Genomic DNA, 85,134 nt, shown 5'->3' with positions numbered 1-85,134 from the left:
AATTAAATATGCACTTAAAGTTGAAAATTTTAATCAGTTTTTTCTTAACATTATTTTAAAGGTTCTTTCTTTAAAATTAAATTATTAATTTCTTCACCAGTATATAATTTATCTTTATATTTAAACAGTCTTGGTTGTTTCCTTGCATTTTTTGGTTTCAAGCTTCCTATAGTGAAATAATAAGAACCTCAAGCACCATTATAGTATGAATATAAAATTGTATTTCTTTTTTCTTGCCCTCAACACATAGAACCTAAAAACATATCTGAATTATCATCATAACCATACATTAAATATGCATGATCATGCCAACCATTGGAAGGGAAAGGAGCTGCACCTAATATAACAGGTATACCTTTTTTAACATTTTCTCAAGCCTTATAGTATCCACCAAACTTTCCGTAATTGTCTCATGAGCTTCTTTGATTTTTATTAAATCTATCAAAAGCAAGTCTGTAGTAATTAGGTGTTTTAAGATCTCTTTGTTTATCAGCAAGCTCATATAAATGGTAGGTCAAAGATTTTTTATATCCATCATAAGGGTATTCATGTTTAAACACTGGTGAAGTATCTTCTCAATGTTTTATGTTATATCGAGGAGCTTCCTTGATAAATTGATCATATTGAGTTTGAGTGAAAATAGTCCCATCTACAAATAGATGATTATAGAGTAGTAATTGACTAAGTGCAACATATTCGCATAACCCTGCTTTGCGATTAGGGTATCCTTCACGTTTTAAATCAACATATCCAGCAGATTCATTATTATTTCTTGTCGCAAATCATCATGCATAAGGCACTGTGGAACTAACATTAAAAATTCCATCATAATTATAGTTAGTTCTATTTAAATCTAAGTCAACTCAAGCTTCTTTTGTTTTGGATTTAGAGTATCTAATTTCCTTTTCGCGTTTTGATATTTGATTTTGTTTAAATTCCTCTACTTTATGTAGTTCATCTGCTTTGTATATACTTAATAAATCACTTTTTGAGATTTTCTTATCACTATATATACTCTCGTATGTATCTTCATCCTTTTGTATAAGTAATCCAAATCAACGATCATAAATTATTTCTGAATTTAATCATTCATCTTTTATTGCTTCATAATGAATTTCGTTTGATGTATAAGTATTTGCATTTACAACTGAAAACATTTCATCTGTAGCAATAAGTAAAAAGCTATTATTTTGAATGTCTTTTATTTCCTTAACAATTTTAAATTTTTGAGTTTTACCGCTTAATCTAGATAAACGTGCAATTTCAGAATCTACTAAAAATTGCTTCATTTCATTTTCGTCTTTTTGTTTTGGATCAACATTATTATTTATAGATACCGAAACAGTTGGTAGTGCTATAAGTCCTGTAGTGAAGATGCTTAAAATTAATTTTGTATTTTTCATAATATATCTCCTACTTTTATTATATTCTTTTTAAGTAAAATAAAACAAATTATTCAAAAATATTTAACTTATTTTTGATACTTATTATAGAAATGTAACTAAAATGGTTTTATTTTTTTATTTAACTTTTTTGAGCTTAAATTTCTTTAAATATCAGATATAAAATTCCTTTTTTCACCTCGAATATATAAATGAATGTATAATTAAATACCATACATTAATGAGGGGTATTATGTCACTATTTAGAAACTTAAATGCTAACTTATGAAAATATATAAACAGCATTTCATTATCATCAATTGGATCAGAAGCATTTAAATTAGCTTCTAGTTTGTATATTTACAAAATAACTGGTGATTTCTGATTAGTTACATTGTTGTACTTGCTAGTACAATTACCATCATTGATCATTTATGCAATCTCGTCAAAACTTGTTAAGTTACTACCTGATAGAGTTGCTCTTCTTATTTGTGATATCGCTAGTTCAATATTGTTAATAATACCTTTAGGAACTTATTTTGCATTTATCAGTAGTTCATCTACACATACGTTTTCAATTATTTTAATTGTGACAAGTACACTTTTAGGAACTGTCCATTCCTATAGATTTATACACCTTAAGAATATTCTTTACTTTTTAGCAAAAGATAAAAATGAGTTAAATAAATTCAACATCGGTAACTCATTTGCTTTATCAATTGGATTAGTTTTATCTCCAATATTGTCACTTCTGCTTTATAAGTATTTACCTTTCTATTCTTTAGTTATTTTTAATATGCTAACTTACATATTATCTGGTTTACTTTATTGAAGTTTAAAAACTAAATCAGAAATGACTGTTTTTGTGGATAAAGCAAAAGCCAATGATAAATCACATAAGATTTTAAGTTCTAAATTTAAGTTATTTTCATGAATATTCATATTATCTTCATCATTAGTAATTGGAATATTCTTATTTCCTAAACAATCAGGAGTTATTCAATTTTTCAAATGAGTTGGTGATTATAAATACGAGGATTGAAGTTTCTATTTCACAATTGTTTTAGCTCTATTAAGTCTAGTTGGCGTAATTGTTGTTTTCTTATTACATAAATACAAAGTAAAAATTGATCTTAGATGAATAATTTTCGGGATGTTTGTATTGAGCATCGTTTGAATTTCATTATCATTCATTTCAAATAAACAATTTATTTTAATTAGTTACTTTTCGATTAACGCACTACAACAATTGGTGTTTAGTATGTTCCTGCCAGGATTTTATAGCAAGTCATATCAATTATTTGAAAAAGATAAGTTCCATTTACAAAATGGGTTATCGATAGTGTTCAGAATTATAATGTCTTCATTATTAATAATTGCACTTACAGCAATTAACAATTTAGCTGGATACTCATGAACTTACATTGCATATTCGATAATAGTTATAGTTTGTGGAGTCATTGCTATATTTTCATACACCAGAATTAATAAGTTGTATAAGCTCCCTACTATTAAGAAACTTGATAATTTATGAGTTTTATAATTAGACAGCTAAGCTGTCTTTTTTTTATGGTTAAATGAGATAAATTGCATAAAATTTTAAGATTATTTAGAATAGTAAATCCTTAATTTTGAATATTTATGAAATCAAAAATTATTTGACACAAATATCTTCCGATATAGTAAATTATACATGATCATACTTGATGTTAATTTAGTTTGTATCAATTATTCTTCACTTAATTATTTTACGAAATTCAATTTACTTTAATGAATAAAAAAAATAAGTTGTTGATTATTAGTGAGTAAATTCTCTTCATATTAAAAAAGAAATGAAGACTTATTACATACTCAAAGTATAGTTCTTCATTTCAAATTTAATTTGTATTAGAATATCTAAATGTCAATTTTAAACAATCAAGAAATACAAACTTCTTATTCAGTCATGAAGTTTATTATTTGTTCTTCAATTGCTTCGACTTGATTTTCTATATCCATTTTTGTGGAGTTTCGTTTTATTCAATCGAGAGTAAATATAAAATTACTATTTCTATCAATTTTCTCTCTTTTAAAGTTCTTTAAAGTTATTGGTCCAGAATTTGTGTCTATGTATTCAACATTATTTTTTTTCACTATATCAAATAGCGCTCTTTCTAAGTCAGGTCTGTTTATAACGGATGATACATATTCTCTTTCTTCATCTTCAATCTGAATAATTCTTTCATTATTTTCATCCCCATCTGAGTCGTAAAATAGACAAATTTTGTAATATCTAATTATTGATAAATCTCTAACTATATTTAGCATTTTATCAATTTGAGTCTTCCCATTGCAATCAATTATAGTATATGGATTCTCTAAATCGTTTTTGCTTATAATGTCATTGATTATGCTATTGTCAATTAAACCTTCAATAAAGAAACATCTTGATGAAAATAGGAAATCAGCTAACCAGGCTGTTATTCTGGAATTGTTTTCAACTAAAGTTTCGGTAATTATATCATTATCCAGAGTCACAATTGTAGATTCTTGTTCATTATCATCATATTTCGTAAAAAGAAGATATTCGATGTTGCAAGTTGATTCATTAATGAATTTCTTTCTATGTCCAGCAAATATTTTTTCTAAAAACAATGGGGAATGTGTTGTTACTATAACATCAAGCTTTTCTGAAATTTCTATAATCATATTTGCTATTTTGTGAACTAATTCTGGGTGCAAGAATTTTTCGACTTCATCTATTATTAATGTGAATTCCTCAGTAGGCATTATTTGACCATCGGATATCATTTCATATAGCAATTTAATTAATGAATAATTCAAGCTACCAGAACTACCCATTGTTCTTTTGTTATTATTTAAAAATTCTAAAACCATAAAGTTGTATTCAAATTCTTGTTCCAAACCTCTCGTGTTAAAACAATTTCTAAAATATGGTTCAAAAAATGGATCATAAATATCTGTCATTCTATTTTGAAATCTATCTGCATTATTTTTGAATAAGTTAATTTTTTCATAATCTTCATCATTACTTATTCTTACTTTAAATGGTTTTGCAAATTGTGTGTTCAGAAAATCAAAAACCTTTTTATGTGGAGAAAATACTGCATTTTTTCCTGTACCACCTGTATTTCCCTTAAGAATTCCTTCAAGGTCAATTTCAGCTTCAATGAATAAATTATTAGGATTTGTTTTTGGATATCTACTTTCTAAATATTTTGTTTTACCAGTTTTATTTTTTCCGAAAATAATTTTTAAACTCATAAGACTCCTTGTGTTTTTTATTATATATTTGAATTATATGTCCTTCAAGAATAGTTCATAGTTTTTTAATGATTTTTTTAATTTTATAGGATAAACCTGATTCACTAGTGTTAAAGTTTGAGAAGTGACTAAATTTTAAAAGCAATATTTAGGTATCCAAATAAATTTTGCTAAGATTCAAGAAATTTAGGGAAGAAAAATACAAATGATATTTTTATGTATTAAGTGATAAAGAACTTAATTATAAAAAAGAATGAGCTATAGAAACTCATTCATTTAAAACGTTTAAACTATTAAAATGTTTAACCTATAGCTGTAGGCTAATTTACTATATTATTGCAAACATTGATAGTGTGATAAACAAAATAAATACAAAAGAGATTGAATCCAATCTATCTAAAATACCACCGTGCTCTCTTAATAAGTTTGAGAAATCTTTAATTTCATTTCTTCTTTTTATGAGTGAAAATGCTAAGTCTCCACAGATTGCAAACATAGGTGCAAGGAAGATAAATAACATTAAATATACAAACATCATATTTAAGCTATTAGTATCTACATTTCATGGCGTCATCATTATGTACATTAATGTTTGCTTTTTATCTGATGCTATTCCATAAGCTATCCCCATATATGCTAATGTAACTGAGATCGCAACAATAATTCCGACAATAGCACCTTCAATTGTCTTTTTAGGACTAATAGCTGGAGCAAGTTTTTGTTTGAAAAGCTTGTGTCCTAAAAGCTTACCTCCAAAGTATCCTCCAATGTCGCAAGACATTGCAATGAATACAATTAATAAAATAACTTCAATAGCGTAAGTTTGCGCAATCAATACCATAAATGATTTTAAGAAGTATGTTAAGAATGAAAAGATGAAAAAGAATGATAAAGCTTTAATTGCTAAATATTTGAGATTAATGTTTTTAACAGTTAAAAATCTAACTAATACAAAAATTAATGTAATTGTTAAAGGTCATATTGCATCAAAGAAACTAAATGCACCATAAGTAGCATCTGTAAAGACTGAACCAATTTGTAATATATTTTTATTAACTAAAATACTTTCTGAGGAAATTATCCGAGTTGTTAAGAACTTAAGAAAGTTTGGATAAGCAAAGAGCAACCCAACTGCTAAAGCAGGTAAAACTCATTTAAATATTTTATGGTTTTGTAGATATGCTTTTGATAGTTCATAATAAATTCAAAAAGCAAATCCTACAAAAATCAAAATAGACAATGTTCTTAAAAACCAAAATACTCCATCATTAAAGTTTTTATATAAATTAAAATCAAAAGAGTATTTTGATACTGTTAAAAATATAACTAGAACAAGTCCAATAATTAGAGCAGGAATAACTCTATTTATTCAAAAAGATTTTTGTTCTTCTTTTTTCATTATTTCCTTTCTTAATCTTCAAGTTCTTGAAGAAATTGAAGATACATATGCAAGTACCCTTCAGGTACGATGAATTTTTCAATATTAAATAAACTTTTATCAAAATATCTAGATCAACCTCCAGAAATTATTGAGTTTTCTGGTTTATCAAATGAAGATACATAACCTGATAATAAAGAGCTTAAACCATTTAACATAGCTGTTTTTGTAGTTGTTCCTACTTTAGTTCCAGGTACTCTTAATTCATTTTCAATTATTCCAGGAGCTACAAATGGCATATCGAAAAAGTCCACTATTCTAGCTATTGAAACACTTTTAAGAATTAAGTTTTCCATTTTTAAATTAACTCAATATGTTCCTAATAAGTTAATTGAATCTTTTTTATATTTAATTGAGTTTATAAGTAATGCTGATAAGATATCAAAACCAATAGAACCTTTGCGTTTTATATTTTTATCAATTAAGTGAGACATCCCTTTAATAATTATTTTTTTCTCATCGTTTAAGTAAACTAAATCGTTAGACATAAAATTCAACTTACTTGCCATAGCGAAGATAATGGTTTTACATAAATCCTCATCTGTATTAGTTGCAGCTACAAGGATTCTCGTGTCTTCAAGATCTTTAAGTATTTTAGCGAGCTCTTCGGTAAAAGCTAAGTAGTCAATAATTTTTGCCTTACCTTGTTTAATTTCATTTGTCCTTAAGTCGACTTTGTAATTAACTATTTTGATGAATGTGTTACCCAAATCCATAACAATATATTTTGATAATTTTTTCATAGTTATTAATTTCATTTTATAATTCTTAATTATATACTTTTAAAAAATAAAATGTGGAGTTACATATGAAAAAACCGATAAATATTGGACATACAAATAAGACATATATGACTGAAAATTCAATCTATCAAGAAAAGGTTTTAAATAAATTCAATCATAAGTTAGATTACGCATTACTTGAGAAATTTGATTTTGTACCTCGTTTAATTAATGAAACAGAAAATTCTGTTGAATGAGAGTATATTCAGACAAAACCATTGGTGTTTACAGAAGATGTTTTGACTCAAATTGCGAATAATTTTAAAACATTACACGATTCAAAGCTACAGTTTCCTAAAACAAATGTAGCTTCAAGAGTAAAAGAGTATAGAAGAATTCTGAATGAAAGAGGAATAAAAATTGATGTTCTTAATGATTACTATAAGAGAATTAATTTAATATTAAAAAACTCTGAATCAAACAGACCGTTGCACAATGATTTATACTTAAACAATATTCTCCTAGACTTAAACGAAAAAGTTTACTTTATCGATTGAGAGTATGCTTCAATGGGTGACAAGCATTTTGATTTAGCTTACTTTATTTGTGGTTCATACTTAAATAAAGAGCAAGAAGAGATTTTCTTAAATGTTTATGATACATATTGAGAAGAATATTTAATTCAACAAAAAATATTAGTTTATTACTTAACAATTCTTTGAGTGAATGCTCAAGAAACAAAGCCATTTGATGACGCAGGTTTAATTGTTAAATTAAAAGAGACCGTTAAAGAATATGAATATAAGAAATCAACTAATACCTTTAGGAGATAGGGGCAGAAGTTTTAGTGAATAGAATATATTTCTATAATATGAATCACAAGTGTCGTTAAATTACTAATTTTTTAAAATAAGATAAGAAAAGTGGACAGAGGTCAAAACTGTCTACTTTTCTTATCTTATTTTGTAACAATTCAATTTAGCAATTGTATTAAAGCTATAATTTGAAATATAAATGACTATCATGCAATTGAAATGCTATTCTTATGTGGTCTTTCATCAGTTTTATAGGTCATTTTTTCTTTCAATATTTAAATTTTTAAAAGATAGTTAATAAAAAATACTATATATTAATTATAATAATATTTTTATAACTTATACAAGGTGGTGAAGTAATGGAAGGATACAAAAATCAAAAATTTAATTTACTAGCTAACAAATTAAATTTACCTTTTATCGCATCATTTTTGGATGCGAAAATAGATAGCAATAGTATTAAGGTTGTTAAAAATTCAAATACAAATGAAGAAAGATTAGAGGTTACTTTAACTCTTTTAACAATTCCATCGCTTGAAGATTTATGAACTTTAACAATTGCAGCTATAAAAGAAAGAGTTAATTTCAAATTTAAATACGATAATAATGAATATTTATCGAATCCATTAGTTCTTAATTATTTGGAATATGTAGTTAAGAAAACTCTTCCAGATAATAGTGGAATTGCAAGAGTATTAAGATTTAAAAATGTTAATTATGATGAACAAACAGGAAAATATTTAGCACATATTTTTGATTATCAAAATACTCCTGAATTTCAAGAAGAACTTAAGGTAGTTAATAAGTATATGAAAGAACTTTTTGGTTTTGATGTATTTGAATTAAATGTTAAAGTCAATACATTTGATTTAAAAGAACAAATCAACAATAATATCCTTCAAAACTATGACAAAATCAAAAATCAATTTAGCGATCACGAGACAGTCTCAACTTCATCTAAAAAAGGTTCAATCAGCTATGATAAAGGAAGTTGAGGAAAAAGACGTTCACCTTCTAGTTATACAAAATACACAATTCAAGAAGTTCACGAACTTCCTTATGAAGATGAAACTACAAATGTTTCTGTAATTGGTTATGTTTATAAAACTGATGTTAGAGACACTAACAAAGGGTTAAAAATTCATAACATTTCAATTACTGATTATAATGATGCTATTAGTACAGTTTTCTTTGAGAGAGAAAATAATAAAGATGTTTATGTTCCAAAAATTGGAGATACAGTTGAAGCTATGGGTAGAGTTTCTAATCCATATGGTTCAACTTACAATGGTGTAGACAAGTACAATAAACAAATTACAGTTAACTCTTTTAGCAAAGTTGATCCGCTTACAGAAGAGCAAGAAGATTTAGCTTATGAAAAAAGAGTTGAGCTTAGCACAAGAACAAAAATGTCAACTATGGATGGACTTTTAAATGCTGAAGATATTGTTTCCATAGTTAAACAATATGGACATTCAGCAGTTGCTATAGTTGATTCAAATGGTGTGCAAAGTTATCCAACTTTCGAAAAAGCTGCTAAAAAAGCTGGTATTAAACCAATTTATGGAGTTAGTTTTGATGTTATTTCAAAAAATCATAATTTCTTATTAAATTATTCGCCAGATAAAAATGCAGTTTTAGAGCAAACTGAATTTGTTGTGCTTGATATTGAAACAACACACTTATCAGCGCAAACAGGAGAATTAATTGAATTTGGTGCTCAAATTGTTAAAGAGCATAATGCTTTTAATCATAAAGACTTACAATTCTTTGTTAAGGCACAAAAACCTCTTAGTGCTAAAACAATGAGTTTAACTAACATTACACAAAAAATGTTAGATGAAGAGGGGATTGAGTTAAATGAAGCTCTTGACAAAATTTATGATTTATTAAATAATAAAGTTTGTGTAGCTCATAATGCTAACTTCGACTTTAACTTTATTATCCAAAAGTTCATTGAGCAAGGGAAAAAAGTTCCAAACACATTCTTTGTCGATACACTTAACATTTCAAGATTGCTATTCCCTGAAAAACGTTCACATACGTTAGGAAACTACTGTTCATATTTACAAGTCAGTTATGATTCAGCAGTAGCTCACCGTGCTGACTACGATGCTGGTGTTCTTGCTAGTGCTTGAATTAAGTCAATTCAAATGTTAAAAGAGAAAGGTATTTTAACATTTGATGATTTACATAATACTTATGAACCGAATGTTTACTCACATGTTAGATCAAATCAAATTTCTGTTCTTGCTAAAAACCAACAAGGAATTAAAGAAATTTCTAAATTAATCACACTTTCATTAACCGAAAGATTCTTTAAGTCTCCTAAATTATTTATGGAGGACATTAAGAAGACTGAAAACATTTTAATAGGGTCAGGTGGACTTAAAAGTAGATTTATAGACAACATTTTCTATTCGTCAGATATTGAAATTCAAAAGTCAGCAGAATTTGCTGATTATATTGAAATACCACATCCTAATGCACTAAAACATTACTTAGAACCACAGGAAAAATTTACTCAAGAAGAAATTTATGATGCTATTAAAAGAATGATTAATTGAGCAAATAAGCTTAACAAAATTCCTGTTGCAATTGGGGATGTTAGATATAAAAATAAATTAGATAAGGAAGTCTTCAGATGCCTTGTTTATTCAAAAGGTATTGGTAACTCTTCACACTTCTTATTTGACCATAGAAAAGTTGAATTTGAAGGAAGAAACTTCTTATTACCTGATTTAGAGTTTTATACAACTGATCAAATGCTTGAGTCATTTAAATTCCTAAATGATGAGCAATTAATTAATGATTTAGTTATAGTAAATACAAACAAGATTGCTAGTTTAATTGATCCAGAAATTAAAATTGTTCACGACAAACTTTATACACCTAAATTTGATGATTCAGCAATTAAATTAAAAGAACTAGTTTATAAAACAGCGCATGAAAGGTATGGAGAAGTACTTCCTCAAATGATCAAAGAAAGACTACAAAAGGAAATCACACCTATTCTTAAATATGGATTTGATGTTATTTACTGAATTTCACATATCTTGGTTAAAAAATCATTGGAAAGTGGATATCTTGTAGGTAGTCGTGGAAGTGTTGGTTCATCTTTAGTTGCTACATTTGCAGGTATCACAGAAGTTAATCCATTACCAGCTCACTACATTTGTCCAAATTGTAAAAACTTTGTTTTAAATGAAGATTCTAATATAACTTCAGGATTTGACTTAGATGATAAAAATTGTGATAAATGTGGAACACTTATGAATAAAGATGGACACACTATTCCATTCGAAACATTCTTAGGATTTGATGCCGATAAGGTTCCGGACATAGACTTAAACTTTGCTGGTGACTTCCAACCAATTATTCATAATGAAGTTAAGAAACTTTTTGGTGACAGTCATACTCTAAGAGCTGGAACTATTTCTACAATTCAAAGCAAAACTGCCTTTGGTTATGTTAAAAAAGCTAATGAAGAATATAACTTGGGTTATTCAAATGCTTTTGTTGATTATTTATCTTCGAAACTTGAAGACATTAAACGTACAACAGGACAACACCCTGGAGGTATCTTAATTATTCCTAAAGAATTCGATGTTGAAGATTTTACACCTGTTAACTATCCTGCTGATGATACTTCAATCGATTGAAAAACAACTCACTTCGATTATAGAGCTATCCATGACAATGTCCTTAAGTTAGACTTACTTGGACACATTGACCCAATGGCAATTAGAATGCTTGAAAAATTAACAGGTTTAGATGTTAAAAAAGACATACCTAAAAAAGATAAAAGAGTTATGTCGCTTTTCTCAACTACTAAAGAATTAAATATCACACCTGAACAAATTGGTGGTGAACCAACAGGTGCTTTAGGTATCCCTGAATTTGGTACATCGTTTGTTAGAAAGATGTTGATTGAAGCACAGCCTGAATCATTTGCTGACTTAATTTCAATTTCAGGTCTTTCTCATGGGACTGATGTTTGAACAGGAAATGCTCAATCGCTTATTAAAGATATGGGATTATCATTAAAAGATGTTATTTCCTGTCGTGATGATATGATGGAATACTTAATGAAGAAAAATATTGAGTCTAAATTAGCTTTCAAAGTTATGGAACAAGTACGTAAAGGTAAAGGTGTAACGGAAGAACAAGTTGCAATATTAAAGAAAAACAATGTACCATCTTGATACATTGATTCAATGCAAAAAATTAAATATATGTTCCCTAAAGCTCACGCTACTGCTTATGTGCTTATGGCTTGAAGAATTGCTTGATTTAAACTTTATAAGCCTTTAGAATACTATGCAACATTTTTCACAACTAGAGCAACTGAATTTGATTTACATGTAATGATGAATGACTTTAAGATTGAAAAAATTAATAAAAAAATTAAGGAAATAACCTTAATGAATGATAGAAAAGTTAAAGACGATCAGTTATTACAAACATTAGAACTCGCAAGAGAAATGTATGCACGTGGATTAAGTATTTCAAACATCAGCTTAACTAAATCATTAGCAACTGAATGAGTAATAGATTATGAACACAATGCTCTTATACCTCCATTTACAGTTGTAGGAGGACTTGGAGAAGCTGTAGCAACTGAAATTGTTAATGCTAGAAATGAAAGTGAATTTGTTTCAAAAGAAGACTTCAAAAAACGTGGAAGAGTAAATCAAACTCTTTACAAGATATTGAATGAAGAATTTAAGGTTCTTGATGAACTAAATGAAACAAATCAGCTAACACTTTTTTAAAAATTAAAAAATAACTTTGATAAATAAAAGTTTTATAATATTAATGAGGATATCTTTATAGTATCCTCATTTTCTTTAAATAATTATTTAAACAAAAGGACAAAAATGAAAAAAATTAAATCATTATTATTAGCTGTTGCAGGAATCACAACAGCTATAGCACCAGTTGCTGCTATCTCTTGTGGACAAAAAGATTGATCATTCATCACAGAGGTTAAATTAAATGACAGAGTTACAAAAGAAGTTGTAGAAGATCCTGCAAAACCAGCTTTAAGAGCTATCGTTGTTACTGATGCTGGACATGTAACTGACAAATCATTTAACCAATCTTCATACGAAGGTTTATTAAAATATGAATATCAAGTTAGAGAACTTACTGGTGCAGCTTCAGCTGGAAGTAAAATGGAACCAGAAACAGGAAAATATGAAAGTGCATATAGTTCACTATTAGGTAAATATGATATTTGAATTTTATCAGGTTTCACACACAAAGAAAAAATTGAAGCATTCATTAAATCACACAAAGCTGAAATGATTGCAAAGAAAGTTAAAGTTATCGGAGTTGACTTTACAATTAATCCTGATAATTTAGATGGATTTGCCGACTTCTATGGATTAGAATTCAAAGTTGCTGAATCAGCATACATCGTAGGTAAAGCTGTTGCAGAATTTATCTCAACTGATGACTCATTCGCGTACAAAAGAAATACAACTTCATTTGGTGGTGGAGAATTTGATGGTGTTGTTGACTTTATTAAAGGTTACTACAGAGGAATTGTTAAATATAATTCAACAGTTTCAGAAGCAGATAAAAAAGTTAGAGCAACACAAACAGCGATTGACCTTGCTACAGGTTTCGAACCAAATGATGCCATGAAGAACGTAATCGAAAAATCATTAGCAACAAAACCAACAGTTATTTTACCAGTTGCTGGTCCAGCCACAACTTTAACGTTAGGTAAAATTAAGAGCAGTTCTGAATTAGAGGGAATTGATGTAATTGGTGTTGATACAGACCAATCAAAAATTTCTAAAAACTTTGCAGGAAAATTCTATACATCAATCACAAAGAATATTTCACAAGCTGTTTATGACACAATCATTTACATTACATATGGAATTGATACAAAAGGATTATTTACAGCTAAAGAACCAACTAAATCATTTAATATTAAAGGTGATTTCAAACAAGGATGAGTTGGTTATGCAAAAAGTACATTAAAAGATGAAGCTAAAAGAGCTAAATTAAATGAATTATTAGCTAAATCTGAAACTGAATTTAGAGCATTATCAAATGAAGATATTAACTTTATCTCTTCATACAAATTAAATTCAACAGATTCTGATGATATGGCTCTTAAAGCTTTAGTTCAAGCACTTGCAGCTGAAATGAACAAATAGTTTAATAAGTTCATTTATAACCATATACACACCAGTTTTGGTGTGTATTTTCTTATTTTCTTTGAGAGAAAGAAATATTTTTAAAAACGGGAATATTTTAAAAAAAAAAACAATAAAAAATATATAATTAAAATGTAAATAATAGACCTTAAATTCTATTATTTATTTTTTTTAATATATTAAAAACACAAGGAAAGATATGAAACAAAACTTTTATGCAATAGAGTTTGATAATATTTCTAAATCTTTCGGTTCTATTAAGGCTAACCAGAATATTAGCTTTAAAGTAGAAAAAGGCACAGTTCACGCTTTAATTGGTGAAAATGGTGCCGGAAAAAGTACTTTAATGTCTATATTATTCGGGTTGTATGAACCTGATGAAGGAATTATCAAAGTAAATGAAAAAGAAGTTTTAATCAAAGGTCCTAATGATGCTAATAGATTAGGTATTGGTATGGTGCACCAACACTTTAAACTTGTTGATGTATATACAAACCTTGAAAACATTGTTTTAGGAGCTGAGGATAGAAATAAATTTACTAGAATCATTGATTTTAAGCCGGCTATTGAAAAAATCAAAACAATTCAAGAAATGTTCGACTTACATTTTGATCTTAATAGACTAACTGGTAAGGAAACAGTTGCAACTCAACAAAAAGTTGAGATTATGAAAATGTTATATCGTGATTCAGATATCTTAATTTTCGATGAACCAACTGCTGTTTTAACAGATCAAGAAATTCAAGGTCTATTGAATACGTTTAAATTGTTTAGAGAACAAGGAAAAACAATTTTATTTATTTCTCATAAACTTGCCGAAATTAAAGAAGTTGCTGATAATGCAACAGTTTTAAGGCATGGTAAGGTTGTAGGAAACTTTAAAGTAGCAGATGTTTCTATTGAAGAAATGGCTAGCCGTATGGTTGGTGGTGATGTTGAAATTATTAGAAATGAATACTCAGACACATCACAAAATGAAGTTATTTTCAAATTAGATAACATTTCTACAGATGGTGAAAAACCATTAAAAAATGTTAATTTAGAAGTAAGAAGTGGTGAAATTGTTGCTATTGCCGGAGTTGAAGGTAATGGGCAAACTGACTTAGAAAAAGTTGTTAGTGGAATGATTAAACCAACAACAGGTCAAATCCTTTATAAAAAGACACCACTTGTTAAAGAAAGAATGCAATCAATCCAAAAATCAAAAACAAGAAAAAATATAATCATGTTATTGGTTTCGTTATTTGTATTCTTATACTCAGGATTAGGTTTATTAGCTGCATCTAATTATGCAGAAAACTCTAATGCTGCAATCATGAATATTGGTGGAGGAATGCTAATTGCATTTAGCATAATTCTTCTTATATTGATTTTATTTTCAATATATGGACCACAATTTAAAGAAAAAACTATTTTTGCAAGGTCTAGCTTACAAAAAGAAATGACTAAGAAACAATATGTTGTTTTCAAGTTCACATTCATCGCAGTATTCTTGTTTGCTTTAATTGCCTTGCTATCTGTTTTTGGAATTTTATCATTCACAAAAACAGCTTCAATAATTGCATTAGTTTCTGGACTTATTGGAATTTGCTTATTAGTATTAACAATATGCTTATTATCAGTTAACAAATTATTGAATTTCAAAAATACATATAAAAAACTTTTAAACCGTAACAAATCATTCGTTACATTATCAAGTTTTTCTTTATCATTTGCAACTATTTCAATAGCCTTAGCAAGTGTTGTTGCATTTTCATCAGCAACTGCAGTTATTATGGGATTAACTATCTTATTCACTGTTTTATCATTTATCTTTACAGTAAGTGCATTAGCCACATATTTCTACTTATCAGATATAAATGAAAAACCAGAGAAAAATGATGACTTCTTAGTTATTAATGAATTATCAGTTTATGATATTTCTAAATTAGGTCTTTCATTTATTCCGAGTGATAGACATAAACATGGATTGGTTCTTGATTATAATATTAAAAACAACACTGTTTTACGTAGACTTTGAGATAAAAAATACAATAAATTTGGTATTTTTAACTCTAAGTCAGTACAAGAAGATACAGAAGATATTATCAAGAAATTTGACGTTCGTGGAGCAAGAAATGGATATTCAATGTCCAGATCCCTTTCAGGAGGTAACCAACAAAAATTCATTGTAGGTCGTGAAATGAACTCACCACATGATTTCATTTTAATCTTACAACCAACACGTGGACTTGATGTTGGAGCCATTAAAAATATCCATGAAAGAATACTTAAGGAAAAAGCTGAAGGTAAAGCAATCTTATTAATTTCATATGAATTAGATGAAGTTCTAGCTTTAGCTGATAAAATCGCCGTAATTAATACAGGTGAAATTTTAACTGTTAGAGAAGCTAAAGACCTTACAAGAACAGAAATTGGAGTTTATATGGCTCATAAAAAAGGAGGTGAATAATGTTTACATTAACTGCAAATAAAGTTATGAAAAACTTTATGTTTGAAGACAAAAAATCAGCAAGAAGAAAACTTTATTCATCTTTATGAGCTGTTGTAATTGGTTTACTATTTGCATCAGTTATTTATTGAATTAAGGGTATTGTATCTGGTGTTGATACAAGTATCTTTAGTTTTATTCAAAATGTTTTCAATTTTGCATTTAGAAAAACTTTATTCAACAATACTTTATTACTTATTGTTTTCTTTTCATTAACTGGTTTCTCAGTTTCTATAGCATTTAAATCGGGACTTTTTAACATTGGAGTTGCCGGTCAAATGATGCTACCTGGAATTTTATTCTTTGCTATTTTAGCAGGGACAAGAGTTATACCGGAAGATGTTTCACTAGGTTTCTTATTTGGAATGTTATTTATGAGCATTCTTATAGGAGCTATCATTGGAGCAGTCCCAGGGATTTTGAAAGCATACTTCAATGTACATGAAGTTATTTCAACAATTTTTCTTAACTGAATTATTACTTTTATTGGTATTTGATTATTTACTGATTCAAACGAAATATTCATGCCAATTACAAATACAGATGTAAGAACTTGAATCGGATTAGAACACGGTGTTTCAGGTAGTCTTATATTAACTAAATTAGACAATCAACTTGGTATTAGTGTTGAAAAATTATTTATTTACATTGGACTTGGATTAACTGCGATATTAGCATTAGTAATTTGATTTGTATATTCAAAGACAACACTTGGCTACAAAATCAAAATGGTTGGGTTAAATAAAACTAATTCAAAATATGTAGGAACTAATGAAAAATTAGTTACAACTGCTGTCATGGCAATTTCTGGAGGATTAGCAGGTCTTGCTGGTTTCTTCTATATTGTTATTTGACAAAAGCAATTAATCATTAAACCACAAGCTCCATTGGCTGTTGGTTTCGAATCAATTGCTATCGCGCTTATTGCTCTTAATAATCCATTTGGTGTTATTGGTGCTTCATTCTTATATGCAATATTACAAAATTCACAATTAACATTTGCTTTTGATACAAGCAATGGGCCAACTGTATCAAAAGATTTCTTCCCAATTATTACAGGTATCATTATCTTTATGGCAGCATTATCAGTCATGTTCTATAAACTTAGACCAATGCATTATATTTGAAAACAAATTGTATTAATGTGTCATAAAGAATATTGACAAAATTTTGCAATATATCATAAATTCACGACAAGATCACATGTCAAAAAATCTTTCAGAAAAGCAAGAGCATTATATGTTGAAAAATTACTTTCTGAAAATTCAGAAATTTCAAATAAAGAAATTGATGAGAAATGTAATGCATACTTCAATGATTGAGTCATTGAATATAATAAAATGGTCGCAGAAAATAGAGAAAAAATAAACTCTCTTATTTCTGAATTACATGAATATAAAAAACAACAAAATAAAAAATTGCAAGATTTATCAACAAAATTACAATTTAAAGAATTTTATTCTGAACAATTAAATAAATTTGTTGAATATTGATCAATTAATGAACATGTTAAAGAATTAGATAATAATTCTCCTGCATACTTAAGAGCCTTAATGTTGGCTAAAGAAAAGGCTCATGCTGACTGAAGGTTACATGTTAAGGAAAATTATTTAGCAATATTTAATTCTGAGAAATTTAAAATTTTAGAGGAAGTTTCAAACGAAACAAAAAGAGTGGAATTTGAAATATTGGAATTAAAATCAAAAATTTCTAACACATCAATTAAAGATGAAATAAAAGTACTTCGTAAGTACTCAAAGGCAAAACGTGCAATATTTGCTAAATATAAACAAAATTATGAAAATAGAGTAGCTCAATTAATTGTTACTTTAAAAGGTCATTCAGCAGAAGAAAGAATGGCGATTTATGATGAGATTTCAAAAGAGAAATTTGCATTACAAAAAATTAGAACTGATTTAGGACTTGATGAATACTTAAGTGCTGTTCAAAAATCAAAAACACTTAGATCTTCAAGAAAAACTGTGTATGGTCAAGTTAAGACAAAAATTTACAATGATTTTATGCTTAAACATTTTGTTAATCCTTGAGATAACAGAGTAAAAAGAATTCAAGATCAAAAAGCAATAAATACTGAAGGGGATAATTAATATGGAAACAGTAATTGGTTATACAGTTTTCTTCTTCTGTTTACTTTTATTAGGTTCAATATCAGGTATTTTCTCTGAAAGAGCAGGAATTGTTAACATCGCTATTAATGGTTTCATGGTTTTTGGTGCGATAATGTATGCTCTTTTCAGTACGATTATTACAGATTTAATATTTAAACAAACAGAAACATCAATGTTTTGACAAATTCCAATAACATTATTGACTGTTGGTGCGTCAGCATTATTCTCATTATTATTTGGTCTTGCGACAATTAAGTTAAAATCAAATCAAACAATTTCAGGTTTTGCTATCGGATTGTTATCAACAGGTATAGCTGCGTTATTAGTGTTATTCTTGCTTGAAATTCAAGATAGTGGACAATCTATAACATTTTGAGATAGAGGAGAATTAGCATTATCTTCATCTGTAGGTTCATATAAAAATATTGTGTCATTTAAGACATTTATCACAATCGTAGTAGTTTTCGCTTCATGATTTGCTTTAAGAAAAACTAAATGAGGTTTAAGATTTAGAGCTATAGGTGAAAATCCACAAGCAGCTGATGTTGCTGGAATTAATGTTAACAGAATTAAATGACAAGCAGTTATTTTAGCAGGTATGGTTGCAGGTTTAGCAGGTTCATTCTATGCACAATGTAATATTGAACCATTCTCAATATCAAAAGATGTTCAAGGTTTAGGTTTCTTAGCATTAGCAATTATGATTACATCTAGATGAAGAATTTCGATTTCTATCTTTGTTTCACTTGTATTCTCATTTATGTTATCATTCTCATTCTATGGAACATCTTTATTAAAACTTGATAAATACTCTGGTTTATTTAAAGCATTACCATATGCAATCACACTTATCATAATGATTTTCATTTCAAAAACATCTTCACAACCAGCTGCTGCTGGTATCCCATATGATAAATCACAAAGATAATGTGATATAAGAAACGAATTTATAAAAGTAGTGAACAAGAAATTAAATTGTTCACTATTTTTTTATTATTATTTTGTAATACTCAACTAAATATTATCTATAATCTTCATCTTCCTCGGTATATTCATCATCTAAATGTACTTCATGAAAGTCATTACCCCCTCCTGAAATCACTACCCGTCTTACCTGTAACAATATTAAAGTGACTTTTTTCTCATTCGTGTTCTTCGGCATAACAAGGTTTATAATCAAAATGGAAATATTTCGGTATGCGAGGGTCGCTAGGTAGGTATAATTTTAAATTGTCTGAATTACTGTTATTTTCGAAGAATAATCATGGATTAACAAATCCTAATTCTATAACACACATTTTAACTTGTGATTGAGTTGTTTTCTCAAGAATGCCTTCATCATTTACTAAATGCGAAATACACACCTTCTCAAAGTATTTCATATACAAATCCTTTGTGTATGAAACCGTAGACTATCTGAAGCTATCTAAATCCTGAACTGCGATTGTTTCTAAATCGTTATTTGTAGTAGCACTTGCTTGATATACCGCCAATAGATGCTGATGCTATTGTAGAAAACCCTAATATAAGAAAAATTTTTTTAATTTTTCATTTTTTAAACATAAGATAACCTTTCTCTAAAATATTATTTTTGATTTATTTAATATATCCTGTTTATATGCCTTATCAAGATTGTGGATCACTTTTTAATAAGAAAATATTTTATTTTTTTCACATTCGTGAAAAATTAAGAAAAAGTTACTTGTATGTTTAAATATCCGACTAACTAATATGTTTAAATTTGTAAAAAACTATATAAAATATTAAATTATGTTTAAGATAAGAAATTTAAGTAAAAATACGTGAAAAGGACTAGCTCATATTATTTGATCTAACTCAAATTATGATGATAATTTATCTCCATATTCTAAGAGAATTCAACTTTTTTCATACATTTATGCAGCTATAATAACATTTGCTTGTTTAGTTTCTTTCTTTTCACTGATTACAGTTAAAGAGGGGCCGAACAAAGCTCATTTTGATCGTTTTCTAGTTGTTGTCCAAGTCATTACATTCTTTATATTTATAGTAGATTACTTTCTACACTTTATTACTTACAAGTATTTATATACAGATGGAAAGACTAAAGTCTGAAAAATCGTACTGAAGTATATTTTTTCATTCAATGGAATTTGCATTTTATTCTGTATTTTAGCTTCACTCTATGCAATCAGTTTTATTATGCCTGCATCAGAAGAAATTGCATATAACAAAAATGAAGAAGCAAAAATTTTCCATTTATTTAAATCATTTAACGTATTTAAAATTATCCGTTTCTTCTTTGTTTTAACATTATTTGCACCATTCCAAATTATTATTAATGTGTTTAAAAAACAAAGACAGATATTAACTTACATTTTTATATTAATCCTTATTTTAATTTTCTTATTTGCTTTATTAATTTGAAACAATGAAAAAAATCACTTAAAACAATCTCAAATTCAATACATCATTGATCACAAATGAGATCAAACATTTAATTTAGAGTATTTCAAAGAAATTAACAATCAAGAATACATTCAAAGAATACAAGACGCAACAAGATCTCATGATAAAGCTGTGGTTATCTTTGATTATTTATCATCAGTAAGTTATGCAGATTTACCAAATGACAATATTATTGGTTATATGGATGGATTTTTAGGTCTAGAATTTGGTTACGTAACTACATTTGGTTCATCTTTATACTATGTAACAATTACACTAACAACAATTGGTTATGGCGATTTTACACCTCATGCATCTATAACAAGAGGAATTATTTCATTCTTATCATTAATGTCTGTTGCAATTATTGCTATTCCATCAGGTCTTATTGCTGGGGCATTTTTAGTAGAAATGCAAAAACATATTTCAACTGCAGGTAACAAAAAATCAAGATTTGGATTTAGAAAAAAATCAGATGATGCTGATAATCAAACAAATCAATCAGAATCTAATGAACCTGCAACAACTTCAGTAGAAAACTCACAAAATACACAAGAAACTCGAAAGGAACAAAATGATTAAATTAGGATCACACATAGGATTTAAAGCTCCAGATTATTTATATGCATCAGGTAAGGAAGCTATCAGTTATGGTGCTAACACTTTTATGATTTATTTAGGAGCGCCCCAAAACACAAACAGAGTTGATGTATCTAAATACAATTTAGAAAAATATGAAGAAGAGTTTTCTTCAATTATCCCTAAAGAAGATATTATTGTTCACGCACCATATATTGTTAATCCGGCCAATCCAGAAAAATCAACTTTTGCTAAAGATTTCTTAATTCAAGAAGTTCAAAGAATGGAAAAAGCAGGATTCAAATATTTAGTTCTACACCCCGGTGCAGCAGTTGGACACCCAACTGAGGAAGCACTAGATACATTAATTGACACTTTAAATGAAATAATTAAAAATACAAATAATGTTGTTATTTGTATTGAAACAATGTCTGGAAAAGGCACTGAAATTGGTGTTGATTTTGAACAAATTGCTTATGTTCTTAAATGAGTTAACTCAGATAGAGTTCAAATTTGTTTAGATACTTGTCATATGTGAGATGCAGGTTATGATCTTCAAGAATATGAAGAATTTAAAAAAGAATTGCTCAAATGAGATTTACTTAAGAGAGTTAAGGTTATCCATTTAAATGATTCGAAACACGAAATTGCTTCACATAAAGATAGGCACGCAAATATTGGCAAGGGAGCAATTGGATACGAAACATTAAAACAATTTGTTCATGATCCTGATTTTGATAATATCCCAATTATCCTTGAAACACCAGTTCCAGAAACTGGACCAATTTATAAAGAAGAAATTGCTTGATTATTAGAAAAGTAATAATTTAAAGTTAATGAATAACACTTAATTATTGGACTTAAATACTTTTTGTATTTTTCAGTTATAGTTTATAATATATAAAAATATTTATAAATATTAATTTTCATTCAATGTAAAGGAGAAAAAATGGCTAGAGAAGGTTTCACATTAGTGTGTGTTGAATGTAAAATGGAAAACTACATTTCAAAGAAAAACAAAAAAACACACCCTGAAAAAATTGAGTTACTTAAATTTTGCGCAAAATGTAACGCTCACAAAACACACAGAGAAAAGAAATAGTCACATTTTTCTCTATAATAATTTCCAATCTAGCATCTGCTAGATTTTTATTTAAAATGCATAAAAGTTTTATAATTATTAAATAATTAACGATCAATAGGAGGAAACTATGGATAGAAGAAGACTAGATCAAATGTTTGAACAAACAGGAGCTGAAGTTTTAATTTCAGAAGCACCTCAAACAAGATTATGATATGCACACGTTCAAACATCAGATGGATATATTGCAATTGAAAAAGATAAAGCAACATTATTTGTTGATGGAAGATACATTGAATACGCAACAAAGCACGCTAAAAATGTTGATATTGTTTTAATCAAAGGAAACTCAATGAAAGAGTGATTTGATAAAAGAAACTTCAAGAAAATTGTGTTGGAAAAAAACTACTTAACAAAAGAAGTTCAAGACAGAATTGTATCAATGGTGCAACCTGAAGAAATTTCATGAGTTGATGCTCAAGATTTAAGAATTGTTAAATCAGCTGAAGAACTTAAATTAATGCAAAAAGTAATTGATATTTCTCTATCAGCACTTGAAGAATTTAAACAATGAGTTAAACCAGGTATTTCTGAAAAAGAAGCCGGAGCTTATTTAAATTATTTACTTAAGAAACACGGTGGAGATAAAGAAGGATTTGATGAAATAGTTGCAACAGCTTCATCGTCAGCTGAACCACACCACCATACAACTGATAAACTTCTAGAGGAAGGTGAATTACTTAAAGTTGACTTCGGTGCTAAATATAAGGGATATACAGCAGACATTACAAGAACATGAGTTTTAGGAGGAGAAGATAAAGTTAAAAATCCTAAAGCGCTTGAAATCTTAAATATTGTTAAAGAAGCTGCTGCAGCAGGTAGAAAAGCTGTAAGACCTGGTATTAAAGCTTGTGAAGTTGATAAAGTATGTAGAGATTACATTGCTTCAAAAGGATATGCAGATTACTTCTTACATTCAACAGGACACGGATTAGGAATTGATGTTCATGAATGACCATCAGTTTCACCTCATTCACAAACTGTTTTAGAACCTGGAATGATTATTACAGTTGAACCTGGAATTTACATTGAAGGTTTAGGTGGAGCTAGAATCGAAGACGATGTTCTAGTTACTGAAAATGGTCACTATGTATTTTCAAGACCAGATGAACAATAACAACAATAATTCACAAATAAATTATGATGGATACTTACAAGTGGATTCTATCCATCAAATTTATTTCAGTGTTAGCGGTAATCCGGATGGATTACCTGTTTTTATAATACATGGTGGACCAGGAGGTCAAAGTTCACTTAAATCACTTGAATTCTTTGATCTAAATTTCTATAAAGTCATTATGTTCGACCAAAGAGGTTGTGGTAAATCAAAACCTAGGTTTGAACTCCAGAAAAATAATACTGATCAATTAGTTGAAGATATAAGAAAACTCAAGGAACACTTAAATATAGATAAAATGATCCTGTTTGGTGGAAGCTGAGGAACAACTTTATCTCTAGCTTACGCAATTAAATATCCGGAAGATATATTACATTTGGTTTTACGTGGAATTTTCTTAGCTAGACAAGAGGATGTTGATTTTCTTTATGAAAAAGGTGCTTCATTTTTCTATCCAGAAAAACATGATGAATTTGCTTCCTATGTAAAAGATGTAAATGGAAATAGCATTTTAGAAAAATACTATTCATTATTAACTAGTGATGATTTAGAAAAAAAATATAAAGCAGGTAGGGCTTTTGCAAAATGAGAAGAATCAATTGTTTCTATAATTCCTAAATTATTTGAATCAACTGATGAAGATGATTATCAAATTTCATTAATGGAATCACATTATTTTGTCAATAAATCATTTTTACCATCAGATAACTATATATTAGAGAATGCGCACAAAATAAAACACATTCCAACAGATATAGTTCACGGAAGAAATGATATTGATACAAGACCTATTGGTGCCTATTTACTATCTAAAGAATTAGATAATTGTAACTTATATTTCATAGAACAAGCCGGGCACACACAATGGGATATAAACAATAAAAATAAATTAATTCAAATCTTTAATGAACTTAAAGAGACATATAAATAATTCAATTTCCAAGATGCTTATCTTGGATTTTTAATAATTTTTATTTGCTTTATTAAAATGTGCTATAATAGTCTCGAACCAAATTAATACCGAAATAAAAAATATAAAAATAATTTTGAAAAAATAATTTTTATGTATAATATATTAGCAAATCAAAATGCCGATTTAGCTCAGCGGTAGAGCAGCTGGCTGTTAACCAGTTGGTCGTTGGTTCAATCCCAATAATCGGCGCCATTTATGGTCTGTTGGTGAAGCGGTTAACACACATGGTTTTCATCCATGCATACACGGGTTCGATCCCCGTACAGACTGCCATTTTTGGAAGATTAGCTCAGCTGGGAGAGCGTCGCCCTTACAAGGCGAATGTCATGGGTTCGAGTCCCTTATCTTCCACCATTGCCGTCTTAGCTCAGTTGGTAGAGCAACTGACTTGTAATCAGTAGGTCGTAGGTTCGAGTCCTATAGACGGCACCAAGCATGGTGCTTTTTTTATACCTTTCAGCACTAAAAATATGCGCGAATGGTGAAATTGGCAGACACGCTAGATTTAGGCTCTAGTGCCTTACGGTATGAGGGTTCGAGTCCCTCTTCGCGCACCATTAAAATATTGTTTTAATATAAAATAGTCGAATAAGTCATCACGCAACAAAATGTGTGATTTTTTTATTTCCTGTAAATATGTGAATTAAAACACAATATGGTCACTATGATGGTTTTAATATTCATCTGATTGATGCAAAAAGAGGTATCTACTCAAAATCAGATCTTAGAGGTACAGTTCAGGAAGTAATTATCACAAATTATGATATTTAATTAGTAAGATTATTTTCTAAATAAACAAAATAAAAAAATATTTGCTTTTCTAATTTAGTTCAACCACTTTATTGAAGTGGCTTTTTAATTTTTTACATCTTGCACACTATGTAAAAGCTATTTATTATGATCATAAAATAAAGTAAAATAATAGTTATGTATAAACACGAAATTAAGGAAATAAAATCAAATTTAAAAAAGCTTAAAGAAGAAACATTAAACAACAGAGAACTAATTTATGAAGCTCTCAAAAAAGATTTAAATAAAAATCCCTTAGAAGCTGAAGCTACTGAAGTAGGTCAAGTTTTAAATGAACTTAATTTATATATTAGAAAGGTAAAAAGATGATGAAAAAATAAAAGAGTAACAAACTCAATTCAGACTTTTTACAGCAAGACATACATAAAAAGCGAACCATACGGAAATGTTCTAATTGTATGTCCTTGAAATTATCCATTCAATTTATCTCTTGTTCCTGTTATTAATGCAATAGGAGCAGGTAATAATGTAATATTAAAATTATCTGAATTATGTCCTAACACAAATCAGGTTGTTAAAAAGATTTTAACAAGCGTTTTCAATAGTACACAAGTCAAAATCTATGAAGGCGACAAAGAAATAGTTGGGCAAATTTTCTCCGAAAATAAGATTGATTTTATTTTCTTTACAGGTTCAGAAAAAATTGGACAAATTTATTATAAGAAAGCTGCTGAATTATTAATTCAATGTGTATTGGAATTAGGTGGAAAATCGCCTTTTATTGTTGGATACACAGCAGATGTGGAAGAAGCAGCTAACAAATTGGTTTTAGGAAAATTACTTAATGCAGGTCAAACATGCATTGCGCCTGATTATGTATTAGTGCATAAAGAGAAAAAAGAAGAGTTAATTCAGGAAATTAACAATTCATACCATTCTATTTTTAAAGAAAAAAATGCAATGAATGAGGATGTTGCAAGAATTGTAAATAAGGAACATTACGATAGATTAGTTAAATTAGCACCACAAGCTAAAAGGAATGAAGAAACATTACAATTTGATTTAAATATCTTAGAATTATCAGATAATACAACTCAGAAAGTTATGTCTGAAGAAATTTTTGGACCATTGTTGCCTATTATTACTTTTAATGAGTTAGACGATGCAGTTAAATTTGTAAATTCAAAATCTGAACCATTAACAGCTTACTTGTTCACGAGAAATGGTTATGAAATTGATAAAGTAACTAATGAAATTAAAGCTGGTTCAATAGTAATAAACGACATACTTTTACAACTACAAAATAGACGTTTAGCGTTTGGTGGTAGAGGTAAAAGTGGAATTGGTAAGTATAGAGGTAAAGCTGGTTTTGATACATTCACACACAAAAAACCTGTAATTTATAAAACACAAGTCTATAAAGAAAAGAGAACTTTAAAGATATTGCAAAATAAACCAAAAATACTCAAACTACTTCAAATTTTCAATAAATGATATTAGACATTTAGGCCTACTAGATAGGTCTTTTTTATTTATTAAATTAATAATTTAATAAATAGGAATTATTATAAAATTAATAATATGAAAACAAAGGTAACAGCTAAGCTTATGTCGTCATTATCGGAGTGAGGACTATTACGTAAATGAACTATTAAGAATATGGTTTTTATAGCCATCTTAATTGCTATATCAGTTAGCTTTACCGTTGTTGCAGCTCAGTTAATGCCTATTGTTAATATTCCATCATTCAAATTCTCATTTATAGGATTACCTGTAAAAATCACAGGTTTTGTTTTTGGACCTGTCATTGGAGTTTTTGTTGGCGTTGTATCAGATTTATTATCGTTACTTTTTGTTCCACCTGTTGGTTATAACCCGATGTACACTCTAGCGACAGCTATTAACGGTCTTATTTCAGGTATCTTCGGACTTTACTTTGTGTCGTTTTTACAATATGCTTTCAGTAAGGAATATAGACTTGAAAGAATTTCAATTAAAATTACTTTATTAGCTCAGAAATATAGAAAGCTTTCTAAAAATGAAGCTACTATGGAAAAAGCTTTTAAAGTTGGCGATAAGTTAATTAAACTTAATTCAAAAAGAGCATTCATCAGAGATGATAATTCAAAAGACATCTTAAAGAATGTTTATACCACTGCAGCAGTCTTTTTAATATCATTTGTAATTATTATAATAACTTACTATGTAGGTTTTTGAGTTCCAGATAAATATATTGAAAAAGGTTTAATTCCAAATCGTTGAGGATTACTTGCTTTAATGATTACAGGGATGTCATTATTACTTATTTTCATAATTGTCGCAAGATTCAAAATGAGGGTTGAGCGCTTCTTAATATTTGTCCCGATTATAGTGTTCTCTGCTTTCTTGGAACTTATTAATATACCAATTTTATCTCTTGGCGATAATATGAGTTTAGGAAATGGAGAAACAAAAGATATTTTCTTGTGAATAACGCAACATATTATTTCCAGTCCTGTTAAGATTTGATTTAACGTTTTTGTTATTTACTATTCATATTCAATCATTATTAAGTTGATTAAGAAAAATTCAAAATTAGGATACTAATGAAAAATAAAGATCTTCAATTAACAATTTCAAATATCTTTATAAAAAAGAGTGAGGAGCAAGATAAATGACCTTACTCTTCTATTTCTATTCCTGAAATTAAAATCTATTCTAATTCAAAAACAGCCTTCTATATTTCCAAAGATAACAAAAATTTAACTTATAAAAAAGTTAGAAACTTTGAACTTAAGGACAAGAATTCATTTTTAACCCTATATAACTACAATAAATTAATTGATGAAACAGATAGATACGATAATACTAATGATTTCACAAATAGAAAGAAAGATTTAGATTATATTAGTGACTATTTTGACCTTCTTGATATTAGTGATGACGATGATAACAACATTCCTTTAGTCGATATTTGACTTAGTTGTTTATCAGTTGTTAAGAATAAAGATAAGCTTTTAAAAGAACAAAAAGTTTATGAGCAATTTGCTCACCCACTAAAAAACCTTACATATGGACACATAAGTAATTTCATTAGCCACTTTAGTGAACTTTCAGATAACTTCAACGGTGACTTATCACACTTTTTCAATGCTGCTAAAGAAGCGTTTCTAAAAAAGGATAAACAAAACAAAGAAGTTCAATTAGGAAACATATTTTTCATTGCAAATGAGTTTAATAAAAACTTATTCAAAATCTTTATTGACTTGTTTAAAGTAGTTTCAAAAGAATTTATAGATATCTTAAACAACGTTGAAAATAATGCATTAAGTGATAAAAAAACTAAAATTCAAGAAAGTGAGTACAAACTTGAATTTATTGAAAAGATTAACAGCACAAGTATTGCAAAAGTAGAAAACGATCTCAAAATTAGAGACTTAAAGTTTGAGATTGCATTTTACAAAGAATATAAAGAACAACTCAAAGCTTATTCTCGGAAATACATTTTTTCAACTATTAAACAAATTAAAAAACAAATTAATGTTTTTGAAATTCAATCAAGAATTGCAGTCTTTAAAAGTCCTGAATATTTTGATTGTATAAAAGATATTTTAATTAAAAAACAAGAGCTCAAACTTTGAGAACAGAATTATTGAAATCTTAGATTCTTGAAGAAAGAAGATTTAGAACACCTTAAATCACAAATTGAGTCTGAAGTCAATATTTTCATCAATAAAAACTTTGGTGATATCAGAAATAAATATAAAAATACAACCGTAAGTAGGATTAAGAGTTTTATTTCTAGGGAATTTGATATTAATATCAATAGATTTATTAGTAAATCAAAAAGTAATTTTGAGTTTATTAAAAATCAAATTAGTAGCAATAAAGCAATAATTAAAACTATTCAATCTAAACGTTTTAACTATATATCAAGTTATAAAAATGAAGTTATGGTTCATGATTTTAGTCAAACAATTCAACTCGCAAATGCTGAATTAGAGTGAGAAACAAATACTCAAGAAAGATTGTTTAAGAATCTTATTAAAAATAAAGACAGGAAGCTCCAAGAATTTAATGCAAGTTATAAAAAGATTGAAAAAATGTTAGACAAAACAGTATCTGAACTTTCTGTTGTATTTAAAAATGATAATTCAGAAAACTTAACAAAAGTATTAAATAGTTTTGCTAATATTAAATTTTTAATGAAAAGCAGTTGAGTTTCTAAGATGTTATCAGATTTAATTGATTTTTCTAAAACAACTACAGCACCTAAGTTTGAGTTTGTTAAAGATTTAAGTGCAATGTTTAAATTTGTCGAAACATTTGAAAACTCGGCAATTACACACCACAAGTATTTAGAAAAATACAAGACTCTAGATACATTGGATAAAATCAAACTTAAAATTACAAAATTTGCATTGGATGAAATCAAGTTTTTATTCATCTCTGATGACATAAAAACAATTGCTCCTGAAGCTAGAAATGAATTCTATAGAGTTCTTTTCAAATTTGCTAATGCAAATAATATGAATATTATTATCATCACAGATGATCTTCAATTTATCAAAAATAGCTGTGATTATGTTTACTTCTTTGACGATACTCAAGTTCTTGAGTGAGGAAGGGTTTCTAAAGTATTTAACAAAACAGTTTCGCCGCTTGTTAAAATGCTTATTGAAGGCAAAATTCAATCACTTAACTCTCAAACAAACTCAAGTTATGTTGAGTCATTTGTTAAAAGAAACTCATTCTCAATTGATGATAATTTAGATCATTATGTTTACTGTACTCTTAAAGAATTTCAAACCTGAACTCATGTTATCCAAACAGTTAATGTAGAAAGTTCAATTGATTTAGGAGAAACTCAGACTCATACTTCATTAGTTAATCCAGATTTAGTAAGTGTATTTAATGAATCACAAGCTTTACTTACATCGCATGGAGTAAGTGTTAGAGAGAAAAAAGACAATCCAGTTTTGGAAGACTTAACTCTCTATAATGAACTTATTAATAATAAAAATTTAACTTCAATTTCGACAACTGAAGATGATGAAAATAATGAAGAATTAGCCTTTAGTTATGATGAAGAAACAAAATTGTAAAAACAACTTTGTATTTTGATTTTTAAAGTAAAATATTAAGCAAGGACAGAGGTACTTGCTTTTATTTTTTAATCGCAGGTTGAGAAATACTCTTATTAGCTGAACTGGGTAATGCCAGCGTAGCGAGTCTTTCTTTTTCGATGTCCTTTCATTCAAAAGAAAGGATTTTTTATTTCTATGAAAATAAAATCAAAAAGCTTACTATTTGGTGCAAGTTTACTTGCCCTAACAACATTACCAGCTGTTGCTGGTCAATGTTCTTCTGCAAGAGAAGATGAAAAAGTGACTACTTATACACTTTCTTTAATCAAACCTTATGGTATTGAAAATGCAGATACTTACAAAACTGAGTTAAATAATTTATTTAATTCAGAAATTCAAAAGATTGATAAATCAATCAAACTTAACATCAAGTTAGTTGAAGATGATTCATATAATGTTGCAAAAGATGAATTATTAAAAGGCGAAACTGATTTAGCTTTCATCAATTCAGGAACATTATTAAGCAAAAAAGATGAATTCATTTCAGAAAACTTATCAGTTGCACTTCAAACATTAACAAAACAATTTAAAGGTGACATTAAAGATGCAACTTATTCAAAAGATTCAGGTGCATCTTTAATGACGATTGCAGATGCTGAAAACGTATACTTCAAACAAAAAGACTGAGGGAACGGTTGAAATCAACCTGAGGGAGAATGAAATGGAAGCGTCTACCCTAGATTTTATTCAAATGAATTAGTACCATACCAAAGAGGATTAATTGCAATCGTTGCAACTCGCACTATGGCTGATGAAATTATTAAAGCTTGAAAAACTAAAGATTTAGAAAAATTTGTTTCATATGGAATAGGAATTGGTAAAAGCTCATCAGGAAGCAAATACCTATTACCAGAAGCATTATTTGCTAAAAACTTTAATACAGAAACAAACAAACCATTTGTTTCACTTGATCAATTAAGAGTTACATACTCAGATAAAATAAAACAAGCTAAATTAACTGAAGCTTCAACACAAGCTAATGCTAATATTCACATTTTCTTTGATAATGAAGGTTCTTATTCATATACAAAATATAAAGATAGTAAAGAGTTTTCATACAAGGTTAATCCAGAAGTTAGACCGGGTGAAGGAGGTCAACAGCAAGATATTTACTTCTTGACTGTAACAGACCCATTACCATACAATGTAGGAGTTTACAGTTCAAGAGTTACTGACAAAGCTAAAAAAGCTATTAACTCAGTGTTTAAATCATTGTCAGAACAAAATAGAGATATCTGAGGACCTAAAAATGGTTTCCACGGATACAAGTCAATTGATAATGAACAAACAGAATATTGAAATAAATTAAGTGAGATTTAAGAATGATAAAGTTTAAAGATGTAGTAATTAAATATAAAGATAATGAAAATTTTGATCTAAAAGATCTTAATTTTACTATCCCAAAAGGTCAATTAGTTGGTCTAATTGGAAAATCAGGAGCAGGAAAATCAACGATCCTTAAATCCTTTTATGACTTCAAAACTATAGCAAACGGTTCAGTCATTGTAGATGATTTAGATATTAAAAATTTAACGAAAAACAAAAAAAGAAAATATAAAAACCAAATCGAATATGTTGATCCTGATGGTTTAAATTTAGTTAATTACTCAACTTTTGATAATCTGAAATTTAATTACAAGCACTACAAAAACTTTATTTATAAGTTCTTTAAATTTATCGATAAGGAAACAAGAGATAAAATTTGAAATATTGCTGAAAGATTACAAATTTCTAACTTGCTCCTTGCACCAATAAATAAGTTATCTAGTGGTCAAAAACAAAGAGCTCAATTATTAATCAGTTTGATTAATGAACCACAAATTTTACTTGGAGATGAGCTCACAAGTAATTTAGATAACCAAAATTCACATAATGTTATGAAACTTTTAAAAGAGTTTTCTAAAGATAGATATACGATTATCGCAATTCATGATTTGAATTTAGCGGTCCAATACTGTGATAAGTTAATATCGCTTAAACGTGGAAAAGTGGATAAAGTATTTATTAAAGATGAATTTGATAAAAAACAAATAGAAAGTTATTTTGATGAACCAAACCAAGTTAACAAAATATCAAAATAAGTCCCTTTTCAAAAAGTGAATATTAATATTAGTTGCACTTATTTTATTAATAGTCTCAATGTATTATTTAGGTTTCTTTTCTCGGGTTTCGAATCCAGGTTGAAAAAGAGCTGCTAAAAATTTTACAAATATGTTTTCATTTGAGTCATATAACAAAAACTTAACTGAAAACTTATGAGAATTAAACTTTAAATACTTTATCCAGACAGTCAAAACAATAACTTGTGGTAGCATTTTAGGTTTTCTAGCAGCTTTATTTACAGGTTTTTTTGCTTCAACGAATATTCATAAACACAAATCAATACCTTTAATTATTAAAATAATTCTCTTATTGCTAAGAGCTTTTCCTGTAATTGTGTTTTTATTGTTATTTAAAATTTCCTTTGACCCTTATTTAGCTGCATTTACTATTTATTTCTGATTTACTTGATTATGATTGCACAAGTACATTAATGATTTAATAGAAGCAGCTGATACTAAAAAATATTGAAATGATATTGCAAAAGGATATTCAAAATTAAAATCATTCTATACAAATATTGTATTAGTACTCAAAAATAAGTTTTGAGTCAACTTCTTCTTATCTTATGAATCAAACATAAGATGAGTTTCAGTTTTAGGTATTGTTGGAATAAATGGATTAGGGTTCTTTTTCGGTGATTTAAGTAAATACCAAAAAAATATAGGGATAACCTTATTCTTTATATTCTTGTTTATATTAATCAACGAAGGATTATTATTCTTCTTTAATAAAGTTTTATTTGTTAAACCTAACATTACAATTAATTCTGAAGCAGACTTAAATAAATTCAAATATAACTGAAGAAAGTATGTTTTCTGATTTATTTTGGCTATTTACTTTGGGATATTTATTTGAAGTTTAACAGGCTTATTCCATAGTAAGGTAGACGTAAAAACATTCTCACTATTCTTTAAATCGCTATTTATTTGAGACTTCAGCGATGTTGTGAAAACTGACATTTATAAAGATTATTTATACATTTTTATGTGTGCATATGTGGCTGTTGCTCTTGCATTTATTTTCGCAATAGCTTACTCATTTATATTGTCAGAAAACTTATTTAATTCATATCTTGTGTGATTTAACAAAACGATTTTGATAATTATCAAAATCATACCTGCAGTAATTTGATTTTATATGTTTAATCCACTGATGAAAAGTCAAGTTGCAATAACTTCAGCAATCTTAATTTCATCATTTAGACATATGTGCAAGCAGTTTGCTGAATCAATTAACTCAATTGATAGAAGAAAAATTTCAAATATGCAAGCTCAGGGTAATTCGAAATGATTTATTTACAGAAACTTTATAATTCCACAAATTAAAAATCAAATAATTTCAACAAACTTATTTGAATACGAAAAATCATTTAGAAATGCAATTATTTATGGAGCATTTGCAAATATCAGTATTTATAAAACAATTAATAAATATCAAGAAACTCAAGAGTATTCAAAAATTGTTCCATTAATATTGCCTGCTTATGTGTTTTTAATTATGTTGGAACTTGCGTATTTAATCTTCAAAAACAAAGACAAACTCAAGTTTTATATCAATAATTCAAAGTTATGAAATTCATTCAAAAAGCAGCGAAATTTTATTCCAAAATCGCAAGATTTACTATTCTTTAAAAAAGATTTTTAACAAATTTTTTTGAGAAAATTTTACAAAATAAATTTTTAAGCCTAGGACATAGGTTTAAAAATACTAAAAAATATCTTATGATTTCACTTAAAATGCTTTAAAATACACCTTTAAAAATTACATTTTTAATGTAAAATTTATATACCTTTTATATAAATTGTACATAGAGGTGTATTTTTTTATTCTTATTGAAGGTTTATCTGCAAGAAAGGAATGACAAATATGGAACAACACAATTACAAATTACGTAAATTTGGTCCAAAAACTTGAAGAAGAGATTACTCAGTCACAAAGACTACTCTTCCACTTTTTGATATTCTTGAAACAAGTAAAGAAAGTTTCGAACTTTTTATGAACAAAAAGATTCAAGAATGTCTTTTAGAAATTTACCCTATTGAAGCTGCTAACAGAGAAGTTAAGCTTGAATACAAAAAGGGTTCTGTTAGATTAGAATTACCTTTCAAAAAAATCACTAGTGAAAGTGAAGAAATCAAAAAAGCTAAAGCGAAGGGAATGAACTTTAGTGCAAAAGTTTTCGTTACTTTAAAAAGTGAAGTTAAAAACTCAGGTGAAATTAAAGAAGATGAAGTTCTACTTGGGGAAATTCCATACATGACAAGTGGTGGAAGCTTTATTATCAACGGTTCTGAAAAAGTTATCGTTAGTCAGTTAATTCGTTCACCAGGAGCATACTTCGGATTAGGTGTGCGTAACAAACAATCTGATGACCTTTTCAACAAATTAGAAATCTTACCTAGAATTGGTTCTTGACTTGAAGTTTCTCACAAAGTTACATCATCAACATTAGATGCAGTTAAGATTAAAATTGACAAAAACAAAAATGTTAACTTAGCTACATTCTTAGGAGCATTTGGTTTTTCACAAAAAACAATTAGAGAGTTATTTGGTGAAAACAATGAATTACTTGATGAAACACTTAAGAAAGACAAACTTATCTTAAACTCAGAATTCACATCTGAAGAATTACTTGACGCGTGTCAAGAAGAACTTTTCAGAGGTTTAAGAAAAGGTGACCGTATTTCTGAAGAAGCTAAACGTTCATTATTACCAGGAATGCTTTTTGATAAGAAACGTTACAACTTATCTGTAACAGGTCGTCATATGTTAAATGAAAAACTTTCTTTAGTTGACAGAATTACAAACACATACTTAGCTAAAGATATTTACCTTAAAGGTGCAGATGAACCTGCATTTACAAGAGGAACATTCATCGACATTAGAAAAGCTAAAGAAATTCAAAACTTATTTAACGAAGGAAAAATTTCATACGAAAGAATTCCTGGAATTGATCCAGAAATTGTTTACCACCACGTTATTAAGAACAGCAAGGTGTTATCAAAGAGAACGCACATTGTTAAAGTTTGAGTTTACCCAACTAGAAAATGAATGGAAGAAAAACCAGAACAACCTGTTTTAGTAATCGGTAACGATCCAAAATCAGTTGAGCCACACTTATTAATTTCAGATATAGTTGCTGCAATTAACTACTACTTCAACTTAACAGATGGAATTGGTAAAGATGATGATCCAGATTCATTAACAAACAAACGTATTGTTTCAGTTGGTGAATTATTAGAAGGTCAATTATCAGTTGCTTTAACAAAACTTGAAAAAGCAACTCGTGAGCGTATGGGAGCTAAAGAAGCTGACAAGGTTACACCTAAAAACGTTACAAACAACAAACTTGTAACAAACCAAATGAAACAATTCTTTAACTCATCAAAACTTTCACAATTTATGGATCAAATTAACCCATTATCAGAAGTTTCAAACAAACGTCGTGTTACATCACTTGGACCTGGAGGTCTTAATCGTGATACAGCTCAATTCGAAGTTCGTGACGTTCACGCAACTCACTACGGAAGAATTTGTGCTATTGAAACACCTGAAGGACCAAACATCGGTCTTATCTTAAACTATGCAACATATGCGAAAGTTAATGATTTAGGGTTCTTAAAAACTCCATACTACAAAGTTAACAATGGGGTTGTAGATTACAACGACATTAGATACTTAACAGCTGCTGAAGAAATTGGATACTCATTTGCTCAATCATCAGTTCACGTTGATGACAACAACAACATTACAGATGACTTATTAACAATTAGACGTGATTACAGCTATATCATTGGTAAACCACATGAAATTGATTTCATTGAGGTTTCATCAAAACAAATTGTTTCTATAGCTGCTGCTGCTATCCCATTCTTAGAAAACGATGATGCCAACCGTGCACTTATGGGATCAAACATGCAACGTCAAGCAGTTCCATTAATCCAAGCAGAAGCTCCATATGTTGGAACAGGTATTGAGGCAGATATTGCTAAATACTCATCATACAACTTAAGAGCTAAAGGCGATGGGGTTGTTGATTTTGTTGATGGATCAAAAATCCACGTAAAACACTTTAAAGAAGTAAAAGATCCTAAAACAGGAGAAATTACAACAAAAGAAAGCTTTGATAAATATACACTTAGAAACTTCGAAAGAAGCAACCAAGGTACATTAATTCAACAAAAACCAATTGTTGAAGTTGGGCAAGAAATTAAAGCTGGTGACTTATTAGTTGATGGTTCTTCATTCAAAGATGGAGAAATGGCTCTTGGTAAAAACGTTCTTGTTGGATTTACAACTTGAAACGGATACAACTTTGAGGATGCTGTTATCATCAACGAAAGATTAGTTAAAGATGATGTTTATACATCAATTCACATTGAAGAACAAACAATTCAATTCAGATCATCACGTGCTGGTGACGATATCTTAACAAACGACATTCCAAACGTTTCTAAATACTCATTAAGAAACTTAGATGAAAACGGTATTGTTAAAGTTGGATCAGAAGTTTTAGCTGGTGACGTTTTAGTTGGTAGATTATCACCTAAAGGAGAAGAAAACCCATCTCAAGAAGAAAAACTTTTAATGGCTATTCTTCAACAACGTCCACAAACATCAAAAGATACATCTCTTAAAGTTAAAAACGGTCACAATGGTACTGTAATTCATGTTGAAGTTCTTTCTAGAGAAAAAGGTGATGTTTTAGAAGAAGGAATTGACAAGATTGTCAAGGTTTCTATTGCTCAAAAACGTAAAATCAAAGTCGGGGATAAGATGGCTGGTCGTCACGGAAACAAAGGGGTTATCTCAATCGTACTTCCTGAAGAAGATATGCCATACTTAGAAGACGGAACACCACTTGACATTATGCTTAACCCTCAAGGGGTTCCTTCACGTATGAACATCGGTCAAGTTCTTGAGCTTCACTTAGGAATGGCTGCTAGAAAATTAAATGTTAAATTCGTTACTCCATCATTCGATGGTATTAAGAAGTCAGACATTGAAGCTTGTTTAGAAGAAGCTGGATTAAACAAGAGTGGAAAACAAATTTTAATCGACCCTATTACAGGTAGAAAATTTGATAAACCTATCTCTGTTGGTGTTATGTATATGCTTAAACTTAACCATATGGTTGATGACAAGATGCATGCTCGTTCAGTTGGTCCATACTCACTTATTACACAACAACCTCTTGGAGGTAAATCTCAAAACGGGGGACAAAGATTCGGGGAAATGGAAACATGAGCTATCGAATCCTATGGAGCAACAAACGTTCTTCAAGAAATCCTTACATATAAATCAGATGACATCGCTGGACGTAATGCGTTATATAGTGCATTAGTATCAGGAAAACAATTACCTACACCAGGTATTCCAGAATCATTTAACGTTCTTTCATATGAACTTAAAGGTCTTGGAATGAAACTTGAAACAACTGAAGTAGAAAACTACGACAATGATTACGATGATAGTGAACAATATCACTATGTAGATTCACATGAAACAGGGGGAGATTGATATGAATAATTCAAATTTCGATGCTAAATCAGTAGAAGATAAAATCAATAAAATTACTCTCTCACTTGCAACAGATGAAGACATTTTAAAATGATCTCACGGTGAAGTTACAAAACCTGAAACAATTAACTATAAATCATATAAACCAGAAAAAGATGGTTTATTTGATGAACTTATTTTTGGACCTACAACAGACTACAAATGTCCTGTTTGTGGTACAAAATACAAAAAAAGTGATGAAAACTCAGTATGTACTAGAACACCTGCTTGTGAAAAATACAAACCAGTTATTTTACCTAAAATAACACGTAGAAGCAGAATGGGACACATCAAATTACACAACCCTGTTGTCCACTTCTGATTCTTTAAAATCGATCACTCAATTATTGCTAAATTACTTGGACTTAGAGTTGCTGACTCTTCAAAACAAGTAACAAAAGCAGACTTAGAAAAATTAATTTACTACAAATCACACATCGTTTTAGAAGATGGTGGTTTAGAGTCATTAAAGAAAAACACAATCATTGACATTAATGAAGCTGCAAACATTTATGAAGCTGCATTAATGGAAATGTTAAAAATGTATGATAAAGATACAGATGAATACGAAGACATCGCTACAGCTTTAGATGAACTAAGAACATATGCTGAATCTAAAATTGGTAAAGACTTCGGTATTGACTTCTATCAATACAACGAAATCATTCACGAATATTCAGATGCTAAAATTGACACAGGTTCAAAAGCGATTGAATATTTATTAACTCACATTAATTTAGAAGAAGAAGCTAAAAAAGTTCAAGCTGAAATCGATTTAATTAACCAAGAAGCTGACGAGAATGGAAATCTTTCTTCAACAAAAGAACAAGAAAGAGGAAAACTTTACAAACGTTTAACAATCATCAACTCATTTATTAAATCAGGTCAACACCCAAAAAATATGTTGATTTACAACTTACCAGTTATTCCAGCTGACTTACGTCCATTAGTTCAGCTTGATGGTGGAAGACACTCAACAAGTGATGTTAACGAACTTTACCGTCGTATCATTATCAGAAACAACCGTTTAGCTAAATGAAACGAAGCTGATGCTCCTATGTTAATTAAACAAAACGAGTATCGTATGATTCAAGAAGCTGTTGATGCTTTAATTGATAACAACAGAAAGAAACCTACACCAGTTACATCAAAAGATGGACACCCTCTTAAATCTATCTCTGATGCACTTGTTGGTAAAAAAGGTCGTTTCAGACAAAACCTTTTAGGAAAACGTGTTGACTATTCAGGTCGTTCAGTTATCGTTGTAGGACCAACTCTTAAAATGCACGAAGTTGGTATCCCAAGAGATATGGCTGCTAAATTATTCGAACCTTGAATTATCAAAGAATTATTAGAGAATGAAACTTCAATCACATCTGTTAAATCAGCTAAGAAAATGATTGACTCATTAAACCCAATCATTTGACCATATGTTGAAAAAGCTATTGATGGAAGACCAGTTCTTTTAAACCGTGCTCCTACATTGCACCGTTTATCAATTCAAGCATTCCAACCTGTTTTAATTAGAGGAAAAGCTATTAAATTACACCCATTAGTAACTACAGCATTCAACGCCGACTTCGATGGGGACCAAATGGCTGTTCACGTTCCTATTTCAGATCAAGCTGTTAGAGAAGCTCGTGAATTAATGTTAGCTTCTAAAAACATCCTTGGACCAAAAGATGGAGAACCTATCATTAACCCTTCACAGGATATGATTTTAGGTCTTTACTACTTAACTATTGAAAAAGCAGGACAACCTAATGAAGGTAAAATCTTTGCTAACTATGAAGAAATGATGTTAGCTTATGAAAATGGTATTGTTAACTTACATACAAGAGTTGTGTTACCAGTTTCTGAATTAGATAAAAATTCAGTTAAATTACATACATCAAATCCTTACATTTTCTCAACAGTGGGTAAATTCATCTTAAACAAAGTATTCCCATCAGACTTTGAATTTATCTTTGGTAAATCAATAGTAAGAAAAGAAACAGTTAATGCAGATGGTTCAATTTCAGTTTCTGAAAAAGAAAGATTAGACACATCAGAAAATGCATTAGACAAATACACAATGCCTTATGGAACAAACTTTGCTGAATATCTTAAAGATATTCCTGTTAACTTGGGATTAAACAAAAAAGACATTGCAAAAATTGTTCTTAATGTGTACAAAAAATATGTTGCCGTTGTAACAATGGAAGACATCGCAGGTGTTATTGATTCTACAGATGTAAACAACTTTGAAAGTCGTTTCAATGACTGTGCTGCATTAATTGACTATGCAGGTGAACGTATTCCTACAATTCACGCAACAAACATTTCAAACTTCATTAAAGAAGAATTCGAAAGAATCAACTTCATCATTGGCGCAGATGAAGAAACACACAAACTTAAGAGACAATGAAACATTAATGACTACACATTAGTATTAGAAAGAGTTTGATTCAGATATACAAACTATGTTGCTTCTATTCTTGACAATATCAAAGAATTAGGGTTCAAATATTCAACAATATCAGGAACAACTATTTCAATGAATGATATTACAACATTAGATACAACAGCTCAAAAGATCAAAGAAGGGGAAGAATACACAGACCAATTAAAACAATTCTTCCTTGAAGGTTACTTAACAGATGATGAGCGTTACAGCTTAACAATTCAAAAATGATCACAAGTTAAAGAATCTATTGAAAAAGATCTTAAAGAAGTTACAAAATCAGATATTGATAACCCATTATTTATGATGTTTACTTCAGGGGCTCGTGGAAACTCATCTAACTTTACACAGTTAGCTGGTATGCGTGGACTTATGAGTAACAACACCAAAGTTCTTAAAGCCGATGCTGAAAACGATCGTGTTGTTCGTTCAACAATTGAAGTTCCTGTTAAGTCATCATTCCTTAGTGGACTTAGTGCTTACGAATTCTATTCATCAACTCACGGGGCTCGTAAGGGGCTTACAGATACAGCTCTTAACACAGCTAAATCAGGGTACTTAACTCGTAGACTTGTTGACGTTGCTCAAAGTATTGTTGTTAAAGAAGTTGATTGTGGTTCAGACTTTGGATTTGTTGTAAAAGACATTAGAGATACAAAAACAAACACAGTTATTGAGTCATTACAAGAAAGAATCGAAGGAAGATTCACAAACAAACCAATTATTGATGCAAATGGTCACATTATTGTTGATGCAAACACATTAATTTCAGCAGAAATGGCTGACAAAATTGTTAACTTATACAACATTGACCAAGTTGAAATTCGTTCAGTATTATCTTGTCATACAAGAAACGGAGTTTGTGTTCACTGTTATGGAAAAGACCTTGCAACAAACCGTTTAGTTAACATTGGTGAAGCTGTTGGAGTTGTTGCTGCACAAAGTATCGGGGAACCTGGTACACAGCTTACAATGCGTACATTCCACACCGGAGGGGTTGCCGGGGTTGAAGATATTACAGGAGGATTTGGACGTCTTCTTGAACTTATCGATGCCTACGAAAAACCTTGAGGAAAACCTGCTGTTATCTCGCCTGTAACTGGAACAGTTGTTTCAATTGCGCCAGCTAGAGATAAAAACGGAAAAGAAAATGACATTATGCTTGTTGAAATTGAAACAACAAGACCAAATGGACAAAAAGAAATCGTTACAACATCAGGTAGAGTTTCTCAAAAATTACGTGTTAAAGTTGGACAAACACTTAGACCAGGACAAAAAATATTTGAAGGGCCAATTATTATTAATGACCTTCTTGAAGTTGCTGATACACGTGCAGTTCAAAACTACTTATTAAAAGAAATTCAAAGACTTTACCGTTTACAAGGTATTACAATTTCAGATAAGTACATTGAAATCATTATTAGACAAATGCTTTCAAAAATTATGATTACAGACCCAGGAGATTCAAAATTCTTCACAGGAAGCTTAGTGGATACATTTATCTACCAAAAAGAAAATGGAAGATTAATTGCTCAAGGACTTAAACCAGCTTATGGTCAAGTTAAAATCCGTGGAGCAAAACAAACTCCTTTATTAAGTGACTCATTCTTATCAGCTGCATCATACCAAGAAACAGCTAAGATTCTTGTTAACTCATCAATCGCAGAAAGAGTTGATAACTTAGATGGTCTTAAAGAAAACATTATTTTAGGTCATAAAATTCCTGCTGGAACAAACTCAAATTACCAACTTAAAGGTAAATATGACATTCGTGACCCACGTTCATACTTCACAAACAAAGTTATCTTAGATGATACACTTGAAGATGAAAATGGTAATGTATACATTTCAGAAGACTTTAACAAGTACACTTCAGACTTATTAAAAGAATCTGAAAAAATGGGTGACTTAGACGAAGTTTTAAGTGACTTAGCACAAGAAAACGAAGAATTACAAAACTCATTTGAAGATTCATATGCATCTGATGATGATTATGAAGAAGACTTCGTAAACGAATAATTTGAAAATCAGAGATTCAGTTCTCTGATTTTTTATTTAACTTTTTAAAAACCAAAAGCACGGTCTCCAAGCTTTAAAAGTTTAAATATACAAAAATTTATTTGTAATATAATTACAATATGAATTTAATAAAGATATTTGAGATGCAAAAAGAATTGGATAATAAAATCAGAGAAAAAAGTTTAAGTCTTAATCCGACATTTAACAAAGAAGACTTTATAGTTCAAAAAACTCTAGCGCTTTTAATAGAAGCTGCTGAATATGTAAATGAAGTTCAAAGTTTTAAATATTGAAAATCACAAAAGAATGTAAATAAATTAGCTGTAACTGAAGAATTTGCTGATTTAATCCATTTCTTAGTTAATTTTGCTTATAAATTTGATGTTCTACCTGAAATAGAACCAAAAATAATTAACCAGGATATAAACATTCAATTCCAACATTTATTTATTTCATTAGCAAACATAATGAAAAAAGTTAATAAATCAAATATCGAACACGCGTTTCAAGTTGCATTGGGTTCATTTGTAATGTTAGGGTTTACATATGAAGATTTATATGATGCATATGTTCTTAAAAATCAAAAGAACTACGACCGTATTAAAAATAATTATTAAAAAATAACCAGCTACAGAAGTTGGTTATTTATTTTTTATAAAAATTAAATTATCAAATTGCTTATTGTGCTTAGCAATTCATTTATTGTAAATTTTGAATTTGTGTTTGTATTTATTGAGAAGTTTTAGTCCAAAACCAACCCCAATAAATACTACATAAATGATAATTGATACTGTATTTTTGAATTCTCATTGGCCACTCAAAATTCAAGGGAAGAATGTGATTAATAAGATAAATGACATTATACAAATATCAATAATGTAAATAACTTTTTCTCAAACAGGTATTTTTGAAATTCTTTTCTTTGCAGCTAATCTGAATGCTATAAAGAATGTGATTAAGTCTTCAATTAATAATGCAATTGAGCTGGTTATAATTGTTGCCTTAAAGAACTCATCACTATATTCTTTATCTAAGAATATAGTAGGAACAAGTCATAATGTAATCATTGAAATCATTATTATAACTGTAGAGAAAACGATTGCATTTTTAAATTCACCCTTTTTATTTTTATGATGCAATGAATTGAATAAGTAACCATCTTCAGAAAGAGGAACAAGTTTTCTAGCAGTCGCAACTGTTTGAAAAATTCTAAATCCTAAATCATTACATAATAATCCAATAATGAAGATAGCAACTCCAAATGCACCTAATCCATAGGTGTAGATTTTTGAAATTTCGTTTGAGCCATCTCCATTAGTTACTTTTAATGAGTTTGGTAAGAATAAATAGAGTGAAAAGAATATTAGATAAAATCCAAATATGAAAGCTAATGATGTTAATAATATTTTTCTAAAACTCTTGAACTTAACATCTTTAGCCATAGCAGCAACATCTTCAGTTCCTGCAAAAGCATACATAAATAAAAGAACATCAGCGATAATTAATTGAGGTGTAACTTTTTTGTATGTAGCTGAGTTAGGTAATGTAGCTTCCTTCGAAACAGCGACTAACATTACAAAGATGGCTAAGATAAGTATTATTCATTTAAATAATGAGGCAATGAAAATAATTTTCTTATTTGTTTTTAATCCAATTGTTGAAATAGCAATTATGGAAATGAATAGTAAGATCGAAACCCCTCTAACTATTCACATAACTAAGCTGTGTTGAGGAAATTCTTCTGGTTTAGGCAGTATGATTTCAACAACATCAGCTAAGAATAAAGGTGCAATTGCTGATAAAAGTGGTGTTTGAATAAATTGGTTTCATCCGATGAAGAAAACAAGATTTCTAAGGCCACGTTTCTTTGATTTTGTTAATTTACCATCAACAACATCATCATCTAAATGTCTTGCGTAAGCATACGAACCACCGTAGTGATCGTTATATTGATTTGATAATCTGGAGAATACCAACATTATTCCGAAGCATATAAATGCTGAGAGTATCATTACAAGATACCCTCAGTAAGATATGTTCATAATTGTTGATATTGTAGTTATAAAACCTATACCAACGACAAAATTAATTGTAAAAAATGTAAAACTTTTCTGTGTGAACTGCTTTTGCATTTTTTATTATTTTGCTTTTATTTCGTTAGAAGGTTTTTGACTATTGAAAATTACGTTGTAAATTTCATCATATGTTTTAACAGGTACATATGTTAAGTTTTGTTTAATTTCAAAAGGAATGTCTTTTAAGTTTTTGATATTGTTTTCAGGTATGAAAATCATTTCAAGTCCTTTTTGACTAGCTGCAAATGATTTTTCTTTTAATCCACCAATTTCAAGGACTTTTCCTCTTAATGTAATTTCACCAGTCATTCCAATTGTGTTAGGAACTGGTCTTTTTGAAAGGGCAGAAATAATTGCAGTTGTAAACGTTACACCAGCACTTGGTCCATCCTTAGGAACTGCTCCTTCAGGTACATGAATATGAATTGTATTGTTTTCAAAATCAAACTCATCAACACCAAATTTTTCAGCGTTTGCTCTAACGAAAGTTAAAGCAATTTGAGCTGATTCTTGCATAACTTCTTTTAGCGAACCAGTTAACTTAATTTCTGATTTACCTGGGTATGTAGTTACCTCAATCGGCAATGTTGAACCACCAAATGATGTGTAAGCTAATCCTGTTACTAAACCTGGAACAACATCTTCTTCTTTTTCTTCTTGTTTGAATTTAATTACACCAAGTAATTCTTCGATTTTATCAAGTGTAATTACATATTCTTTTAATGATGGATCATCAAAAGTCTTAACAACTATTTTTCTAGCAATCTTATCTAATGTACGTTTAAGACCTCTGACTCCAGCTTCAAGTGTGTAATGTTGAATGATGTATTTAAGCACATCATCTGAAATTTGGAAGTATTTTTCAGCTAAAGTAGCTTGTTCAAGCACTTTTGGTATTAAGTGTTCTCTAGCAATGCTTAATTTTTCACTCAATGTGTATGAAGATAATTCAATAACTTCGACCCTGTCAATTAATGCAGGTGGTATGTTTTCATAGTAGTTAGCTGTAGCGATGAAAATACATTTTGATAAGTCATATTCGTGTTCTAAGTAGTGATCTTGGAATCTTGTGTTTTGCTCTGGGTCTAAAACTTCAAGCATTGCACTTGCTGGATCGCCCTTCATATCAGCTGCCATTTTATCAATCTCGTCAAGAAGCACAACAGGGTTTGAAACTCCTGCGTACATCATTCCTTTGATGATTTTTCCAGGCATAGCTCCTACGTAAGTTCTTCTGTGTCCTCTAATTTCGCTTTCGTCGTGAACTCCTCCAAGTGAAACTTTAACGAATTTTCTATTTAAAGCACTTGCGATAGCTTTTGAAAGTGATGTTTTCCCTGTTCCAGGAGGACCGACAAGGGTTAAGATAGGAACATTGTTAAATGTATTTGTTTCTTCATTGTTTTGAAATAATGAAAGGTCAATTTCAAATTTATCATCAATCTTGATTTTATTTTCATCAAGTTTTTTAACTTGGTTGTTTTTGATAATAACAGCTAAGTATTCAATAATTCTTTGCTTAATTTCATTTAAACCATAGTGGTGTTTATCTAAAACTTCTCTAACTCTGTTTATGTCTAATAATTCGTGTTGAACTTTTCTTCAAGGAAGTTTTTTAAGAGTATTAATGTATGTTTTGATGATTGAAGCTTCAGGAGAAACAGGAACCATTTCTTCTGATTTTTTAGTTTCAGCATCAATAAGTTTAATAACACTTTCAGGGAAGATGTCTTTGAATTTTGAATTGATGATTTGTGCATACTCATCATCAGATGCAGATGGGTTAAGTTCTTTAATTTGTTCTTGAAGAGCTTTTAATTTTTCTCTAAGTAAGAATTCTGTTTGTTGCTTACTTAATTTTTGTGTCATCTTACCTTTTAATTCTGTTTCTGCTTGAAGAATTTCATTAATTTTTGCAGTAGCTTGAATTAAGTAAGTTTGATATCAAAATCTGTTGTATGGTTCTTTGAAAATTTCAAGTCTTTCTGGAACAACTACAGGTGAAATGTGGTTTAAGAAAGTAGCGATTAATGCACTTGCATAATCTTCAGAGAATCTATCAGTTCTACCTTCAAAGTATCTGTTTGTTAAATCAACAATACTTGTGAATGTAAAGTGTCTTCCTGATAAAGGCTCAGTTTTAAATAAGCCAATAAAATCGGAATCGGCAAATTGTTGTGGTTTATCTTCTTCAAGGTCAATTCCGACACCTGCAAAAATTGAGAAAGTTTGCAAGTAGTCATAAACTTCCCTTAATTCTTTTTTAGATAATGTAGCAGGTAAGTCAACAAATGCTCCACCTTCTCCAGTTTCTGAACCTATGAAACCTTTATATTCAACGTGTGATTGAACTCCTTCAGGAAGAGTTTCAAGCATTTTAAATCCATTAGGTAAATAGAATTGTGAAATAACTTTATAAACTACGATAAATGAATCTGTTGTAGCTTTGTAAATTACTTCAAGTGGTTTTACATAGTTACCATAAACAATTTCATCTGTTGTTTCAGGTTTTGCATATAAAACAACTGCTCTTCCTGATTCTTTAAGTAATTCTTCACGGTTCTTTTTAAGATCTTCAACAAGAACTTTTTCTGTAACCTCAGTTTCCATAAAACCACCAGGAATTGAATAAAAATCTGGTGTTTCAAAGAATGTTATATAGCCTGATTTATCAGCTTTCGCTTTTTTAATATATTCATTAAAAGTCATCATTCTCCTTCTATTTGTCTTTTACAACAATGTTAACGATTTTTCCAGGTACAAAGATTTCTTTGACGATTTCTTTACCTTCTAATCATTTTGTTACTTGTTCTTTTGCTTTTTCTAAAACTTCTTCTTTTTGTGCTGTTTTTGAAACTGTTAATTCAGCTCTGACTTTTCCATTGACTGTAATTCCATAAGTTACTTCATCCATTTCTAATGCAGAATTATCTATAGCAAAGTCATATAGGTTTTTTGAGTCAAAGTATTTATTTGATAATTCTCAAACAACGTGTGGAATGAATGGTTCAAGAATGTTTAATAAAACGTAGAACATTTCTGTGATTAATTCAGGTTTTGTGATTGAATCATATTCATTCATAATTTCCATAGTTCAAGAAACTAAAGTGTTAAATGAGAATGAATTATCATCACTTTCAAATGTGTTCTTTTGTTTTTGCATTCCTTGGTAAAGTTTAAGTCTTGCAATTTTTTCTTGAGCACTTAAGGTTGATTTGTCAATGTTTTTAAAGTTTGAATTTACATCAATTTCAGAACTTCTATCGTAAATTCTATTGATGAATTTAAAACATCCAATAACACCTGAATCACTTCATTCAAGTTCTTTTTGAGGAGGAGCTGCAAATAAGATAAATAATCTAGTTGTATCAGCACCATAGGTGTTAATCATTTCTCCAGGTTCAACTGTATTACCTTTTGATTTAGACATCTTAGCACCATCTTTAAGCACCATACCTTGAGTTAATAAATTAGCAAATGGTTCTCTAAAGTTTACTAAACCTAAGTCAGATAATGCTTTGGTGAAGAATCTTGCATAAAGTAAGTGTAAGATAGCATGTTCAATTCCACCGATGTATAAGTCAACTGAATTTCAGTAATCTAAGTTTTCTTTCTTGAAAATAACTTCGTCACGTAAGTTTGATGGTGTAGTATATCTTAAGAAATATCAACTTGATTCAAAGAATGTGTCCAATGTATCGGTTTCTCTTGTTGCTTTTGAACCACAAAGATGACAAGTTGTATTCATTCATTCTTCATTAGTTAAAAGTGGATTGCCTTGACCTGTGAACTTAACTTCTTCAGGTAATAAAACAGGTAATTGATCAAGTGAAACAGGAACTGTTCCACATTTTTCACAGTGCACAAGAGGAATTGGTGTTCCTCAATATCTTTGTCTTGAGATACCTCAGTCGCGTAAGTTGTATTTAACTTCTTTAGTTAATTTAGTTTCTTCTACTTGAACTAAATTATTATCTAAAAAGTCTAAATGGTTAACTTCCATAAAAGTGGTGTGTGTTTGATTATTTGATGAAACAATCGTTGCATCTTTGTTTGGATTATTTGATGCAAAATCAGTAATGATAACTTGAACTAAGCTACCATCGAAAGGATTTTTAACAGTGTAAGGTGTTTTGATAAAAATTTTCTTTGAAAATTCTTTTTTAACAAAGTTTAAATTGATTTCTTCAAGTAAGTCTAAAGCTTCTTGATTAAAGTAGTTTGCTTCTTTTAAGGCATCAACTAGTTGATGTTTATTTGAGATAGCAACATAATCAATTTTTGAAATGTAATCTAAATTTGATTCATAGACATTAATTGTGTTTTGGCTGTTATCTGCAAATTCCAATGTTAATTTGTAATCTTCAGTTCTACCAATTCAATTTTTTTGCATCGTAAGAACTTGTTGAGGTCAGTGTGTTTCAAGAGATTTAAGGTCTTCAAGTAATTCATCAGCATACTCGGTAATTTTTAAGTAGTAAGTATCCATTTCTTTTTGAATAACTTGATTTCCACATCTTCAACATTTGTTATCTTCAACTTGTTCGTTAGCTAAAACTGTTTGGTCAAATTCACATCAGTTTAATGAGCTTTTCTTTTTGTAAATTAAGCCTTTTTCTCAAAGTTTGATGAAAATGTATTGTTCTCATTTTGTGTATGAAGCATCGCAAGTGATTGTTTCATAATCTCAAGCAAATGAAATTCCTAATCTTTTAATTTCATCATCCATTGATGCAATGTTTTGATATGTTCAGCTTTTTGGATGTGTTCCGTTTTTGATTGCTGCATTTTCAGCAGGTAAACCAAAAGCATCTCAACCAAATGGGTGAAGGACATTGAAACCTTTTCTTCTAAAGTATCTAGCTACAGCATCACCGATTGAGTAATTACGAACGTGCCCCATATGCAATTTTCCACTTGGGTAAGGAAACATACTTAAGACATATTTTTTAGGTAAACTAAAATCATCTTTTGGTTCAAAAGCATTAGTTTCTGCTCAGATTTTTCTTCATTTTGAATCAATTTCTTTAAAGTTAAATTTTGACATAAACACCTTTCTATGAATCACACTTATTCACTGTGAAATTATTTAGGATGTTATCTAAAAACTTAGTTTTAGATAAGGTAAAAATAAATATATAAATTATAAAATAATTTATTGCAATATTGATCAAATTAAATGATAAATATAAAGCTATAGAACCTGCAAAGTAATTCGGAATACCAAAGAAGAAAATTTTGAATTTTTTATCATAGTTAGCAAGCAGTTCATTAAGCGAAACAGCATCTAGTTGCTTGAATAATTTGAAATAAATTAAGTTAAATAAAAACGTATTCAAAAATGTTATTATTGCAATTGTTACTAATGAACTTATTGCTAAGATTACAAGGATTGACAGTTCTTTTTTAAGTTTAGATTTTCATAATAATTTTCCAAATAAATAAGAACTGAAAACGAAGACAGCTTGCATTAATAAAAGAATAAAGTTTCCTAGAAATGCAATGTCTAATGTAGTTGATTTAATTGTTATAAAAGGACTTATCAAAAAGTTTGAAATAAGCATTATTAATGAATATTGAAAATCGATAATAAAAGCAGTTAAAAAAGCTGAAATTAAAAGGAAATTGAAAGTTAAAAATGAATTAAATGGAATAAAACTTCCGATAATGCTAAAAACAATAGAAATAGCTAACATCAAGCCTGTGAAAGCCATTTTGAAAATAACATTCATATTTTTGTTATTTCAAACTAAAAATTGTTTTTTTTGCATTATTTTCCTCCTTTTTTACACTTTTTTCTTTTGCGCGATATAAAAATATATTCATTAAATAATATCATTATTTCATCTTATTAGTAAAAAAATCCAAAAAAGAACAAATTATGAACTAGGGACTTAATTCGTTCATTTTTCATATGACAATAAAAAAACAAGTGTGTTGAATTTTAAACAATTAAAAAGTAATATATTCAGTTTATTTTTTAGATTGTTATGGTAAAATTAAGTATATTTTTACAATTAATATTTTGTTAAAAATATTCAATTTAGTTAATAAAGAGGCAATATGGGTAAGATTACATTTTACAAAGATAACAAACCATATTATGACAAAGAAAATGGATTAGCTTATGTTGAAGTTATTAAAGACTTTTTAGTAACAAAAGCAAAAGAAGCTAATTGCCACGGTTTTATTGTAGGCATCAGTGGAGGGATTGATTCTTCACTTGTGTATGCAATAGCAAAACAACTTCCTTTAAAAGTTAAGGGAGTTGTGATGTCAGTCAACGGAATGTTACAAAGTGATTTAGAACATATTAAAAAACTTGAAGAAAAGTTTGATGATAAATTTGAGTACATTGATTTAACTGATGCTTTTAACGCTTTAAGCAAGCAAGTTAATGTTAAAAATCAATTAGCAGTTGCTAATATTAAACCACGTTTAAGAATGACGACTTTATATGCTCTAGCTCAAGAAAATAATTTACTTGTGTTAGGAACAGATAATAAAGATGAAACATTCATTGGTTATTTCACAAAGTATGGTGATGGAGGAGTTGATTTACTTCCGATTTGTCATCTTACAAAAGGTGAAGTTAGATTTTTAGCTTCACTTCAAAATGTACCAAGTGAAATTATTGACAAAGCACCATCAGCAGGATTATGAGAAAATCAAACTGATGAAGATGAATTAGGTTTTTCATATGCTCAACTTGATTTTTATTTAGATCACTTAAATGACTACGATCAAATCAAATCAGTATTACCAGAAGAAGTTATTAAGAAAATTGAATATAAACATAAAATCTCACAACACAAAAGAGATTCAATTTATAAACCAAATGATATAGATTAGGAGAGATAAATTATGGCAGGACATTCACACGCAGCGAATATAGCACATAGAAAAGGTGCACAAGATGCAGCAAGAGGAAAAATTTTTCAAAAATTATCTAAAGAAATTTTTGTTGCAGCAAGATTAGGAGCAGATCCTGATACTAACCCAGCTTTAAAATTAGCAATTGCTAAAGCTAAATCAAAAAATATGCCAAAAGACAACATTGAAAGAGCAATTGCTAAAGCAGCTGGAGATAAAAATGCAAACGCATTTATCGAAACTGTTTTTAACGCTACTGTAGGTGGAGGAGCAACATTTATCGTTGTTACATTATCAGACAACCTTAACAGAGTTAAATCAAATATTCAGTCATACTTTAACAAACAAAATGCTACATTAGGTAAAACAGGTCAAATTCCATATCCATTCAGAAAATTAGGAATCATTGAAATTGCTAAAGAATTAGTTAATGAAGATGATTTAATGGAAGTTGCACTTGAAAATGGTTCAGAAGATGTTGAAACATATGATGAATCATTTGTATTAACTACATTACCTGAAAACTTCACAGATTTAAAAAATGCAATTGAAGATAAATTCGGTCAAATCGACTTTATCCAATGTGAAGTAACATATGTACCAGATATGTATGTAGAATATGATCAAGAAAAGAAAGACAAATTATTAGAATTTGCAGACAAATTAAAAGAGGATGATGACGTTCAAGATGTTTACCATAACATCGAAACCGAAGAATAATGCAAATAATTAGAGATTTTTTCGAAACCCTCAAATTAAGCACAGGTAATGAAGGGCTATCTTACTTCATTCTAATACTTGTCACATTACTTTGCTTATTAGCTATACCAACTATTCTTTCATTCATTTTCCCACTTATTAAATTAAGTAAGAATGGTTGAAAAAATCTGTCATTTTATTTATACTCATTTTCAACAGGTTTTTTCTTAGTGCTAGCTACATTTGGTTTTTTAAGAGAATCGCTTGAATTAGCAAATCAAGGTGCATGAACAGACAATGTAAACGTCTATGGGTATAGCATTTTAGTCGTAGTTGTCGGTCTTGCTGTAGGTATCTTATTTTCATTCACGCTTAAGTATGCAATTACTTATCAAATTAATAAAAAACTTAAAAAATCAAATAATAGAAAGTTAAATGCATTTGTTCACGACCACGATCATGGCGATGAACACGAGCACGATGATTTTGATTTCTCACACCCACATTCAGAACATTTTTACGAAGTTAAGAAATATAATAAAAATCAAAATATATTTTTAAGACAAAGTAAAAATTACAATAACTCAAAACACGTTCATTATCATCCTGATTACATCTTTTCAAATGATGAGTCAATTATTAAAGCTGAACAAGAAGCGATTAATTCAGCTTCAAATAAATTAAAAGTTATTGCCTTATTACTACTTTTAACTCACAGAATTCCAGAAGGATTATTATTAGGATACAACTTAAATTTAGCAGCAAACGGTCACGAAAACTCACTTACTATGGCTTATTTTGCTTCTTTAGTTTTACACTTAATCCCTGAAGAAACAATCTTCTATTTCAGACTTAGAGAAGCAGGATACTCAAGAATCCAATCATTGTTATTATCATTTTTAGGACTTTCATTATTTTTACCATTTATGTTAATTGGTTGCTATGCAGGTGCAGCAATTGAGAAAAACTGAATACTAAAAGGAATGATGATGTCAGCAATCGCAGGAATTTTCATTTTCACTACTTTAATTGAATTTATTCCTGAGTTTTATCATTCACATATGTCGAAGAAAAAATGATATTTCATCCTTGCATTCTTATTTATTGGTGTAATCTTTGCTTCATTAATTCTTTCATTCCATACACACAATCACTCACATTAATTGTGAGTTTTTGTTTTATTTATCATGTTCCTGTAGATATTTTCAGTGTAATAAAACATATTGATAACAATTTCTGCAAAACTTATATAATTTAAATATTAAATATTTAAATTTTTACAACACAAACAAAAAGGATTTGAATGAAAAGAAAATACAAAATAAGCTTACTTTCGTGTTTATGCGTAGTTTTTGTAATTATGTTTATTTTGCTAACTGCAATTTTAGTAAAAAATAACGAAACAACTGCATTGACTTGAGAAATTGGTTTAGTTACTGTCGCAATGATTTTAGTTTTTGCATCACTAGCAATTACACTAGTTTGAATTACAAAGATTTTTGCAAGGTCAAGAAACATTGTTAAAAACTCTTTTGATTCATTTACTGAAGATATTATGTCAAGTAATAACATCGGATTTGTTATTTACAATGCTGAACATAAAATCATTTGAGCAAGTAACTTTATCAAAAACAAGTTTCACAAAGATTTTATTGATATTCACATTAAGACATTCTTTACAACAATTTCAGATAACAAAGAATTTTTAGAGCTTGATATGAATCAAACTAAAATTGAGTTTGAAAATAATAAAAACATTTATGAAGCTCAATTCTGACCATTGTCAAACATCATAATTATTCGTGATATTACAACTGAAACTTTATTTAAAAATGAAGTTCATAATCAAAAAACTGTTATTGGTGAAATTGAAATTGATAACTACCAAATGTATCAATCAATCTTATCTGAAGAGCAACTTTACTTAGTTAATAAAACAATTATTGATACATTCAATGAATATTCAAAAGAATACAACTTAATTTATAGACAATATACAAATGGTAAGTTCATTGTTATTACAGACCAGGTTTCACTTTACAATATGTCTAAAGATAAGTTTTCTTTATTTACAAATATTCAAAAGAATGTTCCGGACACATCAATTGGTAAACTTTCACTTAGTGTTGGGTTTGCTAGAGGATGAAGCTCGCTTAAAGAAAAGTTAGAGCAAGCTAAAAAAGCTTTAGTTCAAGCTCAAAACCGTGGAGGAGACCAGGTTGCGATTTTCAGTGATACCGAGACTGCGATTTATTATGGTTCAAGTATCGAAATTGTGTCTAACAATAATATGACTAAAATTAAGAAAATTTCAGATGAGTTCCTTAAAAAACTTGATAGTGACCAAATTACAAAAGTTATTGTTTATGGACACAAATCAGCAGATATGGACTCATTAGGTTCATCATATGGAATTGCATATTTAGCTCATCAAAGAGGTAAGAAAGCTTACATATGTGCTGAATCATTCGATATGACTACAACATATTTTAGAAATGAACTTAGTTACAAAAACAATGTTTATGAAGATACAGATTTAAACTTAGAAAAAATTATCATAAGCGCAAATAAAGCATCAAAATTAACAGACTTGAATACATTAGTTGTGTTTGTAGATAATTCAGATCCAGGCCGTACAGATAATAAGGATGCTATTTTAAATGCAGACAGGGAAAATATTTTCGTATTTGACCACCACAGAGTTGGAAAGCAAATCGATTATTGTCCTGTTACAAATATTTATGTTGAAACAACAGCTTCTTCAGCTTCAGAAATTGTTACTGAAATTTTTATGCTCACAGATAGGGAATGAAAATTCTCGCCATTATGTGCTCAATTACTTTTAGGTGGTATTTTAGTTGATACAGTACAATTTACAAAATCAGTCTCAGCTAGAACATTCCAAGCAAGTGCTTGGTTGCAATCGAAAGGTGCAAATGTAGTTGAAGGAAGCGAAATTCTTAAAATTGATGAAACAACAAAAGAACAAATTAATACTATTTTAGAAAATGCACAAGAAGTTAAAAAAGGTTACTACTTAGCATATTCTCCAATCGAAGTTGAAGCTGACGTTATTTCAATGGCTGCTAATGAACTTCTTAAAACAAAAGGTAGAGTTGCTTCCTTCGTTATTGCAAGACTTAAGGGGACAAACTTATACAAACTTAGTGCTAGAGGTATAAATACAAATGTTCAGATTATTACTGAGCAAGTTGGTGGAGGTGGGCACTTTGGAACAGCTGCTGCTATTTCAAATGAGGAATTAGAAACATTTGTTAACAATGTGCACCACGCAATAACAACAACAGAAAGAGAGTTAAAAGATGAAAGTTATACTAATTAAAGATTGTAAAGATGGAAAAGCTAACACAGTTATCGAAGTATCAAATGGTTATGGTTCAAACTACTTAGTTAAAAACGGTTTTGGAGTTCCATACAATGAACAAACTGCAAGACAATTACAAAGAAGATTAGATGATTTATCAGCTGATGAACATGAAAAAAGAACAGGTGCTTTAAGACTTAAAGAGAAATTAGAAGAGTTAAGATTAGAATTTACTTTAGAAGCTAATATCGATGGAAATTCTAATTTAAATGTACACGGTTCAGTATCTACAAAAGATGTTGATAAAAAATTAACTTCATTAGGGTACAAGTTACCAAAACATTCAATCCAAAAAGTGCATTTAGTTTCAGAAGGATTGCACGATGTTGAAATTGTTTTATATAAAGATATAAAAGCAACTTTAAGAGTGGAAATTAAAATTAAAAATGTCAAGAAATAATAGAAACAATCAAAACTCTTTATACAAGTGAGTTGAAACAATAATTCGTCCTTTAGCAAATACTTTGTACAAAGATGAAAAAATCGAAAGACAAGTTTTAAGTACGATAATTAATGATACTGAAAAACAATCTCTTGGTTTAGACTACCTTGTCCCTGAAGCATTTTTCAACCTTGAATACTCTACATTATTTAGATTTTTAAAAACTAGAAAAGCAAGTGAACCTAATCAAAATTACATTTTTGATTACAACACACTTTTAAATGAAATACCTAAATTCAAAGCTCAAAACCCAAGTCTTGAATGAGCTCCTTTATCAATTGAAACATTAAACAAAGTTGTTTCAACACTTTCTTCAGATGAAAACTTTTTACCAAATGTTGAAAAGTTAATTGAACTTCACAAAAGAAGACAAGCAGAAGCTTTCTTTAGTAATTATTTATCTGTATTAGGGCAAAATCCTAAAATCACTTGAGAAGACATTGTTACTGATCTTGAAAACTTCATTATTAGCAGTAATAATTTATCAATCAAAAATAGTGAATTTATTTCACTTGAAAGCGCTCTTGAGAAATACTTTAGTGGCCTTAAGAATGATGAAAATGAAGAAAAAGCTCTTCTTACAGAATTTAATGCAATTGATAAATATGTTAAAGGATTTAAACCTGGTCAGCTAATTATTTTAGCTGCTCGTCCAGGGGTTGGAAAAACCGCGCTTGCATTAAACATTGCAAGAAACATTATCGAAAAAGGAATGAAAGATGGTAAACCAAAAAATGTAGCTTTTATTTCTCTTGAGATGCCTACATCAGAACTTACAACTAGATATTTGGCGACTTCTACACTAATAGATATGTACAAATTGCAAAATATCAAACTCTTAAAAAACAATTATGAAGATTTAATGAAAATTCATCACGTTGTTTCAAGTATGCAAAGAACACCTGATGAAAATCAAATTTGATTTGATGATGATCCTAAATCAAAAATTAATGAAATCATTTTCAAAATTAAACATTTAATTAAAAACACAAACAAAGTTGACTTAATTGTAATTGACTATTTACAATTGATTTCAGGAGGAAATCAAGCAACAGGAAATAGACAAAACGAAGTTGCAATGATTTCACGTTCACTAAAAACCCTTGCTCTAGAGCTTAAAATTCCAATCATTGCTCTATCACAGTTATCCAGAAGTGTTGAAAATCGTGAAGACAAGCGTCCACAATTAAGTGACCTTAGAGAATCCGGATCAATTGAGCAAGATGCTGACATTGTTATTTTCTTAAGTAGAAAGAAACTTAAAAAATCAGCACACAGTAATGATGACGAAGTTAAAACATTCGAATCAATCCCTGTGACTCTATCAGTTGCTAAAAACCGTAATGGTGAACCTGGCCAAGCAACTTTAATTTATACAGGTAAATATGTACAATTTTTAGACGATATGACGAATGAAAGAGGTGGATTTTAATGGACTCCAGTTATTATAGGAACCACAAAAATAATTCTTTAGAGGTGTACTATGGATAGTAAAACAGTAATTACAATTGTTTTATGCATAGTTATGCTTATATTATTTATTTTAAGTAGTATCTTTAGTGGAAGTGAAACTGCTTACTCAACAGTTTCACCTGCTAAAGTTTATGAATTAGTTGAAAACGAACATAGATTTGGAAAGTTAATTGACAAGCAAGTTAAGAAATACAATCAAATTCTAAGTACCATTTTAATTGGTAACAACTTAGTTAACGTAGCTTCATCAGCTACAATGTCTTATGTTTTATCAAAATATCTTTCTGATAATGACTCACTTGTTGTTATTATCTCAACATTAGTAGTTACTCCAATCTTAGTATTATTTGGTGAAATAACACCTAAATTGATTGCTAAAAATAATCCAATTAGATACTTAAAAGTTTTCTGTTTATTCAATGAACTAATGTTCTGAATATTCTTCCCAATCACTTTCTTTATTAGCAAACTTAGCAAAAATGTTTATGTTACAAACTCAGAAAGTGACATTAAATCAATGCTGGCACTCGCTAACGAGGAAGGCGTGCTGCAAACCGGTGAAAGTATTTTAGCTCAAAATGCTTTAGATTTAGACTCAACAAAAGTTGCACAACACTACATTAGATTAAAAGATGTAACTTACATTTCTTATAAAGCTAGTGTAGCAGAAGCGATTGAAATATTCAAGGATACAAATTATTCAAGATTACCAATTGAAAAAGATGGACAACTTATCGGAATTGTTTTATTAAAAGACATATTCTCACTTAAAAAAGGTAAAGTGATTAATTATATGAAACAAGTTCCAAGCATTTCAGCTAACTCAATTCTTTCAAGTGCTCTTGAAAAAATGAGAGCAGCAAGAGCTCAAATGGCTTTTGTTGTTGAAAACAACAACTCTACAGATGTTTTAGGTATCATTACAATTGAAGACATCATTGAAGAAATAATTGGAGAAATCTATGATGAATACGATGATGATGAGCAAATTTATGAAATTTCACTTGAAAGAGCTAAAGCTCATTCAAACGTTAAAATGTCTGATCTAATTAAGCAACTTGAGATTGATGAAGAACTTATAAGCGATGATGAAAAAGCTATGGACTTAAAAACTTATTTATTAACTAATACAAATTCAACTAAACTACTTAAATCGACAAAATTCACTATCGAAGATGAAATTAGCTTCAAGGTTATTGAACTAGTTAAAAATAAAAAATATTCAGCAATCATTGAAGTTAACAAATTATAAAAAGTAGCAGTAATGCTATTTTTTATTTATCCCTTACTCACATATATAAAAATATTTTAATTTTTAAAAATAAATCAATATTATGGTTTATAATAAAAAAATGAAAATGCAGAAAAACAGAATTATTAATATCACCAATATTCGTTGATTTCATATTAACGTTTAATTTGGTGTATTCTGTTAACAAAAACATAACAGATTACATTAAAAATGAAATCTGTTATGTAATAAATACTATAGAGGAGCTTTTAATAAAAGTAAATGTTCTAGCAGGCATGCAAAGATGAATATTGAAAGGATATAAAAGCCGAAATATAGAGGTTGGCAAACTTCTATGTTGGTAGAAAAGCATAAAAGATTTCTACTCTTTGGTTTAACCATTGGTGCTATAGATTTACATCCTTTTAATAACATTAATTTATTTTAAATTTTGTATTAAAGTTTTGTAGATTTATAGTTCTACAAAACTTTTTATTTAATTATTTGGAGTTATTATGAAAGCAAAACAATACAAAAAATATGAAGATGTACCTAAAAAATATCGTTGAGATTTAGAAGACATTTTACAAGGTAAAAAATTAGATGACTGAATCGATGAGTATGTAGCACTATACAAAGAAAGAATTAAAAATAAAGATTCAAAATATGACTCAATTGAAGCTTATTTAGAAGATTTAAAAGTTAGTGAGCAATTAACACTTATTAGTAACAAGGTTTCTAATTATTTAAGTAACAAGCAAAATGTTAATTTAATCGATCCTGAAATTATCAAAAAATCACAAGATGTTGAATTTTTAGATAATCAACTTGAAACTGAATTTGGTTCTGAAATTAATAGATTTTATGCAAACTTAGACAAAATGAAAGTTTGAAAAGATGATCCAAGATTAGCAGATTACAAAATGCAAATTGAAGAAACAATTGAACAACATAAACATAAATTAAGTGATGATGTTGAAGAATACATTTTGCAAACATCATATGGAGAACCTGATCCACACAACATTTTCTCAATTATTACTAATTCAGAATTAGATTATGGATATGTTGATTTATCAGACAAAAAGAAAATTAAATTAAATAAAACAAATAGAAATCAATTACTTAAATCAGATAAAAAAGAAGTTAGAAAGCAAGCTTTTGAAAAGTTCTGAGATGCTTACTACAAACACAAAGATTCATTAGCAGAAACTTTATTCCAACACTTTAAGAGCTTAACCGTAGCTGCAAAAGTTAGAAAATACCCATCGGCAGTTATGATGTTAACTAATTCAGATAAAGTTACTGATGAAATCTTACAAACATTATTTGATCAAGTTGCTTCAAACATTAAAGTATTAGCTAAATATTCAGAAGCATACAAAAAATTCTATAAAGCTAAATATAAGTCAAAAATGGAAAAATGAGATACATTAAGAGAGCTTGTAAATGTTAAAACCTCATACACAGTTGAAGAAGCGGTTGATTTAGTTAATGAAGCTGTAAAACCGTTTGGTCAAGAATACGCAAACGAAGCTAACAAAGCATTAACAGAAAATTGAGTTGATTTTATGAGTGTTCAAAACAAACGTTCAGGAGCTTACAGCATCGGTGGAACTTATGGAATTGATAAGAAGTACATTTTAATGAACTTTGATGGTCAATTAGATTCAGTAGAAACTTTAGCTCACGAATTAGGTCACTCAATGCATTCATATTTTGCAACTAAATATCAGCCATTACCACTTAGCTCATATCCAATTTTCTTGGCTGAAATTGCATCAATTTTCAATGAGTCAATGTTATATGACTACTTACTTAAAACATCTAAAAATGACCTATTTAAATTTGAAATTTTATCAAAAATTATTCAAGGGTTTATTGGTACAGTAGTAAGACAAGTTGAATGAGCTTCATACGAATACAACTTGTACAAAGGTATAGAAGAAGGAAATGTTGCAGGAAGCTATGAAGTAATTTCAAAACTTTACCACGAAAATTCACTCAAATTCAAATATAAATCTAAGAAGGGCAAAAAAGCTAAATATGTAGCTAAAGAAAACTTGGGCTCAATTTATGTACCACACTATTACTATGGTTTTTATGTATATAAATATGCAGTTGGACAATTAACAGCAAATTACTTCTTTGCTCAATATAAAGAAAAAGGTAAAGAAGCATTAGATAACTACATTGACAATTTCTTAAAAGCTGGTGGAAGTGATTATCCACTTGAAATTCTTAAAAAAGTTGGAGTTGATTTACTTGATAAAAACTTCTATAAACAAAGTTTTGATTACTTATCAGATTTAGTAAATCAATGAATTAAATTAGGAAACAAAATTTTCAAATTAAATAAAAAATAAGGAGGTATCCGTGAAAAAATACAAAAAATTATTATTAGGTGCTATATCAGGTTTGTCCATAATATCACCATTAGTAATTGCTTCGTGTTCGAATACAGGTGATAAACCGAAAAAACCGGCTTTGAGCAGTGAAGAGAGAGCAAATTATCAAAGATTATCTATCCAAGAAACAAATCTTGCTAATGAAGCTTGAGCAAAATATCAAGAGTATTATGCTAAAAAAGAAGCTCTTTATGAACAATTACACGATACTGAAACTGAATATAGAACCGCTAAAAATGAAAATACAAATTCATTTAGAAAATTAGTTTCATTACAATCAGAAAAAAACTTTTATAGCTTGGTGTCTAGCTCAAATGATTTAAATGCGTTAATTTTAGCAGTTGATAATTTACCTAAAAACAATGATGTTAACTTAGAAGTTTTAGATATATTAGGAAGCTACTCAAATAAATCTTATAAAGTTGTTTTAGAAGAAGGTTCAACACCTAAATCAGAACAATACAACGCAACACTTTCTAATATTGAAAAATTAAAGCAAGAGTTAGAAAACCAAAATATTAATCTTGATATTAACAAAAAATCTTTTGCAGAAAAAACTGCTGAATATGAGAATTTAGAAGATAAAAATTCAGAAGAGGCACAAAAATTCAAATCAGCAATTAGTCAGCTAGAACAAAATATTCAAGATTTAAACGAGCAAATTGGAGATATTAAATCTAAACAAGAAATTGCGAAACGTACATTAGATAAATTAACACAGTTAATTAATGAAGATGTCTTACTGGGTTCAAGTTTCGCAGAACAAAGACAACAAAAGCTAAACGAATTAACAGAACAAGTAAAATCTGCAGAAGCTGAATACAACAAAACCAATGAAAAATTAAATGCTGCTGATAATACCTACAGAGCGAAACTTGTCGAAATCGAAAATCAATTCAATTCTCAATATGCAGAACAAATGAAAGTTGAATTAGAAAAATTCAATCTTCATAATAAATTAGCTAGAGATTATCAAGCTCAATTAATTGAAGATGATTTAGCTTCATATGGCAAAGATTATTTTGATGAAAATGCTGGTCAAAATAACTTTTTAACTAGTGAACAAGTTAAAAAAATTCTTTATCCTAATATTGCATTCAATAAATCTAAAGTTAGTGATAGATTCGCTCAAAAACAAATTTATCAAGAAGTATATAACTCAGTTTATTCATCAAGCACATATCCGTGAGATGTAAGTGCTGGATATGGTTCTCCAGTTGACCCATTACTTTGAACAACTTATTCATCTCTTATTTCTTTAGAAAGTTCAGGTAAGGCAAAATTTATTAACACTGAAAAATCAGCACTTTCCGAAGCTGGAATTACAAACAAGAAAACAGAACTTATCTTACAACCTACATTACAAAGATTTAAATTAGATTTAGCTGATGCAATCATTCTATATGTTCAAAAAGAAGAAAACGGAACTAAATTAGTTGACCCAAATGGTAAGCCGATTTTAGAAGCTATTGTTTTTGATCAAGATGACGCTGGATTAGTTCCCGGACCAACTGAACACGATGATGTGCTTAATGTAGATTACTACACAACAAGTATTGTTAAAAGAACTTCATCTAATCCACGTTCTATTAACTCGGCTAACTTCTTCGAAAAAGTTGGTTTAGCTCACAGAATGGAATTTAGAATTAGAAACGGTGTATTTTGGGTTGATTCAAACGGTAATAAAACACAATATCCTGTTGTTGCAGATGACTTTTATATTTCAATTCTAAGAACAAAAATGAATGACACACTATTTAGAAGACAAAATGGTGGAAGCAAAACTGCAGATGATGATATTAGATCGATGTTATCTGAACCAAATAAACTTTTTGATGATAGACAACAATATACAAACTCTTATTTATTCGATTTATTTAATGTAAGCTTAGACAAAATATTAGATCGTTCAAATTCAGTTGTTAACAAAGATGGACACTCATATTTCGGACTTGAACGTCTTAATGAAAATGCAACAGCATCATTTGTAAATATTTTAGATATGATTACTAAATCATATGAATTTGCTGCAGCTCCATCTGAATTTATTAAAGATAAAAACAGAAGAAATGATCAGGACATAACTCCACAAACTAAAGAAGATCAAAGCAATGAAGTCAAAATTAACAAAATTAGACAATCAGTTCAATCGATTGATGGACTTGCAAAAGATTCAGGTATCTACTGATATGGATTTTCACAGGATAAAACTTTATTTGCCGGAAAATACTATGGTTCTAAATTTAATTCAGACACATTAACTCAATCAACATTTAAAAATATGCATTATTGAGATTCAAAGTTTGTTAATAACCCAACAACAATTAATCAGTTCTCTTCAAGATTTCAAAACTATTTAGTTGATGCTGCGATTTTTGATGATTCATCATATAACCAATATTTATTCGGTCAAAAAGCATCATATTCATTTACAGGCTTAACTCAAAAAAGAAGAGATGCAGTGTTACAAGATCCAAATGACTATGGACTTAACTCAGTTAAGTTATCAAATAAAGGTTCATTAACAAAAAACTTTATTTGATCACTTTTACCAAAAGAAGGTTCATCAACAACTTACTTTAATGATGCTTATTCATATGTAATGTGAAATATGTCAACTGCCGAAGCAATTTCTCAATCTTCTAAAAATGCAATTAAATCAGTATCTGTAGGTACAGGGGCTGAATTTAAAACAATTTTATCAGCAGCAATTGACTGAAACACAATCGGTATGATGCAAAGAAAACCACAACCTGCAGTTGGGTGAGTAAGTTACCTTGCACCTGATAATGATATTAATTCAAACGCTTTAGATAACTCAACTGCAAACAGTTTAAGAAGCAATAGTGATATTGTTAATGCATTTTTTGTAGTTGATTCACAAACAGGACAAAGAGTTGATTTCGGTGCAATTGGAAACTTAATTAATCCGAGCGATACTCAAAACATTAATACAACAGCTGATGATTCAGTTAAGAGTGTCGTTTATGAGCAACTTAAAGCAAGAATGAAAGACTTACTCGATAGAGTTTATACTCAAAACCCTACTCTCCTAGGTAAAACAGTAGATATTAGTATCTTTTATAGATTCTTCAACTATCCAACTTTAGCCATTAATGCGCTTGATTTACTTATTAAAGCTTGAAACGGTTTAGATCCTAGATTAAACATTAAATTAATCAAACCAATAGATAAAAACGAGTGAAGAGGATTCTGAACTACAACACCATCTCCGGTAGACTTAATTGGATGAGGATACGACTACAACGGAATTGGTTCAGGTATTACAGGAATCGCGCAAAGAGCTCATATAACTACTGCAATGCTTGCAATTTTAGCTGACCGTGAATATGCACAAAAAATGCAAGTTTTATATCCTCAACTTTATAAAGCGGCACAAAGACTTGGTGAATTTATCAAAATTGATGGAAATAAATTATCAATTACACCAGAGCAAGTTACATTCGATTTAACAAACAGTCAAGTTCAACATCTTTCAAACATTATGGGTATGTACAAATGAGATGGTGAAAAATTAATCAGAATGGATGAATCAGATAACTTAAGTTCATATACATCTTGAGATAACTTAAATGCAAACTTCTGATTAGATTACACACAAAATCCAGATCCAGTTACTGGTGAAATGGTTTCAAAATTAGATTTAGTTCATTTAGCACAAGAAATTGGAAACTTTGTTGGAGCAGTACCAAGTGCATTCTCATATATGAGTACATCAATACTTGCTAAAACACTTAAAAACCCTAACTATTTAGTTCCTGAATTTGAAACAGAAATTCCATATTGAGTAGATATTAGAACAGTTAATGGAAAATAATTGAAAGGAGAAAAATGCTTAAATACTTATTTAAACGTATAGGTTTTGCTATCGTTACTTTGTTTATCATTATAATGGTAGTTTACCTTATGGTTGCTCAGTTTTCAGATAACCCATTTGCTAAAAAAGCACTTGAGCAAGCTGGTGAAAGTAATTCTTCAGCAGTTAATGCAGGTGAGATGAAAAGGTTATTTGAAAACTCAGTTAAGTACCATTTAATACCTGATAATTTGATTTATGAGAATGTTAAAACAGAATGATTTAATATGAAACTAAATCCAGTTATCAGATTTGGTTACTGAGTTGGAGATTTATTTAGCAACCCATCAAACCCATTTGGATATCCATTCAATAATTCACTTTTAGAAAATGCAGACGTTAAAACAATTCCTGAATATTTCTTTAAGTACCTTAAATACTCTATTATTATCACATTACCTGCTTTCTTAATTTCTTCTCTTATCGGAATTACTTTAGGAATAGTTTCAGGATACAAACGTGGAACAGTTGCTGATGCATCAATTAACTTCTTTGCACTTATCTTTATAGCGCTTCCATCGTTTGTTATCGCGCCTATTATTATTTCAATCTTGTTCTCAATGAACTTTCCACCAAATTTTATTAACTTTAATAACCCTGCTGAAGTTGAAGCCTATGGTGTAGGCAAAATGATATTAAGTTGACTTCCACCAATCTTAGTTATCGTGCTTGGTTCACTATCAGGGTACATTACTTACACAAGAAACCAAGTTATTACAGTTCTTACATCAAACTACATTTTAATTGCTAAATCTAAAGGTTTAAGCAAAAGAGAAATTTTCTTTAAATATGTTTTAAGAAATATTTCAATCCCACTTGCTGCAATTTTAATTCCATCTTACATTCCTCTTTTAAGTGGTGGAATTGTTATTGAAACTTACTGAGGAGTACCTGGTACATCACAAGTTATTACACAAGCATTCCCTAATGGTGAAATTAACATCATTATGTTCTCAACAGTGTTCTTCACATCGCTTAGTTTATTTACGACAATACTTGTAGATATATCATTTGCTTTCTTAGATCCTAGAATTAAATACTCTGCATCTAACCCATATAGTGTTACAAGATTTATAAGAAACTACTTCTTAAGAAATAAACAATTTAAAGAAAATGAAAAAATAAAACAATCATAGAAAGGAGCAAATATGAACGCAAGAGAATTCGAAAAGAAATATAAATTATCTTTAGATAGCATTCGTCCAGCCATTTCACAATTTGCTCCTAAAGATGATAGTACGCTTAATTCAATCGCTGGTAAGCCTAAAAAACTTTTAGTTGAAATAATTAAGCGTTTCTTTACAAACTGAGTTGCAGTTGCTGCATTATTTGTATTTATAACTATCTTAGTAATTTCAATTTTTGTAACTGAAACTGCAAAGTATTCAGCTACAAAACCACTTTATAATTCAATTGGAATTTGAACAATTAACCCACAAACAATGCAAGTGGGTAAATACATTGATTCATCAACAAGTAACATCATAGGACTACCACCAATGAGCAGTCCTTGATATCCTGCTCAAGGTCACATTGACAACTATGAGACATTAATTAATGCTTGAGCAAGTAGTGATTATTATGGTGGAGTTTTATGAAGAGATTTTATTTACTTTGGTGAAAATAATCCTGCTAATGCGATTAAAATTGTTGATATCTCAGATTCAACAAACAAAGTTTTAGTTAATGCTTACGTGTTTAACAAAGTTCAAAATATCGGTATTGCTTTAGAAAAATCACAAATTGACCCATCAGTTTCAGCTGAAAAAGCTAGAGAATACATTCAGGCTATCTTAAATCACAATCCACAATTTTCATTATCTACTTACTTAGGAACAAACCAAGCTGGAGTTGATATATGAACACAGTCTTGAGTTGGAACTTGAGAAGCAATTAAATTAGCTTTAATAGTTGCTACAATTCAAACAATTATCGGGGTTGCAATTGGTGCTTATTTAGGTTTCCACGTTGGAACTTGAATTGATACAACAATAATGAGACTTATTGATATTTTTATGGCACCACCAACAATGATTTGATTGTTAATCTTTGCTGCTACATTCGGTACATCAAACTTAACTTTAGGAATAGCACTTGTATTTATTGGTTGAGTTAGATCAGTCGGAAGTACAAGAATGTTCATAATTACTGTTAAAGATCAAGAATACATTACAGCTTCACAATCAATCGGTGCATCAAAAGCTAGATTAATTTACAAACACGCATTACCTGCAATCATTGGAAAAATTTCAACAAGCTTCGTTGCATCTATTCCATCAATTATTATGCAAATTTCATCACTTGCTTTCTTAGGATTCTTCAAATCAGATAGTGCTAACTTAGGGACGATTTTATCTAACGCAGCATCACAAGCAGGAGATAATGCATTTATCTTAATCTTACCTGCGTCAATCTTATTATTAATTTCAGTTTCACTTCACTTTGTCGCATTAGGAGTTCACGATGCTCTTGATCCAAAAGTTATTAAAACAAGATAGGAGGTAAATTTATGGAAAACAAAGATTTATTATTAGATGTTAAAAACCTTAAAGTCTCATTTAAATTAAGAAGAAATAAATTTATCACTATCGTACGTGGTGTTGATCTAAAAATCAAAAAAGGTGAAATCATAGGTATTGTAGGTGAATCTGGTTCAGGAAAATCAGTTACATCTAAATCATTACTCAACATAAATGAGAATTCATTTATTACAGCTGATAAAATGGAAATTGATGGAATTAACTTACTCAGTAGCCAAAAAGATAAATTCTGAGAGACAATTAGAGGACATAAAATCGGTTACATTCCTCAAGACCCACTTACATCACTTAACCCAACTAGAAAAATTGGTAAACAATTATTAGATGCGCTTAACAAAAATCCTGAATGAAAAAAATCAACATACTTAGAAAAAAGAGAATACTTAATTTCGCTACTTAAGCGTTTTGGGATTCGTCAAGCTGAAGCTGTTTTTGATATGTATCCACACACACTTAGTGGTGGTATGAAACAACGTGTTGTTATTACAATGGTTGTTGCACTTAAACCAAGTTTAATTATTGCTGATGAACCTACAACAGCACTTGACCCTACAGTTCAAGCTTCCGTGTTATCATTATTTGAAAATATTAGACAAGAATTCAATATTACAATTATCTTAATCTCACATAACATTTCAGTCGTTGCTAAATTCTGTGACTACATTTATGTAATGTACGCAGGAAAAATAGTTGAGAAAGGAACAAAAAAGGATGTTTTTACAGAACCAAAACACCCTTACACGTGAGCTTTAATTTCGGCTATTCCTGAAAATAGAGAAGATAGATTATATTCAATTAGTGGAACACCACCTGATATGAATAACTTACCTTTAGGAGATGCATTTGCACCAAGAAACCAATATGCATTAGAAATTGATTTTCTTAAAGAACCTCCTTTATTCGAAGTTTCACCAACACATTGAGCAGCTACTTGATTATTGCATCCAGATGCTCCAAAAGTTGAATTATCAAAAGAATTACAAGCAAGATTAGAAAGTTTTAAGAAGGTGTTTAATGAGTAAAAAAACAATATTAGAAATTATTAATCTTAAAAAATACTTTGTTAACAAAAACAATGTTAACAAAGCTGTTGATGATGTTTCTTTTGATTTAAAAGAAGGTGAAATAGTAGGTCTCATAGGTGAATCAGGTTCAGGTAAGACAACAATCGGACGTTCATTATTACGTTTATATAATGACTACAACGGTTTTGTTAGATTAGATGGAAAAATCATTTCAGGAAAAAGAATTTCTAAAAAACGTAAGAAATTTATGCACAAAAACATCCAAATGATTTTCCAAGATCCAATGGCATCGCTTAATGGACAAAATACAATTTTCAGTATTTTAAAAGAACCATTAATTGTTAATGGAATAATTAAAAATAAAATTAAAAACATTAAAAAAGATTGAAAAGATGTCACAAATAACTTCAGATACACATTTTTAGAACAAGAATTATTGTTAAGACTCGAAAACCTAAAAATAATTAACAAACTTCACATCCCATTAATTAAAAAATGAGAAAAGTTATCTGAAAACATTCAATTTGATATTGAAAACAATATTGATGATCAATTTAACTCATATTTTGCATATTTAGAAGAAAGAACAAAAATTAACTCTCAAGTTATTAACAACCTTTATAAGAATAATGAGAAGTTAATTCAATTATTTGAGCAAAAACAATCTGACTTTAGACATAGAAAAATCGACTTAGATGAAATTGATCTTGAGGAAGCTAAACTTAAATACAAAAAAGTTAAACAACTTGCAAGTTTTAGTCCAGAGTACTTTGAATTAAAAGATTTATACAATGACCAAAAAGCCTACTACAAAGAGCAAAAAGTAAATTTCATGGATACTGTGTCAATTTCAAAAACATCAATTAAAAACTTTTTAGCAGAAGTTAAAAACGAATACACAATGCACAAAAATGATGCAAGAAGTACAACATTTTTAGACTTATATTTTCACGAATACAAACTTTATTTAATTAACTATAGCTTATATAGACAGTTAAAACAAAATTATCGTTTGCTTAAATTTTTATCATTTGAAGATTTAGTTGAGCTCTCAGATGAGTTTAGAGCTTACTCACAGGACTTTTATACAAAATTAAATGTAGATACAAGATTTAAATCATCAATCAAAGAACTTCAAAACATAGTTTCAAAAGAATACAATTTTGATCTTTCAAAATTCATTCAAAGATCACAGCATTTAGGTTCTAAGTTACGTCAAAACTATAAAGAAGCTAAAAAAATGAAAAATAAAACATTCTTTAGAATGTTTGTAGAATTCTTTAAAGATCCTCAAGATGTAAGTGATCAAATCAAAGCTGCAAAAGAAGAACTTAAACAAAAACAAGAAGTGTTTAATTTTGAACTTGCAAAATACTTACAAGAATACTCAAATAGAATTTATGACATTAGAGCAGAAATTGATGAAGCATTAAAATTCCAACAAGAGTTAAGAAGCAAAGATAATGTGATTTTCGAAAACTTCAAGAAAAATCACGCTAACTTTATCAAGTTTTACAAAGAAAACTTAATTGAACCACTACTCAAAGAGCCTAAAGCATCTAGAAATAATGTTTTAATTAAACAAAGACAAATTGATTTAAATATCTATAAAACAAATGTTTCAGATAGATTAAACGGAATTGAATCGTTCAAAATTGAAACAAAATATTTAAATGCAAACTTAAGTGATATTAGATTACTTATGGGGATTTCAAGTTTAGATATGTGACTTCAAAACAGATGATGTGCCAGTTTTGTTAAATTCTTAATTGCTCCATATCGTTTCTTAAGAGTAGGTAACTTATATGTAAGAAATATAATTTACAAGTCTTTAGAAGATGTTGGGTTGCTAAAACAATTTGCTTACCGTTATCCACACGAGTTTAGTGGTGGGCAAAGACAAAGAATAGTTATAGCAAGAGCATTAATTACAGAACCTAAAGTAATTGTTGCTGATGAACCGATTGCTTCACTTGATATTTCTATCCAAGCTCAAGTTGTGAATCTTTTAAAAGATTTATGTAAACAAAAAAATATTGCTATGATTTTTATAGCACACGATTTATCAATGATTGAATATGTCGCTGACAGAGTTCAGATTATGCATTTAGGTAAAATTGTTGAATCAGGACAAACTGAAGAAATCTATGCGAAACCAATTCACCCTTACACACTTAATTTATTCAAAGCAATACCTAAAATTTCAAATGCTAATGAAAAATTCCAAGATGTTAAGTTTGAATTATCATATTTAGATGAACAACAATTCCCTAATATTCCAACAATTCATACAGTTGAGAAAAATAAACATTATATTTATGCAACTGATGAACAAGCTAAAAAATGAAAAGAAGGTAAATACAATTAATGAAAAAGTTAATATATAGAAGTTTAAATAAATTAAAATTTGAATTTGCAACACTTAGATTTTATTTAATAACACTAGCTTTTCTAGTTATATACTTTGTGATAGTTGGTGCATATTTAGGAAAAAATAATGCATTATTAGCTGAGGAAAAATATCATTACAACATACTAATAAACGGTTTTTCAATTCCGGCTTATGTTACTTGTTTAGTGGCTTTATTATGTATTATTTTCAAACTTGGTTTTTTAGAAAAAAGTATTGAAAAATTCAAGATGTCTTGAACTAATCTACAAGATGCTAAAGAACAAAGAAGACTCAAGTCTATGTCTAATGAAGAAAAAAGAGCTTATCTTCATACAAAGGAAAAAACTAAAAAAAGACAAATAGACAAACCTACACCATCTAAGTTTCCGTTTGTATTTAACTTTTCAATTTATTTACTTTTATCAATTATCTTCACAATTATTATTTATGCCTAATAATCCTTGCACATAGCTTTAAAACTATGTGCATTTTTATACCCTTTCACTAAATGAATATTTTGCAAAAAGACAAATTTCTGATATTAAAGGATATAAGTAGGTAAAATGTTATTTCTCTTTTTCATTGATTTTTACAAAAGAGAAAAATGATAAGAAATTCTTATTGTTAGTTCCATTCTGAATTATAAAATACGTTAAGTAAGAAATTTTGTTTTTGCAATTCTTATTATTTATCACTTTCTGATTTAATAGTAAATTTGACAAACTGATTATTCAGTTTGTTTTATTTTTAGATGATTAAAAATTGATATAATAAATAATATGCCTTAGTGGTGGAATGGCAGACACCGTGGACTCAAAATCCACTGGAGAAATCCGTGCAGGTTCGAATCCTGTCTAAGGCACCAACTTAATGCACTTTGTGCTATTTTTTTATACCTTTTTAGTACTCGTACAGTAATAAAGAGCTAATAGAATATTTGAATATCTTTGTATAATAATTTTAATATTTGAATTTAAAGGAATGATATGAAGCTATATTATGGAACTGATTTAGAATACATTAAGTCAATAATTAAATCTGAGGAAAATGCTGTTCTTGAAAGAGATGTTTTTATTTTTGACAACAACTCATATTTAAGCTCGTTTGATACATTAAATGAGATTTTGTTAAGCAATGGTTTATTTTCTTCTAGAAAACTAATCATCCTCGAGAATATTAGTTTTAGCAAACCTGCAAAATCTAAAGATAATTCTAAAAATGAGTATTTATTAAATTTATTAAAATCAGTTGATTCAAATATTAGTATTTATTTAATTTACAAAACAGAAATAATAAATAAAAGAGTTATAAGCGACGATGCATTAAGACTATGCGAAAAACCTAAAAAAATAGCTGCATTATTGCCGACACAGCTTGCAGACTATGTTATAAGTGAATTTGCGAGAAATAATATTGTTATAGATAAAACAACTGCATTGGTATTTTTACAAAAATTGCCTAATGACTGAAAAATTATTAATAATGAAATTAATAAGTTGTGCTTATTAAACAAAACGATTACAGAAGATATAATTGAGCAAACCATTGCACCTTACCCATCAGATGATCCTTTTCAATTTTCTAATGCTATTTCAAGAGATGATTTCCAAGCTATGTATAAGATCTTTGAACAAAAGAAAAACGAAAACACACCTGTTATATTATTGTTTGCAAACTTTGTTTCAACGTTTACATTAGTAAATAGAATTTACTGATATCAAAGTTTAGGACTTAATATCTCAGAAATTTCACAAGCTTTAAATATGAACGAAAAAAGAGTTTTTGTTCATGTGATGATTTTAAAAAGATTTGGTTTTGATAGAGTGCAAAAAATAATTGAACAATTAGCTAAAACAGATAAATTATTAAAAACTTCAGGAGTTGATTCATATGATATTTTCGAAATGTTTATGATCCAAAATTTCGCCAAAAATAAATAAAACATTTATTTACTTGGATTCTAAAATTGTTAAATCACAAAATATTGAAGTTATCCAAAGTTACTATGAGCAAGTGCTAAAAGTGATTACTTCAAACATTGATGAAAAATTTGTTATTGTTCTACCTGATTTATATTCTCTATATAACTTTGATTTATTATCATCAAAAACAAATACAGAGCAAATTTTCTTACAAAAAATAGATAAGTTGAAAAGTTTTGTTTCTAATTTAAAGAAATTAAATGTTGAAATTCAGGGAATTATTAAGTTTGATAATATAACTTCGTTTGCAGAATTATTGAGCAGACATAATGGTTTTGATGTTCAAAAAAAATTGAATAATGAAACATCACCAGATGAGACAAAGTATGTTGATTTATTGAACACACAAATGATGGATTTAGAATCTCTTGCAAATTCAGATAATCAGTTACATAAAGATTTTGAAAAAATTTATAAGTGACTTGAAATTGAATATGAAATTTCTAGTGTTGTCATTTCAGGTTTATTTGATTTTCTTAATGATAAGCAAAATAATATTCATAAACCTCATATTCAATTAATCAAAAAAGCAATTGATAATTTAGCTGTAACCGTAACTCAGATTACTTTATATGAAAAGTACTACGAAAAAGCTTTAAAAGTATGTAAACTATTCAACAATTATGATGTGTTTACTAAGTTGGATACACATAAAGTAAGAAACATTGGAGACTATGACAAAGTTGTTTTTGCTAAAAATAATTTAAACTTCATATTCGATCCTAATTCATTCATCAATAAGTTTAATGATGTTTTAATTTACAAAACAGAATCATTATCAAACATTTTAAATTTATTGTTAATATCACCTAAATTATTTGGATATCAAATTCCTTTTAAGTCATTCAATAACAATGAAAATAATTTAAATTCAATTATTAATTGAGAAGATAGATTTTTTGATTTATTCAACTCTTCAATTTTCAAAAGATACAAGATTCTAAAATACAATCCAAAACTTAAAAAGATTTCTGTCTCTACATTTAAGACTAAAAAGTTAATTTGAAAAAAAATTATGTGCAACAATGTTACACATAATGTAATTATTAATAAAACAAATGGTTATGTAAGAATTAAATTCTTATTTAAAAAATTTAATAAGAAGAAATTAGAACCTTGAGGGTTTTATATTTATTAAATTAATTTTTTTTAATATTCAAGAATATGCTAAGGTATGCTCTTTTTATTCTGCTTGCTGTGTATCTTTTAGATACACATGCATCAATAAATGAGTAATAATCATCATTTAAATTAACTTGTTTTTTAAATAAATTTTCCATACCCTCATCAATCATTTTAATTGAAGCTAATTGTTGAGGCGTTTTTTTATTTACTATTTTCTTAAACTTTTTATAAGTAGTTGCAATATCATTTTTTGACTTATAAACTAGTCTCATAGGTGTGAACATAGAAATATTTTCATTGTTTTTAATCATACTTCTAATTTTTGAAGCACTTGCAAAATTAGACATAGTTTCATCTGAATGAAATGGAATTGTTCTTTGGATTGAAATTGCTTTAATATCTAAATTTGAATTAACAATTTCTTTAACATACTCTATTCCTAAAATATCATTAGGTAAAGTTATGCTGACTCCTATTAAATCAGATAAAGCTTGGGAAGCCGCTCTAGGAAATCCTGTTCCATTTTGCTTTAAATAGAACTTAATTTTCTTATTGTATTCATCAATATTATCTTTTATAGTTGTTGCAATTTTATAAAACAAATCAATATCATTTGTTTCAGAACCAAAAACTAAGTATTTTATTTTATGTTTAGCAAGCTGTTTTACAGCATTTGATGCAAAAATATGAGCTGCTTGAATTGATTTTCCATCATCAAGCTTAATAACTTTATTAACTCCATATTTTTTTGCTATTTTAGCTCTTTGTCTGAATGAGGCAATAGGGAATTCTCCACGTTGAGTGTATTTGTTTGTCATTCCAACAATAATATAAACATTAGGAATATTTTCTTTAATTCAATTTATTTGATAAATATGACCGTTGTGAAATGGGTTGTATTCAGCCACAATTCCAACAATGTTCTTTTTTCTTGCGATAAAACTTTTCATGAATAAAATTATTATAATATAAATATATGAGTTTTTAAAAAGCCAATAAATATAACTACTTACATATGATTTAAAAAATATTTGGTTACTAAATATGTTTAGTAATCTGAAAGGAGCATATTATGTTAAGTATTATTAAAGAACTCAAACCTAAATTAGCTAAATTAAACATAGCAATTTTAGTTATTTCTATATTTGTGCTTATTTCAGGTTTTTCATACTTTGTATTTTTAACGGCACTTACAAATTACAAAAAATCAACTACTTCATCAAATGTTGTAATTTCACTTTTAGATTTGAGTGCACTTATGTCTCAATGATGATTAGTAACATTGATATTTATATTTGGAATTCTTAATGTAATTTGCATAGTATTTATGTTAGATATTAGAAAATCTATTTTTGCATTAATTGCAAATGGAAAATTAGATTCAAAATATGCATCACTATTTAGAAAACATATGATTTTACAAATTATAGGTTTCTTATGTGCAATAATCCTTCCAATCATTACATCAGAGCTGTTGAAAAAAGAATTAATCACACTTGATCGAGTGGTTCAAAAATTAGATTCTCCAACAGAAGTTTCACTTATCAAATAATTAAAAGTAGCGTTTGCTACTTAATTTTTTACATTAGAAAATATCACTAAAAAATCTAAAAATGGACTATTATTTTTTACCTTTTATACTATAATATAAAAGCTTTTAGACTAGTCAAAATATTAAAAAGGAGGTAACAATGGCCATTGTTCCAAAACGTAAAACGTCAAAACAACGTAAACACAAAAGAAACAGTCATTCAGCATTAGAATTACCTAACCTTGTAAATTGCAAGCAATGTTCAAACAAAATTGAACAACATGTTGTATGTAAATTCTGTGGATTTTATAAAGGTAAAAAAGTACAAGGGTACAAAGCTTTATTAGATCGTAACAACTAATAATTTAATTAAATTTATAAACTAGAACAGGTAACTGTTCTTTTTTTGTTCCTTTTTGAGAGTTTTCACTAAATAAGTGGAGGACAAAAAATGAAATTATATTCAATCGGAGAAATAGTTTATAAAAACAAATCAAACATTATTTTAGAATCAAAAGGAGATGGATACATAGTAACTGTTGCTGACGACAAAAGATGAGAAGTTGGGCAAAAGACAAAACTATATTTATTTGAATACAGAACAGATTATATGACACACACTTATGGGTTCAAAGAATTTAAAGAAAGGTTATTATTTATCGACCTTATTGGTATAGAAAAAGTAGGGGCTAAAATTGCAATGAGCATTCTTGAAAAAGGATGAGAATATGTAGCTCATTTAATCGTTGACCACAAAGTTGAAGAATTAGCATCAATTCCATTTGTTACTGAAAGAATGGCTAACTTAATTTGTTTTGAATTAGGTAACAAATGAGCAAAAATATTAACAAATGGAGATGCTAAAAAAGCTGAAAAATTACAACTGAAAGATGAGTTATATAAATCATTATTAGTTTTAGGATTTACCAAAGGTCAAATTGAAAGTGCAGTTAAAAATGTTAAATTAAATCAATCGCTCGAAGATATGGTAGAAGAAAGCATTAAATTTATAGCAACTCAAAAAGATGAAGACAATAGATTTAAGACCGCATAGTTTTGAAAAATTCATTGGTCAAGATAAATTAAAGCAAACACTTTTAGCAATGATACAGAGTTCTAAAGTTCAAAATAAACCTTTAGATCACATTTTATTTTATGGGATGCCTGGTATGGGTAAAACAACTTTAGCAACTATCATAGCTAACCAAAAAGGTAGCAAAATTCACTTTGTACAAGGCACGAACATTGAAAAGAAAGCTGATTTAATTAGTGTTTTATCAGTTGTAAATGAAAATGATATTGTATTTATTGATGAAATTCACAGCATTAATAAAAATGTTGTTGAATTTCTTTATTCTGCAATGGAAGATTTTGTTTTTGACTTAATCATAGGTGTAGACGGAAATTCTAGACCGATCAGAATGAAATTAAAACCATTCACATTAATTGGAGCAACTACAAAATTCAATGAAATTTCACAACCTCTTAAAGATAGGTTTGGTTACATTGGAAGATTAGTTAATTACACATTAAAAGATATTTGCAAAATCTTAAAAATCACTTGTTCAAAGTTAAATTTAAATTTAGATGACGAACTAATTAAGTACATTGCTTCCTATTCAAGAAATACACCTAGGTTAGCAAACCACTTAATTTATAGAGTTTTAGACTTTGCGCTTTCTTCAGAAAAAGGTGAAATTACAAAGCAAATTATTAAGAAAACCTTTAAATATCTTGACCTATATGAATATGGTTTAACAAAGGATCATATTGAATATCTTCAAATTTTAAAAGATGGATTTGAAGAAAAATCAGTTTCATTAGACACTATTGTTGGTTTAACCTTACATAACAAATACGATATAGTCAATGAAATAGAACCAATCTTATTGCTCTTAAAATTAGTGCAAAAAACTTCTAGAGGAAGAAAAATAACATCTTTAGGAATAGATTATTTACTAAGACAAAACTTATCAATTTAGTTTTAATTTCTTTTTATCTTATAGATAAAAAATAAAGCATATTTTTGGTAGAATTAATACTAATTATGAAATTAAGAAGCAGAATATCAAATTTTTTTAAGTTAAGCAATTGAAAGAGAATTGTGATAAGCACTATCACAATTATTTCAACAATCTTAGCTATTGTTTTTGGTAGTTTATTTTACATTGGTAAAAATGTAAATAAATCTATTGAGTATGGTGGAGGAATTGAAGTTTTAGTCCAAGTTCAAAAAGATAAAAAGAACGCAGACAATCAACTTACAAATCTTGTTAACACATCGTTATATAACAGACTTAATAGTACCGGTTTAAATGGAATTACAGTTAGTTCTGAAGGTGATGGAAAAATAAGAATCACTAAATCAGGTCAATTAACGGATTCAGAGAGAATTCTTTTCCAAAATGAAATTGTAGATAAACCATTATTAACAATTACTGATGGACAGTTAAGACCATTATTCTATGAAGGTTCATTTAAAGTTGGTGAGCCTATTGGAGTGGATGGTTCTCCTACAGATATACCTGCTTCAAAATGAATTCCACCATTTTTACAAGATTCTGCAACATCACAAGCAAATACATCAAATGGTAAAAACTCAGTTAGTCTAAAACTTAGACCAGATAGTCAAGTTGAATGAACAAAAGCAACTGAATATGTTTCAAGTCAACAAGACAAACGTATTTTAATGTGATTAAATATTGAAAAATTATTATCAATTGCACAAAATGAGTTTCCTGAAGATTGAGATCAATCAGGACATAATTTATGAAACTTTATTCACGTTACAAACCAAGCTTACTCAATTGATAATTCAACCGGTTACCCTAGAAGAGTTGAAAATGCTTTAAAAGAGTTTGAATTTAATGCAACTGCTTATATGATTTCAAACGCTTCAGTTAATGAACCATTAAATGGTGAAAGCGTACAAATATCAGGTAATTTCACAGCTCAAGAAGCACAACACTTAGCTAACCAAATTAACTTTGGTTTAAGTGATTATGAGTTAGAAGTATTATCAAATGTTTATGTGCAACCTGATTTAAATAATTCATCATTTAACTATGCAATGATTGCTGGAATTGTTATCTTCAGTTTAATTTCAATATTTATGTTAGTTAACTATGGATTACTTGGTGCATTATCAACAATCTCAATTGCTCTTTATATTTTCTTAACATTACTAATCTTCACAGTATTAAGAGGAGAATACTCACCGGCTACATTAGCTGCCTTGATTATTGGAATTGGTATTAGTGTTGATGCAAACGTTATTACTTTCGAAAGACTAAAACAGCAAGTTTACACAGAAGACTCGCTGAAGAAGTCCTTCAGGAATGCTAATAAACTAAGTATGTCATCAATTATCGATGCAAACGTTACAACTTTAATTGTTGGATTTATCCTATTCTACTTTGGTACAAAAGACGTGAAAGGATTTAGTATTACGCTTGTATTATCTGTTTTATGTACATTGTTAATTATGTTAGTCTTTTCAAGATTTTTAGCGTCAATGTTAGTTGGAACAGGTATATTCAATGACAAACTTTATATGTTAGGTATCAGAAAAAGATACATTAACCATAAAACTAAGCTTGGTGCAATGATTGAAAACTTTGATTACTTGAAACAATCAAAATGATTTGCGCTTGGTTCTGTGATATTTGTTCTTATTGGATTAATTGTGTTCATTTCACTTTCAGCATCTGAAAACAATATTTGAGGAGGATTTAATAAATCACTTGAATTTGCCGGAGGAACAAATATAACTGTTCAACCATCGATTGGTTCTGCTATTACATTAGAAGATGCTGAATCTATTAAAAAAGTAATTGCAGATAATGCTGCAAAATACAATATTGAAAATGTTGACCAAATAGTTTCATTCTCAAAAGCAAGTGCTTCAGGAAATGAATATGTTGTAATGATTAAAACAAGTCAATCATTATCTGCAGATGTTGTTGAAAAAATTAGAGCTGATATTTTAAGTAATAACGCAAACGTTGAAATTATTAGTTACACAATTTCAACAAGTGAAGCTAACAAATTAGTATTAAATGCAGTTTTAGCTACTGTAATCAGCTTTGTAGGAATTATTGTTTACTTATTATTCAGAATGTCATGAACTTACTCAATTGCAGCAATTATTGGTTTAGTTCACGACTTCTTAATGGTTATTGCTTTCATTGTAATTACAAGATTACAAGTTTCAACAATCATAGTTGCAGCTATGTTATCAATTTTAGGTTTAAGTATCAATGATACTGTTGTTACATTTGATAAGATACGTGAAACAATTAAAACTAAATTCAATGGAAAAATTCTTAAAAAAGATGATATCAAGTCAATTGTTAACCACTCAATTGCACAAACATTCAAGAGAAGTTTATATACATCTGGAACAACAATTCTAGCTATTTTAGTTCTATTATGCTTTAACAATGCTACAAATATGTCATTTAACATTGTTATGTTATTTGGAATTTCAATTGGAGTTTACTCATCAATCTTCATTTGTTCTTGAGTATGAGCAATGTTAGAAGGTCACAAACAAAGAAAAATTCAAAAGAGAATTGATACAGGTTACTGAAATGTTAACCATCCAGATGAGCAAACATTCGCTGGAGTAAATGATTATCTTTAAAATTTCAAACTCACAAACGTGAGTTTGTTTTTTAACAAAAACAAATGCATTTGCATAACTTAATTATATTTTTAGAATATAATTACATTAATTTGAATTAATTGGAATAAAGGAGGGAAATATGGCTAAATTTATAGATGAAGTTTATGTATCAATTCAAGCTGGACGTGGTGGAAATGGTATGGTTTCATTCCGTAGAGAAGCACACGTTGATAAAGGTGGTCCAGACGGTGGAGATGGAGGAAGAGGAGGAAATGTTTACTTTGTAGGTGACTTAGGTAAAAATACTCTTTTAACTTTCTACCAAAACAAACGTATTGTTGCGAAGGATGGAGTTAAAGGTGGTCCTAAAAACCTTTATGGAGCCAATGCAGAAGACACATACGTTAAGGTACCTGTTGGGACATTGGTTTATGATGGTAAACGTTTAGTTGCTGATATTATTGAACCACATAAGCCATATTTAATAGCTTCTGGTGGTAAAGGTGGTAGAGGTAACACTAAATTCAAAACGGCTAAAAATACAGCTCCAAGAATTTCTGAAAATGGATTACCTGGAGAAAAATTTGAAGCACACATTGTGTTAAAAATTCTTTCAGATGTTGGTGTTGTAGGTAAGCCATCAGCAGGAAAATCAACATTCTTAAATGCTGTTTCAAATGCAAAAGCTAAAGTTGCTGAATACGAATTCACAACTCTTGTGCCACAATTAGGAATGGTTAAATATTTTGACGATTCATTTACAGTTGCCGACTTGCCTGGATTAATCAAAGGCGCTGCATTAGGCAAAGGTTTAGGAATTCAATTCTTAAAACACATTGAACGTTGTAGAGTTATAGCTCACATTATTGACTTTGGTTCAGAAGAAAAAAATCCTGTTGAAGATTATGAAGTTATTAACAATGAACTTAAGTCATACAATTTAAAATTAGAGCAAAAGCCACAATTAGTAATTGCTAACAAAGAAGATTTACCAGCTTTCAAAGCACACTTGAAAGAATTCAAAGCTAAATATCCGAATGTTGAAGTTATTTCAATTTCTGCAATCAAACGTGAAAACTTAGAAGAAGTTAAAGCTAAATTATGAGACTTAATTATCAATAACAAAACTCAGCCAATTGAAGAAAAAGAAGAAGAGGAAAAAGTTATTGAGTATGAACCTGATTTTGTTGTTACAAATCCATATCATGGATACTACGAAGTTTCAGGTAAAAAAGTCGAAGAATTATACAACCGTATTCCAATCAATACATTTGACAACCTTGTTAGATTTAACAATATCTTAAAGAAAATGGGCGTTTGAGAAGAGTTAATTAGAAAAGGTGTTAAATATGGTGACACTGTTTCTATTTACGGTTTCCAATTTGAATGAACAGATGAAGAGTAATCAATAATTTAATTATTGATTTCTTTTTATTTTCTTTAAATAAAATAAAATAAATAAAAGAGGTAAATATGAAAGATTTTTTAATAATCGGAAATTGAAAAATGAATAAAACTTATACTCAAACATTGAGTTATTTAGATGATTTAGTTTTATCGTTCAAAGAATTAAACATTCCTAAATGCATTAAAGTTGGAATTGCAGCGCCTTATCCAAGTTTACCTGCATTCACGAGTGCTATAAGTAAATTTGTACTACCGGTTGCTCAAAATATGTCTATTCATCAATTCGGTGCATTCACAGGTGAAGTTAGTGCTCTTATGCTAAATGATTTAAACGTTAGATACGTTATTTTAGGACACAACGAAAGAAGATTACATCACTTTGAAACTAATGAAAGAGTTAATGTTAAAGCTAAAATTGCTATTGAACACGGGATTACACCTTTAATTTGTGTTGGCGAAAGTTTAGAAGATTATCAAAACAATAAAACTAAAGAAATTATTAAGCAACAAGTTTTAGAAACAACTAAAGGTCTTGATTTAGATAAATTCATCATTGCTTATGAGCCGATTTGAGCTACAGGAACAGGTCATTCAGCTACTCCTGAATTTGCAAATGAAATTTGTGGCTTCATTTCAAAATTGCTAGATAACAAAGTTATTGTTCAATATGGAGGAAGTGTTACAAGTCAAAATATTGAACAATTATGCGCACAACCAAATATCAATGGATTTTTAGTTGGTAAAGCATCATTGCAATTAGATAACTTTATCGAAGTAATTAAGCATGCTTTAAAAACTAGGTAAAAATGAATAAGAAAATAGAAATATACATTGACTTCGAAGCAATAGATAGAAGACACGCTCTTATTTATGATGAATTAAAGACATCGAAGTTTCATTCAATTCCGTTTGCATACACAATTGGAAAATATCTAAATAATGATAAAAACCAAGAAATGCAAATAAAAACAAATGTTATTAACTTTAGAAATTACGACAAAAAAGAATACTTCAAAAAATTCAGAATTAAATTGTTAGCTGATATAGCTAAATTAAATGGAATGAAGGTCAAAGATTTAACTGTTAATAATATTAATGAGAAGTTTGTGTTTTATGGCTGAAATCCCGTTTTAGAAAATACAATCATAAAAACAGTTTTAGGCAACCAAACAATTTGTCATAATGCAAATATTTTTAAGGATAAATTTACATCTAAACAAGAAATTTCATTAAAGTGAATGTCTAAAGGTTACGAAGATAAAAGTTACTTTAAAAATACAATAGAAATTCTTAAGAAAAAATCATTTCGCAAGATTACTGATGAGTCAGATCCTGGCCTAATTGCCTCTTTAGCTGGTTTCGCTCTTTTTGAAGCACAATATAAGAAAAAGAATAAGAATTTTCTTAATAATGCAGAAATCACAACAATATTAAATGAATTAAGAATTTATAATTCAGATGATATTAACAGAATTGATTTTATTTACAAAAATTCAAAAACTCTTAATCATAGGATAAAAGCTAAAAATGTAATAACAACTGAATTAAAATCAGTTGATAAAAAAAGAATGCAGACACTCAATAAAATTAATTTATTTAGACAAATTGATAACATTGTAATACTTGATAAAATTTCTAAATCAATTGCAAATGAGGACTTATTAGAAATTCTTAAGAGAAACTTAAGATGACTTGAGAAAGCAATTGAATTAGTTAATGAAGCAGAAATTAATGGAGAAAACATTAAAAAATATTTAGAACGTCTATCAGATGATTATGAAAATCTTTCTAAAAAAACACAGAACCTAAGAGATAAAATTAAAAACATTTAAGCCATACACATAGTGCTAAAAATATAAAAATCAATCACATTAAAATCATTATCAAAAATGATTTTTTTTATTATAATAAAAAAGCAATATACACAATATTGCCAAATTAATGTGGGAGATATAACAAATATCGTTTGACCACCATATCGAAAGGATACAGAGTTTATGGCAAAAAAAGAAATTCAACGTATTGCTAAGTTGCAATTCCCTGCTGGTAAAGCTAAACCAGGTCCAGCTCTTGCTGGAGTTGGTGTTAACATGCCAGAATTTACAAAAGCTTTTAACGATGCTACAAGAGATAGAGGGGACGAACCAGTTCCAGTACAAATTACAGTTTACAAAGACAAATCATTCGAATTCAAATTATTCACAGCTCCTGCTTCATACAAAATCAAGCAAGCTGCAAAAATTCAATCAGGTGCTTCAAACGCTAAAACAACAATCGTTGCTACAATCTCAAAAGACCAATTAAGAGAAATCGCTGAATATAAATTACCTGACTTAAACACAGATGATGTTTACGCTGCTATGGCTACAATTGCTGGTACAGCTAAACAAATGGGTGTTTTAGTCGAAGGATACGACGACATTTTTAAAGCTAAAAAAGAAGCTGCTGCTGCAGCTAAAGCGGAAGCAAAAGCTGAAGCTAGAGAAGCTGAATTAAACAAAGAAGCTGAAGAACTTGTTGCAACAAAAGGTGAAAGAATCGAAGTTAACGTTATTTCACACGAACACAACGAAGAAGGAGCAGAATAATTATGGCTAAAAGAGTTTCTAAAAATTTAAAAGCTGCTAGAGCTGCATTTGACAGAACAGTTGCTTACGATTTAGCTGAAGCTATTGAGCTTGCTAAAAAAACTTCTTACGCAAAATTTGACGCTTCAATCGATTTAGCTTTTAACTTAAACTTAGACGTTCGTAAAGCAGACCAACAATTACGTGGAGCTGTATTACTTCCAAACGGAACAGGTAAATCAATCAGAGTTTTAGTAGCTACAAACAATGTTGAAAAACAAAAAGCTGCACAAGAAGCTGGTGCAGATATTGTTGTTGATGCACAAGCATTAGAACAAAGAATTAAAGAAGATCAATTTGATTTCGATGTTATGGTAGCTGACCCAGCTATGATGCCTTTATTAGGAAAATATGGTAAAAAATTAGGGCCTAAAGGTCTTATGCCAAACCCTAAAACAGGTACAGTTACTCCAACACCTGAAAAAGCTGTTGAAGAACTTAAAAAAGGTAAAGCTAACTACCGTACAGACAAAGCTGGTATTGTACACTCATTAATCGGAAAAGCAAGTATGTCAACTGAAGCATTAGTAGAAAATGCACAAACATTAATCTCATTAATTAAAAGATTAAAACCTGCAGCTGTTAAAGGGACATATATGTTAAACTTAACAGTTTCAGCATCAATGGGACCAAGTGTTAAAATTAAAATTGAAAAATAGTTAATTTATAAGTCATAGGGGAACCTATGATTTTTTTTATTCCATGTCCCGAGTTTCCAAGTTTGAAGGTCTAAAAAACGAATATGCCTATAAATAAGACAT

The 85,134-nt window shown here is 28.9% G+C and carries 56 protein-coding genes, 6 tRNA genes, 1 pseudogene and 2 riboswitches; of the genes and pseudogenes, 54 read left to right on the top strand and 9 right to left on the bottom strand.

Annotated features, from left to right (window positions below; genetic code table 4):
* Window positions 1-50: 50 nt before the first annotated feature.
* Window positions 51-1,403 carry a putative cysteine peptidase gene (locus tag VBM88_RS01260; protein WP_323680267.1) on the bottom strand — a complete coding sequence of 451 codons (1,353 nt, stop codon included), beginning with the start codon at window positions 1,401-1,403 and terminating at the stop codon, window positions 51-53.
* Window positions 1,404-1,635: 232 nt separating this feature from the next.
* Here VBM88_RS01260 and VBM88_RS01255 point away from each other — a divergent pair, with 232 nt between their 5' ends.
* Window positions 1,636-2,925, top strand: a complete 1,290-nt coding sequence (locus VBM88_RS01255) for an MFS transporter (RefSeq protein ID WP_323680266.1) — start codon at window positions 1,636-1,638, stop codon at window positions 2,923-2,925.
* Between the two features lie 392 nt (window positions 2,926-3,317).
* Here the strand turns inward: VBM88_RS01255 and VBM88_RS01250 are convergent, their stop codons facing one another.
* The 3 genes from VBM88_RS01250 to VBM88_RS01240 form a co-directional block, all read right to left on the bottom strand.
* On the bottom strand, window positions 3,318-4,646 hold the full coding sequence (locus VBM88_RS01250) for an AAA family ATPase (RefSeq protein WP_323680265.1): 1,329 nt from the start codon (window positions 4,644-4,646) through the stop codon (window positions 3,318-3,320).
* A gap of 328 nt (window positions 4,647-4,974) precedes the next feature.
* On the bottom strand, window positions 4,975-6,045 hold the full coding sequence (locus tag VBM88_RS01245) for a phosphatidate cytidylyltransferase (RefSeq protein ID WP_323680264.1): 1,071 nt from the start codon (window positions 6,043-6,045) through the stop codon (window positions 4,975-4,977).
* 11 nt (window positions 6,046-6,056) lie between these two features.
* On the bottom strand, window positions 6,057-6,842 hold the full coding sequence (locus VBM88_RS01240) for a hypothetical protein (protein WP_323680263.1): 786 nt from the start codon (window positions 6,840-6,842) through the stop codon (window positions 6,057-6,059).
* Window positions 6,843-6,892: 50 nt separating this feature from the next.
* Between VBM88_RS01240 and VBM88_RS01235 the strand changes: the two genes are divergently transcribed.
* The 26 genes and pseudogenes from VBM88_RS01235 (at window position 6,893) to VBM88_RS01110 (ending at window position 43,271) form a co-directional block, all read left to right on the top strand.
* Window positions 6,893-7,639, top strand: a complete 747-nt coding sequence (locus VBM88_RS01235) for a phosphotransferase (protein ID WP_323680262.1) — start codon at window positions 6,893-6,895, stop codon at window positions 7,637-7,639.
* 341 nt (window positions 7,640-7,980) lie between these two features.
* Window positions 7,981-12,396 carry a PolC-type DNA polymerase III gene (locus VBM88_RS01230; protein ID WP_323680261.1) on the top strand — a complete coding sequence of 1,472 codons (4,416 nt, stop codon included), beginning with the start codon at window positions 7,981-7,983 and terminating at the stop codon, window positions 12,394-12,396.
* 105 nt (window positions 12,397-12,501) lie between these two features.
* Window positions 12,502-13,797: a BMP family ABC transporter substrate-binding protein gene (locus VBM88_RS01225; protein ID WP_323680260.1), complete on the top strand. Its 1,296-nt coding sequence runs from the start codon at window positions 12,502-12,504 to the stop codon at window positions 13,795-13,797.
* Between the two features lie 199 nt (window positions 13,798-13,996).
* Window positions 13,997-16,249: an ATP-binding cassette domain-containing protein gene (locus tag VBM88_RS01220; RefSeq protein WP_323680259.1), complete on the top strand. Its 2,253-nt coding sequence runs from the start codon at window positions 13,997-13,999 to the stop codon at window positions 16,247-16,249.
* Window positions 16,249-18,396 (top strand): ABC transporter permease subunit, encoded by a 2,148-nt coding sequence (locus tag VBM88_RS01215; RefSeq protein ID WP_323188354.1) that lies wholly within the window; start codon window positions 16,249-16,251, stop codon window positions 18,394-18,396. Before VBM88_RS01220 ends, VBM88_RS01215 begins: the two co-directional genes overlap by 1 nt.
* Window position 18,397: 1 nt before the next feature.
* Window positions 18,398-19,345, top strand: a complete 948-nt coding sequence (locus tag VBM88_RS01210; protein ID WP_323188355.1) for an ABC transporter permease — start codon at window positions 18,398-18,400, stop codon at window positions 19,343-19,345.
* Between the two features lie 842 nt (window positions 19,346-20,187).
* Window positions 20,188-21,426, top strand: a complete 1,239-nt coding sequence (locus VBM88_RS01205; RefSeq protein WP_323680258.1) for a potassium channel family protein — start codon at window positions 20,188-20,190, stop codon at window positions 21,424-21,426.
* Entirely contained in the window at window positions 21,419-22,246 is an 828-nt protein-coding gene (locus VBM88_RS01200) for a deoxyribonuclease IV (RefSeq protein WP_323680257.1), read from the top strand. Before VBM88_RS01205 ends, VBM88_RS01200 begins: the two co-directional genes overlap by 8 nt.
* Before the next feature lie 126 nt (window positions 22,247-22,372).
* The gene (gene rpmG / locus VBM88_RS01195) at window positions 22,373-22,525 is read left to right on the top strand and encodes a 50S ribosomal protein L33 (RefSeq protein WP_257088959.1); all 153 of its coding nucleotides are present in this window, start codon (window positions 22,373-22,375) and stop codon (window positions 22,523-22,525) included.
* A 109-nt stretch (window positions 22,526-22,634) separates the two neighbouring features.
* On the top strand, window positions 22,635-23,681 hold the full coding sequence (locus VBM88_RS01190; RefSeq protein ID WP_323680256.1) for a M24 family metallopeptidase: 1,047 nt from the start codon (window positions 22,635-22,637) through the stop codon (window positions 23,679-23,681).
* Window positions 23,671-24,612: a prolyl aminopeptidase gene (gene pip, locus VBM88_RS01185; RefSeq protein ID WP_323680255.1), complete on the top strand. Its 942-nt coding sequence runs from the start codon at window positions 23,671-23,673 to the stop codon at window positions 24,610-24,612. The genes VBM88_RS01190 and pip overlap by 11 nt, the downstream gene beginning before the upstream one ends.
* Window positions 24,613-24,771: 159 nt before the next feature.
* Window positions 24,772-24,846, top strand: a tRNA-Asn gene (locus VBM88_RS01180).
* A gap of 5 nt (window positions 24,847-24,851) precedes the next feature.
* Window positions 24,852-24,927, top strand: a tRNA-Glu gene (locus tag VBM88_RS01175).
* Between the two features lie 5 nt (window positions 24,928-24,932).
* A tRNA-Val gene (locus VBM88_RS01170) sits at window positions 24,933-25,008 on the top strand.
* Window positions 25,009-25,010: 2 nt separating this feature from the next.
* Window positions 25,011-25,086, top strand: a tRNA-Thr gene (locus tag VBM88_RS01165).
* Between the two features lie 40 nt (window positions 25,087-25,126).
* Window positions 25,127-25,211 (top strand) — tRNA-Leu (locus VBM88_RS01160).
* Between the two features lie 79 nt (window positions 25,212-25,290).
* The gene (locus VBM88_RS01155; protein WP_323680254.1) at window positions 25,291-25,425 is read left to right on the top strand and encodes a hypothetical protein; all 135 of its coding nucleotides are present in this window, start codon (window positions 25,291-25,293) and stop codon (window positions 25,423-25,425) included.
* Window positions 25,426-25,581: 156 nt separating this feature from the next.
* The gene (locus VBM88_RS01150; protein WP_323680253.1) at window positions 25,582-26,904 is read left to right on the top strand and encodes an aldehyde dehydrogenase family protein; all 1,323 of its coding nucleotides are present in this window, start codon (window positions 25,582-25,584) and stop codon (window positions 26,902-26,904) included.
* A gap of 108 nt (window positions 26,905-27,012) precedes the next feature.
* Window positions 27,013-27,990 carry an ECF transporter S component gene (locus VBM88_RS01145; protein ID WP_323680252.1) on the top strand — a complete coding sequence of 326 codons (978 nt, stop codon included), beginning with the start codon at window positions 27,013-27,015 and terminating at the stop codon, window positions 27,988-27,990.
* Window positions 27,990-30,488 (top strand): MAG1360 family OppF-related protein, encoded by a 2,499-nt coding sequence (locus tag VBM88_RS01140; protein ID WP_323680251.1) that lies wholly within the window; start codon window positions 27,990-27,992, stop codon window positions 30,486-30,488. The genes VBM88_RS01145 and VBM88_RS01140 overlap by 1 nt, the downstream gene beginning before the upstream one ends.
* A gap of 37 nt (window positions 30,489-30,525) precedes the next feature.
* Window positions 30,526-30,631: riboswitch (TPP riboswitch) on the top strand.
* A gap of 34 nt (window positions 30,632-30,665) precedes the next feature.
* Window positions 30,666-31,850: an ABC transporter thiamine pyrophosphate-binding lipoprotein p37/Cypl gene (cypl, locus tag VBM88_RS01135; RefSeq protein WP_323680250.1), complete on the top strand. Its 1,185-nt coding sequence runs from the start codon at window positions 30,666-30,668 to the stop codon at window positions 31,848-31,850.
* 2 nt (window positions 31,851-31,852) lie between these two features.
* Complete coding sequence (locus VBM88_RS01130; RefSeq protein WP_323680249.1) at window positions 31,853-32,611, top strand: ATP-binding cassette domain-containing protein; 759 nt, start codon at window positions 31,853-31,855, stop codon at window positions 32,609-32,611.
* 58 nt (window positions 32,612-32,669) lie between these two features.
* Window positions 32,670-34,277 (top strand): hypothetical protein, encoded by a 1,608-nt coding sequence (locus VBM88_RS01125; protein WP_323680248.1) that lies wholly within the window; start codon window positions 32,670-32,672, stop codon window positions 34,275-34,277.
* Window positions 34,278-34,499: 222 nt separating this feature from the next.
* Window positions 34,500-38,162: a DNA-directed RNA polymerase subunit beta gene (locus tag VBM88_RS01120; RefSeq protein WP_323680247.1), complete on the top strand. Its 3,663-nt coding sequence runs from the start codon at window positions 34,500-34,502 to the stop codon at window positions 38,160-38,162.
* Window positions 38,155-42,109 (top strand): annotated as a pseudogene (locus VBM88_RS01115) (DNA-directed RNA polymerase subunit beta'); the annotation flags it as partial. The gene VBM88_RS01120 and the pseudogene VBM88_RS01115, both read left to right, overlap by 8 nt.
* A gap of 664 nt (window positions 42,110-42,773) precedes the next feature.
* Window positions 42,774-43,271 carry a dUTP diphosphatase gene (locus tag VBM88_RS01110; RefSeq protein WP_257088930.1) on the top strand — a complete coding sequence of 166 codons (498 nt, stop codon included), beginning with the start codon at window positions 42,774-42,776 and terminating at the stop codon, window positions 43,269-43,271.
* A 24-nt stretch (window positions 43,272-43,295) separates the two neighbouring features.
* Here VBM88_RS01110 and VBM88_RS01105 read toward each other — a convergent pair whose 3' ends face one another.
* The 4 genes from VBM88_RS01105 to VBM88_RS01090 are packed head-to-tail and all read right to left on the bottom strand — an operon-like array spanning window position 43,296 to window position 50,500.
* Window positions 43,296-44,786 carry an APC family permease gene (locus VBM88_RS01105; protein ID WP_323680245.1) on the bottom strand — a complete coding sequence of 497 codons (1,491 nt, stop codon included), beginning with the start codon at window positions 44,784-44,786 and terminating at the stop codon, window positions 43,296-43,298.
* Between the two features lie 6 nt (window positions 44,787-44,792).
* Window positions 44,793-47,438 carry an endopeptidase La gene (gene lon / locus VBM88_RS01100; RefSeq protein ID WP_323680244.1) on the bottom strand — a complete coding sequence of 882 codons (2,646 nt, stop codon included), beginning with the start codon at window positions 47,436-47,438 and terminating at the stop codon, window positions 44,793-44,795.
* 10 nt (window positions 47,439-47,448) lie between these two features.
* Window positions 47,449-49,776, bottom strand: coding sequence for a class I tRNA ligase family protein (locus tag VBM88_RS01095; RefSeq protein WP_323176788.1), 2,328 nt, complete (start codon window positions 49,774-49,776; stop codon window positions 47,449-47,451).
* A gap of 10 nt (window positions 49,777-49,786) precedes the next feature.
* Window positions 49,787-50,500, bottom strand: coding sequence for an MPN527 family putative ECF transporter permease subunit (locus VBM88_RS01090; protein ID WP_323680243.1), 714 nt, complete (start codon window positions 50,498-50,500; stop codon window positions 49,787-49,789).
* A 292-nt stretch (window positions 50,501-50,792) separates the two neighbouring features.
* Between VBM88_RS01090 and nadE the strand changes: the two genes are divergently transcribed.
* The 17 genes from nadE (at window position 50,793) to VBM88_RS01005 (ending at window position 74,194) form a co-directional block, all read left to right on the top strand.
* On the top strand, window positions 50,793-51,581 hold the full coding sequence (gene nadE, locus VBM88_RS01085; RefSeq protein ID WP_323680242.1) for an NAD(+) synthase: 789 nt from the start codon (window positions 50,793-50,795) through the stop codon (window positions 51,579-51,581).
* 12 nt (window positions 51,582-51,593) lie between these two features.
* The gene (locus tag VBM88_RS01080; protein ID WP_257088921.1) at window positions 51,594-52,322 is read left to right on the top strand and encodes a YebC/PmpR family DNA-binding transcriptional regulator; all 729 of its coding nucleotides are present in this window, start codon (window positions 51,594-51,596) and stop codon (window positions 52,320-52,322) included.
* Window positions 52,322-53,464 carry a ZIP family metal transporter gene (locus VBM88_RS01075; RefSeq protein WP_323680241.1) on the top strand — a complete coding sequence of 381 codons (1,143 nt, stop codon included), beginning with the start codon at window positions 52,322-52,324 and terminating at the stop codon, window positions 53,462-53,464. The genes VBM88_RS01080 and VBM88_RS01075 overlap by 1 nt, the downstream gene beginning before the upstream one ends.
* A 140-nt stretch (window positions 53,465-53,604) precedes the next feature.
* A complete protein-coding gene (locus tag VBM88_RS01070) occupies window positions 53,605-55,644 on the top strand; it encodes a DHH family phosphoesterase (RefSeq protein ID WP_323680240.1) in 2,040 nt (679 codons plus the stop codon).
* Window positions 55,625-56,086 carry a 50S ribosomal protein L9 gene (gene rplI, locus VBM88_RS01065; protein WP_323188374.1) on the top strand — a complete coding sequence of 154 codons (462 nt, stop codon included), beginning with the start codon at window positions 55,625-55,627 and terminating at the stop codon, window positions 56,084-56,086. The genes VBM88_RS01070 and rplI overlap by 20 nt, the downstream gene beginning before the upstream one ends.
* Window positions 56,073-57,560 (top strand): DnaB-like helicase C-terminal domain-containing protein, encoded by a 1,488-nt coding sequence (locus tag VBM88_RS01060; RefSeq protein WP_323680239.1) that lies wholly within the window; start codon window positions 56,073-56,075, stop codon window positions 57,558-57,560. Before rplI ends, VBM88_RS01060 begins: the two co-directional genes overlap by 14 nt.
* Window positions 57,561-57,611: 51 nt before the next feature.
* The gene (locus VBM88_RS01055) at window positions 57,612-58,853 is read left to right on the top strand and encodes a CNNM domain-containing protein (protein ID WP_323680238.1); all 1,242 of its coding nucleotides are present in this window, start codon (window positions 57,612-57,614) and stop codon (window positions 58,851-58,853) included.
* Between the two features lie 229 nt (window positions 58,854-59,082).
* Window positions 59,083-59,250: riboswitch (Lysine riboswitch) on the top strand.
* A gap of 97 nt (window positions 59,251-59,347) precedes the next feature.
* Window positions 59,348-61,198, top strand: coding sequence for an oligoendopeptidase F (gene pepF, locus VBM88_RS01050; protein ID WP_323680237.1), 1,851 nt, complete (start codon window positions 59,348-59,350; stop codon window positions 61,196-61,198).
* A 10-nt stretch (window positions 61,199-61,208) separates the two neighbouring features.
* Window positions 61,209-65,078 (top strand): OppA family ABC transporter substrate-binding lipoprotein, encoded by a 3,870-nt coding sequence (locus VBM88_RS01045; protein WP_323680236.1) that lies wholly within the window; start codon window positions 61,209-61,211, stop codon window positions 65,076-65,078.
* A 14-nt stretch (window positions 65,079-65,092) separates the two neighbouring features.
* Window positions 65,093-66,253, top strand: a complete 1,161-nt coding sequence (locus VBM88_RS01040; protein WP_323680235.1) for an ABC transporter permease — start codon at window positions 65,093-65,095, stop codon at window positions 66,251-66,253.
* A 12-nt stretch (window positions 66,254-66,265) separates the two neighbouring features.
* Window positions 66,266-67,615 carry an ABC transporter permease gene (locus VBM88_RS01035; protein ID WP_323680234.1) on the top strand — a complete coding sequence of 450 codons (1,350 nt, stop codon included), beginning with the start codon at window positions 66,266-66,268 and terminating at the stop codon, window positions 67,613-67,615.
* Between the two features lie 11 nt (window positions 67,616-67,626).
* Window positions 67,627-68,679 (top strand): ABC transporter ATP-binding protein, encoded by a 1,053-nt coding sequence (locus tag VBM88_RS01030; protein WP_323680233.1) that lies wholly within the window; start codon window positions 67,627-67,629, stop codon window positions 68,677-68,679.
* On the top strand, window positions 68,672-71,050 hold the full coding sequence (locus VBM88_RS01025) for an ATP-binding cassette domain-containing protein (RefSeq protein ID WP_323680232.1): 2,379 nt from the start codon (window positions 68,672-68,674) through the stop codon (window positions 71,048-71,050). The genes VBM88_RS01030 and VBM88_RS01025 overlap by 8 nt, the downstream gene beginning before the upstream one ends.
* Window positions 71,050-71,529 carry a DUF3899 domain-containing protein gene (locus VBM88_RS01020; RefSeq protein ID WP_323680231.1) on the top strand — a complete coding sequence of 160 codons (480 nt, stop codon included), beginning with the start codon at window positions 71,050-71,052 and terminating at the stop codon, window positions 71,527-71,529. Before VBM88_RS01025 ends, VBM88_RS01020 begins: the two co-directional genes overlap by 1 nt.
* A 326-nt stretch (window positions 71,530-71,855) precedes the next feature.
* A tRNA-Leu gene (locus tag VBM88_RS01015) sits at window positions 71,856-71,939 on the top strand.
* 121 nt (window positions 71,940-72,060) lie between these two features.
* Window positions 72,061-73,014, top strand: coding sequence for a DNA polymerase III subunit delta (gene holA / locus VBM88_RS01010; RefSeq protein ID WP_323680230.1), 954 nt, complete (start codon window positions 72,061-72,063; stop codon window positions 73,012-73,014).
* Window positions 72,965-74,194: a hypothetical protein gene (locus VBM88_RS01005; RefSeq protein ID WP_323680229.1), complete on the top strand. Its 1,230-nt coding sequence runs from the start codon at window positions 72,965-72,967 to the stop codon at window positions 74,192-74,194. Before holA ends, VBM88_RS01005 begins: the two co-directional genes overlap by 50 nt.
* 1 nt (window position 74,195) lies before the next feature.
* Here the strand turns inward: VBM88_RS01005 and VBM88_RS01000 are convergent, their stop codons facing one another.
* Window positions 74,196-75,131, bottom strand: coding sequence for a nucleotidyltransferase (locus tag VBM88_RS01000; protein ID WP_323680228.1), 936 nt, complete (start codon window positions 75,129-75,131; stop codon window positions 74,196-74,198).
* A 122-nt stretch (window positions 75,132-75,253) separates the two neighbouring features.
* Between VBM88_RS01000 and VBM88_RS00995 the strand changes: the two genes are divergently transcribed.
* From VBM88_RS00995 to rplA, 10 genes are all read left to right on the top strand, one after another.
* Window positions 75,254-75,733 (top strand): hypothetical protein, encoded by a 480-nt coding sequence (locus tag VBM88_RS00995; RefSeq protein WP_323680227.1) that lies wholly within the window; start codon window positions 75,254-75,256, stop codon window positions 75,731-75,733.
* A 139-nt stretch (window positions 75,734-75,872) separates the two neighbouring features.
* On the top strand, window positions 75,873-76,073 hold the full coding sequence (gene rpmF / locus VBM88_RS00990; RefSeq protein ID WP_257088893.1) for a 50S ribosomal protein L32: 201 nt from the start codon (window positions 75,873-75,875) through the stop codon (window positions 76,071-76,073).
* 90 nt (window positions 76,074-76,163) lie between these two features.
* Complete coding sequence (ruvA, locus tag VBM88_RS00985) at window positions 76,164-76,766, top strand: Holliday junction branch migration protein RuvA (RefSeq protein WP_323680226.1); 603 nt, start codon at window positions 76,164-76,166, stop codon at window positions 76,764-76,766.
* Window positions 76,738-77,694 (top strand): Holliday junction branch migration DNA helicase RuvB, encoded by a 957-nt coding sequence (gene ruvB / locus VBM88_RS00980; RefSeq protein WP_323680225.1) that lies wholly within the window; start codon window positions 76,738-76,740, stop codon window positions 77,692-77,694. The genes ruvA and ruvB overlap by 29 nt, the downstream gene beginning before the upstream one ends.
* A gap of 65 nt (window positions 77,695-77,759) precedes the next feature.
* Window positions 77,760-80,357, top strand: coding sequence for a protein translocase subunit SecDF (gene secDF / locus VBM88_RS00975; protein WP_323680224.1), 2,598 nt, complete (start codon window positions 77,760-77,762; stop codon window positions 80,355-80,357).
* A 121-nt stretch (window positions 80,358-80,478) separates the two neighbouring features.
* Window positions 80,479-81,744 carry a GTPase ObgE gene (obgE, locus tag VBM88_RS00970; RefSeq protein WP_323680223.1) on the top strand — a complete coding sequence of 422 codons (1,266 nt, stop codon included), beginning with the start codon at window positions 80,479-80,481 and terminating at the stop codon, window positions 81,742-81,744.
* 68 nt (window positions 81,745-81,812) lie between these two features.
* On the top strand, window positions 81,813-82,550 hold the full coding sequence (tpiA, locus tag VBM88_RS00965) for a triose-phosphate isomerase (protein ID WP_323680222.1): 738 nt from the start codon (window positions 81,813-81,815) through the stop codon (window positions 82,548-82,550).
* Between the two features lie 2 nt (window positions 82,551-82,552).
* On the top strand, window positions 82,553-83,578 hold the full coding sequence (locus VBM88_RS00960; protein WP_323680221.1) for a hypothetical protein: 1,026 nt from the start codon (window positions 82,553-82,555) through the stop codon (window positions 83,576-83,578).
* Window positions 83,579-83,743: 165 nt separating this feature from the next.
* Complete coding sequence (gene rplK, locus VBM88_RS00955) at window positions 83,744-84,334, top strand: 50S ribosomal protein L11 (RefSeq protein ID WP_323176510.1); 591 nt, start codon at window positions 83,744-83,746, stop codon at window positions 84,332-84,334.
* Between the two features lie 2 nt (window positions 84,335-84,336).
* The gene (rplA, locus tag VBM88_RS00950) at window positions 84,337-85,032 is read left to right on the top strand and encodes a 50S ribosomal protein L1 (protein WP_257088879.1); all 696 of its coding nucleotides are present in this window, start codon (window positions 84,337-84,339) and stop codon (window positions 85,030-85,032) included.
* The last annotated feature ends 102 nt before the right edge of the window (window positions 85,033-85,134 follow it).

Origin of the sequence: Mycoplasma sp. 1232, assembly GCF_034863345.1 — a bacterium.
Taxonomy (GTDB): domain Bacteria; phylum Bacillota_I; class Bacilli_A; order Mycoplasmatales; family Metamycoplasmataceae; genus Mycoplasmopsis.
Note: the sequence above shows the minus strand (reverse complement) of the source record. Positions and strands in the feature narration are given on the sequence as shown.